The organism is Aquisalinus flavus, assembly GCF_014640095.1.
GTDB classification, from domain to species: Bacteria; Pseudomonadota; Alphaproteobacteria; order Caulobacterales; family Parvularculaceae; genus Aquisalinus; species Aquisalinus flavus.
Genome location: NZ_BMGH01000001.1, coordinates 966,555 through 1,079,866, shown reverse-complemented (window position 1 = coordinate 1,079,866; position 113,312 = coordinate 966,555). Strand labels below are relative to the sequence as shown.

Annotated in this window: 113 protein-coding genes and 2 tRNA genes (2 of these 115 cut by a window edge); 50 read left to right on the top strand and 65 right to left on the bottom strand. The window is 60.2% G+C overall.

The window, feature by feature from the left end; genetic code table 11:
- Together IEV88_RS04905 and IEV88_RS04900 are read left to right on the top strand one after the other, a co-directional pair.
- Window positions 1–1,099: the 3' portion of a GNAT family N-acetyltransferase gene (locus tag IEV88_RS04905; protein WP_188160148.1), read on the top strand. The gene continues 38 nt to the left of window position 1, outside the view; only the last 1,099 of its 1,137 coding nucleotides appear in the window; the start codon falls outside the window, past its left edge; the stop codon is at window positions 1,097–1,099.
- On the top strand, window positions 1,096–1,926 hold the full coding sequence (locus IEV88_RS04900) for a cupin-like domain-containing protein (protein WP_188160147.1): 831 nt from the start codon (window positions 1,096–1,098) through the stop codon (window positions 1,924–1,926). The genes IEV88_RS04905 and IEV88_RS04900 overlap by 4 nt, the downstream gene beginning before the upstream one ends.
- A 15-nt stretch (window positions 1,927–1,941) precedes the next feature.
- Here IEV88_RS04900 and IEV88_RS04895 read toward each other — a convergent pair whose 3' ends face one another.
- The 4 genes from IEV88_RS04895 to hppD are packed head-to-tail and all read right to left on the bottom strand — an operon-like array spanning window position 1,942 to window position 5,695.
- Window positions 1,942–2,415, bottom strand: coding sequence for a MarR family winged helix-turn-helix transcriptional regulator (locus IEV88_RS04895; protein ID WP_188160146.1), 474 nt, complete (start codon window positions 2,413–2,415; stop codon window positions 1,942–1,944).
- 34 nt (window positions 2,416–2,449) lie between these two features.
- A complete protein-coding gene (locus IEV88_RS04890; RefSeq protein WP_188160145.1) occupies window positions 2,450–3,466 on the bottom strand; it encodes a fumarylacetoacetate hydrolase family protein in 1,017 nt (338 codons plus the stop codon).
- Between the two features lie 31 nt (window positions 3,467–3,497).
- Window positions 3,498–4,643, bottom strand: a complete 1,146-nt coding sequence (locus tag IEV88_RS04885) for a homogentisate 1,2-dioxygenase (protein WP_188160144.1) — start codon at window positions 4,641–4,643, stop codon at window positions 3,498–3,500.
- Window positions 4,644–4,645: 2 nt separating this feature from the next.
- Window positions 4,646–5,695 carry a 4-hydroxyphenylpyruvate dioxygenase gene (gene hppD / locus IEV88_RS04880; RefSeq protein ID WP_188160143.1) on the bottom strand — a complete coding sequence of 350 codons (1,050 nt, stop codon included), beginning with the start codon at window positions 5,693–5,695 and terminating at the stop codon, window positions 4,646–4,648.
- A 91-nt stretch (window positions 5,696–5,786) separates the two neighbouring features.
- On the opposite strand from hppD, the gene maiA reads away from it, so the two are divergent.
- A complete protein-coding gene (gene maiA / locus IEV88_RS04875; protein ID WP_188160142.1) occupies window positions 5,787–6,428 on the top strand; it encodes a maleylacetoacetate isomerase in 642 nt (213 codons plus the stop codon).
- 97 nt (window positions 6,429–6,525) lie between these two features.
- On the opposite strand, the gene IEV88_RS04870 is transcribed toward maiA, so the two are convergent.
- From IEV88_RS04870 to IEV88_RS04860, 3 genes are read right to left on the bottom strand one after another with little or no spacing between them, the layout of a single operon-like run.
- Window positions 6,526–7,107: a hypothetical protein gene (locus IEV88_RS04870; protein ID WP_188160141.1), complete on the bottom strand. Its 582-nt coding sequence runs from the start codon at window positions 7,105–7,107 to the stop codon at window positions 6,526–6,528.
- The gene (locus IEV88_RS04865) at window positions 7,104–8,273 is read right to left on the bottom strand and encodes a M48 family metallopeptidase (protein ID WP_188160140.1); all 1,170 of its coding nucleotides are present in this window, start codon (window positions 8,271–8,273) and stop codon (window positions 7,104–7,106) included. The genes IEV88_RS04870 and IEV88_RS04865 overlap by 4 nt, the downstream gene beginning before the upstream one ends.
- Window positions 8,270–8,971 (bottom strand): hypothetical protein, encoded by a 702-nt coding sequence (locus tag IEV88_RS04860; protein WP_188160139.1) that lies wholly within the window; start codon window positions 8,969–8,971, stop codon window positions 8,270–8,272. Before IEV88_RS04860 ends, IEV88_RS04865 begins: the two co-directional genes overlap by 4 nt.
- Before the next feature lie 180 nt (window positions 8,972–9,151).
- On the opposite strand from IEV88_RS04860, the gene IEV88_RS04855 reads away from it, so the two are divergent.
- The 6 genes from IEV88_RS04855 (at window position 9,152) to IEV88_RS04830 (ending at window position 13,036) form a co-directional block, all read left to right on the top strand.
- A tRNA-Leu gene (locus tag IEV88_RS04855) sits at window positions 9,152–9,238 on the top strand.
- A 93-nt stretch (window positions 9,239–9,331) separates the two neighbouring features.
- The gene (lipB, locus tag IEV88_RS04850) at window positions 9,332–10,027 is read left to right on the top strand and encodes a lipoyl(octanoyl) transferase LipB (protein ID WP_188160138.1); all 696 of its coding nucleotides are present in this window, start codon (window positions 9,332–9,334) and stop codon (window positions 10,025–10,027) included.
- A gap of 95 nt (window positions 10,028–10,122) precedes the next feature.
- Window positions 10,123–10,491, top strand: coding sequence for a YciI family protein (locus tag IEV88_RS04845; RefSeq protein ID WP_188160137.1), 369 nt, complete (start codon window positions 10,123–10,125; stop codon window positions 10,489–10,491).
- Window positions 10,492–10,494: 3 nt separating this feature from the next.
- Window positions 10,495–10,842 (top strand): YciI family protein, encoded by a 348-nt coding sequence (locus IEV88_RS04840; RefSeq protein WP_188160136.1) that lies wholly within the window; start codon window positions 10,495–10,497, stop codon window positions 10,840–10,842.
- 6 nt (window positions 10,843–10,848) lie between these two features.
- Window positions 10,849–12,093 carry an RNA polymerase sigma factor gene (locus tag IEV88_RS04835; protein WP_188160135.1) on the top strand — a complete coding sequence of 415 codons (1,245 nt, stop codon included), beginning with the start codon at window positions 10,849–10,851 and terminating at the stop codon, window positions 12,091–12,093.
- A gap of 64 nt (window positions 12,094–12,157) precedes the next feature.
- A complete protein-coding gene (locus IEV88_RS04830; RefSeq protein ID WP_188160134.1) occupies window positions 12,158–13,036 on the top strand; it encodes a glycoside hydrolase domain-containing protein in 879 nt (292 codons plus the stop codon).
- A 25-nt stretch (window positions 13,037–13,061) separates the two neighbouring features.
- Here the strand turns inward: IEV88_RS04830 and der are convergent, their stop codons facing one another.
- The 12 genes from der to aceB form a co-directional block, all read right to left on the bottom strand.
- Window positions 13,062–14,438, bottom strand: coding sequence for a ribosome biogenesis GTPase Der (der, locus tag IEV88_RS04825; RefSeq protein WP_188160133.1), 1,377 nt, complete (start codon window positions 14,436–14,438; stop codon window positions 13,062–13,064).
- Window positions 14,439–14,518: 80 nt separating this feature from the next.
- Entirely contained in the window at window positions 14,519–15,934 is a 1,416-nt protein-coding gene (locus tag IEV88_RS04820) for an outer membrane protein assembly factor BamB family protein (RefSeq protein ID WP_188160132.1), read from the bottom strand.
- Window positions 15,935–16,005: 71 nt separating this feature from the next.
- On the bottom strand, window positions 16,006–16,875 hold the full coding sequence (locus tag IEV88_RS04815; protein WP_188160131.1) for a tetratricopeptide repeat protein: 870 nt from the start codon (window positions 16,873–16,875) through the stop codon (window positions 16,006–16,008).
- A gap of 88 nt (window positions 16,876–16,963) precedes the next feature.
- A complete protein-coding gene (gene panB / locus IEV88_RS04810; protein WP_188160130.1) occupies window positions 16,964–17,803 on the bottom strand; it encodes a 3-methyl-2-oxobutanoate hydroxymethyltransferase in 840 nt (279 codons plus the stop codon).
- Between the two features lie 72 nt (window positions 17,804–17,875).
- Window positions 17,876–18,325 (bottom strand): tellurite resistance TerB family protein, encoded by a 450-nt coding sequence (locus IEV88_RS04805; RefSeq protein WP_188160129.1) that lies wholly within the window; start codon window positions 18,323–18,325, stop codon window positions 17,876–17,878.
- 4 nt (window positions 18,326–18,329) lie between these two features.
- Window positions 18,330–18,863: an adenine phosphoribosyltransferase gene (locus IEV88_RS04800; RefSeq protein WP_188160128.1), complete on the bottom strand. Its 534-nt coding sequence runs from the start codon at window positions 18,861–18,863 to the stop codon at window positions 18,330–18,332.
- Window positions 18,860–19,498 carry a glutathione S-transferase family protein gene (locus IEV88_RS04795; protein ID WP_188160127.1) on the bottom strand — a complete coding sequence of 213 codons (639 nt, stop codon included), beginning with the start codon at window positions 19,496–19,498 and terminating at the stop codon, window positions 18,860–18,862. Before IEV88_RS04795 ends, IEV88_RS04800 begins: the two co-directional genes overlap by 4 nt.
- A gap of 81 nt (window positions 19,499–19,579) precedes the next feature.
- Window positions 19,580–20,155: a CBU_0592 family membrane protein gene (locus IEV88_RS04790; protein WP_188160126.1), complete on the bottom strand. Its 576-nt coding sequence runs from the start codon at window positions 20,153–20,155 to the stop codon at window positions 19,580–19,582.
- The gene (locus tag IEV88_RS04785) at window positions 20,155–21,348 is read right to left on the bottom strand and encodes a transporter substrate-binding domain-containing protein (RefSeq protein ID WP_188160125.1); all 1,194 of its coding nucleotides are present in this window, start codon (window positions 21,346–21,348) and stop codon (window positions 20,155–20,157) included. The genes IEV88_RS04790 and IEV88_RS04785 overlap by 1 nt, the downstream gene beginning before the upstream one ends.
- Window positions 21,323–22,564: a hypothetical protein gene (locus IEV88_RS04780; RefSeq protein ID WP_188160124.1), complete on the bottom strand. Its 1,242-nt coding sequence runs from the start codon at window positions 22,562–22,564 to the stop codon at window positions 21,323–21,325. The genes IEV88_RS04785 and IEV88_RS04780 overlap by 26 nt, the downstream gene beginning before the upstream one ends.
- A gap of 158 nt (window positions 22,565–22,722) precedes the next feature.
- Window positions 22,723–24,348, bottom strand: coding sequence for an isocitrate lyase (locus IEV88_RS04775; RefSeq protein ID WP_188160123.1), 1,626 nt, complete (start codon window positions 24,346–24,348; stop codon window positions 22,723–22,725).
- A gap of 26 nt (window positions 24,349–24,374) precedes the next feature.
- Window positions 24,375–25,949, bottom strand: coding sequence for a malate synthase A (gene aceB / locus IEV88_RS04770; protein WP_206711348.1), 1,575 nt, complete (start codon window positions 25,947–25,949; stop codon window positions 24,375–24,377).
- 202 nt (window positions 25,950–26,151) lie between these two features.
- Between aceB and IEV88_RS04765 the strand changes: the two genes are divergently transcribed.
- Window positions 26,152–27,591, top strand: a complete 1,440-nt coding sequence (locus IEV88_RS04765; RefSeq protein WP_188160121.1) for a helix-turn-helix domain-containing protein — start codon at window positions 26,152–26,154, stop codon at window positions 27,589–27,591.
- Window positions 27,592–27,713: 122 nt separating this feature from the next.
- Window positions 27,714–28,970, top strand: a complete 1,257-nt coding sequence (locus IEV88_RS04760) for a hypothetical protein (protein ID WP_188160120.1) — start codon at window positions 27,714–27,716, stop codon at window positions 28,968–28,970.
- 81 nt (window positions 28,971–29,051) lie between these two features.
- Here IEV88_RS04760 and IEV88_RS04755 read toward each other — a convergent pair whose 3' ends face one another.
- Both IEV88_RS04755 and IEV88_RS04750 read right to left on the bottom strand, forming a co-directional pair.
- Window positions 29,052–30,050, bottom strand: a complete 999-nt coding sequence (locus IEV88_RS04755; protein WP_188160119.1) for a class I SAM-dependent methyltransferase — start codon at window positions 30,048–30,050, stop codon at window positions 29,052–29,054.
- Window positions 30,051–30,713: 663 nt separating this feature from the next.
- The gene (locus tag IEV88_RS04750; protein ID WP_188160118.1) at window positions 30,714–32,939 is read right to left on the bottom strand and encodes a patatin-like phospholipase family protein; all 2,226 of its coding nucleotides are present in this window, start codon (window positions 32,937–32,939) and stop codon (window positions 30,714–30,716) included.
- Window positions 32,940–33,259: 320 nt separating this feature from the next.
- Between IEV88_RS04750 and IEV88_RS04745 the strand changes: the two genes are divergently transcribed.
- The 11 genes from IEV88_RS04745 (at window position 33,260) to IEV88_RS04695 (ending at window position 42,932) form a co-directional block, all read left to right on the top strand.
- Window positions 33,260–34,300, top strand: a complete 1,041-nt coding sequence (locus tag IEV88_RS04745) for a helix-turn-helix domain-containing protein (RefSeq protein WP_188160117.1) — start codon at window positions 33,260–33,262, stop codon at window positions 34,298–34,300.
- Window positions 34,301–34,411: 111 nt separating this feature from the next.
- Window positions 34,412–36,244, top strand: coding sequence for an arylsulfatase (locus IEV88_RS04740; RefSeq protein ID WP_188160116.1), 1,833 nt, complete (start codon window positions 34,412–34,414; stop codon window positions 36,242–36,244).
- Between the two features lie 53 nt (window positions 36,245–36,297).
- Window positions 36,298–37,131, top strand: a complete 834-nt coding sequence (locus IEV88_RS04735; RefSeq protein ID WP_188160115.1) for a type 1 glutamine amidotransferase domain-containing protein — start codon at window positions 36,298–36,300, stop codon at window positions 37,129–37,131.
- A complete protein-coding gene (locus IEV88_RS04730) occupies window positions 37,131–37,640 on the top strand; it encodes a hypothetical protein (protein ID WP_188160114.1) in 510 nt (169 codons plus the stop codon). The genes IEV88_RS04735 and IEV88_RS04730 overlap by 1 nt, the downstream gene beginning before the upstream one ends.
- A 58-nt stretch (window positions 37,641–37,698) precedes the next feature.
- Window positions 37,699–38,598 carry a formylglycine-generating enzyme family protein gene (locus tag IEV88_RS04725; RefSeq protein ID WP_188160547.1) on the top strand — a complete coding sequence of 300 codons (900 nt, stop codon included), beginning with the start codon at window positions 37,699–37,701 and terminating at the stop codon, window positions 38,596–38,598.
- Between the two features lie 177 nt (window positions 38,599–38,775).
- Window positions 38,776–39,534, top strand: a complete 759-nt coding sequence (locus IEV88_RS04720; RefSeq protein ID WP_188160113.1) for a porin family protein — start codon at window positions 38,776–38,778, stop codon at window positions 39,532–39,534.
- A 20-nt stretch (window positions 39,535–39,554) separates the two neighbouring features.
- Window positions 39,555–39,950, top strand: coding sequence for a hypothetical protein (locus IEV88_RS04715; protein ID WP_206711346.1), 396 nt, complete (start codon window positions 39,555–39,557; stop codon window positions 39,948–39,950).
- 56 nt (window positions 39,951–40,006) lie between these two features.
- A complete protein-coding gene (locus IEV88_RS04710; protein WP_188160112.1) occupies window positions 40,007–40,348 on the top strand; it encodes a hypothetical protein in 342 nt (113 codons plus the stop codon).
- 113 nt (window positions 40,349–40,461) lie between these two features.
- Window positions 40,462–41,385 (top strand): hypothetical protein, encoded by a 924-nt coding sequence (locus IEV88_RS04705; protein ID WP_188160111.1) that lies wholly within the window; start codon window positions 40,462–40,464, stop codon window positions 41,383–41,385.
- 21 nt (window positions 41,386–41,406) lie between these two features.
- Window positions 41,407–42,048 (top strand): DsbA family protein, encoded by a 642-nt coding sequence (locus IEV88_RS04700; protein ID WP_188160110.1) that lies wholly within the window; start codon window positions 41,407–41,409, stop codon window positions 42,046–42,048.
- 47 nt (window positions 42,049–42,095) lie between these two features.
- The gene (locus IEV88_RS04695; RefSeq protein WP_188160109.1) at window positions 42,096–42,932 is read left to right on the top strand and encodes a type 1 glutamine amidotransferase domain-containing protein; all 837 of its coding nucleotides are present in this window, start codon (window positions 42,096–42,098) and stop codon (window positions 42,930–42,932) included.
- A gap of 51 nt (window positions 42,933–42,983) precedes the next feature.
- Here the strand turns inward: IEV88_RS04695 and guaA are convergent, their stop codons facing one another.
- Entirely contained in the window at window positions 42,984–44,558 is a 1,575-nt protein-coding gene (gene guaA / locus IEV88_RS04690; protein WP_188160108.1) for a glutamine-hydrolyzing GMP synthase, read from the bottom strand.
- Between the two features lie 145 nt (window positions 44,559–44,703).
- Between guaA and IEV88_RS04685 the strand changes: the two genes are divergently transcribed.
- On the top strand, window positions 44,704–45,669 hold the full coding sequence (locus IEV88_RS04685; protein WP_188160107.1) for an NAD(P)-dependent alcohol dehydrogenase: 966 nt from the start codon (window positions 44,704–44,706) through the stop codon (window positions 45,667–45,669).
- A 3-nt stretch (window positions 45,670–45,672) separates the two neighbouring features.
- Here IEV88_RS04685 and IEV88_RS04680 read toward each other — a convergent pair whose 3' ends face one another.
- The 9 genes from IEV88_RS04680 to IEV88_RS04640 all read right to left on the bottom strand — a co-directional run bounded on the left by IEV88_RS04680 (window position 45,673) and on the right by IEV88_RS04640 (window position 52,768).
- The gene (locus IEV88_RS04680) at window positions 45,673–46,977 is read right to left on the bottom strand and encodes an RsmB/NOP family class I SAM-dependent RNA methyltransferase (protein WP_188160106.1); all 1,305 of its coding nucleotides are present in this window, start codon (window positions 46,975–46,977) and stop codon (window positions 45,673–45,675) included.
- Window positions 46,978–47,052: 75 nt separating this feature from the next.
- Entirely contained in the window at window positions 47,053–47,457 is a 405-nt protein-coding gene (locus tag IEV88_RS04675) for a hypothetical protein (RefSeq protein WP_188160105.1), read from the bottom strand.
- A gap of 61 nt (window positions 47,458–47,518) precedes the next feature.
- Entirely contained in the window at window positions 47,519–47,866 is a 348-nt protein-coding gene (locus IEV88_RS04670) for a DMT family protein (RefSeq protein WP_188160104.1), read from the bottom strand.
- A 55-nt stretch (window positions 47,867–47,921) separates the two neighbouring features.
- Window positions 47,922–48,287: a hypothetical protein gene (locus IEV88_RS04665; RefSeq protein WP_188160103.1), complete on the bottom strand. Its 366-nt coding sequence runs from the start codon at window positions 48,285–48,287 to the stop codon at window positions 47,922–47,924.
- Window positions 48,284–48,664 (bottom strand): MmcQ/YjbR family DNA-binding protein, encoded by a 381-nt coding sequence (locus IEV88_RS04660; protein ID WP_188160102.1) that lies wholly within the window; start codon window positions 48,662–48,664, stop codon window positions 48,284–48,286. Before IEV88_RS04660 ends, IEV88_RS04665 begins: the two co-directional genes overlap by 4 nt.
- A 7-nt stretch (window positions 48,665–48,671) precedes the next feature.
- On the bottom strand, window positions 48,672–49,061 hold the full coding sequence (locus IEV88_RS04655) for a SnoaL-like domain-containing protein (protein ID WP_188160101.1): 390 nt from the start codon (window positions 49,059–49,061) through the stop codon (window positions 48,672–48,674).
- Window positions 49,062–49,146: 85 nt separating this feature from the next.
- Complete coding sequence (gene guaB / locus IEV88_RS04650; protein ID WP_188160100.1) at window positions 49,147–50,622, bottom strand: IMP dehydrogenase; 1,476 nt, start codon at window positions 50,620–50,622, stop codon at window positions 49,147–49,149.
- Window positions 50,623–50,633: 11 nt separating this feature from the next.
- Window positions 50,634–51,419 carry an RlmE family RNA methyltransferase gene (locus IEV88_RS04645; protein WP_188160545.1) on the bottom strand — a complete coding sequence of 262 codons (786 nt, stop codon included), beginning with the start codon at window positions 51,417–51,419 and terminating at the stop codon, window positions 50,634–50,636.
- 203 nt (window positions 51,420–51,622) lie between these two features.
- Window positions 51,623–52,768: a Ppx/GppA phosphatase family protein gene (locus IEV88_RS04640; RefSeq protein ID WP_206711345.1), complete on the bottom strand. Its 1,146-nt coding sequence runs from the start codon at window positions 52,766–52,768 to the stop codon at window positions 51,623–51,625.
- 353 nt (window positions 52,769–53,121) lie between these two features.
- On the opposite strand from IEV88_RS04640, the gene IEV88_RS04635 reads away from it, so the two are divergent.
- Window positions 53,122–53,589: an Lrp/AsnC family transcriptional regulator gene (locus tag IEV88_RS04635; RefSeq protein WP_188160099.1), complete on the top strand. Its 468-nt coding sequence runs from the start codon at window positions 53,122–53,124 to the stop codon at window positions 53,587–53,589.
- Between the two features lie 20 nt (window positions 53,590–53,609).
- Here the strand turns inward: IEV88_RS04635 and IEV88_RS04630 are convergent, their stop codons facing one another.
- Window positions 53,610–54,497 (bottom strand): polyprenyl synthetase family protein, encoded by an 888-nt coding sequence (locus IEV88_RS04630; protein ID WP_188160098.1) that lies wholly within the window; start codon window positions 54,495–54,497, stop codon window positions 53,610–53,612.
- A 193-nt stretch (window positions 54,498–54,690) separates the two neighbouring features.
- Here IEV88_RS04630 and asnB point away from each other — a divergent pair, with 193 nt between their 5' ends.
- Window positions 54,691–56,577 (top strand): asparagine synthase (glutamine-hydrolyzing), encoded by a 1,887-nt coding sequence (asnB, locus tag IEV88_RS04625; RefSeq protein ID WP_188160097.1) that lies wholly within the window; start codon window positions 54,691–54,693, stop codon window positions 56,575–56,577.
- Here asnB and IEV88_RS04620 read toward each other — a convergent pair.
- Genes IEV88_RS04620 through IEV88_RS04610 form a run of 3 tightly spaced genes read right to left on the bottom strand, consistent with a single transcriptional unit; the run spans window position 56,561 to window position 60,863 of the window.
- Window positions 56,561–57,673 (bottom strand): GNAT family N-acetyltransferase, encoded by a 1,113-nt coding sequence (locus tag IEV88_RS04620; protein ID WP_188160096.1) that lies wholly within the window; start codon window positions 57,671–57,673, stop codon window positions 56,561–56,563. The two genes, asnB and IEV88_RS04620, sit on opposite strands and share 17 nt — an antisense overlap.
- Window positions 57,670–58,740 carry a glycosyltransferase gene (locus IEV88_RS04615; protein WP_188160095.1) on the bottom strand — a complete coding sequence of 357 codons (1,071 nt, stop codon included), beginning with the start codon at window positions 58,738–58,740 and terminating at the stop codon, window positions 57,670–57,672. Before IEV88_RS04615 ends, IEV88_RS04620 begins: the two co-directional genes overlap by 4 nt.
- A gap of 26 nt (window positions 58,741–58,766) precedes the next feature.
- On the bottom strand, window positions 58,767–60,863 hold the full coding sequence (locus tag IEV88_RS04610; protein WP_188160094.1) for an NAD-dependent epimerase/dehydratase family protein: 2,097 nt from the start codon (window positions 60,861–60,863) through the stop codon (window positions 58,767–58,769).
- A 146-nt stretch (window positions 60,864–61,009) separates the two neighbouring features.
- Here IEV88_RS04610 and IEV88_RS04605 point away from each other — a divergent pair.
- The 4 genes from IEV88_RS04605 (at window position 61,010) to IEV88_RS04590 (ending at window position 63,428) form a co-directional block, all read left to right on the top strand.
- Window positions 61,010–61,085: transfer RNA gene (locus tag IEV88_RS04605), tRNA-Lys, on the top strand.
- Between the two features lie 234 nt (window positions 61,086–61,319).
- Complete coding sequence (locus tag IEV88_RS04600; protein WP_188160093.1) at window positions 61,320–62,543, top strand: hypothetical protein; 1,224 nt, start codon at window positions 61,320–61,322, stop codon at window positions 62,541–62,543.
- 1 nt (window position 62,544) lies between these two features.
- Window positions 62,545–63,018, top strand: coding sequence for a hypothetical protein (locus tag IEV88_RS04595; RefSeq protein ID WP_188160092.1), 474 nt, complete (start codon window positions 62,545–62,547; stop codon window positions 63,016–63,018).
- A complete protein-coding gene (locus IEV88_RS04590) occupies window positions 63,018–63,428 on the top strand; it encodes a TadE/TadG family type IV pilus assembly protein (protein WP_188160091.1) in 411 nt (136 codons plus the stop codon). The genes IEV88_RS04595 and IEV88_RS04590 overlap by 1 nt, the downstream gene beginning before the upstream one ends.
- Here the strand turns inward: IEV88_RS04590 and tgt are convergent.
- The 6 genes from tgt to gyrA all read right to left on the bottom strand — a co-directional run bounded on the left by tgt (window position 63,425) and on the right by gyrA (window position 70,438).
- Window positions 63,425–64,546, bottom strand: coding sequence for a tRNA guanosine(34) transglycosylase Tgt (gene tgt / locus IEV88_RS04585; protein ID WP_188160090.1), 1,122 nt, complete (start codon window positions 64,544–64,546; stop codon window positions 63,425–63,427). The genes IEV88_RS04590 and tgt overlap by 4 nt on opposite strands.
- Window positions 64,539–65,618, bottom strand: a complete 1,080-nt coding sequence (queA, locus tag IEV88_RS04580; protein ID WP_188160089.1) for a tRNA preQ1(34) S-adenosylmethionine ribosyltransferase-isomerase QueA — start codon at window positions 65,616–65,618, stop codon at window positions 64,539–64,541. The genes tgt and queA overlap by 8 nt, the downstream gene beginning before the upstream one ends.
- Before the next feature lie 72 nt (window positions 65,619–65,690).
- On the bottom strand, window positions 65,691–66,140 hold the full coding sequence (locus IEV88_RS04575; protein WP_188160088.1) for a peptidylprolyl isomerase: 450 nt from the start codon (window positions 66,138–66,140) through the stop codon (window positions 65,691–65,693).
- Entirely contained in the window at window positions 66,137–67,036 is a 900-nt protein-coding gene (locus IEV88_RS04570) for a peptidylprolyl isomerase (RefSeq protein WP_188160087.1), read from the bottom strand. The genes IEV88_RS04575 and IEV88_RS04570 overlap by 4 nt, the downstream gene beginning before the upstream one ends.
- A gap of 88 nt (window positions 67,037–67,124) precedes the next feature.
- Window positions 67,125–67,619, bottom strand: coding sequence for a pantetheine-phosphate adenylyltransferase (coaD, locus tag IEV88_RS04565; RefSeq protein ID WP_188160543.1), 495 nt, complete (start codon window positions 67,617–67,619; stop codon window positions 67,125–67,127).
- Between the two features lie 5 nt (window positions 67,620–67,624).
- Window positions 67,625–70,438 carry a DNA gyrase subunit A gene (gene gyrA, locus IEV88_RS04560; protein WP_229731402.1) on the bottom strand — a complete coding sequence of 938 codons (2,814 nt, stop codon included), beginning with the start codon at window positions 70,436–70,438 and terminating at the stop codon, window positions 67,625–67,627.
- A gap of 146 nt (window positions 70,439–70,584) precedes the next feature.
- Here gyrA and IEV88_RS04555 point away from each other — a divergent pair, with 146 nt between their 5' ends.
- The 4 genes from IEV88_RS04555 (at window position 70,585) to IEV88_RS15305 (ending at window position 72,297) form a co-directional block, all read left to right on the top strand.
- A complete protein-coding gene (locus IEV88_RS04555) occupies window positions 70,585–71,190 on the top strand; it encodes a superoxide dismutase family protein (protein ID WP_188160086.1) in 606 nt (201 codons plus the stop codon).
- 17 nt (window positions 71,191–71,207) lie between these two features.
- Window positions 71,208–71,630 carry a DUF1801 domain-containing protein gene (locus IEV88_RS04550; protein WP_188160085.1) on the top strand — a complete coding sequence of 141 codons (423 nt, stop codon included), beginning with the start codon at window positions 71,208–71,210 and terminating at the stop codon, window positions 71,628–71,630.
- Window positions 71,630–72,058, top strand: a complete 429-nt coding sequence (locus tag IEV88_RS04545; protein ID WP_188160084.1) for a secondary thiamine-phosphate synthase enzyme YjbQ — start codon at window positions 71,630–71,632, stop codon at window positions 72,056–72,058. The genes IEV88_RS04550 and IEV88_RS04545 overlap by 1 nt, the downstream gene beginning before the upstream one ends.
- 107 nt (window positions 72,059–72,165) lie before the next feature.
- Window positions 72,166–72,297 (top strand): hypothetical protein, encoded by a 132-nt coding sequence (locus IEV88_RS15305; RefSeq protein ID WP_268235725.1) that lies wholly within the window; start codon window positions 72,166–72,168, stop codon window positions 72,295–72,297.
- A 6-nt stretch (window positions 72,298–72,303) separates the two neighbouring features.
- Here the strand turns inward: IEV88_RS15305 and IEV88_RS04540 are convergent, their stop codons facing one another.
- Together IEV88_RS04540 and ssb are read right to left on the bottom strand one after the other, a co-directional pair.
- Window positions 72,304–72,537: a hypothetical protein gene (locus IEV88_RS04540; protein WP_188160083.1), complete on the bottom strand. Its 234-nt coding sequence runs from the start codon at window positions 72,535–72,537 to the stop codon at window positions 72,304–72,306.
- A 63-nt stretch (window positions 72,538–72,600) separates the two neighbouring features.
- On the bottom strand, window positions 72,601–73,089 hold the full coding sequence (ssb, locus tag IEV88_RS04535) for a single-stranded DNA-binding protein (protein WP_188160082.1): 489 nt from the start codon (window positions 73,087–73,089) through the stop codon (window positions 72,601–72,603).
- Window positions 73,090–73,310: 221 nt separating this feature from the next.
- Between ssb and IEV88_RS04530 the strand changes: the two genes are divergently transcribed.
- The gene (locus IEV88_RS04530) at window positions 73,311–74,195 is read left to right on the top strand and encodes a sulfotransferase family protein (protein ID WP_188160081.1); all 885 of its coding nucleotides are present in this window, start codon (window positions 73,311–73,313) and stop codon (window positions 74,193–74,195) included.
- 156 nt (window positions 74,196–74,351) lie between these two features.
- Window positions 74,352–77,264: an excinuclease ABC subunit UvrA gene (gene uvrA, locus IEV88_RS04525; protein ID WP_188160080.1), complete on the top strand. Its 2,913-nt coding sequence runs from the start codon at window positions 74,352–74,354 to the stop codon at window positions 77,262–77,264.
- 124 nt (window positions 77,265–77,388) lie between these two features.
- Here uvrA and IEV88_RS04520 read toward each other — a convergent pair whose 3' ends face one another.
- The 3 genes from IEV88_RS04520 to IEV88_RS04510 form a co-directional block, all read right to left on the bottom strand.
- Window positions 77,389–77,667: a UBP-type zinc finger domain-containing protein gene (locus IEV88_RS04520; RefSeq protein ID WP_188160079.1), complete on the bottom strand. Its 279-nt coding sequence runs from the start codon at window positions 77,665–77,667 to the stop codon at window positions 77,389–77,391.
- Window positions 77,664–78,650 (bottom strand): hypothetical protein, encoded by a 987-nt coding sequence (locus tag IEV88_RS04515; protein ID WP_188160078.1) that lies wholly within the window; start codon window positions 78,648–78,650, stop codon window positions 77,664–77,666. The genes IEV88_RS04520 and IEV88_RS04515 overlap by 4 nt, the downstream gene beginning before the upstream one ends.
- Window positions 78,651–78,715: 65 nt before the next feature.
- A complete protein-coding gene (locus IEV88_RS04510) occupies window positions 78,716–79,756 on the bottom strand; it encodes a hypothetical protein (RefSeq protein WP_188160077.1) in 1,041 nt (346 codons plus the stop codon).
- Between the two features lie 353 nt (window positions 79,757–80,109).
- On the opposite strand from IEV88_RS04510, the gene IEV88_RS04505 reads away from it, so the two are divergent.
- From IEV88_RS04505 to IEV88_RS04485, 5 genes are all read left to right on the top strand, one after another.
- Window positions 80,110–80,643, top strand: a complete 534-nt coding sequence (locus IEV88_RS04505; RefSeq protein ID WP_188160076.1) for a TadE/TadG family type IV pilus assembly protein — start codon at window positions 80,110–80,112, stop codon at window positions 80,641–80,643.
- An 11-nt stretch (window positions 80,644–80,654) separates the two neighbouring features.
- Window positions 80,655–81,218 (top strand): TadE/TadG family type IV pilus assembly protein, encoded by a 564-nt coding sequence (locus tag IEV88_RS04500; RefSeq protein ID WP_188160075.1) that lies wholly within the window; start codon window positions 80,655–80,657, stop codon window positions 81,216–81,218.
- Complete coding sequence (locus IEV88_RS04495; protein WP_188160074.1) at window positions 81,205–82,752, top strand: TadE/TadG family type IV pilus assembly protein; 1,548 nt, start codon at window positions 81,205–81,207, stop codon at window positions 82,750–82,752. Before IEV88_RS04500 ends, IEV88_RS04495 begins: the two co-directional genes overlap by 14 nt.
- A 148-nt stretch (window positions 82,753–82,900) precedes the next feature.
- Entirely contained in the window at window positions 82,901–84,334 is a 1,434-nt protein-coding gene (gene trmFO, locus IEV88_RS04490) for a methylenetetrahydrofolate--tRNA-(uracil(54)-C(5))-methyltransferase (FADH(2)-oxidizing) TrmFO (RefSeq protein ID WP_188160073.1), read from the top strand.
- 68 nt (window positions 84,335–84,402) lie between these two features.
- Window positions 84,403–85,125, top strand: coding sequence for an endonuclease III domain-containing protein (locus IEV88_RS04485; RefSeq protein WP_188160072.1), 723 nt, complete (start codon window positions 84,403–84,405; stop codon window positions 85,123–85,125).
- A gap of 36 nt (window positions 85,126–85,161) precedes the next feature.
- On the opposite strand, the gene IEV88_RS04480 is transcribed toward IEV88_RS04485, so the two are convergent.
- Genes IEV88_RS04480 through yajC form a run of 4 tightly spaced genes read right to left on the bottom strand, consistent with a single transcriptional unit; the run spans window position 85,162 to window position 89,056 of the window.
- A complete protein-coding gene (locus IEV88_RS04480) occupies window positions 85,162–86,013 on the bottom strand; it encodes a squalene/phytoene synthase family protein (protein WP_188160071.1) in 852 nt (283 codons plus the stop codon).
- Window positions 86,014–86,016: 3 nt separating this feature from the next.
- The gene (gene secF, locus IEV88_RS04475; RefSeq protein WP_188160070.1) at window positions 86,017–87,024 is read right to left on the bottom strand and encodes a protein translocase subunit SecF; all 1,008 of its coding nucleotides are present in this window, start codon (window positions 87,022–87,024) and stop codon (window positions 86,017–86,019) included.
- Window positions 87,025–87,040: 16 nt separating this feature from the next.
- Window positions 87,041–88,654, bottom strand: a complete 1,614-nt coding sequence (secD, locus tag IEV88_RS04470; protein WP_188160069.1) for a protein translocase subunit SecD — start codon at window positions 88,652–88,654, stop codon at window positions 87,041–87,043.
- 57 nt (window positions 88,655–88,711) lie between these two features.
- Window positions 88,712–89,056: a preprotein translocase subunit YajC gene (gene yajC, locus IEV88_RS04465; protein WP_188160068.1), complete on the bottom strand. Its 345-nt coding sequence runs from the start codon at window positions 89,054–89,056 to the stop codon at window positions 88,712–88,714.
- A 145-nt stretch (window positions 89,057–89,201) separates the two neighbouring features.
- On the opposite strand from yajC, the gene IEV88_RS04460 reads away from it, so the two are divergent.
- Together IEV88_RS04460 and IEV88_RS04455 are read left to right on the top strand one after the other, a co-directional pair.
- On the top strand, window positions 89,202–89,570 hold the full coding sequence (locus IEV88_RS04460; protein WP_188160067.1) for a DUF4345 family protein: 369 nt from the start codon (window positions 89,202–89,204) through the stop codon (window positions 89,568–89,570).
- A 100-nt stretch (window positions 89,571–89,670) separates the two neighbouring features.
- Entirely contained in the window at window positions 89,671–90,030 is a 360-nt protein-coding gene (locus IEV88_RS04455; RefSeq protein WP_188160066.1) for a hypothetical protein, read from the top strand.
- A 3-nt stretch (window positions 90,031–90,033) separates the two neighbouring features.
- Here the strand turns inward: IEV88_RS04455 and IEV88_RS04450 are convergent, their stop codons facing one another.
- Window positions 90,034–90,519: a YajQ family cyclic di-GMP-binding protein gene (locus tag IEV88_RS04450; RefSeq protein WP_188160065.1), complete on the bottom strand. Its 486-nt coding sequence runs from the start codon at window positions 90,517–90,519 to the stop codon at window positions 90,034–90,036.
- Between the two features lie 98 nt (window positions 90,520–90,617).
- Here IEV88_RS04450 and IEV88_RS04445 point away from each other — a divergent pair, with 98 nt between their 5' ends.
- On the top strand, window positions 90,618–90,791 hold the full coding sequence (locus IEV88_RS04445; RefSeq protein ID WP_188160064.1) for a DUF1328 domain-containing protein: 174 nt from the start codon (window positions 90,618–90,620) through the stop codon (window positions 90,789–90,791).
- 55 nt (window positions 90,792–90,846) lie between these two features.
- Here the strand turns inward: IEV88_RS04445 and IEV88_RS04440 are convergent, their stop codons facing one another.
- Entirely contained in the window at window positions 90,847–91,311 is a 465-nt protein-coding gene (locus IEV88_RS04440; RefSeq protein WP_188160063.1) for an acyl-CoA thioesterase, read from the bottom strand.
- Window positions 91,312–91,568: 257 nt separating this feature from the next.
- Between IEV88_RS04440 and ctrA the strand changes: the two genes are divergently transcribed.
- A complete protein-coding gene (ctrA, locus tag IEV88_RS04435; RefSeq protein WP_188160062.1) occupies window positions 91,569–92,264 on the top strand; it encodes a response regulator transcription factor CtrA in 696 nt (231 codons plus the stop codon).
- A gap of 69 nt (window positions 92,265–92,333) precedes the next feature.
- Here the strand turns inward: ctrA and IEV88_RS04430 are convergent, their stop codons facing one another.
- Together IEV88_RS04430 and IEV88_RS04425 are read right to left on the bottom strand one after the other, a co-directional pair.
- Window positions 92,334–92,735, bottom strand: a complete 402-nt coding sequence (locus tag IEV88_RS04430; protein WP_188160061.1) for a response regulator — start codon at window positions 92,733–92,735, stop codon at window positions 92,334–92,336.
- Between the two features lie 122 nt (window positions 92,736–92,857).
- Window positions 92,858–93,511, bottom strand: coding sequence for a histidine phosphotransferase family protein (locus IEV88_RS04425; RefSeq protein ID WP_188160060.1), 654 nt, complete (start codon window positions 93,509–93,511; stop codon window positions 92,858–92,860).
- A 277-nt stretch (window positions 93,512–93,788) separates the two neighbouring features.
- On the opposite strand from IEV88_RS04425, the gene IEV88_RS04420 reads away from it, so the two are divergent.
- Window positions 93,789–95,573, top strand: a complete 1,785-nt coding sequence (locus IEV88_RS04420) for a M23 family metallopeptidase (RefSeq protein ID WP_188160059.1) — start codon at window positions 93,789–93,791, stop codon at window positions 95,571–95,573.
- Here the strand turns inward: IEV88_RS04420 and IEV88_RS04415 are convergent.
- The 3 genes from IEV88_RS04415 to clpB all read right to left on the bottom strand — a co-directional run bounded on the left by IEV88_RS04415 (window position 95,539) and on the right by clpB (window position 99,430).
- The gene (locus IEV88_RS04415; protein ID WP_188160058.1) at window positions 95,539–96,438 is read right to left on the bottom strand and encodes a DUF1206 domain-containing protein; all 900 of its coding nucleotides are present in this window, start codon (window positions 96,436–96,438) and stop codon (window positions 95,539–95,541) included. The genes IEV88_RS04420 and IEV88_RS04415 overlap by 35 nt on opposite strands.
- 67 nt (window positions 96,439–96,505) lie before the next feature.
- Window positions 96,506–96,712: a hypothetical protein gene (locus IEV88_RS04410; protein WP_188160057.1), complete on the bottom strand. Its 207-nt coding sequence runs from the start codon at window positions 96,710–96,712 to the stop codon at window positions 96,506–96,508.
- A gap of 66 nt (window positions 96,713–96,778) precedes the next feature.
- Window positions 96,779–99,430, bottom strand: coding sequence for an ATP-dependent chaperone ClpB (clpB, locus tag IEV88_RS04405; RefSeq protein WP_188160056.1), 2,652 nt, complete (start codon window positions 99,428–99,430; stop codon window positions 96,779–96,781).
- A 157-nt stretch (window positions 99,431–99,587) separates the two neighbouring features.
- Here clpB and IEV88_RS04400 point away from each other — a divergent pair, with 157 nt between their 5' ends.
- The 3 genes from IEV88_RS04400 to IEV88_RS04390 all read left to right on the top strand — a co-directional run bounded on the left by IEV88_RS04400 (window position 99,588) and on the right by IEV88_RS04390 (window position 102,339).
- Window positions 99,588–100,562 (top strand): hypothetical protein, encoded by a 975-nt coding sequence (locus IEV88_RS04400; protein WP_188160055.1) that lies wholly within the window; start codon window positions 99,588–99,590, stop codon window positions 100,560–100,562.
- Window positions 100,563–100,634: 72 nt separating this feature from the next.
- Window positions 100,635–101,585, top strand: a complete 951-nt coding sequence (locus IEV88_RS04395; RefSeq protein ID WP_188160054.1) for an alpha/beta hydrolase — start codon at window positions 100,635–100,637, stop codon at window positions 101,583–101,585.
- A 4-nt stretch (window positions 101,586–101,589) separates the two neighbouring features.
- Window positions 101,590–102,339 carry an acyl carrier protein gene (locus tag IEV88_RS04390; RefSeq protein WP_188160053.1) on the top strand — a complete coding sequence of 250 codons (750 nt, stop codon included), beginning with the start codon at window positions 101,590–101,592 and terminating at the stop codon, window positions 102,337–102,339.
- A 269-nt stretch (window positions 102,340–102,608) separates the two neighbouring features.
- On the opposite strand, the gene IEV88_RS04385 is transcribed toward IEV88_RS04390, so the two are convergent.
- Entirely contained in the window at window positions 102,609–105,263 is a 2,655-nt protein-coding gene (locus IEV88_RS04385; RefSeq protein WP_194420199.1) for a M14 family metallopeptidase, read from the bottom strand.
- A 313-nt stretch (window positions 105,264–105,576) separates the two neighbouring features.
- On the opposite strand from IEV88_RS04385, the gene IEV88_RS04380 reads away from it, so the two are divergent.
- Entirely contained in the window at window positions 105,577–106,962 is a 1,386-nt protein-coding gene (locus IEV88_RS04380) for a pyridoxal-phosphate dependent enzyme (protein ID WP_188160052.1), read from the top strand.
- A 14-nt stretch (window positions 106,963–106,976) separates the two neighbouring features.
- A complete protein-coding gene (locus IEV88_RS04375; protein WP_188160051.1) occupies window positions 106,977–108,143 on the top strand; it encodes a cystathionine gamma-synthase in 1,167 nt (388 codons plus the stop codon).
- Between the two features lie 99 nt (window positions 108,144–108,242).
- Here IEV88_RS04375 and IEV88_RS04370 read toward each other — a convergent pair whose 3' ends face one another.
- The 7 genes from IEV88_RS04370 to sufC form a co-directional block, all read right to left on the bottom strand.
- A complete protein-coding gene (locus tag IEV88_RS04370) occupies window positions 108,243–109,304 on the bottom strand; it encodes a phytase (protein WP_188160050.1) in 1,062 nt (353 codons plus the stop codon).
- 370 nt (window positions 109,305–109,674) lie between these two features.
- Window positions 109,675–110,049 carry a HesB/IscA family protein gene (locus tag IEV88_RS04365; RefSeq protein WP_188160049.1) on the bottom strand — a complete coding sequence of 125 codons (375 nt, stop codon included), beginning with the start codon at window positions 110,047–110,049 and terminating at the stop codon, window positions 109,675–109,677.
- Window positions 110,050–110,469: an SUF system Fe-S cluster assembly protein gene (locus tag IEV88_RS04360; protein WP_188160048.1), complete on the bottom strand. Its 420-nt coding sequence runs from the start codon at window positions 110,467–110,469 to the stop codon at window positions 110,050–110,052. It lies immediately after the preceding gene.
- Entirely contained in the window at window positions 110,466–111,686 is a 1,221-nt protein-coding gene (locus tag IEV88_RS04355; RefSeq protein WP_188160047.1) for a cysteine desulfurase, read from the bottom strand. The genes IEV88_RS04360 and IEV88_RS04355 overlap by 4 nt, the downstream gene beginning before the upstream one ends.
- Window positions 111,683–112,072 carry a hypothetical protein gene (locus IEV88_RS04350; RefSeq protein ID WP_188160046.1) on the bottom strand — a complete coding sequence of 130 codons (390 nt, stop codon included), beginning with the start codon at window positions 112,070–112,072 and terminating at the stop codon, window positions 111,683–111,685. The genes IEV88_RS04355 and IEV88_RS04350 overlap by 4 nt, the downstream gene beginning before the upstream one ends.
- Entirely contained in the window at window positions 112,069–113,265 is a 1,197-nt protein-coding gene (gene sufD, locus IEV88_RS04345) for a Fe-S cluster assembly protein SufD (RefSeq protein ID WP_188160045.1), read from the bottom strand. Before sufD ends, IEV88_RS04350 begins: the two co-directional genes overlap by 4 nt.
- Before the next feature lie 3 nt (window positions 113,266–113,268).
- Window positions 113,269–113,312: the end of a Fe-S cluster assembly ATPase SufC gene (sufC, locus tag IEV88_RS04340; protein ID WP_188160044.1), read on the bottom strand. The gene runs 706 nt beyond the window's last position; the window shows 44 of its 750 coding nt (coding positions 707–750); the start codon falls outside the window, past its right edge — the gene reads right to left on this strand; the stop codon is at window positions 113,269–113,271.

Genomic DNA, 113,312 nt, shown 5'->3' with positions numbered 1-113,312 from the left:
GACCGATGCCGCCGGTCTTGATGAGTATTGGCAGGCCATTGGAGAGCTGGCTGAAAAGGCTTGCGAACCCAATCCCTTCCTGTCGCCGGCATTGCTCAAGCCTGCCTGCACGCTGCTCGACGAAATGGGCGGGATGGTATTCTGTCTCGTATTCTCCGGCGAAGCTCTGATCGGCGTCATGCCTGTCGAAACAAAGACCGGCTATGCCAGGCTGCCCGTAACCTATCTCAGGACCGGATTATACCGCCATTGCTTCCTCGGGGCGCCGCTCGTCCGCGCCGGCCATGAGAGAGAGTTCTTTGCCACCCTGATCAATGGCGCATCCGAAGCAGGCCTGAAAGGCGCCTTCCTTCAGTTCCGTCAGCTCGTGGAAGGCGGCGCGCTAGAAACCGCCCTGCGCGACGTGGCCGGGCCGCATGCCTATGCTGCCGCGCGCTGGCAACGCGCCTGCCTTGACAGCTCCCTGTCCTATGAAGGCTATATCCTGCAGAACATCCGCGGCAAGAAAAGGAAGGAATGGCGTCGCCTGACCAACAGGCTGTCCGAAGAAGGTCAGGTCCGATTCAGCACGCTTGAGCATGGCCATGAGATCGAGAGCTGGTGCGACCACTTCCTGCGCCTGGAGCATGAGGGCTGGCGTGGCCATGGCGGCTCTTCTCTCGCAACCGACGAAACCGGACCGGCATTTCTGAAAGAGATCGTCCACGCTGCACACCACGCGAGACAGCTGCATTTCATGCGCCTTGACCTCGGTGATCAATGTATCGGCATGCTGATCAACTTCACGGCGGGTGCCCATGGCTGGTCGTTCAAGATTGCCCATGACGCCGAGTATGCGCGCTACTCCCCGGGTGTGATGCTGGAACTGGAACTAACTCGTCAGGTCCTTGACGAAAACCGCCTTGCCAGGGTCGACTCATGCGCACAGGAAGATCATCCCATGATCGACAAGCTGTGGGCGGAGCGTCAGACCATGTGCCATGTCAATGTCCCGCTTCGCGGCCTGTCCAACCGATCGGCGTCAATGCTGTGCCAATTCCTCGAAACGACATCGGAACGTACACGCCTCATGCTCGGCACGAAAGGCGTCAAGGCATGATCTTTACCGGTGACGCGAAGCACGCTTTCTCAGGTGCCTATCCCGACAGGCCCGTAAAATTGTCTCACCATCTGGCGCAGGATGGGTTCTTCAGTCTCGAGCGGCTTGCCGATATTGCCACGCGGCTACCTGCAGATCTCGTCGAATATAATCGCGGGGACCTGCCCGTCGCGCAGCGCCCCGACCAGACACCCGGCAACGGCCTCGGCATTGCCGAAACCATCCGCTCGATCGAGGAAAACGGTTCATGGATGGTGTTGAAAAACGTGGAGCGTGATCCTGCCTGCGCATCGAGGCTCGAGGAATGCCTTTCGGAACTTGCGGGCCTGATTGCGCCGGCATCAGGCGCAATGTTCCGCAAGGAAGCCTTCATTTTCATCTCCTCGCCGAACTCGGTGACGCCGTTCCACATGGACCCGGAACATAATATCCTCATGCAGATCAGGGGGTCCAAACAGATGCGGGTCTATCCGCGCGAAGGTATCCTGACCGCGCAGATCCATGAGGCCTATCACTCGAAGACCGGTCACCGAAACCTGCCTTACGAGCCAGATTTCGATGAAGGCTCCACCCTGTTCGATCTCGCTCCGGGCGATGCGGTTCACGTGCCGGTAAAGGCACCACACTGGGTCAAGAACGGGCCGGAAGTCTCCATCTCGTTCTCGATTACCTGGCGTTCCCGCCTCAGTGTTGCAGAAGCGGACCTGCATCGCATGAATGCCTGGCTGCGCCAGCACGGGATGGGACTGGTGACGGGTTCGAATGCGCGGGCGATGAGAGTATCTGCATTCCGTGCCCTAAACAGGGCCGGCATCATCACCGACTGATCCTCGGATGACCGATTATTGGGTCAGGTTTCTCGCCTGAACGATCAGCTTGTCAAGGATGGCGTGGAGGACCGCCTGCTCTGTCGTCGTCAGCGCCTGCAAGACATCGTCATTATGGACCTTCGCGACTGCCTGGATGTCGGTGGCGATAGTGTTGCCCTTGGCGCTGAGATGCAGGAGGGCGGAGCGGCGATCGGCCTGGCTTGTCCGCTTTTCCAGAAGCCCCTTGTCGACGAGCGATGCGACCGCACGCGAGACCGCGACCTTGTCCATCGGTGTCTTTTCGACGACCGTCTGGGCACGGACCTCGTCATACTGGCTGACCAGGGCCATTACCCGCCATTCCGCGATGGTAATACCGAAACGGTCCGAATAATCCCGGGCAATGAGCTTGGACACGGCATCGCTGAGCACTGCCAGCTTGAACGGGATGAACTCCTCCAGAATGAAGGGCTCCTCCGCGCTGTTTTGGGTCGTGGTTTGTGTCACTTGTTCAGTCCTCGTGCCTGCCCTGCTCATCCTGTCAGCGCGGCGGATTGTACTGGCTGACCTTCTGGTCGATGGCACCGAAGATCGATTTGCCATCAGCGTCCTCCATCCAGATACGGACAGTATCGCCGAAGGACATGAACTGCGTCTCCGGCTTGCCCTGATCGATGGTCTCGATCATGCGCATTTCCGCGATACAGGAATAGCCGACACCCCCGGCACTGACCGGCTTGCCCGGCCCGCCATCGAGCTTGTTGGAAACCGTGCCCGACCCGATGATCGTCCCCGCGCCGAGCGGCCGCGACTTCGCAGCATGGGCGACAAGCCGGGCGAAATCGAACGTCATGTCGACACCGGCATCGGCGCGGCCGAAAGGCTGACCGTTGTAATCGACCTTCAGCGGCAGATGGACCTTGTTGCCTTGCCACGCTTCACCAAGCTCGTCCGGCGTGACCGCGACCGGCGAAAAGGCGCTCGACGGCTTGGACTGGAAGAAGCCGAAACCCTTGCCGAGTTCACCCGGGATCAGATTGCGCAGGGACACGTCATTGACGAGCATCAAGAGGCGGATATGGGAGCCGGCATCATCGGCGCTGACACCCATCGGGACATCGCCGGTAATGACGGCGATCTCGCCTTCCATGTCGATGCCCCAGGCAGTGTCCTCGATTTCAATATCGCCGCGAGGATCGAGAAACGCATCCGAGCCGCCCTGATACATAAGAGGTTCTTCCCAGAAACTGTCCGGTATCGCGGCGCCGCGCGCCTTGCGCACCAGTTCGACGTGATTGACATAGGCCGAACCGTCCGCCCACTGATAGGCCCGCGGCAGGGGCGATGCACAAGCAGCCTCGTTAAAGGGTCGTGCATCGATCGAGCCATCATTGAGCGCCTGGTAGAGCTTCTGCAATTTCGGTGCTGCCGCGTCCCAGTTGTCGAGCGCGGCCTGCATGGTCGGTGCAATTTCGCCAGCTTCGATACAGATTTCGAGGGTGCGGGAGACGACGACCAGAATGCCGTCACGCCCGTGTTTCAGGGATGCAAGTTTCATCAACTTCCTCCTTGGGTCAGTTGTCAAAAGGTCAGTCTTCTGCAGATCGGTTCTGCCAGCTGTTCACATAGCCTTCCCACTCGACGGGCCTGGCTTCTTCATGAAAATCAATCGGGTCACGGGTGTCGACCATGACGGCATATTCGTCGGTCGCTTCTTTCTTCGGTGTGAACATGCCCTTCAGGGCTTTCGGGTGCGGGCCATGGGTGAAGCCCGATGGGTGCACCGTCATCATCCCCGCCTCGATATTATCGCGCGAAAAGAAATCGCCGGCGTGGTAGAACAGGATTTCTTCGTAATCGTCATTATTGTGGAAGAACGGCACTTTCAGCGCCCCGGGGTCTGTCTCGAACGGGCGCGGCGCGAAGGTGCAGACCACGAACCGGTCCGAGATGAAGGTCGTATGCGCAGATGGCGGCACGTGATAGCGGTGCGACATCAGCGGCCTGATATGGCGGACATTGATCCGGACAACGCTCAACTCGCCATGCCACCCTATGACGTCGAGAGGGTTGAACGGGAAGGTCGCGACGGAGACTGCACCGCGTTTCTTGATCTCGACGCGTGTCTCGGTCTCGCCCTGCTGGGCGCGGAAGACATCGTCGATCTTCGGTGCATCGAGCATGGCAGGGTCGAAGATCGCGTGCGGGCCGACCAGGCCCTTGTCCGGCAGGGTGTAATGGCTGTTGGTTGCCTCGATCATCAGGACTTCATTCTCTGTCGACGGATCGAGACGCCACATCGTCCCGCGCGGCAGCACGATATAATCGCCCTGCTCGTAGTCGAGATGACCATAGTCGCAGTACAGCGCGCCCTCACCCCGGTGAATGAACAGCAGCTGGTCGCCATCGGCATTGCGCGACAGCGCGGGCATCGCCTCGGCCAGTTTCCAGAACCGCATTTCCATGTGCTTGTTGGACAGGATGCGCGGCGCCGACCACGGTGAATGATGCCCATGGTCAAGCTTGGAGAGATTGAAGGCGCGGGGGCGAAGCGGCCCTTCGAAACTGGTCCAGCCGGTCGGCGGATGGGTATGGTGCAGGAAGGCGGCAGGACCGAAGAAGCCTTCCTTCGAGATTTCCCGCTCATAGGTGCCTTTCGGCAGATCGGCATGTGCCTGGCGGGAGGCTTCGCCTTCAACCCGGCGCGGCATGATCCAGTTCTTCCTGTCAGCCATGATTAAATGACACCCCGGCGTTCCTGGTCGAGTTCGATTGATTCAAACAGCGCCTTGAAATTGCCCTCGCCAAAGCCTTCATTGCCCTTGCGCTGGATGATCTCGAAGAAGATCGGGCCGATGGAGTTCTCCATGAAGATCTGTAACAGGAACCCGCCGCCCTGGGCCTCGCCGCCATCGATCAGGATGCGCTGTTCCTTCAGGAACGCGACATCTTCGTTGTGCTCCGGCAGGCGTGTGTCGATAAGCTCGAAATAGGTTTCCGGCGTATCCTGAAAGACGACACCCCGCTCACGCATGGCCGGGATGGTCTTGTAGATATCGCCCGTCTCCAGAGCGATGTGTTGGATGCCCTCGCCATTATAGTCGCGAATGAATTCCTCGATCTGCGACTTGTCATCCTGGCTTTCGTTGAGCGGGATCTTGATATTGCCGTCAGGGCTGGTCATCGCCTTGGAGAACAGGCCGGTCTTCTTGCCTTCAATGTCGAAGTGGCGGATTTCGCGGAAGTTGAAGATTCGCTCATAGTAATCGGCCCAGACTTTCATCTGCCCACGGCGCACATTGTGAGTGAGGTGATCGAGATATTTCAGGCCGGTGGGGCCGACCTCGTCCCAGCTTTTGCCCTCGATCAGCTCGAAATCATCCGCATAGAAATTCTCATCGCCATACTGGTCGATCAGATAGACACGGGCACCGCCGATACCTTCGATGGCGCGGGCCCTGATCGGGTCGTTACGGTCTTCTGCCGCGGTCGCACCGCGCTCCAGCGCGCTCTTGTAGGCCTTCTCGGCATCCTTGACCCTGAAAGCCATGCCGCAGGCGCTTGGCCCGTGGGTTTTAGCAAACTCCTCGGCATGACCGCCCTTGACGCCATTGACCAGCAGCGTGATCTCGCCCGAGCGATGCAGGACGATGTCCTTTTGCCTGTGCCGCGCGATAGCGGGAATGCCCATCTTCTCGAACAGGGCAGACTGCCTCGAGATATCGTCGGATGTGAACATCACGAATTCGAAACCGTTTGTGCCGAGGGGATTTTCAATGCCTGTCATGATAGTCTCCACCTTGAAAAATGTTCTTTGAATCGTATCTTTTGAAACTAATTCATTTTCGTTACATTTGCAACCAATACCGGAGAACATGATGAAACTTTATAGTTACTGGCGCTCGGGGACATCCTATCGCACGCGCATTGCCCTCGAACTCAAGGGCATCGACTATGAGATCGAAACGGTCGATCTGCGGGCGGGCGCTCACAACGGGCCTGCCTATCTTGAACATAACCGGCAGGGGCTGGTTCCGACTCTCGTTCTGGATGATGGCACGAATATATGCCAGTCCCCGGCGATCATCGAATATCTCGAGGAATACAAACCGGAGCCGTCTCTATTGCCGGTCTTGCCGGAGGACCGCGCCACGGTTCGCGCCATGGCGGCGATCATCGGCTGCGATACCCATCCCCTGGGGAATCTCCGCGTATTGAAATATCTGAAGGATGAATTTGACCAGGATCAGGCCGGCATCAACAAATGGGCTGGCACATGGATGAAAGCCGCATTCGACTCGCTGGAAAAAATCGTCGTGAGCAATGACCATGAAGGCGAATTCTGTTTCGGCGAAACACCGACAATTGCGGACTGTTACCTGATCCCTCAGATCTACAGCGCCGCCCGGTTCGATGTTGACCTGTCGCCCTACCCGGCACTGCTCAAGGTCCATGCGGCCTGTGAAAAGCTGGAGGCGTTCCAGCGCGCCCATCCGGACAACCAGCCTGATGCGGACTGACAGATAGGTGCGGTTACTCGCCCTGTGCCGCCTGCGCTGCGCCGCTTGCCGTTTGCGCAGGAGTGGCCTGTCATTGGCCGTTAAAAGCGCGAGCTGATCAAAGCAATTCGATGCTGCCGAGGATCTCATTGACCTCATATTCATGCAGCTCGAAATAGTATTCCGTGGGCGCCGTATAGATAATGAGATGCAGCTTGCCGTCCTCGATGGCGGCCTTGCCCGTGCCGGACATGTTCAGCCCGCGCTGCGTCGCTCCCGTCACGTCGAACCGCACCCCTTCCAGCGGGCCGAAAGGTTCAGGCCTGAGGCTGGTGATGGTCGCATCGGCCATGCCGCCGACGCTGAGGCTGTCGCGAATGAATTCGACGACTTCGGTCTGGGACATATCCGAGCGATACACCGGCAGCAGGCGCTCGCGGTCATAGGTCTTGATCAGCGTATGTCCGTCCTCCAGGGACGCTGCAAAGGTCAGCGAATTCAGCGCGTCGCCGTCAATCGTCAGATTGCGCAGTTTCGTGCGGGTATCGCGCGGATAGGCGGACCATGTCTCACCCAGCGTGATCCGGTAAGCGCCATCGACATCGAGCGGCCCCGTCACCGGCGTGATGCCGACACAGCCGGCCATGGCGGTCACAAGCAGGCCGGCCAGACAACCGTTTCGGACGAAGGCAACCATCATTCTTTCTCCTCCAGCCAGGCTTCGATGATGGCACGCTCGGGCGCATCGGGCATAAGCTCAAGATACTTGCCGTAGGCCGCCCTTGCCTCCGCGTTCTCACCCCGACGCTGCAGGGCGTCGCCCAGCGCCATCCAGCCTTGCGCTGGCACGTCATCAAAAAGCACCGCCTTCCGATAATTGTCGAGCGCCCTATCGAAATCTCCCTCTTCCCGGCGCAGGCGATAGGCTTCGCCGCGGCGGAAGTAGAGGACACCGAGATTTTCGCCCGCCTCGATCTTGTGATCGATCAGATAGAGATGCTGGCCGAAATCGCGCAACACCAGATCATCGGCCAGCCAGTCATTGAGGAACGGCGCGATTGCGGCGGCAAAGGCTTCCTCATTCTCGCGGCCCGTCTCCGCGTCATCGGCAAAGCGCCTAAGCGTTTCAACCCGCTCCGCGGTGACCGGATGTGTACTGAAAATGCTGGCGCGCGCAATCTGGCGCTTCTTGCGCTCGGAGTCCGACGCTTCGGTCTCGTCGATCAGATATTCCCAGATCCCGGCGGCAGCATCGGGATCATAGCCGGCCCCGGTAAAATAATCGAAGCCGAACGCGTCAGCCTCTCGCTCCTTGTCGCGACCGTAGCCGTAAAGCTGTGCTGCCAGGGTGAAATTGCCGAGCACGGCAGCGTTCGGCACGCCTGCTGCGGCAACCCCGACACTGAACAGGACGGATGCATTCGCGACATTGTTGATTTCCCGCCACTGCTCGAGCGAATGGCGCTGGCGGTAATGGGCGAATTCGTGGCCAAGAACGAAGGCGAGTTGAGCCTCGTTTTGCGCCCGCAGCAACAGGCCGGTCCAGACCTGCATCATGCCATTCGGAGCCATGTTGGCATTGAAATAGGGTTGCTCGACGATATAGACGCGAACATCGTCGCAATAGGCCTCGCCAGCGACGTTGCAGAAGACCTCATCGAGATAGGCGTTCAGGGCCGGGTCACGGACGACGACAGCCGATTGCTGCAGCAGGTCCTCGGCCTCGTCCATGCGCAGCCACAGGCCGGCCTCGTCGGTCTCCTCCGATGGCCGCATATCGGCACTCAGCGGATCGACGTCGGTTGTCGCGCAGGCGGCCAGCACCGCAAACGCCGTCAACGCAGCCATCAGGCGCACCAGTCTCACAACGGAATATCCTTCAGGATTGCGCCGACAAGATGTTTCGCACCGTCTTGCTCACGCATATCGGTGCCCGGCCCGGTGAAGGCGACATTGAACCAGATGATGTCGCCCGTCCGCATATCGACGAGGGAGGCATAGGCCCCCTGCCCGCCCGTGCTGACTCCGCCGGCACCGAGCACGGCCAGACCGATGGCGACCGCCTGCCGGCCTGACGAGGCATACTCGCCGCGTGCATGCAGGAACAGCGCATAATCAGCGTCGTGGGTCTCTGCCATGTCGTTCACGCCCGGCCCGAGGGACCAGTCGAACTTGCCGCGTTTCGACGGCAGTGGCTGGCCCATGAAGCGGTGCGACAGGATCGTGGCGCCGACGATCTCATGGAGTTTGACGATCTGGACCTCGCGCTCATTGCCGGGATCGATCTCGTGCTCGACCAGCCTGTGCCCCTTCTCGTCCAGCAGTGTTTCGATCTCCGTCAGCACATTGGCCTTGCCGGTCTCTGTCCAGTCTGCCCGGACCTCGCTGACGCCAGCCGCTTTCAAGAGACTCAGCTCGACATCGGGCTCGACCAGCAGGATCACAGCATCGCGCTCGAGCGGCTGAACCTCATTGGTGGTCTTCATCACGGCGGTGCTGGTGCAGGCGGCGAGCAGGGTCATCGCTGCCAAAATCGGGATCAGCCTGGCTGCAATCCTGCCCATTTTACCCTCGTATTTCGCCTCTAAGGACAGGATACAGTCTAGAGCGCCCCGTGCAAATGCCTATTGAATGGCACCGGTGCCTGCCGACGCAAAAAACGCTTCACATGCCCGCCGGGTTTTGCTACGTGCAGCGCTCTCGTGAAATCCTCACAGCGGGACGTATATAGCCACCTTGGAAATGCGGTCGTGGCGGAATTGGTAGACGCGCAGCGTTGAGGTCGCTGTGGGGTAACTCCCGTGGAAGTTCGAGTCTTCTCGACCGCACCATTTCATAGCTGGTCCGCTATGGCGGATTGAAAGCGCCAGTGGCGCTTTCAACGACGCAGAGTGCCCCGGCAGGGGCTTTGCCCAAGGCAAGACATGTCGAATACCGCAGCACTTCCCTCTTCCAACTGGCTCGATACTCCTGTCGAATGGCGCGTTGCGCCCGGCTATACAGGCTACGAGGACGCCGTGTCCTTTATGGAATCCCATGTCGAGGCGATGCGCGCCGGCGACGCTGGCGAACTTGTCTGGCTGGTCGAGCACCCGCCCCTCTACACCGCCGGTACGTCGGCGAAGGAAAAGGACCTCCTGCAACCAAGCCGGTTTCCGGTGTTCAAGGCCAGTCGCGGTGGTCAGTACACCTATCACGGCCCCGGCCAGCGGGTGATTTACCCGATGCTTGACCTGAACCGCCGCAAGCGGGATGTGCGCGCCTATGTGCAGGATCTCGAACGCTGGATTATCCATGCGCTTGATGCCTTCAATGTGCGCGGCGAGATCCGCGATGGTCGCGTCGGGGTCTGGGTCGACCGCACCTATCCAGGCGGCGTGACGCGCGAGGACAAGATTGCCGCTATCGGCGTGCGCGTGCGCCGATGGATCACCTATCACGGAATATCCCTCAACGTCGAACCCGACCTGTCCCATTTCCTTGGCATCACGCCCTGCGGCATCGACCAGAACGGGCTCGGCGTCACCTCGCTGGTCGACCTCGGCTTGCCCGTCACGCTCGACGAAGCTGATGCAGCCCTCAAGGCATCTTTCGAGAAAACCTTCGGTCCAGTGAAATAATTCCAGCTCTGTGTCGAAATCCCTCCGGTCTGATCGTTATGCAGATGAACGCAGACGCGTTCCTGTTATAATCCCGGTCAGAAAAGGAGAGAGGGATGAAGTACATGATATTGGTGGCGGAGACCGAAAAGGAATTCGCCATGCGCAATGAAGCCGGCACGGCGGCATTCGAGGCCTTCATGGCGCCGTGGTTTGCCTACTCCAGTGCGCTCGCCCAGGCTGGCGTCATCCTCGGCGGTCAGGCCCTGATGGGGCCGGAGACGGCAACGACGGTCAGGATCCGCGACGGCAAACGCATCGTCGAGGATGGTCCCTATGCCGACGCCAAGGAACAGCTCGGCGGGTTCTTCGTCATCGATGTGCCGGATGCAGACACCGCCCGCGACTGGGCCGCCAAAGCTCCGACCAGCAGTAGCGGCCACACGGACCTGCGCAAGGTCATGCCGTTCGACGGGGAGGCATAGGCAATGAAATATCTTCTTGCTCTTTATGATGACGAAAAACAATGGATGAGCCTGTCCGAGGAAGAAATGGGCGAAGTCTTTGCGGCATATGGCGCCTATAGCGAAGCGCTCGAAGAGGCCGGCGCTTTCGTTTCCGGCGAACCGCTCGAGCCCACTCATATCGGCCAGCGCTTCCGCACGAAGGATGGCAGGCTCGTTGTTCAGGATGGTCCGTTCTCGGATACCAAGGAACAGCTCGGCGGCTATTATCTGATCGAGGCGCCTGACCTCGACGCTGCCCTGGACTGGGCGGCAAAGTGCCCGTGCGCGTCCTATGGTGTGGTCGAGGTTCGGCCCGTCTGGGAAATGTAGACCGGTATGCCGGGCGATACACAGGAGAGCCACGCTCTCGCAGAGGGTATCGCCCGCACATCCTATGGCAAGCTGCTGGCCATCCTGTCGGTGCGCCTGCGTGATGTGAGCGCAGCAGAGGAAGCGCTCTCGGCGGCCTTCGAACAGGCCCTGAAAAGCTGGCCCGGGAACGGTATTCCGGGCAACCCGGAAGGATGGCTCGTGCAGGTCGCCCGCAATCGCGGCGTCGACCGGCTACGCCGGCAGACAGTGCGCGACAGGATCGAGCCTGCCCTTGCACTGCTCGCGGAGGAAGCGGCTGAGACCAACCCCGATGAATTGTTTACCGATGACCGGCTGAAACTGCTGTTCGTCTGTGCCCACCCTGCAATCGATCCGGCCATGCATACACCGCTCATGCTGCAAAGCGTTCTCGGCCTTGATGCCGCACGCATCGGATCTGCTTTCCTGGTATCGCCATCGGCCATGGGCCAGAGACTGGTCAGGGCCAAGACGAAAATAAGGCAGGCCGGCATCTCCTTCGAAATTCCCGAACGCGAGCACCTCAACGAGCGCGTGGAGGCAGTGCTCGCCGCCATTTATGCTGCCTACGGAACCGGCTGGGATGGCGATCACGGCGCTGACACGGGCACGGCGGGGCTAGCCGATGAAGCGCTTTTCCTCGGCGATCTGCTGTGTTCCCTCCTGCCGAGCGCGCCGGAAGCCCTGGGATTGATGGCGCTGATGCTGTATACGACGTCCCGGCGCGACGCCCGTCGCAGCACGCAGGGCGCCTATATCCCGCTGGATCGGCAGGATACGGGCCGGTGGAACAGATCAATGATTTCCCGCGCCGAGCGCCTGTTGATCGAGGCGGCCGCTTTCGACAAACCGGAACGCTATCAACTGGAAGCCGCGATCCAGTCGGCCCACGTCAAGGGCCGTCTCGCCGGACGCCCGAACTGGCCGGCGATCGAGATGCTCTATGCGCGTCTTCTCGAACTGGCACCAAGCCTTGGTGCCTTTGTCAGCCACGCAAGTGCGCTTGCCCAGATGGGCCGGCATGAAGACGCCCTGGCCCGGCTGGAGGCAGTTGCCGGCGAAGCCGGCACATATCAACCCTATTGGGCAGTTCGGGCCTATTGCCTGCGGCAGGCGGGAAGGAACGCCGAAGCTGGCAAGGCCTATGACATGGCGATTGGCCTCAGCGAAGATGCGTCGGTAAAGGCTTTCCTGGGCGGTGAGAAGGCGAGCCTGGGGCACGCCGGATAGTTGCCGGCTTATTCCCCTGCCCGCTCTATAGGTGTAGTCTCACTGACGAAGGGAGAGCTTCATCATGATCGAAACCATTATCGACACGCCCGTGCGCACGACACCGCATCTCGGATTCCTGCGCGAAAAGGGCGTCACAACCATCATCCGCTATTACAATCACCGCAACTCCTCCGTCCTGCCCGAGAAGCGGATCACCAGGGAAGAAGCCCAGGCGATCTGCGAGCACGGCATGACCGTCGGGGTCGTTTTCCAGCAGAATGGCCGCGAATTGAGCGATTTCTCGGTGGCCAAGGGCGCGACCGATTCAAGGCGCGCGCTGGATTGCGCATCCGACATCGGCCAGCCCGAAGGGTCGACCATCTATTTCGGCGTCGATCATGACTTTTACCGGTCGAGCGAAATTCCGGCGATCATGGATCATTTCAGCGCCATACAAAGCGAAGTCGGCACGAGCTACAAGATCGGTGCCTATGCTTCCGGAGGCCTCGCATCGCGCATGCTCGGGGCTGGCCTGATCGATCATGCCTGGCTGCCAAGAGCGTTGGGCTGGTCGGGCTCGCGTGATTTCCACCGGGCCGGGAAATGGGACCTGTTCCAGAACCAGGTCGATATTCGCCTCGGCGCGCTCCCAATCGACACCAATATCGCCAACCCTGCTCGCGGCGGCTTCGGCGCCTTTTCGGTATTGGACGCACCCGCCCTGCCCCAGAACGAGGATCGCCAACCGCATCTTCATGTCGTCATCGCCCGCAGTGGACTGCATTTGCGCGCCGGGGCCGGTACCGGCTTCAAGGTGCTGCAGACCCTGCCCATGGGCGCAATCGTCGATGTGCTGGATATCAGCGACCCGGACTGGGCGCTGGTCAGCCTGCAAGGCGATATGAGCGCCGATGGCTATATGTATAAGGGTTTTCTCGTCGACTTCATGGCCGGGCACTAGTCCCGACCATGATCAAACGAAGCGATCAGCGCCGCTTCTTCTTGCTTTCGAACGGATTCTTCTGGCTACGGAACAACAACCTGATCGGCACTGCCGGCAGGTCGAACGCCTCGCGGATACCGTTCATCAGATAGCGGCGATAGCTTTCCGGTAATTCTTCCGCGCGCTGCGAATGCGCGACGAATGTCGGCGGGCGCGTCTTGGTCTGCGCAATATAGCGGATCTTGATCCGGCGTCCCTTCACGGCGGGTGGCGGATGGCGACTGGTCGCATCCTCCAGCCACACATTCAGGTCGCTGGTTTTCACCTTGGCATTCCAGTCGACATAGACCTTGGTCACGACCGGCATCAGGCGGTCGACATTGCGGCCGGTTAACGCCGACAGGGTCACGATCGGCAGGCCCGGCGCCTGAGGCAGCAACCGGTCAACCCGCTCGCGCAGATCGTTCAGCGCCTGCTGACGGTCGTCGACCTTGTCCCATTTATTGGCAACGAGCACGAGGGCGCGGCCTTCCTGAAGCGCGAGATCGGCAATCTGCAGATCCTGCTTCTCCAGCGCCATATCGGCATCGAGCATCAGGATCACGACCTCGGCAAAGCGGATCGCACGCAGCGTGTCGGCAACGGACAGCTTTTCCAGCTTTTCCTGCACTCTGGCCTTGCGGCGCAAGCCGGCCGTATCATGCAGCTTCACCGGCCAGTCGCGGTCCGGGCCCGACCAGGTCCAGTCGATGGCGATGGAATCACGGGTGATGCCCGCCTCCGGACCGGTCAGCATGCGCTCATCGCCGATCATCTGGTTGACAAGCGTCGACTTGCCGGCATTAGGGCGACCGACGATCGCGACACGCAGCGGCTTCAGCGGATCGTCCCAGTCCAGCCGTTCGTTCTCGACCTCTTTCAGATTGAGCGAGTCGTGGATCGGCTGCAGCGCGGTATATATTTCGGCCATGCCCTCGCCATGCTCGGCGGACACGGCGATCGGCTCGCCGAGGCCGAGGCCATAGGACTCGTAAACGCCCTCGAGGCCTTTGCCTTCGGTCTTGTTGACGAGCAGGACGACGGGTTTGCCGCTGGCGCGAAGGGCCGCGCCGAACTTTTCGTCCTCGGGCATCACGCCGACACGACCGTCGATCATGAACAGGCAGACATGGGCCTCTTCGATAGCACGGTCGGTCTGTGCCTTCATACGGGTCTCGAGCGCGTCGGGCGCGGCTTCTTCCAGACCGGCAGTGTCGATGACGATGAATTTCAGGTCGCCGAGCCGGCCATCGCCCTCGCGCCGGTCGCGAGTCACCCCGGGCTGGTCATCGACAAGCGCGATGCGCTTGCCGACCAGCCTGTTGAACAGGGTCGATTTACCGACATTGGGTCGGCCGATAATGGCAACTTTGAATGACATAGATCGCGCCTTCTGCGCCGTTGAAGCGCCAAGGTCAAGGCCTCAATAAAACTGCTCCGCGGCGGAAGGCCAGCCAGGCATCAGCGATAGGCTGAGAGCTTGCCGTCCGTCGTCAGGACATAAAGGGTCTCATTGGCAATGACCGGCGTCGCGCTCGTGCCGCTGGTCAGCTTTTCGGTTCTCAGCACTTCACCATTCTGTGGCGAAGCAAAAACCAGTTGCCCGCCGGAGGAAGCAAGCACCAGCTCGCCACCGGCAAGCACCGGCCCGGACCAGGCCAGACGGTCCTTTTTCTTCTTCTCATTGGCGTATTTCGGCAGTTGCTCGACCCATACGACCGCCCCGTCATTCCGGTTGATGCAGACGAGTTCACCCTCGACGGAGACGATGTAGATATAGTCACCAGAGACCCATGGGGTCTGGAGACCGGAAACACCGATCTCCCAGAGCGGCTGACCCGAGCGCAGGTCGATGGCGCTCATCTGGCCGGCATGGCTGATGGCAAAGACAACGCCGCGGTCGATGACCGGGCTGCCGGCGATATCGTTCAGGTTCGACAGCGCGTTCATGCGGCTCGACCGGGCGATCATCTGCGTCCACAGCGGACGGCCAGTGTCACTCAGCGCCGTGACCTCGCCCGAGGAGAACGGCGCGACGATTACATCTTCTGCGGCCGCCGGGCTGGAGGACGACAGGAACCGGGCTGCTTCCTCGAAGGACTGGTAATCCCAGTCAAGCTCGCCGCTCGCCTGATCCAGCGCCATGAATTCGTTCAGATTGGTGACGGCATAAACCTTGCCGTTGGCTGCCGTCGGGGATGTACGGATCGGCGCGTTCGCTTCATGCTCCCACAGGAGTTCGCCCGTCTCCGCATCCAGAGCGGCGACGAAACCGAAGCCCGACGTGATGAAGACACGACCATTGTCGTAGGCGACGCCGCCGCCAAAGCCGATTTCCGCTGCCTTCACACTACCGAAAACGCGCCAGAACGGCTTGTCCTCGCTGACATCAGGGGTCAGTTCCTTGCGCCAGACGCGATTCCCGCTCTGGGCATCATAGGCTGTCACCTTCGCTTCGGGATCGATCACGAAAATCCGGCCATCGGCAATGACGGGCGGCGCGGTGATCGGCGCGCGCTTTCTCGACCCTGCCCCGATGTCCACCGTCCACTGCTTGCGGATAGAACCGGTGGCGAAATTGGCAGCAAGATGATGCATCGTGTGGTCGGCATCGCCGCCCGGCTGGGTCCACGCCGCATTGGTATAGGGTGGCGGCAGTTCGATGGTGCGCCCGACATAAGCCGGATCTGGCTCGAGCGCGCCTTCAAGCGCCAGAACCGCCTTGCGGTTATCATCGCTCGGCACATTCTGTTCCTCGACATCATTATTGCCGAATCGCTCCGTGACTGCGGACAGGGGGTTGGACGAACATGCAGCCAGAGCTGCAACCATACCGCAGAGCGCAACGGCCCTGATCGTCTGACGCGAAGAAATCATGAATGCCCTTTTCGGTTTTCTTCCTGTACTCTGCGGCGCCTCTGACGGACACCGTGTGATCTTATACAAGGTTAATCGCTGCTTGTCCCGTCTTCTTGGGTGTCATTCTCGTCAGCTTCCGCTGCTGCGCTATCGGTGCCTTCAGCGGGGTCTGTCCCGGCGACCGGGGCGCTTTCGCCGTCTCCGTCGAGCCCTTCGCTCCCCAGCAACGCGTCTGTTTCTGCCTCGGCAGGGACCGGCAGATCCAGCAGGCTTTCCAGCGACTGGCCCATGCTTTGCGTCTCGAGCGAAACGCCGGACGCGCCAAGGCTGGCGATTGCCCGGAATCCCTGTGCCCGCTGCACGATCGGGTCAGGCACATTCTCGATGGTCGGGATGGCGTCGAAATAGGTCACGGCGGCGGCATAATCGCCCGACTCGATGGCGGCGAGACCGGCAATCTCCTTGGCATAGGCCGAGATGACACTGTCGCCATCCTGCAGACCATTCAGCTGACGCAGCGCTGCATCGGGGCTTTCGTCCAGCGCCATATAGGCAGCCTTCACCGTCGCCAGATTACGCAGGCGGTCAGGGATGGAATCATTGGCGGCAACGCTGTTGAGCGTGGCAATCGCTCCTTCGGTATTTCCGTTCTGCGCCTCGAGCCCGGCGATGCGGAACCCCGCGAGCGCAGAATACCCGGCTGGCGCGTCCTGACGAAGCGCCGTCAGTTCAGAGAGAGACGCGGTCGCTTCCTCGGTATTGACCGCCTCGGAGAAAGCCTCGGCATTGGTTCTCGCAGCATTGGCTTTCTGTGCATTCCAGAACTGCCATCCGCCGACGATGGCAATGACGACGACCGCCAGACCGATCAGATAGGGCGCGGATTCCCTGAGCTGCCGAAGCTGCTTTTCCTCTTCGACTTCCTGGTCGACCTCGCGATAAATGCCTTCATCAGCCACGGCTGCTCACATCCTTCTATTAACCGAAATGGCCTTCTAACGGCCTTTGGCGCCCAGAGCAATTAGCAAGGGCAATTAGCAAGGGCAATCACGCCGTGTCACCGACCAGCTTTGGCTTCAGCGAGTAGACCTGCCCTTCAGCCGGGAATGAGCGTGAGCGGACTTCCGCAGCATAGTCGCCGGCAGCCTTGTCGATGACCGATTTCAGGTCGCCATAGCGTTTGACGAATTTGGGGGTCCAGTCGAACAGGCCGAGCATGTCTTGCGTGACCAGGATCTGGCCGTCACAGCTGGACGAGGCGCCAATACCGATGGTCGGGACGCTCACGGCGGCGGTGATCTGGTTGGCGAGGTCTTCCGCAACGCCTTCCACGACGATCGCAAAAGCACCGGCCTTCGCCGTCGCCTCTGCCTCTTCCAGCACATCGGCGCATTCCTGGGTCGACCGGCCCTTGGCCCTGAAACCCCCGGCGACATTTACGGCCTGCGGCCTCAGGCCGATATGACCCATGACCGGAATGCCGCGCTGGACGAGAAAGGACACCGTCTCGGCAGCATAGGCTCCGCTCTCGATCTTGATCGCCTGGGCACCGGTTTCTTTCATGATGCGGGAGGCATTGGCGAAGGCCTGTTCCGGGCTCTCCTCATAGGAGCCGAACGGCATGTCGATCACGACCATGGCCTTTTGCGCTCCGCGCATGACAGCCTGACCGTGCAGGATCATCATCTCGAGGGTCACGCCGACCGTGCTCGGCAACCCGTGAACGACCATGCCAAGACTATCGCCGACGAGCAAAACATCGCAGTGCTGGTCGAGGATTTCCGCCGTCGGCGCATCATAGGCCGTCAGGGCAACGATCGGCTCACCGCCCTTGCGGGCGGCGATGTCGGCCGCGGTGATGCGTTTGATCTTCGTTTGTCTGGACATTGGCCTTACCGGTGTTGCCTTTTCCGCTTCCAGATAGGCCTTTCGGCCGCTTTACTCAAGTAAGCGCCTCCGTCAGGCATCGGGACCGACCTCCCCGCGCAATTGCTTGACGCGGGCGGACGCGATACCGAAACAGTTTGCCGTCTGCACGATCAGCCGGTTCTCCATCGCGTCGACGCGATTGTCCGTCCCGACAAATCTGATCATCGTCCTGATGACCTCTTCACGGGCAACGTCATCGAGGCCCTTGGAGGCGGCCATGGCAAAGCCGATCGGCGTCAGATTGGTCCAGTGGATCTCCTCTGCCTTGACCCGGCAGGTCATCGCCTCGTCGGTGCTCAGCCCCAGCTGCCGGACCAGGACGTCATCAATGGCCGCCCGCTCCCGGTTGGTGAGGCCGCCATCGCGATAACATGTCTCCAGATACAGGCCGGCAAGCCCGGTATGAGGGTCCATCTGGCTTGCTTCACTGGCCGGCGGCCGGAAAAAACCCCGGACGGACTTGAAGAATTTCGACAGCATCGGGCTAGTGCCCTCCAAAGGAGACGAGGCTGGATACCTCGATCCCCATTCTGCGTATTCTGTCGGCACCGCCGAGCTCGGGCAAGTCGATAACGAAGGCAGCGGCGATTATTTCCGCCCCTGCCTTTTCAAGCAGTCTGATCGCTGCCTCAGCCGTGCCGCCGGTTGCAATCAGATCATCGATGATCAGCACTCTCTCGCCCGGCTCGACGGCGTCAAGATGCATCTCCAGCACGTCCTCGCCATATTCCAGCTGATAGGTCTCGCTCGCGACCTTGTGTGGCAACTTGCCCTTTTTCCGTATGGGAACGAAGCCTGCCGTCAACCGCTCGGCGACTGGGGCGCCAAAAATGAACCCCCTTGCCTCCATGCCTGCGACCTTATCGATACTCCTGCCGGCGTAACCCGCCATCAAATCACCGATGACCTGTGAAAATGCCTGCGGATGACCCATTAGTGTTGTGACATCCCGGAACATGATGCCGGGTTTCGGATAGTCGGGGATCGTCCTGATGACGCTGGACAGGTCGAGGCTCATAAATGCGTGCTTTTCCTTGCCGAAACGGTTTCATGCCACCGGATGATATTAGGATGATTTTCAGGCGTCGGACCAGCCTTGATCCAGCGGCAGGCGTCGATCGTGGTCAGGGCCCAGATATCGGCGATGGAAAAGCTGTCAATGGCGATGAAATCGCGCCCGTCCAAATGCTCATCCAGTCTGCTCATGAAGACCGCAAGTTTGGCAAAGCCCCGTTCTGCCAGTTCCGGTATCTGGTCATAATTCTCCGGTCCCGGCAGGGCGCGATTCTTGAAATTGCGGTGGGAATTGCGAAAGGCCTCGGCAAAGGAAATCGTCCCCTGAAAGTCGATCCGCGCCGCCCATGAGCCGACCTGCCCCTTCTCGGATGCTGTCTTGCCCAACAGGGCAGGCTCCGGCGCCACCGCTTCAGCCCATAGGGCAATACCCCAGTTGTCGTTGAGAACGGCGCCGTCTTCGAGTTGCAGCGCCGGCACCGTGCAGTCGGGATTGATTGCCCTGAACTGCTCGCCCATCTGGTCGTTCTGCATCATGTCGACAACGCGCGCCTCATGATCGATTGCCTTTTCACGCAGGATGATGCGCGCCCTTCTCGGGCTGGGGGCGGAGGGGAAATCGTAGAAAATGACACTCATGGCGGGCTCCGATATTGATTCTCATGGTTGAGCCAATCTCGTCAAATCCTCCGGCGAGATCAATGCGGACTTGCAGCACGATCAGTTCCGTCCGGTCCCATCAGCCTGCGGAACGCTACGCAAGGCATTCAAGAATCCGATCAGCGAGATTGTGCCCCAGGCGATTTCCAGGCCGAACGCAGGCCAGTTGCCATCGATATACAGGATCGGTGCCACACCGAAGGCGGCGGCCACATTGTACAGCAGGAAGCGCCGGCGCCGGATCGTCCGCGCAGAAAACAGCAGATAGGCTCCGCAAAACAGCAAGGTCGCTGCCCAGCCCAGAGCTGCCAGTCCCTGCGTTGGCGCGATGATCGTATAGACAAGGCCACCGCCGCCGAGCAGCCAGACCGGCCATGTCAGCGCCCTGTCCGACAGCCTGAAGTCAGTCCCGGTATGGCGGCCAATCAGGGACAGGAAGCTGACCACGGCCCAGAAGATGTTGATCGCCACCGCCTGCCACGACTGCAGCACGAGAGAACTTGCCGTCAGGCCGCATGCCGCGATCAGATTCAGCAGAAAATAAAGACGCCCGCGATGCTTACGATTGATCGAGAGGGCAATGTGGTTGGCAAGATAGATCACCGTGGCGACCCATCCGATAATACTGAATATCATTACTTCACGATCTTGATATGCATGTTCTTGATCCAGAGCTCCTTGCCGGCATGAGGACCGTTGAGAACGACGACGCGGCTATTGTCCATCACCGTCTTGTAAAGCCGGTCATTGAGTTGCGCCTTCACCATTGTGTCGCTCCACTCAAGGATGATTGCCCGGGTCCCTTCCGACAGGGCAAACCGCTCGCCATCGCATTCCGCCGTCTCCGGCAGGCAGGTGATCCCGATGATGATCGGATAGCCATCGACGGGGACAATCTCCGCAATGTCCTCTCGCCGCGCAATATTGATCGTCAGCGCCTCATCGCTCATCAGCAGGATGTTCGTTGCGCTTTCGGCGCCCGTCCCGTTGGTTTCGCATTCCCCAGATACCGGCGGGTTGCCCGAAAGGGAACACAGGCTGGCGTTGAACGCGTCGATCAGCTGCCGGCCCCGTGCCGTGCGCGGCGCAATCACGTGAACGGAGCGGCGGCTCTGCGTGCCCGCGACGGCGCCGATCAGTTCGCGCCGGTCGGGATAAGCGCTTTCCAGTATCGCATTGCCCGCCGGCTGTGCCATCGGAAAATAGTCGATCTGTCCACGGATGAGTGCATCGAGCGCATCGACCTCGCTCTGGAAAAACCGGACATCGGCAAGCGCATCCTCAGGCGGGTTATCCGGATCAGGCCCGACGATCACCGAAAGCAGGCAGTCGACATTCGGCCCATAGACGAACCCCTTGATCAGTCCGAGACGCTGGCCCGAAAACGCGCTGCCATCAACCCCGCCGGCGCATTCCGGATCGGCATCGACACGCACGCTCGATATCGCCCCTGGATTGCGCCTGTTGTAGAACAGGACATTCGTCACCTCGAATAAGGGTGCAGAGAACAGGACCTCGTCATCCCGGTCGGCATTGCGAAAATACGGAAAAGCCATTGGCACCGGGCAGTCCTCGATACCCTCTTCACCACAACGGCGCACGATCATCCGGGCGAGGGTGAAATCCATATAGTTGTAGTCAGCATCATAGCCGGCATAGGCCATGACCATGTCGACATTGCGGCTGACGAGGCCGAGCCTGTCACCCTCCCCGCGCACATAGGGCTCCCACCTGTCCGTGTATATTTCGACTGTCTGTGCCGCTGCGTTCGAGAGCAGCGCCATCAGGACAATGACAATGATCTTACTTGTTTCGGCTATAGCGCGCATAGATGAACACCAGAATGACACAAAGAAGGAACCCGAACAGGATGAGCAGGTCGGCATCGGCCGAGGCGAACATCCGGAAGAAAAGCGACGGCCTGTCGAATTCGAGGATCGGCCTCGTCGCGACCTCGCGGCTGTATTCGATGAAGTATAGAATGACCTCGAAAATCGCCACGAGACCGATGCCGAACAGGATCAGTTCGGTCACGAAGGAGGAGCTTTGCGCCCGCCTGTTCGCGATGGCCGTCAACCTGTCGCTGGCAAAATTTAGAATGCGGTCGCCATTCGTCATCAGGTCGTCGAAATCCCAGCCCTCCATGATCTCGTCAATTACTTTTCGCTTGGTGCGATTGAGGTGGAGCTTGTGCACGTCATATTCGATACGCAGCAAGCGCATATTCGACTGTACGTCCGTCAGCACGCGCTCTATCTCCCGGCGCTTCTTGATGAACATCGTGTTCGAGATCGCTTCCTGCCCCTTTTCGTTCAGCCGCTGTTGCGCCGCATAGAAGAATTGCGCGATGCGCATGGCAGAGATCAGCATCCGCGTCCGGCCCGGGTTTTCATCGACGATCACATAGTTGAGCCAGGTCATCGAATAATCGATAGACCCGGCAACAATGGCCGCAGCGTCTTCCGGCCGTGTCGTGTTCTTCAGCCAGCTGGCAAGCAGCGCCTGCACCTGCGGGTCATATCGCTCTTCCGGCGTCAGCAGCAGGGTCCGCGACACCCAGCTGACATCCGTCGCCTCGATCTCCAACACCGGCCTGACAGGATCGACGAAGCGGGACGGCAAGGCAGTCATAATGCCCTTCAAGACCTTGTAGAGTTGCGCTGAATGCCTTGTGATCACCTCGCGGGAAATGCGCTGACATGCCTTGTCCAGCGCATCGGCGTCGATCGCCTCTGCGGTCAGCGCGCTGTCGATATCGAGCGTGACTTGCGCCATCGACGTCTCATTGGGATAGACATGATAGGTCAGGCTGGCGCCGGTTTGCTCATCGCGGCATGTCCACAGAAGCACCCGCATCTCATAGCCATCACTTGCGGTATCGGCATAGCTGTCCTGTGGCTTCTCCCAATCGCGGTTCGGCGCGATAATGGCCTCATTATGCGACGGGATCGCTTTCAGCACCTCATCATAGAGTGCAGTGGTTGGATCGATGCCGGCCTTGAGATTCAAGGGCGTATAGATCGGCGATAACGTTACTATCTGCAAGAGTTCCCCCTCTGCCTCGATACCCTACCCGAACCTTACCCGTGCTCGGCTCAAATGTCTAATCGCGGTAGCGCGACTGCAACTCGTCCTTGCACGCACAAAAAGAGCCCGGCACGAAGGCCGGGCTGAGTTTGCAAGTTCGCGGGCGAGCGGGGTTGTCAGGCGGCGCCCTCGAACTGGTTCATCGTGTTATGGGCTCCGCCAGCCTTTAGAGCGCGCTCGCCACCCACCATCTCCTTGAAGGTGTCGCCGAGGTCGGAACCCACTTCGTGCTGGTGCCTGACGGCGGAAACCCCGTTACGGATTTCGCTTCGCTGGATCGTGGTGACATAGGCCGCCATCCTGTCCTCGCCGAAATAGCCGCGCGACAGCTCGTCCATGCCCTTGGCCGTCAGGTGGAAGGTCGGCAGGGTGATGAGGTTGTGGAACACCCCTGCCCTTGCCGCGATATCGCCCTGGAACCGTTGCAGGCGCTGGTCAGCCTCCCGACCCAGCGGACTTTCGTCGAACTTCGCCGACATCAGTTCGGCCCCGTCCGGATAATCCAATGCCTCGATACGGCCTTCAGCGACCCATTGCGCCTTGACTTGTTTGCGCAAATTCAGCGTCCAGTTGAAGGATGGCGAGTTGTTGTAGGTCAGCTTGGCATCGGGCACGACCGTGCGGATCTCGCCAACCATGCGGGCGATCTCGTCGACATCGGGCGTCGCCGTCTCGATCCACAACAGGTCCGCGCCACCAATGGTAAGGCTGGCGATGCAGTCCTCGACGACACGGGCGGCCCCGGTGCCCTCACGGAACTTGAACAGGCCATTCGGCAGGCGGACCGGCCGGACGACCTTGCCGTCCTTCTGGATCGCCATCTCGCCATCTTTCAGCGGATTGGCGTCGGTAACCTCCTCGGTTTCCAGCCATTTGATATAGTCGCAGGCAAGGTCACCCGGCTCAAGCGACACGGGGATCTTCTGCGTCAGCCCGGCACCGAGACTGTCCGTACGCGCCACGATGACACCGTCATCGACACCCAGCTCCTCGAAGGCAAGGCGGCAGGCACGCAGCTTCTCGATGAAGTCCTCGCGCGGCACGGTGACCTTGCCATCCTGGTGGCCGCATTGCTTGGCGTCGGAGACCTGGTTCTCGATCTGCAGGCAGCAGGCGCCGGCCTTGATCATCTCCTTGGCCAGCAGATAGGTCGCGTGCTCATTGCCGAACCCGGCATCGATATCGGCGATGATCGGCACGACATGGGACTCGAAACTGTCGATCCGGCTGACGATTTCCGAAATGATGCCCTGACCCTTGCCGTCCTTGCGGGCCGCTTTCAGCTCGGCGAACAGGTCGTTGAGCGCGACCTCGTCGGCCTGGCGCAGGGAGACATAGATCTCCTCGATCAGGTCGACGACGGCGGTCTTCTCATGCATCGACTGGTCGGGCTGGTGGCCGAAGCGGTTGCGCAGTCCGGCAACCATCCAGCCGGACAGATAGACATAGGTGCCCTTTGCCGTACCCTTCATGCGCTTGACTGACTTGATCATCTGCTGCGCATGGAAGCCGGACCAGCAGCCGAGCGACTGGGTGAATTTCGATGTGTCGGCGTCATAGGCCGCCATGTCCCGGCGCATGACGCCGGCCATGTCACGGGCGATGTCGAGATGGGTCGAATAGGTGTTCTGCAGTTTGAGCTGGGCGATGTCCTCGATGTCGATCCCCGCCGGGGTCACGCCCGAAGGATAGCGCTTCATCAACTCGTTGCGGATCTGGCTGTATGTCGGTCGTTTGGTCATGTCATATACTCCGTATCAATATAAAGTCAGTTGAGGGTGCGCAGCGCGTCATAGGCTGGCAGCGTCAGGAAATCGGCCAGCTCGTCGCTGACGGCGGTTTGCAGGAAAAGGTCGGCGGCGAGCTGATAGAGCCCGGCGCGGAAGGCGGTTTCACCCTTCTCCTCGCGGATCTTGGCCAGCTCCTCGTCGAAGATCTGCTGGAACCAGTCCCGCGTCAGCGGATGGCGGCCATTCCCGGTCACCTGCACCAGCGAGCGATATTTCAGCCATTGCCAGATCTGGCTGCGTGAAATCTCGGCGGTTGCCGCATCCTCCATCAAATTGTGGATCGGCACGGCACCGCGCCCGTTCAGCCAGGCGGCGATATACTCGATGCCGACGGAGATATTGGTCCGTACACCTTCCTCGGTGATCCGCCCGTCATGCGGGCGCAAGAGCGCGTCGCGACTGATCGGCGGATAGGTGCGCTGGGTGCAGACCTGGTTGCAGGCCGGCATATGCTCGTCGAAGACTTCCATGGCGACAGGAACGAGCGCCGGATGGGCGACCCAGGTGCCGTCATGGCCGTTCTTCACCTCGCGCAACTTGTCGGCGCGCACCTTTTCGAAGGCAGCGGCATTGGCCTTGTCGTCATTCTTGACCGGGATCTGCGCCGCCATTCCGCCCATGGCATGGGCGCGGCGGCGGTGACAGGTCTTGATCAGCAACAGGCTGTAGGCGTTCAGAAACGCATCGGCCATGCCGACCTGGGCGCGGTCCGGCAGCACATAGGCCGGATGGTTTCTCAGCGTCTTGATATAGCTGAAAATGTAATCCCAGCGCCCGCAATTCAGGCCGGCGACATGCTCGCGCAGTTCGTACAGGATCTCGTCCATCTCGAACGCTGCGGGCAGCGTCTCGATCAGCACGGTCGCCTTGATCGTGCCCTGCGCCATGCCCAACTCTTTCTGGGCAAAGACGAAGACATCGTTCCACAGCCGCGCTTCCAGATGGCTCTCGATCTTCGGCAGGTAGTAGAATGGTCCCCGCTGCTGTTCGGCGAGCTTCATGCCGTTATGGAAGATGTGCAGGCCGAAATCAAACAGGCTCGCCGAGATGGCTTGCCCGTCGACGTCGAAATGCGCCTCCCCCAGATGCCAGCCGCGCGGGCGGACGATCATGGTCGCTGTCGTCTCGTTCAGGGCATAGGCCTTCCCGGATGTCTCATCGGTGAAGGCCAACTCGCCATTGGCGTAGTCCTGCATGTTGACCTGGCCATCGATCATGTTGGCCCAGGTCGGCGAGGAGGCATCCTCGAAATCCGCCATGAACATCTTCGCGCCGGAATTGAGCGCATTGATCATCATCTTGCGGTCAACCGGCCCGGTGATCTCGACCCGGCGGTCTTTCAGAACCTTCGGCACCGGCGCGACGTCCCAGCAGGCATCGCGGATGTCTTTCGTCTCTGGCAGGAAGTCCGGCAGTTCACCGGCGTCAAACCGGGCCTGCCGTTCGGCCCGCGCCGCCAGCAAATCCCGCCGCCTCTGCCCGAAACGCCGCTCCAGCGCCTGCAGGAAAGCGACAGCCTCAGCCGTCAGAACGCGATCTTCGCCATTGGTCATGGTTTCAGCTCCCTCATCTGTCCGGAGCCATTGTAAAGTCGATGTCATCCTCATGTCAGTGACCTTTCGTCATTACACTCACTGACAACATCATATTTACAAATGGGTGATAGATACAGTATCTATCTGTATTCATTGGGTTTTCATGTCAAGAATGTCATGATGAACCCGCTCACTTTGTAACGTTTGTAAAGTAGGCCCCATGTCGACCCGCAAGGAAAAGCTGCTCATCGGACCGCGCATCCGCCGCCTGCGCACGACGCTGGGCCTGACCCAGGCGCAGATGGCCGAGGATCTCGACGTCTCGCCAAGCTATATCAACCTGATCGAGCGCAACCAGCGCCCGATCAGCGCCAAGCTGCTGCTGACGCTCGCGCAAGTGTATGATTTCGATATCGCCGAGGTCTCCAGTGCCGGCGAGGCACAGACGATTTCGGAACTCGTTGATATACTGCGCGACCCGGTGCTGGAAGCAGGCTCGATCAGCAAGAATGAGATCGAGGATGCGGTCAATGCCAGCCCCGAGATCGCGAAGGCGCTTGTTCGCATGCACTCAAAGTATCGCGAGCTGGCCCTGCGAACCTATTCGGAGGCGAACCCCCTCTCCGACCGGGCAAAGGTCGAGGTGCTCGAAGAATCCGTGCGCAGCGTCGAGGCGGTGCGGGAATTCGTCAGTGAGCACCGCAATTATTTCCAGATCATCGACGAGGCCGCCGAAGCCCTGGCGAAGGAACTGAACATCACCACCGACCGGCCGAACGTCACCATGACCGAACGCCTGCAGCAGCGCCATGGCCTCAGCGTGCGGATCGTGCCGGCGGAATACATGTCGGACCATCTGCGCTTCTTCGACCGGCACAAGCGCGGCATCGACCTGTCGGAGGTGCTGCCCCAGTCCGGTCGGCGATTCCAGATCGCGTTTCAGCTCGGCATGCTGGAATGCCGGGAGGAGATCGACGCTCTCGTGCGCAAGGCCAAACTGCCCGATGGCGATGCCATCGGCCTCGCCCGGGTCACCCTCGCCAATTACTTTGCGGGCGCCCTCCTCATGCCCTATGAGCGCTTCCTCAAGGAATGCGAGAAGACAAAATATGATGTCCAGCTGCTCGCCCATCGTTTCGGCACCAGCTATGAGCAAACCGCGCACCGCCTGACGACGTTGCAAAAGCCTGACGCCCGCGGCATCCCCTTCTTCTTCGTGCGCATCGACACGGCCGGGAATGTCTCCAAGCGTCTCTCGTCGGGCCGGTTCCATTTCTCTAAATTCGGCGGCGCCTGCCCCTTATGGAATATCCATGAGTGCTTCGAGACGCCCGACAAGGTGCGCACCCAGATCATCCAGATGCCGGACGAGACGACCTACTTCTCCATCGCCCGCACGGTCTCGCGGCCCGAGGGCCCATACGGGCAGACAGCAACCAAGGTCGCCATTGGCCTCGGCTGCGAGATCGCCTATGCCCGCCGTCTCGTTTATGCGAAAGAGCATAATCTGGAAGCGTATGAGCCAGCCCGCATCGGCGTGAACTGCTATCTCTGCGACCGGCCCAACTGTGCGTCCCGCGCCCACGCCCCGCTCAACAAGAAACTCACCTTCGACGAGCGCGCCCGCGGTATCTCGGTCTATCAGTTCGAGGAGAGCTGACCGCTCTCAGGCACCGTCTAGGCGCATGTACCTGGAGTTAAACCTCGCCCCCTGAACGGGGGAGAGACCACTCTGGGGGTGGTGGATATGATTGAGCGTTGATATTTGCCGGAGATCTTCAGATGCACGTCACCATCGCCGCGGGATTTCTCTCCCTGTCGCTGCTCGCGTCTGCGACGGCCCGCGCACAATCAGACGATCCGGCCACCATCACAGAAGACGACATAGCACGTCTCGCCGAGTGGATGAAAAGCGAAACCCTGGCGGCCCAGGGCAACCCCGCGGAGACAGAGGTTCCATCGCTTCGCGGTGCCACACTGGAACTGAAGGGCAACTTTGAGTTTAACGGCAATTCGGGCGAGTACGACTATGGCAGCGGGCGTGTTGAATATTCCGGGCGCCCGAATCGCGGCGATGCTTGGTCGGGTGTCGAGGTCTCCACTGGCGGGGCCAGCTTCATGCTTTATGCGATCAGCATCTACTGCAATGAGAGTGAGACGCACGACCTTGAAATGCTGACAGTCGAGAACCGGCGTAGTGACTCCTACGAACATCTCATTTCGAGGGAAATCCCGGCGACAATACGCGGCACGATCAAGTCCGGAGAGGGCATGCTGGGTGTCGGCAGCGTAGTGCTCGAGGATGGCTGTTCGATAGAGTTCGACGTGCCGGCCTGGACCGACGAACTCATGCAGGAATCGCAGCGGCTTTCCGTTCCGCTGCATGTCGCCCGCGCCGCTGCGAAAGTGGAGGAATATTCCGGGTGGAAGGTCAAGACGACGGCCCAGCCTTTTGCCGATGCCTTCATGGAAGACGGCATTTACGACCGTGAAGAGGTCGCCTTTCTCGACGTACTCCTGAACGAGCCAGGCGTCTACCTGCTGGACGGCGGGGACGGAGCGCCTGTTCCCTTCAGGAATTACTGGATTCCGCGCACGTTTACCGAGGATGCCATGGCTATGACTGACTCGCTCGGACGGCTTGCGACGGGATTGAAGAATGGCGATTTCCCGAGCCAGGTCATGCAAGAGGTTCGCGCGGCCATGCAGAGCGAGCCGCTGGGCGTGGAGATAATCCATGACAGCTATACGGCCGATAGCATTTCCAGAGACATTACCTACAGCATCGTGGTCGGAGAATTCTACGATGCGATGGTGCAAAGCGACACTACAAATGCATACGCGCCGTTCCGGGAGGAAGTATCGGAATGGTACTCGGTGATCAAAGATCTGCCTGAGGACCGGCAGATAGAGATCAGAAGGACCCTGGCCTACTTCTCAGAGCGCGCCGCATCCTCCATTCTCTACAGGGAAGGCCGGGAGATTCCCGCCTTTCTCTACAACTGGATCAGTCCCGACAAAAAGAACTTGAACGAATGAGCGGGTAAAGCAGGTATTTTTCTGCGGGCGCCAGCCCGGCATTCAGCTATGCCAGTTCGGGGAGTGCCAGTTCTGGGAGTGTCAGGCTTTGGCCTTCTGGGAGAACCACAGGCTCGCCCCGCCCGGCTTCTGGCGGCCATGCATGAAAGCGGCAAGCCGCTCCGGGTGGCGCAGCTGCAAATAATTGCTGCCATAAAGAATCTTCGTTCGGCTGTTTCCGGTGAGATAGGCCGCCAGCAAATATTGCTCGGTCCAGTAGATCTGACGGTCGCGCATCATCTGGAGCGAATATGGTTGCGGCAGGTAGATGTCATGCACATGCACATGAATGTCGTGGCGGATCTGCGGCAGCAGTTTCAGGTAGATGCGCAGACAGTCTGAATTGTGCTTCACCGTATGGGTTGAATCGATGAACAGCACATCACCATCGCGCAGCGTATCATTGAGGTAGTCGGGTTCGATCTCCTGCGCCGGTTTCTGTACCAGGTTGATGTCCGGATTCCGGACAATGAAATCGCGTGGATAGGGCTCGACGCACGTGACCTTCCCCGCATTTCCATTCCTGGAGACGGCCTGAAGCGCGACAAGGGTTGAAAAGCCCGAGCCGATCTCGACGATATTCTTGGGCTCCAGGTACCGCAGGATACTGTAATAGGACATGGCGTCGGAAAAGGAATACATTGGCGCATTCCAGAAATACGACTCGCCCGCATCCGGATCACCATCCTTGGGCGGATCGAATTCCGCCGAGAACGGCATGATGCTGTCGAGGAAGTCCAGAACTGCAGCCTCGTCGAACAACTCGTCATAGCTATCGGTCGTACCGCTGGCGAAGGACTCCTCGATTTCCCGGATGGTCGGGATGGTGCTATAGAAATTCGCCGGGGTGATGGTCACCCCCTGATCCTGCAGGAATCGCCGCAATTGGGACGGCGCATAGAGCAGGCGTTTGAGTACCCGCGACAGCGCCATCATCTCCTCTTCGGCATAAACGCGTCTGTCTTCCGGAACATGGGTGCCGGGCTTTATATCGCCAATAAGCGACAGGGTCTCGCTACAATCTATCTTGAACTCTTTCACGAGGTCGCTCTCCCGGATATTTGCAGGCTGACGCGGTTACTCCCACTCGATGATGAAAGAGCGGAAACTATAGTTTAAAATCAATATATTGCAAAAAACCTGCAGAAAAATACCGTCGCCGTTTCTGGCGAAATCTTTTCGCAGGCAAGTTCAATAAACCTCGGACAGAAGCGCGTCTTGTCCGAGATTGCGGAACACCCCTTTTCTTGCCCGGTCACGCAGCAAGAAACACTACACTATTTTAAAATCGAAGGCGTCGGGCATAAATATATCCGGATGGCTCAGCGCTGAAACCGCGATATGCAGCCAGCATGACCCGCCTGCGGGAGTTTCGGGGAGAGGTTCGCGGACAGGCAAACTGGGCGAAGTGCCTGCGAGACCGGCTTGAAGCCGACGTCAGGCAAGGCAGGTGCTGTGCGAGACGACCCGACTATAAGGGAAACTCGCTAATCGCCCTGCCCTTCAGCGAGGATACAACAGAGTAATCCTGCGCCAGCTCACTGCTGCCATGTCACAAAAAAATACTGGGCATGATCGGTAGACCGAGCTCTGTTCCAGGGGGTGTTAACCGGCCGTCAGAGACACCATTTTTTCAAGCGCTTGTCTCCTTGGCCGATTTTGTTCCACGCTCGTCAGTCCAGTCTGTGTGATCACACGATCTGTTTAAAACGCCCGACCAAAATGCAGGAAGGCCGCTCGATCGCCAAATTCGCTGGCGCCGAGGCCGAGATAGAGAGGACCGAACGGTGAATCGCCTCCGAGATAAAGCGATCCTGCGAACCCCTTGTCCTCCTGACGCTGCGTTACCGTTGCAAGGTCGAAGGCCCGCTCTTCGAAGAGATCGAAACTGATTTCTGCGTATTCCAGGGTCCCGCCCAAATAGACCGGGAAATTCAGGATTTCCTCCGACCCTGTCAGACGTCGAAAGATATCGGCCGTGACCAGCGCATACTGATCCGTCGGAATGGAATTCTCGGCAAAGGCAGAAACCCGCCTGAAACCGCCAAGGTTCAGAATCTGGATTGGAACATCGCCATCGTCTTCGATGCCCTCTGCCTGAAGTCTCAGATTTAGACCGACAGAGCCGATTTCATGAGCGGTCGCGATGTATATATTGTATTTTTGCGATTCTTCTTCGGTATCGAAATCGTGCATAAGCTCTGCGGACGTCAGTACACTGAAGCCTGAAGTCGGCCAGGTCGTGCGGTTCAACGTATCGACGCCGAAATAAGCCGCACCGCCGCCAATCTCATAAGATCGTCCCGGCAGAAGATCCGGAACGGAGGTCACCACGGTATCGATATCGCCGGCAGCGGCCACACCCTCGATCATGACAACGCCCCAATCGCCCAGTTCACGGCCAATGCGCAAGCGCGCATCAACACGCTGCTCATAAAACTCTCCGAGGCGCTGGTCACCAAGGTCAAACAGGACTTCCTCACCCCGATAGCGTAGGAGCGGACTTACAAAAAAGCGGCCATCGGGGCCGAAGGGCTGATCATATTGCAGGGCGACGCCGAGATCTGTACCAAGTTCAAACGAAACGCTCCCCTCACCGCCATAGCTGCCAATCGGACGGCGGGACAGTCGCGCGAGCAAAGCGTAGCGCGCATCACCATCAAAAGTCGTCGACGCGCGAAAGCCGGCCTGGAGCAGGTTTTTGCCAATTTCCCGCGGCACAATCTTCAGATATTGTCCGTCCTTCGAGCGCGAAAGATCGACATCCCCGAAAGCACCGAATGAGGACAAACTGCGCAAGCGGCTATCAATTGTTTCACGATCGTTCGGATCAGCATTGTCCAGGTCCAGGCGGTTCAGAACAAGCTCGTCATTTATGTCGGAGAGGTTTTCAACTGTCAGAGGCCCCTGGTTTTCTCGCATCTCAAAGGGGTCAATCGCACGATTTCGTGCGGGCGCTGCCCGGCGGGCAATATCTTCCAGCTGTGCGCGGTGTTTTTCTGCCTCGGCACGTCCGGATGCGACACCTTCGTCGATGAGTGTAAAGCCGGACGACGAAAGGCCCGTCAGGTCAGGCGTGATCAGAAGATCATTTTCCCCTAGGCGGGCCACATCCTGCTGGCGGTTGCGGTACACCGTGATCTGGATGAGTTGGCTCGCAGTGGTCGTGACAGAGGGGCTGCCTTCGACGCGGGCGGGTTCGATTGTCGTATCCACCGCGATAATAATGTCTGCCCCCATGTCCTTTGCAAACTGGACGGGAAGCTGTGCGGCCATGCCACCATCGATGTAGAGCTCATCATTGATCTGGCGCGGGGCAAAGACACCCGGAACAGCCATGCTGGCCAGAATGGTTTGGACGAGATCGCCTTGTGGGAAAGCGACCGCCTCGCCGGTGGAGAGGTTCATCGCGACCGAGCGATAAGGCACGCGGAAGTCGCGTGTAAAATCGGAGGCATTGGGAATGTGGTAAAAGATGTCGCGGAACGTAGCCTGAAGACCGCCCATACTGGAAAGGCCGCCGGGAAGTTTCACGCCGTCGGAGCCTACGCCGGCGAAGTAATCTGCAAAATAGTCATCATAGCCCTCTTTCTGCCGAAAGGCCTGATCATTGCGTGAAATTTGCCCCCGGAATATTTCGCCCCATGGCCGTTCACGGTAAATATCGGCGATCTCCTCAGCGCTGTAGCCCGCCACATACATGGCCCCCGTAACGCTGCCCATGCTCGTGCCGAGGACGCAGTGGACCGGCACACCGACCTCTTCCATTACCTGCATGACGCCAACCTGAGTCGATGTCAGTGCCCCACCACCGCTGAGCACCAGCGCCACATCGGGGCCATCGATGTCGTCGAAATCGCAAGCCAAGGCTGCCGATGATGCGGCGAGACATACGAAAACCACCAAGGCGGTCCTGACAATTGACCCCATGCGACACCCCTCTTGCATTCAATACACGCGATCACGATAGGCATCGGTTTTTGAACTGAGGCAAGTTCCTAAACGGTCATTTGATATTCATATCCGGCCACACCGCTCTTGCCGGGCAGGAATTGCGGCTATTCTCAAGAACCCTCATTGATCGATGCCCGCAACCTGACAAAAAAAGATTCCTGTACGCCTTAGTTGAAACCATTCACAAGCAAGAATACGATCAGGAATCGGCGGCATGCCTTTACCACATCCTGGATTCCACTCGAGCTGATGGCGCGCTTTGCCGCTTTAGACCGTTTTGATAGAGACTTGAAAAAATGACTATCAATGAAGAAACGCCGGTAATACCGATGAATTACCTAGGGTTTATTTATCGAGAATTGAGCGAAAAGGGCTACGATAACAGAGCTCTTTTCGAGGGGACAAACCTCCGTCCGGAATTGCTCTCTGACCCAGCATTTCGGACCGACTTTCTTACGGTTCGGCGTTTTGTCGAGAATTCGCTGCAAACGACTAAAGATATCCATCTGGGCCCAAAGCTCGCCGCGCGTTTTGAACCTTATTTCATAGGTCCGCCCGCTTACGCCGCCATGAATGCAGCGACCTTCGGGGACGGTTTGAGTGTTCTTGCCCGGTTCATTAATGTGACGTTTCCCATGATTGATTTCAGGTTTCAAAGAAACCTTGATGGCCCTGATAAAGATCAGGCAGACCTCGAGATTATTCCAAGGATCGCTTTGGGCAACGTGTCGTATTTTGTCATTGCAAGCGCCCTTGTGGTGCTCAACCGGATCCTGCTTGAAATGCTGCGTCAGCCAATCATCGCGCAACGTGTAGAGACTTTGATCGACGAGCCGGAAGATTGGTCAGATATCGCTCCGCAGGTCAGCCGCGTGCCGGTGATATTCAGAGCACCTGCCAATAAAATAATCGTCCCGGCGGACCTTCTCGACAAAACGCTGCCCGGTTCGGACCCGATAAACCACGCACGGCTGGTCGGGTTTTGCGAGCAGTTGTCACAGTTCCTGGAAGACTGGACCAATCCGATTGCGCGGGTAAAAGCCTTCCTGGAAACACAGGAGAATTTGCATGCGCGCTTAGCGAGTGTCGCGAGAGAGACAGGTTATTCCGAGCGCGGCCTCCGGCGGCAACTTGAGCAAGCCGGTACGTCTTTCAGAATGATCAAAGACGATATTCGCAGGGCACGCGCGGAAGACATGCTGCTTTCAACCAATCGCCCAATTCAGTCCATTGCATTTGAACTCGGCTTTGACTCAGCGTCAAATTTTTCACGGTGCTTCAAGCGCTGGACAGGACTTTCGCCAAAACGCTTTCGCGACGCCGGGCGTACCGGATAACCGTCATGGGCGAAATTGAATAGTTTTTGGCCTAAGGTGAGCTACCCTGTTTGAAGACGGAGCCGTAGAGCTATCGAGGAGTTTCAACTTCTTCTGCTCGGGGGCCCTGCTATGTATCGATTACTTCCCAACGCCGTAATTGCTGCGGCAGTGTCGGCTATATGTCTACCAGCGGCGCACGCTCAGGACACCGCAGAGGACATCGTTCCTGAGTTTGAGGTGTCCTCTATCGAAGCTTCAGTAGAGACGTCCCCGCCAAACGTCGTTTTCGTCCTCTTTGATGATGTCGGCTTCACGGATTTTGGCGCCTATGGCGGCGACTCTCGCACCCCTAATATCGATAGGCTTGCTGAGAGAGGTATTCAGCTCGCACGCTTTTACGCATCGCCATTCTGCGGGCCAACGCGAGCCATGTTGATGACCGGCATGGACAATCACCAGGTCGGCATGGGCACGCTCGTGGAAAGCACGACCGACGAAATGCGCAAATTCCCCGCCTATTCCATGGCTTGGGAAGATGATCAGGAAACGATCGCAACGCTGCTCTCCGATGCGGGCTACCAGACCTATGTCACGGGCAAATGGGGTATTGGCGAGGTGGGCGGCAATCTGCCCAACCGCTTTGGCTTTGACCGCTCCTTCGTCATGGATGCAACCGGCGGCGGAAATTATGACGCAAAGCCCTACCTGCCGGGCTCACATTCGGTCGAGTGGTTCGAGGACGGCAGGCCCGTCACTTTGCCGGAGGACTGGTATTCTTCCCGTTCGCTAGTCGACAAGATGATCGAGTATATCGATCAGGGTGACAGCGAGGAGCCGTTCTACGCTTTCCTCGCGCTGCAGGCTCTGCACATGCCGATTCAAGTGTCGGCGGAATATACCGACCGCTACAATGGCGTGTTCGATGCGGGCTGGGACGTCATGCGTCAGCAACGCCTTGAACGCGTCAAATCTCTCGGCCTCGTACCCGACACAACGACACTTGCGCCACAGCCGGAAAGCCACCGGGCCTGGGACGATCTCACGCCGAAAGAGCGGAAGGTTTCCGCACGCGAAATGCAGGTGAATGCCGGCATGATGGAGAACGCCGATTATCACATCGGGCGGCTCATCAACTATCTGGAAACCCAAGGCCTGCTGGAAAACACCATCATCATGATCGCTTCGGACAACGGTCCGGAATCGGCAATGACATCTTTTGAAGGGCCATTGAACATTGCCCTTGATGCAGTGAAAATCATTGAGCGCTTCGACACGTCCTACGAGAATCTTGGCGAACCTAGGAGCCTTACTGCAATTGGCCCGGAATGGGCGTCGGTATCGGCGACGCCGTTCGATCTCTACAAGTTCTATGCGAGCGAAGGCGGCCTGCGTGTTCCGCTGGTCGTCGCAGGCCCCGGCATCGCAGACTCCGGTGTCGAGCAGGCGCCGGTCCACGTTGCAGACATTACGCCGACCCTGCTGGACGCCGCCAATGTCGATTATGACCCGGCAGCATTCTATGGTCGCAGCGTCCTGCCGATGCTCGCCGGTGAGACCGATATGACACGTGATGGCGACGACACCTTCGCCTTCGAGGTCAGCGGCAATGCCGCGCTGTATCGCGGACAATGGAAGATCACCAGGAATGCACCCCCGATGGGTGACAGCCAGTGGCGGCTTTACGATCTTTCGGTTGATCCGGGCGAAACGACGGATCTGGCCGGCCAGAATCCGGAACTCTTCGAGAGCATGCTCGCCGAATACCAAGCTTATTCCGAAACGGTCGGCGCGATCGAACTTGGCCCGGATGATAATGCGCTGAAGGTGGTCAACCAGAAACTCGTGAACAACATGCTTCACAAGTACTGGCCGCACGCGACGGGCTTCGTTCTGGCTGTGCTGCTAGCGCTGTTCCTGCTCTTCAAACTGGTGCGGGGACTGTCTCGCCGCGCAGGCGCGTAAGGTCAGGAGGGCGCAAGCCGCCCTCTTCGCTCGAGATAAAAGGGAGCGTCTCCATGGCATGGATTGCTTTCACCCTTGTCGGCCTGATCATTCTGGCCATGGCAGTATACTTCTTCCTGCCTTCGGTCCTGCGGGTGATGGGGTTGCACCGGCACTACACGATCCCGGAGTTCGACCTGACAGGACGCCGGGCGCTGGTGATCTGCACCAGCCACAGCCGGCTCGATCCGAAGAACCGGGACACCGGCGCATTCGGGTCCGAGTTCACCGTCCCCTACTACGCCTTCATCAATGCCGGCATGGATGTCGATATGGCCTCCATCAAGGGCGGCGAGATTCCGATCCAGCCGGGTTCCTGGTCCTGGCCGCTCGCCTGCGACGATGACAAGCGCTTCATGGCGGACGCAAATGCGATGGAGAAGCTCAGGAACTCCAGACCCGTGACCGAGGTGAATCCGGATGACTATGACGTTATCTTCATGGCTGGCGGATGGGGCGCGGCGTATGACCTCGCGCAAAGTGAGGAATTGGCCGACCTGGTCACGCGAGCCAACGGGTCCGGAAAAATTCTCGGATCCGTGTGCCACGGCGCGCTGGGGCTCGTCAGCGCCAAGGGCCTGGATGGCAAGCTTCTTGTAAAGGGCCGCCGCGTGACCGGTGTGACGGACAATCAGATCCATACGTTCGGCATTGCGGTGACGCCCAGACATCCGGAAGAGGAATTGCGCAAGGCCGGGGCCATCTACGAGTGCCAGCATGCCTGGCTCGATCCCTTCGCTACGCACACCACGATCGATGGCAACCTGATAACCGGCCAGAACCAGAACAGCGGGTACGAAACGGCTCATCGCATTCTGGAAAAGATGGCGACCCAAGGGAACCGTTAGTGCTGCCCAAACACAGCTTGCCACCTCTCAAATGGCGAACGCTTGAAAAGGAAGCCCAGGGGCTGATTTACGGCGCCATACTGGTCCTGAGCCTTCTTATGGCAATTGAAGCCTATTCAGGTCGACCGTTCAGGCCCGCCCTGATACTCTTTGGATCGGTGCTGGCCATGGCGCTGGCGCGGGCCCTCGCAGCTCTGATTTCAAACGGCCTGGAAACCGGTGAGCGGTTGTTCCGCGTGTCGGCTTTACGCGCAGCCTGGACCGGTAGCCATCCCGTTCTGTTTGCTTCGCTATTGCCATCGGGTCTTATGTTAGCGTCCAGTTTTGGCTGGCTTTCGTTGGAAAATGCAATTCTGACCTCGCAGCTCTACTGCATCCTGGTCTTGGTGATTTTCGGGGCGCGTGTTGGTTGGGTTATCGGTCATGGACCTTTATTGCCGATTGCCGGAGCATTCTTTGCAGGAGGGGTCGGCGTGTTACTGGCTGTGATGAAATATATACTTCATTAAGTCTTATGGGCTGTTTCAGACCTGATTGTAGGATTGGACCGGAATAATGGTTTCTCCAATGCGCCTTATTATTGGCACCGTTCTTTTAGCCATGGCAATCGTCATCATTGTTTTCCTATCCTGGCCCAAACCCAGAAATAACCCCGTCTCAACTTGCCTCCTGAGTACAGACCGCATGGGCACGTTTGCAGATGTGCCGGGCGGGGGATTTATCATGGGCGCTGATCCGGTTTATGCAGAAGAAGGCCCGCCGACAAAAGTTTTTGTCTCACCTTTTCGGTTGCAGGTCCATGAGGTGACCAATCGTCAATTCTCGACCTTTGTGGCTGAGACGGGATATATCACTGAGGCTGAACGAAATGGCGGTTCAGCCCTCTTTGTGAAGAGCAGAACCCCCGAAAACTTCATGTCCTGGTGGCGGTTGGACCCTTTGGCGACCTGGAAAACCCCTGGCGGTGAAGGGTCTGATCTGACCGGGCGGGATAACCATCCCGTCGTCCATCTCAGCCTTAATGATGCGCGGGCCTATGCCTCTTGGGCGGGCGGTCGCCTGCCCACTGAGGTGGAGTGGGAATATGCGGCAAGCCTGGGACTTTTCGATCCTGATGATCCGCGCTCGGGCATGCGTCGACCGGACGGCACAGCACGCGCGAATATATGGACAGGGTTCTTTCCCATTCAGGACACTGGCTCGGACGGTTTTGAAGGACTCGCACCGGTGGGATGCTTCGAGCCGGGTCTGACAGGTCTTTATGACATGATCGGAAATGTCTGGGAGTGGACTGAGAGCCCGTTTGGACCGGACGTCCCTCGAATTACGATTAAGGGGGGATCATACCTTTGCAGCGACACATATTGTCGGCGATACCGCGTCGCGGCCCGTGACAGCATGGAACCAGATTTCAGTTCATCACATGTGGGCTTCCGCATTCTTAAAGATCCGGCTCTGGCAGATTGAAGGCTCAAGGTCCGGGCTGCATCGACAAATGGCCAATGCGGAATGGCCTTTGGCCTTTCTTGAACTGTTTGGCGCCCCCCGATCCTGATAATTCAAAAGGGGTCGGGCCATGTGCCGGTGCCTATGAAGGTGACTTGAAGTTAAGTTCAAAAAATCAGGTTCAGAGGGATTGTAAAAATGTCGACAAAGTTTTTGTCTCTATTAGCGGTGCTTGCTCTTCCAGGAACGGCCGTTGCGCAAAGCTCGGAACCAGAAAACAAATGGGAGTATATTGCGACTGCCTATGGCTGGTTCCCGGGTGTGTCGACCACCGTGGAAACGCCGATCGGCGACGTCGAAGCTGATGTGGACTTCGATGAGATCCTTGAGACGCTGGATATCGCGGTTTTGGGCGCTTTTGAGGCCCGCAAGGGTCGAGTGGCTCTGATAGGAGATCTGCAGTTTTTTGACGTTTCTGCGGATACAGAGCGTGCTCCGGGTGCCTTCACCGGGGCTGAAATTGACTCGCAGCTGATGATTTTCAGCGCTTACGCGACCTATGCGCTGGTCGATAGCGACGATCTGCGTTTCGATGTCGGTGGCGGCCTTCGTTACAATGGGTCCTCAGTTGAAGCGCAACTCATACAAGAAGGTGGCGCCGACGGCCCGTTCTTCGAGGATGATGGCGGCTGGACGGACCTTCTGCTTGCAGCACGGGTCTACCGTCAGTTCAGCGATAAATGGTATGGCACGGGATATGCCGACGTCGGCGGTTTTGGCATCGAGGACTCCTCGGAACTGACCTGGCAGCTGTCGGCTGGCCTCGGCTATCAGTTCAATGACAAATGGTCGACTGTCGGCGGCTACCGTCACTATTCGGTCGAACATGGCGATGACCTTGTGACCGCCACGATCGAGGTCTCGGGACCCTTCCTCGGCGTGCAGGCCCGGTTCTAGAGATCGGGTCGGAGAACAATATGAAACAGGTAAACCCGGTAATGGTTTCGCTGCTGCGGGTTGTCATCGGATTACCTGCACTTGCCTTCATATTTCTGGGTCTCTCCTGGTGGATGGTGCCGGAGTTTGCCAGCTTTCAGCTTCGTATGGAGTTGCTGCAGGGGTCGGGCCGGACCACACAGATCGCTGATCTTGCCTCGTTCTTCCTGACTATCGGATCGTGCATGCTCATTGGCCTGCTTACCCGGCGCCCCGTCTGGTTTTTTCCGGCCATATTGCTCCTTGGCTTTGCCGTTCTCGGACGGTGCATTGCGTGGGGATTCCACGGTGCCGATCTCACGCTTGACATGATCATTGTCGAGTTGGTCGTCATCGCCCTGCTTCTCGTTGCGTCCCGGTCCCTCAATCGGGCCTGAAATACATACCTGAAATACATACAAGACGTACCCTGATTTTTTGAAAGGATTGTCTAATGAAGCTTGCTCACTTTGCCCTCCTCGGTCTCCTCGCTGGCTGCGCCACATCGCACCAGGACGACCGCGCCTCCTTGCTCGCCGAGCCGGTGAATTGCGAAACCGCTGAGGCCGATATCGCAGCCCTCGAAGCCGCCATGCCCTCCAGCGGGGAGCGCGCCAAGTCGGTGATCCAGACCGTCACGCCGGTCGGCGCAGTCGTCAGCGTGGTAAGCGGCTCCTATCAGGACCGCGCCGCCGTCCTGACCGGGCGCACCAAGGGGGAACTGACCGCCCGCATTGAGGAAATCGAGGCTGTCTGTGGGCTGTCCGAGTCGGAAGCCGGTGCTACAGATGAATAGGAGCCGAAAGTGAAGCCTCGCACTGGCAGATGCTCAGCCGGAGCCGGAAGTCGATCGAGAGACGACACGATTTAAAGGATTGGCGCGTGACATATAGATTATTTCGCGGACGCATGATGTTGCCGATCGCATGCAGCGCAGTCGTGCTCTCCGGATGCGAGAGCCTGAACCTCGCTATGGGCGCTGCGAACTATGATCGTGTCTACGACACCTATGCGCAGACCGACACCACAGAGACAAGCATCACGAACCGCCGCCACGCCGATGGCCGCGACGCAGGGCTGATCTCTGCTTTTTTTGGCCTCGATGACGCGCTGCCAGAGGGGATTACCGACCGTGTCGCCTGCGAGGGTGCAGGCGGGGCCGATGGGATGCCGATAATCTTTTCCCATGAGGTGGATATCGCGACGCTAGAACCCGGAGACTTACGGATCACGACGCAATCCGGCGCGGTCAATCCGGTCACCTGCCTGACACTCGACCCGGCCAGCGATCCCGGCGAGCTGCGCACTGCGCTGCTCGCAGGCTTTTACGGCAGCGCCGAGGATGAGCCGGTCAGCGTGGACATTGTCGGCAATGTGCTGTCACTCGACGGCACGGTGAATTTCAAAGGCGCTTCAGTTGCCGTCACGCCGCTGGAAGCCGGCCCTACCCTCGTATGGGCAGAAATTGTCCCGGAAATGCAATGGGACCTGGGTGGCAAGGCGACGGACTTCCCGTGGGGCGGCGGAAGCCGATGTCCGGTTGGTACCGCTCAGGTCGTACGCGTCACTTGGGGCGGCGGCGTTACCAAGCCCGGCGGCGATCCCGCAGATGATACCGAGCGTAAGCTGTACAAAGTCAAAACCGTCACTGCCGACGGCAAACCGGCTGAAATCACGCCTTTCGCGCTCGCGGACCTGAAAGATGGCGATAACAACCATCTGCTTTGTCTTGACACGACCGATGCTGTAACGTCCGTGTTCTTTCCAGCCGGGTATTTGACCGATCCGCGCGAAGATCTGAACCCGGACACGACAATTTCACTTCTGCCTTAACCGAAGTCAGGGAGACCAAGCATGACCAATACAATAGATGTCTTTTGGTCCTTCCGCAGTCCCTATTCCTATCTCGTGACGCCGGGCCTTCTCCGTCTACGCAATGATTTCGAGGTAGACCTACAATTTCGGCCGGTTCTGCCAATCGCCGTGCGCACGAAAGAGTCCTTGTTTACCGCTGACCAGCGGCGCGTAAAATACATCATCATTGACGCGTTTCGTCGGGCGGAACTGCTCGGCATGCCGTTTGGCAGGCCGTCCCCTGACCCGATCGTGCAGGACATGCAGACCTTCGAGGTAGCCGAGGAACAGCCTTATATCTACCGCCTGACCGGCCTTGGCATCGAGGCAGCGCGCCGCGGCAAGGGCGTCGAATTCGCCTATCATATCTCGCACCTGATCTGGAGCGGAGAGCCCGACTGGAACAAGGGCGACAAACTTGCCTTAGCGACAGCCGCGGCAGGCCTTGACCTCGCCGAACTGGACACCGCCATCATCGCCACAAATCCCATGCCAGACATCGAAGCCAACCACGCCGCGCTGGAAGCAGCGGGCGGCTGGGGCGTGCCGACCATGGTGTTCAATGGCGAGCCATTCTTCGGCCAGGACCGGATCGACACGCTGCGCTGGCGGCTTGAGAAGGTTGGCGTGCCACGGCGGTAAGCGGTAGTTCTCGGGCATATGGACGTCACAATTAAGAAAGAACAGACATGTTGAGCTGGCTTAAATACGCCGCGATAACGCTTTCGGTGCTTGTCATCGTTGTATGGCTGGGGCTTCCGCATCTTCTCACCGCGCTGGGCTTGCATCCCCATTACGATCTCCCGGAGATCGACGCATCAGGGAAACGCGCTCTAGTCATAACGACCAGCCACGACACGCTTGGCGACACTGGCAAGGCAACCGGTGTTTTCGCCTCTGAGATGACCGCGCCGTACTATGCCTTCCTCGACTCCGGCATGGCGGTTGATGTCGCCAGCATCCAGGGCGGTGAGATTCCGTTCGAGCCGCAGTCATTGCGCTGGCCAATCGTGTCTGCGCCGGACAAGCGCTTTAGAAGGGACCCCGACTTCAGGGCAAAGGTCCAGAATTCATTGGCGATCTCTGAAGTTGATATCTCTGACTATGACATCGTCTTCCTCGCAGGCGGGTGGGGCGCTGCCTACGATTTTGCACAATCGGTGGAACTCGGAGCGCAGATGTCAGCGGCCTACGACAACGGCGCTGTGATCGGTGGAGTCTGCCACGGCCCGCTCGGACTGCTTCAGGCTCGGACTGAGGTTGGCGACCTTCTGCTGGAAGGGCGCCGCGTAACCGCTGTTACCGACAAGCAGATCAAAGAATTGGGCATCAGCCACACGCCGATGCACCCGGAACGCGATCTTCGCGCCGCTGGCGTCGTGTTTGAAAGTGACACGGCCTTTCGCGACTTCTTTGCCAGCAAGGTGGTGGTCGACGGCCGACTGGTGACGGGGCAGAATCAAAACGATGGCACCGAGACGGCAGTAAAGATGATGCAAGTGCTACTCGGTCAGACGGATGGCTGACCCAGGCAACTTCTTCATATCACTAAAGAGTAATGCAAATACCTCTCAGCCTCACTCCCACTCGATCGTGCCCGGTGGCTTGCTGGTCACGTCATAGACGACGCGAGAGACGCCCTTAACCTCGTTGATGATCCGCGTCGCGACGCGGCCGAGGAAGTCATGCGTGAACGGATAATAATCCGCCGTCATGCCGTCGACGCTGGTCACCGCGCGCAGCGCCAGCACGGCCTCATAGGTGCGCACATCGCCCATCACGCCGACCGTGTTCACCGGCAGCAAGACGCTGAAGGCCTGCCAGATCTCGTCATAAAGCCCCGCCTTGCGGATCTCGTCGAGATAGATCGCATCCGCCTTGCGCAGCGTATCGGCCTTCTCTCGCGTGACGGCGCCCGGAATGCGGATGGCAAGGCCCGGCCCGGGAAAGGGGTGCCGGCCGATGAAGCTTTCCGGCAGGCCGAGTTCGCGGCCAAGCGCCCGCACCTCGTCCTTGAACAGCTCGCGCAGCGGCTCGACCAGCTGCATCTTCATGCGCTCGGGCAGGCCGCCGACATTGTGATGGCTCTTGATCGTCATGCTCGGACCGCCCGAGACCGACACGCTCTCGATAACATCCGGATAGAGCGTGCCCTGGGCGAGGAAATCGGCGCCGCCGAGCTTTCCGGCTTCCTCATCGAACACCTCGATGAACAGCCGGCCAATGGTCTTGCGCTTCTGCTCGGGGTCGCTCACCCCGTCGAGCGCGCCAAGGAACAGGTCGGACGCATCCACATGCACCAGCGGAATATTGTAATGGTCGCGGAACAGACCGACGACCTGCTCGCTCTCGCCCTGCCGCATCAGCCCGTGATCGACATAGACGCAGGTCAGCTGGTCGCCGATCGCCTCATGGATCAGCACCGCCGCGACGGACGAATCTACCCCGCCCGACAGGCCGCAAATGACGCGGCCGGTGCCGACCTGCGCCTGGATTCTCGCGATCGCCTCGGCCTTGTAGGCAGCCATCGTCCAGTCGCCGGTGAAGCCCGCCACACCATGGGTGAAATTACGCAGGATGCGGGCGCCATTGGTGGTGTGATAGACTTCCGGGTGGAACTGCGTGCCATAGAAGCGCCGCTCCGGATCGGCGATCACGGCATAGGGCGCGCCCGGGCTTTTCGCGATCACACCGAAGCCGGACGCCATCTCTGAGACATGGTCGCCATGGCTCATCCAGACCTGCTCGCCCCCGGCTCCGGCGAACAGGCCGTCGAGAAACGGGTCCTCGACGACTTTCTCGATAAAGGCCCGGCCGAATTCGCGCGAGGTCCCGCCCTCCACATGGCCGCCCAGAACATGCATCATCGCCTGCTGGCCATAGCAGATGCCGAGCACCGGCACGCCGGCCGAAAAAATCGCCGGGTCCGGCAGCGGCGCGTCGTCCCAATAGACGCTGGAGGGCCCGCCCGACAGGATGACGGCCTTCGGCGCGAACTTGACAAGGAAAGCCGCATCGACGCGGTTGAAGGGATGGATCTCGCAATAGATCCCGTCCTCGCGCAGGCGGCGGGCGATCAGTTGCGTAACCTGGCTGCCGAAATCGACGATCAGCAGCCGCTCATGATGTTTTGTCACTTCAGGGTCCAGCATGCCTGCGGTGTAACCGCTTCGCTGCCGCCGTGCCAGTATTTTGTGAGGCGCAGGCTGCGCCTTGCTGAGGAACAACCCCGCCGGCAACGACTTTTGCACCCTGATCGATTCCGTCTATAAAAGCGGGCAAGAGGGAATTCAATCCATGAGAATTGTCAGATGCCGGGCCTATGGCTCACCGGACGTATTGAATATCGAGGATGTGCCGATCCCGCTACCGAAGGATGATGAGATCCTGATCAGGGTCGAGGCATCCAACCTGACAGCTGGCGATTGCGAGCTGCGCCGCTTCGATGTCGCCTTCCTTTTCTGGCTGCCCCTGAGGCTGATGTTCGGCCTCTTTCGCCCGCGTCGGCTTGTGCTGGGGCAAGACGTCGCCGGTATCGTCGAGAAGGTCGGAGCCAGCGTGACCCGTCTGAAACCGGGCGATGCCGTCTATGGTCTCACAGGCATGCGCTTCGGGGGCCATGCGGACTATGTCTGCCTGCCGGAGAGCTATTGCGTTGGCCCGCGTCCTGCCAACCTGTCTGCAGCGGAGGCCGCGTCACTCCCCGTCGGCGGCTATAACGCCAGCCACTTCCTGCGGGAAACGGCGCTGGACGAAGGCGAATCCATCCTGGTCCATGGCGCCGCAGGCACCATAGGCACCATCGTCGTTCAGCTCGCAAAGAATATGGGCGCAATAGTCACCGCCGTCGATGCGGGCGACAAGCTGCCGACACTGGAGGCGCTCGGCGCCGATCATGTCATCGATTACCGGTCCGAGGATTTCACAAAGAACGGGCAGCAATACGATGTCATTATCGATCTCGTTCACCGCAGCCCGAAGGCCATCGCATCGCTGAAGGATGGCGGGTATTACCTGCTCGGCAACCCGTCAGCGATCCAGACCCTGCGCGGCAAGCGCCGGTCGAAGAAGGACGGAACGACGGTCATCCCGGCGCTGGCTGCCTATACCCTCGAAAATCTCGACTGGCTGAAGGAACTGGCCGAGGCGGGTAAACTGCAGCCCGTCGTAGACCGCACCTACACGCTGGAAGAGGCCGCCGAGGGGCACCGCTATGTCGAGAGCGGCGCGAAGATCGGCAATGTCATTCTCGTTACCGAGTAAACGTCACGATTTCTGCAGGACCGCGATGAAGAACCCGTCCGTCCCCGTGCGCGCCGGTGTCAGCCGGATGCCATAGTCATTGCGGCATGTTTCAAGCTGTTCGCGGGCACCGTCGGCGAGCAGGCCGGTCGATGCCATTGCCTCGACGGGATCAGCAACGCTGAACCGGTCATGCGCGGACAGGAAGCTTTTCAGGCGATCCTCATTCTCTTCCCTGAAGATCGAGCAGGTCACATAGACAAGCCGTCCGCCCGGCTTGACATAGGTCGAGCCCTCCAGCAGCGCCGCGTCCTGCTCGGCCGTCCGCGCCTCCATTTGCTGCTGCGACAGGCGCCACTTCGTATCGGGCTTGCGCCGCCAGGTGCCGGAGCCGGAACAGGGCGCGTCGACGAAAACGACATCCATACGCGCCGCGAGGTCTTCCAGGCTTCCGCCATCGAGCGGACTGCGGACCTGCACGTTGCGCACACCGGCCCGACGCAGCCGGTCGAAGATCGGCTTCAGGCGTCGGCCATCGGCATCCCAGGCATAGATTTGCCCCTTGTTCGCCATCATCGCGGCCAGCGCCAGCGTCTTGCCGCCAGCCCCGGCGCACAGATCGAGCACCTGCGCCCCTTCCACCTTGCCTGCGGCGAGTGCGGCGAGCTGGGAGCCGGCATCCTGCACCTCGACAAACCCCTTGCCGAAAGCGGGCATCGGGCCGAGCGCCGGCGCCTTGGCATCGGCATCGGGTGCGGACACGCGCAGGGCGTTGGCGACAAGCATGGAAGGCTCTGCCTTGGTCGCCGCGAGCGCTTTCTCCGCCTTGGCGACATCGCTCTTGAGCAGGTTCACACGGATATCGACCGGTGCCCGCGTCGTGAAAGCCTGTCCCTCGGCAATCGGATCGTCGCTGACAGCGGCGATCAGCGGATAGATCCATTCCGGCATGTCCGCCTGGATGTGTGCTGGAGCGTCACCGATATTCCTGGGGTTTGACAGATGTGCGGCCTCCGGTCCGGTCAGGGCACCGGGTCCATGCGCTTCTTCGCCTGCCGCATCGGCGATGCGCTGCTCGGGCCAGCTCCACAGGAAGCGCAACGCCCCGAGGATAACCGCGCGCGGGCTATCGTCTTCCATACGCCATCCCAGCGACTGCTTTGACCGGATCGCATCCAGTACAAGCCCGGATATCCAGGCCCGGTCACCAGAGCCCGCATAGCGGTTCATCCGGCCCCAGTTGGAAATGATATCCTTGATCGGCAGGTGCCTGTTTTCGAACTCCGCCAGGAGTTCGATCGCGGCAGTGATGCGTCCGGCGTCGCGCATGAAAGGGTCCACTTCAAAGTCTGTCCGGCAGGAAGGCGCCGGATTGGCTGATGTGGACTACTTCAGCTGCAATTTCTAGTCTTGCCGGTTACCCGAGCGTCTGGCGAAAGGCGCGGAGATCAGGAACACGACCCCGATCAGGCCCGGAAATGCGGCGATACCCTGGAAGATCGTGAACACTTCAGGATCGCCGTCAGCCCTGCCGATCTGGTAGCCGAAGAACATCAGCGCACAGGCGACCGCCACCAGAATGAGACCAACAAAAACGCGCCCACCCGGACTATCGTCGTTCCGGGATACTGCGACGGCCTTGAGCGCTTCCGGGTCGATCTGGACACCCGACTTGATCGCTTCACGCAGCGTCTGCTGCTGTGACCTGACCTTCAGCCAGTGGAACAGCCCGTTGATCAGAACGATGAGGATGACGAAAGTGAATACGCCCATCGGCGCTTGCCAGTAATCGAAATAATGAAAATCCATTTTATTGCTCCTGCCCTCTGGGAGCATGATACAGGGTAATACCCCTGTAATCCAGCGATCCTTAGCCGCGAAACACGAACCACGCGCCCAGTGCAATGAACGCAAACCCGATTAGCGTCCCCATGGATATTGCTTCCTTCAGGTAAACGACGCTGAAAATGGCGAAAACGCTCAGCGTCATCACCTCCTGAATGGTTTTCAGCTGCGCAGCGCTATAGACTGCGTGGCCAATCCTGTTGGCTGGCACAGCAAGGCAGTATTCGAAAAACGCAATGCCCCAGCTGATGGCGATGACCACCAGGATCGGCGCTGCCTTGAACCGCAAATGGCCATACCAAGCGAAGGTCATAAAGATATTGGACAGGCCGAGCAACACGATCGGCCAGATATGCGCAGGGGTGAGTGACATGGCGAAACCTCCGTTCGACATGCCTGTTTACTCCGGCCGGATATGACCTTCCAGATTATTCCGCGGTGCGGGACAATACCGCGATCTGCAGGCCGGTCGGCGCCTTGCAGAAATAGAGGCGCTCGCCATGGGCATCCATCGGCCCCTGGATTTCGGCCCCGCTCTCCTTCGCCTTGGCGGCATAGGCATCGGCATCATCGACAACGATATGCAGCATGATGCCCGCCGGCATGCCCTCGCCCTCCGCCCACATCTCTATCCAGCTATGCTCGCCCGCAGGAAAAACCGCGCCAGCGAAACCCTCCGTTTCCATACCGAAATCGGTCTTGGCAAAACCGAAATCAGTCTCGAACAGCTCGGCCAGTGCCTTCACCTCGCCAGACGGTGCGACGGTACAGAACCGGATACCCAGTATTGTCATGATTTCCCCTCCTCTGGCCTGATCAGGCCGAGCTCTCTTTTTATCTTTTTGGTCAGGCCATCAGCGACCAGACGATGGGATTGCTGCACGTAATCACGCAGCGCCCCGGCGGTCAGGCCCGGCGGCTGATAGTGCTGGATCCAGGTCATGCCGCGCGACGCGAGATAGGGCGCGGGGCGGCAGCCGGGCTGGTCCTTCAGGATTTCGAAGCCAAGCGGCGTCACCTTGAAGGTCACCGCGAAATGCTCTCCTGTCCCCCACCCCGCAACGGCGAAAACCTTGCCGCCAACCTTGTAGACATCGGCCCCGCCCCACTGCACGACATGGCTCGTCGCCGGCAGGGAGAGGCAGAAATCGTTGAACTCAGCCGGCGTCATCCCTCGCCTACATCAGCGCCGGGTTGAAGAAGAATTCCTCCCGGATGATCTTGCCCTCGGCATCAATCGTGTACAGAGCGAATTCCGTTGCCTTGATGCGATCGCCGGACGCCTTGTGGGTCGCGTCGATATTGAAAATGATGCCAAACCGATGCTCGCCATGGAAATACGGCCCGCTCAGGCCGGCATCATGGGTCTCGAAATTCTCGTTCCAGTCGGCATGTTTTTTATGAAGCGCGTCGAGACCATGCACTTGCGCACTGGCCTGACCCGGCTGGGCCATTGGCTCGATTGAAATGACATCGGGGTGATAAAGGGTCCTGAGGGCCTGATCTTCGGTATGGCTGCGGCAATGCTCAACAAGCGCATTGCCGGTCGATACGAGAATATCGTTCATCTTCTCTCTCCTGTTCAACCGCCCGGCGACAGACTAAGCCGCCAGGCGCTGAAGCGAAAGGAAAATTCCTCAGCCTGCCCTCAGCCTAGTTCGGCGTCGGATAGTTCGGCGCCTCACGGGTGATCGCGACATCGTGGACATGGCTTTCGCGCAGGCCGGCATTGGTGATCTTCACGAATTTCGCGCGGCCCTGCATGTCGGCAATTGTCGCCGCACCGACATAGCCCATCGAGGCGCGCACGCCGCCGACGAGTTGATGCAGGATCGGGGCTATGGGCCCCTTATAGGGGACCTGACCCTCGATGCCTTCCGGCACGAGCTTCATCTGTTCCTTGACGTCGGCCTGAAAATAGCGATCTGCGGAACCGCGCGACATCGCCGTGATCGAGCCCATGCCGCGATAGGATTTATAGGACCGGCCCTGATAGAGGAACACCTCGCCCGGCGCTTCATCCGTACCCGCCAGCAGTGACCCGATCATGACGCAGTCGGCCCCGGCGGCGAGCGCCTTGGCCATGTCGCCTGAATATTTGATCCCGCCATCGGCGATGACCGGCACGCCGTCCTCCCGGCCTGCCCGCGAGCAATCGATGATCGCGGTCAGCTGCGGCACACCAACACCGGCGACGACGCGCGTCGTGCAAATCGATCCCGGCCCGATCCCGACCTTGATCGCGTCCGCCCCCGCCCCGGCGAGCGCCTTCGTCGCTTCATACGTTGCCACGTTGCCGGCGATGACCTGGGTGTAGTTCGACAGTTTCTTGATCCGCGCGACCTGCTCGATCACCTTGGCAGAATGGCCATGGGCCGTATCGATGACAATGACATCGCAGCCGGCATCGAGCAGCGCCTCGGCACGCTCGAAGCCCTGATCGCCGACCGTGGAGGCCGCAGCGACACGCAGGCGCCCTGCGGTATCCTTGCACGCGTTTGGATACTGCACGGACTTGTCGATATCCTTGACCGTGATCAGACCGATACAGCGATAGTCGTCATCAACAACGATCACCCGCTCGATCCGGTACCGGTGGCACAGCGCCTTGACCTCCTCGATCGACACGCCCGGCGTGACCGTGATGAGATCTTCATGGGTCATGAGATCCCTGACCGGCTGGCCCATATCGGTGGCAAATCGCATATCGCGGTTAGTCAGCACACCAACGAGCTTGCCAATGCCCTGGGCATCGGGGTTCTCGATGACCGGGAAGCCTGAAACCTTGCGCATTTCCATGATCGCGCGGGCATGGCCCAGCGTATCGTTCGGCGTCAGCGTCAGCGGATTGACGACCATGCCGCTTTCATAGCGCTTGACCTTGCGCACATGCTCGGCCTGTTCCTCGATGGTCAGGTTCCGGTGCAATACGCCAAGGCCGCCATTCTGGGCCATGGCAATCGCCATCTCGGCCTCCGTCACCGTGTCCATGGCCGAGGCTATGATCGGGATGTTCAGGGTAATGTCCCGTGTCAGCTTGGCCTTTACGTCAACTTGCGAGGGCATCACTTCCGACGGGCCCGGCTCCAGCAATACATCATCGAATGTCAGGGCTTCACGTATCTGCATGGCTTTTTCTTTCAAACTTCCTGATCTGCTTTTTTCGCTTGGGATCGATACCCCATCGCAACGACATACATCTCGGCCGAGTCCTGCCGGCTCGCCTTCGGCTTGGCGTGGACGACCTTGACGAAGGACGCTTTCAGACGATCCAGAAGGTCGCTGCCAGCGCCCCCCTGAAATGTCTTGGCGACATAATGCCCGCCGGGCGCCAGCACGTCCTCGGCAAAATCGAGCGCCGCTTCTGCAAGGGCGATGATACGCAGATGATCCGTCGACTGATGGCCGGTCGTCGGCGCGGCCATGTCGGACAGCACGATATCGGCATCTCCGCCAAGCAGTTCCTTCAGTCGGTCCGGGGCGCTTTCATCGAGGAAATCAAGCTCCAGCACTTCGGCGCCATCGACCGGCGGCATGCCGAGATAGTCGATGCCGATGACCTTGCCGGTCGGCTTGTCGCGATCGCTGCCGACAGCCTTGGCGGCGACTTGGCACCAGCCGCCGGGCGCCGCGCCGAGATCGACGATGCGCATGCCTTTCCTGAGCAGGTTGAATCTCTCATCCAGCTCCAGCAGCTTGTAGGCAGCACGGGAGCGATAGCCCTCTGCCTTGGCCCGCATCACATACGGGTCGTTCAGCTGGCGTTGCAGCCACAGCGTGGATGATATCTTGCGCCCGCGCGCGGTCTTGACCTTCTTGGCCAGTTCCCGCTGCGAGCTTTGCTCGGCGCTGGATTTTGGCTTCTGTTTCAGGCTGCGCTTTTCCGGCTCATGCCCCAGTGCCGTCTTCGACAGGTCCTGTTTCATGCCGGCCCCGGGCTTGCGCCGCGAGGTGTCGTCTCCCGCATCCTTGCCCGGGCGCTTTGCAGTGCCCGGCCTGTTGCGTGACGATGCCGACGGGCCATTCTGCCTGCCGGGTCCTTTATTGTCAGAATAGCGTCCCATATCGTCGTATAGCGAAGGAGTCGAGGCACGTGAAGGGGTGATTTTCGGCCTTCCGTATCCTGCCGTCACTCTTTCGCAGGCTGATTGCCCCGCGCCTGGTCGTCGGCGCTCCTGCCACGGCTGCGCCGGCGGCGGCGTTTGCGATGGCGATCGCTGGCGATCAGCTCGGCAAGGATGCCTTCGCGCAAGCCCCGGTCAGCCACCCGGATGCGGCTCGCCGGCCACGCCTTGAGGATACCTTCAAGGATGGCGCAGCCCGGCACGACAAGATCCGCGCGCTCCGGGCCGATGCATGGCTCTTTCTGCCGCGCATCAAAGCCCATCGCCCTCAATTTCTCCGAAATCGACAGCGCCCGCTCGCTGGCGAGCCAGATGCCGTCGACCTCCTTGCGGATGTATTTCTTCAGGCCGAGATGCACCCCGGCAAGGCTCGTTACCGTCCCCGAGGTGCCGAGCAGGTGCCCCCGCCCGGATTCAAACAGCGGCTTGAGGTGATCTGCCCCTGTGAAGCGGGTCACCTCAAGCGCGATCGTATCGACGGTGTTTTCGTATTCCTCCCGCGTCAGATGGGCGCCGCCGAATCGCTCCGATGCCGTGACGACACCGATCGGGATCGAGGTCCACGCCTCCAGCTTGAAGACCGCATTGGTGATGTCATCGCCGCTTTTCTTGACGACCCAGGAAATCTCGGTCGAGCCGCCACCGATATCGAACACCAGCGCCGCATCCGCCTTGGGATCGGTCAGATCCATGCAACCGCGCACTGCAAGCGCGGCTTCCTGTTCGGTCGTGATGAGCTCGAAATCGAGGTTTGTCTCTTTCTTGATGCGCTCGAGAAAGGCCCCGCCGTTCCCGGCCCCGCGGCAGGCCTGTGTCGCAATGCAGCGTATGGCGGTGACCCGCCTGCTCTCTATCTTCTCGCGGCAGATCGTCAGCGCCTCGATGGTCCGGTCCATCGCCGCGTCGGACAGCATTCCGGTCTGGCTGACCCCCTCACCCAGTCGAACGATGCGAGAGAAGGCATCGACAACGCGAAATCCGTCCTTTTGCGGCACGGCGATCAGCAGGCGGCAATTATTGGTACCAAGATCAATGGCAGCATAGCGGCGCGAGAAAGGCGGCGATGGCAGCCAGTCCTTTTCGATACGCTTTTCGGGCTTGATCTCGTCGGCCTTCAGCGCCTGGTCCGACTGGTTCCTTTCGACCCGCAACTTCTTCAGGTGATGCGCCCTGGGCCGGCGACGCCGACGCTTCTTCGCGGCAGGTGGATTGTCGCTGCGCTGAATACTATCTGATACGGCCCCATTGTCCTGGGGCGTCTTGTCATCGGTCACTGTGCGTCCTCGCTCGACCAGTCAGACTTGTTGTCGTCCGATTATCTCTTGTTAAAGACTAACCGCGCAGAACGCGTCATAGCAAGCACTATACTCCAGCGTGTAACCCGAATCGGCCAGCAATTACCCACCCATCAAACAGATAATCGCTCTTTTCATGATCAAAATTGGATAAATGTGTTGATTTTTAGCAGATACAACCATAATGGTGTCGAAAACAGAGGAAATTCATGAAGCTCGACCAGATTGATCGCAAAATTCTTCATTATCTTCAGGAAAACGCCCGGATCACGAATGCTGATCTGGCCGAAAAAGTCGGTCTGTCCCCCACGCCCTGCCTGAGGCGCCTGCGCCGTCTCGAGACGGAGGGGATTATCAAGGGGTACCGCACTGAAATCAACCGCGAAGCGCTCGGCGTCGGGGTAACGGTCGTCATCCTCGTCAAGCTCGAAAAGGAAGACGAGACGTCCCTGCGCTCCTTTGAAGCCGAGATCAGCCAGCGCCCGGAAGTGATGGAATGCTATCTCGTGACCGGCAAGTTCGATTACTTCATGCGGGTGATCATTCCGACACTGACGGCGTACGAGACCTTCCTGTCGGAAACGCTGTTGCGCATGTCAAATGTCGCATCGGTGGAATCCAGCTTCACCCTGCGTGAAGTGACCAAGAAAGCCGTCGTGCCGCTTCCCAAGAACTAGCGGCCGGTCTCTCGCGCCACTCAATGACTGCGAGACAGGATGAAGCGGGCAATCGCCTGCAGCGCGCGGCTGTCTGCCTTGAAGATCGACAACGCATCGATCGCCTCCTCGACCAGGCTCTCGGCTTTCGCCCGTGCCGGTTTCTCGCCGAGCAGATCGACAAAGGTCAGCTTGCCATGGTCCTGCCCGACCGGCTTGCCAGCCTCCTCCTCCGAAGAGGTCAGGTCGAGCAGATCGTCGGTGATCTGGAAGGCGAGGCCGAGCCGCGAGGCATAGTCCCGCAGGGCCGTCATCTGGTCTTCGCTGGCGCCGCCGAGATAGCCGCCGAGCTCGCAGGAAGCCCTGATCATGGCGCCGGTCTTCAGGCTTTGCAGCAGGGCAATGTCGAGCGAACCGCCCTCACCCTTGTCAGCGAGGATATCCATCATCTGCCCGCCGACCATGCCCTTCTGTCCGGCGGCATGGGCCAGCGCCGCGATCATCCTCGTGCGGACCGCGCCATCGGGATGGGTCGTCTCGTCAGCCAGGACCTCGAACGCATCGGTCAGCAAGGCGTCACCGGCCAGGATCGCCGTCGCCTCGTCGAACTGTTTGTGCGAAGACGGCCGGCCGCGGCGCAGGTCGCTGTCATCCATCGCCGGCAGGTCATCATGGATCAGGCTGTAGCAGTGGATGAATTCGACCGCTGCCCCGGCGCGCAGGGACCGATCCCGCGGCACGCCGAACAGGTCGGCGCTATGGACCGTCAGGCAGGGACGCAGGCGCTTGCCGCCAGCAAGGGCACTGTACCGCATGGCGCGGGCCACGCGGCGCAGACCCTTGGGCTGGTCGAGGCCTTCATCCGGCAGCAAGGCCGCGAGGGTCTTCTCGATCTCGTCCAGTACCGCCTTGTTGAATGCCGCCGTCATGCCACCTCGCTTTATCGATGCGGTTTGTCTAGAGCAGGCCGCGCAGATTGTCATCAGCGGAGAGGCACGCACTGTTGTTCAGTGACGGTTCACATTTCCCTGATATGAAGCAATCACTTGCAAGGAATTTCCGGTCGATGGCGCAACTCTCTCAGATCCCGCTTTGCCGCCTCCCATCGCGGGAGACAGCCTGATGTGCGGCGTTGCGGGGATCATGGACCTGCGCGGCGACCGCGATGTCGACCGCGATGCTCTGAGACGGATGACCGGCGCGCTGGTGCATCGCGGGCCCGACGGCGAGGGATTCTTCCACGCACCCGGCATCGGTCTCGGCCACAGGCGCCTTGCCATCATCGATCTTGCCGGCGGCGCGCAGCCCTTTCATGCTGCCAGTGGCGGCGGTGTGCTCAGCTTCAATGGCGAAATTTACAATTACGCCGATCTCGCCCGACGCCTTGCTGCCGCGGGCGCGCGCCTGAAGACGCGCAGCGATACCGAGGCGCTGGCCGAGCTTCTCGACCGGCAGGGGGTTGATGCCCTTGAGCATCTTCACGGCATGTTCGCTTTCGCTTACTGGCGTCAATCCGACAGCCGCCTGATCCTCGCCCGTGACAGGCTGGGCGAACGCCCGCTCTACTACGCCGTCAGCCAAGACGGCTTCCTGCTGTTCGCGTCCGAACTGGGCGCGCTGCTCGCGTCGGGCATGCTGGAAAAAGAGATCAGGCAGGATGCTCTCGCCGACTATTTCCTGCATGGCTACGTGCCCGACCCGAAATCGATTTATCAGGGCATTTACAAGCTCGCGCCTGGCCATGTCATCAGCACAGGCCGGGGGGAAGACCCCGTTCAGACCCAATGGTGGGACGTCCGCTTCCGGCCGGATGACGCCATCACGTTAGAGGACGCCGTGGACAGCCTTTCCACTCTGCTCGATCAGGCGGTGAAGGCGCAGATGATGTCCGACGTGCCGCTCGGCGCCTTCCTGTCCGGCGGTGTCGACTCCAGCGCCATCGTCGCCTCCATGGCGCTGCAGTCCGGCGACCCGGTGCGCAGCTGCTCCATCGGGTTCGAGGAAGCCTCCCATGACGAGCGCGCCTTCGCCCGGTTGGTTGCGGATCGCTATCATACACAGCATACGGAACATGTTGTACCGCTGGCAGCCCATGACCTGATCGACACGATCGCAGCGGCCTATGGCGAGCCCTTTGCCGATACGTCGGCCCTGCCAACCTGGCTCGTCTGCCAGCTTGCCCGGCAACAGGTCACGGTCGCCCTGTCCGGCGATGGCGGTGACGAAGTCTTTGCCGGCTATCGCCGCTACCCCTTCTTCCTGGCTGAAGAAAACCTGAAGGGCGTGATGCCGGCAGCGTTCCGTAAACCATTCTTTGGAGCCTTCGCCGCGCTCTATCCCAAGCTCGACTGGGCACCGCAGGCTTTCCGGCTGAAGACGACGCTGACCGCCCTCGCCGAAAGCCGCGCCGCCGGCTATACCCGCGCCCTGTCCGCCATCCTGCCCGAACGCCTTGCCGGCATGGTTGACCTTGACGCCGCGAGAAACCTCGATGGCTACGACCCGGGCGCACAGATCGCCGACCGCTTCAACGCAGCGGATACGGATGATCCTATCTTGGCCGCGCAATATTGCGACCTGAAGACATGGCTGCCGGGGCGGATGCTGGTCAAGGTCGACCGCGCGGCCATGGCGCATTCGCTGGAGGTCCGCCCGCCGATGCTCGACCATCGCCTCGTCGAATGGGCCGCGACCCTGCCACGCCGGTTCAAGCTGGATGGCACGGATGGCAAGCAAGTCCTGAAGAAAGCAAGCGAGCCCCGCCTGCCGGAGGAAATTCTCTATCGTCGCAAGCAGGGATTTGGCCTGCCCGTGGCGGCATGGCTTAGAGCAGAGTCAAACAATCCTCTCGACCGGCTCGAAACATCGAAAGCCTGGGCCGAACAGGGGTTCCTCGATCCAGGCGAGGTGCGCCGCATGATCTCGGCCCACAGGAAGGGCCGCTCCGACTATTCCCAGGAATTATGGAGTGTCCTGATGTTCGACGCGTTCCTCAGGAACGGTGCCTGATCCGATACCGTAGCGAGCGGGCGAGACTGACAGCAGTCTGCCGCCATCCCGGCCGCACCGCTTCGACAAGCGACATGCGCTCTCCTGCCTCACCCAGAGACTGCTTGTAGCGCACATCGCCGACCAGCATGTCATATGTATCCAAGCCATTGTCGAGATAGTGTTGCGCCGCCATGACATGGGTGAGCAGGCCAGGTTTCAGCCGGTTATCCTCTTCATACTGAAAACCGCTCTGATAGTTCATCACGCGGCCTTCATGCACAAAATTGTAGAGGACCCCGACAGTCTCTTCCCCGGCACGTAGCTCCACGAGCGCGACGCTTTCGGGGTGGTCTTTCCGCAGGCGTTTGTGAAACGCCAGGAGATCGGGATTGGCAAAGACGCTGGCCCCGCCTCGCGCCTCCCAGGTCGCGGCATGAAGCGTTTCCAGGCGCTGCCAGCTGACAGACCACTGGTCATCACCCGTAGGAGTATGGAGGGCGACCTCACCGCGCTCTTCATAGAGTTTAGCACAACGCTCAATTTGCTTGCGGCTATTGCTGCTTAGCGATGACAGCACAGTGCTGCTTGTCTGGCGCAAATCTGCCAGCCGACAGATCCAGCTATGTTCCTCGCGCAGGACACGCACGGTCATACCCCGCGCCAGCGCCGCCTCGCTCAGGCCGCTGACACAAGAGACAGTGCCGTTCCTGACGACAAAACTGTCGATACCCGGAAAATGATCAAAGACGGCGCACCAGGCTTCGGCCCCGAGGTCGGAAGGGCCCCCGGCGGCCTGCAGGAAATCATTATATTCAACGTAGACGGAATCGATTGCTTCACGGGCCGTTTCACCGAGACGCGCCTCCCGCAATGACACGAATGGCACGAGACCGCTCTGACTGACCCCGATAATGCCCAGCAACAGCGTCGTGCCGTCTTCCGTCGCCCGTATGGCATGAAGCTCGGCCCGGTCCTCAGCCTGCCTGAGCCAGGTTTCGATCCAGGCCGGCGACTGGAAGAACGTCTTCTTTCCGGCGCGCGCATAGAGGTCCCGCCATCCGGCGAGAAACGCTTCGGCATCGTCGAGGGGTGTTATCGAAAAAGCGATTGTCACGCCACGTCCTTCCCGGAAAACAGCTGCCCATAGGCATCGATCATCTGTTGAAGCTGATACCGGCGAAGAACCTTTGCCCTGTTCGCCTTGCCGAGGCGCTGCCGCAGGACAACGTCATCACAACACTGGTGCAACAGGGCGGCAAGCCCTGCCTCGTTCCCGCGCGGCACGACGAACCCGCTATTGTCGTCAGAGAGCATCGCCGCGACATCGCCGACATCCGTCGCCACCACCGGCAGGCCGCTCGCCATCGCTTCCAGCAGGCTCAACGGCATCTGCTCCGTGTCCGAGGTCATGGCAAACAAGTCAAACGTCCGGTAGAGCGCCGCGGGGTCCGTCACATGGCCGGGGAAGTTGACGCTGCCGGAAATACCGAGGCTGTCGGCGAGCCTGTGCAGCTTTTCCTTCTCGGGGCCATCACCGGCAATGACCAGCCGTGCCCGATTGGTCAACTCACTTTTTGCAAAAGCTGCAAGCAGCATGCTGAAATTCTTTTCGGGCCGCAGCGCGCCGATCGTGCCGATGACGATTTTTTTGCGCGTTCCGGTCTCGGCCGGATGAAAAAGCTCGGTGTCGATACCGTTGTAAACAAGCTGAACGTTTCGCAATCCCCAGCTTGCGACGGCAATCCGTTCCAGCGTATGCGAAGGCACGATGACGCGTGTCTTCCCGAGCAACAGCCGCCGCATTCTCACACGCCTTGCGAGCTGGTGATTCTGGCTCTCGTCAGGGCCGAAGCCATCCTCGAAATGGAGATGAGGCACGATCTCGCCAGCCAGCGTCAGGCGATTGGCGATGACCGCTTCGATACTCCCCCAATTATAGGTACACAGACGGTCCGGTCTCTCTGCCACATAAAGCGTCCGCAGGCGTATCAAATTGCCGATACTCACCGATTCGCCTTTCGTCATCGACAATTTCACCAGCTCATGGTCGACGCCGGCGAGCAAGTTTGCAGCGGCATGATTGTCATCCATCGCGGCAATGATGTGCCGGAAGCCGTCCAATGCCCTCGCAACAGTGGCAAACCGGCGTTGCGGACCGCCGACGGCGAAGGTCGAAAACACATGCAATATCGTGCGGCGCGCGGTCATTATCGACCATGAACCTGGATGGCGCGGTCTATGAAGGTCTGCCGGTCAGAAACCGGCTGCCAGCCGAGCAGCTTCTTTTCGCCGGAGGTGTCGAAGGACGCCACCAGACCGCGCGACTTCAGGTCGCGAACAGATGGAAAGCCGACCTTGCGCCCCGCAGCTTTCTTGACGACCCATTTGGCCACCTCACCTGCCTGTTGCTGCCAGATCGATTGTGGCCGATAGACAAGCGGCCGCCCGGTCTTTTCAGCGAGAAGCGCCGTATACGCCCGAGCCGTCAACCGCACATCGCCGACGAGATTGAAGGCCCTGCCTGTCAACTCATCAGCTGGCAGATCGACGATCGCCTTCATCAGCGCTGCCGAAACGTCCTCGGCCAAAACAAGAGGCAGCGGGTTGCGACCGTCATTCCAGCCGAGGCAGACACGCTCGCGATTATAGAAGCCAACGCCGCTGTGAAACGGTGATGTGCCCTCGCCGACGACGACACCGGGCCGCCACAGGCTCAGCGGCAGCCCGTCATCGCGGCATTTGCGCAGCAGTATTCGCTCCGCCGCCGCCTTGGCCCTGGCATAGTCCGCCCGCCCCTTGTCCGGGTCCGGCAGCGTCTTGTCGGTGATTGTCTCATCCGGGTCGCCGCAATAAAGCGCCGCGATGGAACTGACATGCAGGAATTTCTCAGCACCCGTTGCGATCACGGCATCGGCAACTTTCTCGGCACCGCCGACCATCGCGTTGCGGATCGCTTCCCAATCGTCGCCCCCGCCGCCATGGGCAAGATTGACCACCACCGGCACGCCGGCGATTGCCTCTTCGAGAAAGTCACGGTCGGCAATGGAGCCCTGGACCAGCTCGACATTCTCATGGGTGAACACCCGCGCCGGATTGCCGGTGTTGCGCGCGACGACCCGGACCTTCTTCCCGGCGCCGACGAGGTCGCGTGTCAGATAGCTGCCGATGAAGCCGGTGCCGCCGAGCACGACCACATCAGCCCGGAAGCCGGTATGCTCGACAGGCTGTGGCCGCTGTGTCGGCTCGCCGCTTGCTGCGGCAATATCAGTGCACAGGCGAACCAGCCTTGTGCCGCGGGCGCCGTCCATATCGTGACGATCATGGTCCAGCGCTGCGTAGAAATCCCGAACGCTGTTGCGGATACTGAGGAAGAACGGATCACGGCGCCCGACAAGCCTTGTCTGTGCCGCAAGATAGGCGGCCGCATTGCCGCTATCCTGGGCGATGCGGCCAAGGCTGGTGGCATAGCCCGCCCGCATGGTCTCGAGGAAATCGATATACCCGCCGGGCGTGGTCACCCCCGCCGTGCTGGCTAGATAATCGGCGCTGATCCGGCCGTCATCGCCCAGAATATCCAGCGTCCAGTCGGCATAGGACGCACCGAGGGAAATGAGCAACTGGACGGTGCATCCATTTTTCCCTGCCAGCAAAACCTGCCATTCGGTCACGAGATCGATCCCGTCGGCAAAGGTCCTGCGCTCACCGGGCATCACGGCCGTCACGGTCAGGGGGCCGGCAACATCGTCGATCAGGCTCAGCGGATGGACCACCTGTTCCAGCAGGAGGTTACGCGGCGAGTCGAACATCCAGTGCCCGAACTGACGCGCGGCAAGCTGGCGCAGCGGCATCACGTAGCGACAGCTGACATGGCGCACGGGCCCGATCCGGTTCTCTTCCAGAGCCTTGAGCACCTTGAGCTGTGCCGGATGAAACAGGTAATTCTGGCTGACCCGCAACGGCAGGCCGCGCGAGCGTGCGCAATCCTGCAGGTCCTCGCACTGCGCCACGGTTTCCGCCATGGGCTTTTCCAGAAGAACGCCGATACCGGCGTCCAGAAGTGTCTTTGTGATGGCATAGTGGGTGGATGGCGGGGTCAGCACATGCGCGACGGCAAACCCGCCCTCTTTCAGGGCATCGGTCAACGACCCGTAATGGCCTTCAGCTTTATACTTCCGGGCAAACGCGACCGCGCGGCTCTCGACCGGGTCGACGACCGTTGCAAGCACGGCCCCCTTGATCTGGCCAAGCGCTTCGGCATGCACGGCGGCGATATTACCCGTCCCGATAAAGGCGGTTCTTGTCATGATCTTTTCGTCCTGAGCTAGCCCGCAGACCATGCCCCAGAAGTGTTAATATCACCCTGTTTTCATGCGCTTTTCCGGTTTTGCTTTTTCGCGCTGATTAATGTTGACCCGGGCCCCAGTTATTACTATCTAACCGCTTCTTGTGTGGGCCCGTAGCTCAGTTGGTAGAGCAACTGACTTTTAATCAGTGGGTCACAGGTTCGAATCCTGTCGGGCTCACCATTTTCCTGAACAGGAATAAGGCGGCCAGTGCGCCCGCGCACTTCGTCGAGCCCCCCAAATCCAGGCTATTTGCGCGTAGATCATTGTAAACAGAAGGAATTTCCGCGCTGTTAACCACGCCTGCTCACACTTTCTTGTCGAGTTGAAAGCTACAAATGCACGGAAAAATCTCTTTTTGCGTAAACCATTCGGTAAAATATGACACCGGTATCTATGAATGACAGGGGCTCTATCATGCCCCTCGCTGCTCTCATCGTCGGATTGCTCTGCATCGCGCTGGCCTTTTCGATGGACGCCGGCGTATGGCGCCAGCAGGCCGCGCGGCTGCAGGAAGACGTGGATATGGCCGCCTATGCGGTCAGCATCGCCAAGGAAGACAGCATGTCGGCAGTTGATGTCACGAAGATGCTTCAGGCCCATGCTGACCGGCTGCCTGCGGAGTCCGGCGCGACCAGTTTCACCCTGACGGATCTTGGCAATAACCGCTATCGCGTCACCGGCACCCGCGCTACGAGCAAGCATTTCTCGCGTATTCTCGGCATCAATGCGCCTACCCTCTCCTCCACAGCTGAAATTTCCAAGGATGGCGAACCCGCTCCTTGCGTGCTCGCAACGAATACCAGCCCTGCCGGCGGCCGCGGTATCGAAATGAACAACAATGCGCGCATGACGATCAGCGGCTGCTCTGTGCAGTCCAACGCGACCGGCGCAGGATCGGTACATTTGACGCAGGCCTTCATCACTGTCACCGACGGCAGCGGCCCGGGGAAACTATGCCATGGTGGCGGTGTCTACGAGGCGAATGGCAATGCTGTCAGCGCCACGAAGGAGCAGTGCCCTGCCGCGGCAGACCCCCTTGCATCATCCCTCGGGGTTCCCGTGGCGAACGGAACGACCTATGCCAATCCGGGTACCGATTATTCCTGGTACGGATCCAAGACCTTCCAGCCCGGTATCTACTCCAGTGGTTTTGTCGCCAACAATGGCCGCACACACTACCTGCAGGCCGGGACCTATTACGTTACGGGCGGCAATTTCGAAGCCCAGAGCGGTGCCAAGGTTATCGCCAACGGCCCTATCACCATCATTGTCATGAATGGCGGCACGATCCGGATCACCGACTATTCTTCCACCGAAAACTCGTTCCAGGCACCGCAAACGGGGCCGTATGCCGGTGTCCTTTTGTGGCGGGTAAACACTGGCAGCTGCCCCGACCCGATTACGTTCGCCGGGGGCGCCGGATTCAAATATGACGGCATACTGTATTTTCCTGGCTGCCTGCTGGACATCAGCAACGACGCCGCCATCACGACACGCAGCGACTTCACCTATGTTCTCGCAGACCGGATCAAGATGGTCGGCGGTTCGAGAATGAATATCGACGTCGACAACCCCTATGGGCTTGCCAGCAATCTCGGCGGCGGGGGCGGTGGCGGGAACTATGCGCTGGTGAAATAAGATGAGCATGCGGAAAACTATCGAGAAACTATACACCCGGAACGAAGGGTCCGTGGCGATTGAAGCCGCTCTTGTCATCGCGCTGATACTTGCCCCGATGCTCCTCTATGGCGTGGAGCTATATTCCTACAAATCGGAAACTGCAGCGATGAACAGGGACAGCTATTCGATGGCCATCGCCCTCGCGGCGACGCCTGACGATACGCGGACCGACGCAGAAATTCTCAGCGCCTACAGCCAGAGATTTCCGGCACCGGCCAACATCATTTCCATAACATCATATTGTACGTGTTCGGACGCCTTGCAGTCCTATACCAGCGCCGATGCCCAGAATAGCTGCGAGAGTGCGTGCCCGTCGTCGACCAAGCTGGTCTGGAAGAAAGTGACGGTCAGGCGCGATTACGACGCGGTCGTAAACTCGTCACTTCTCGGCAATAAGCAGCTCAAAGCCTCACACCTCTTCCGGAATTCCTGATGCGTATTTTATCAGACAGCCGCGGCGCATCGGCCGTGGAATTCGCGATGACCGCACCGCTCCTGATTTTTTTCATGATGGCAATCATCGACCTCGGGCGTTTCGCCATGCTCGCGGATTCAATCGAAACGGCAGTGCTTCAGGGCGCAAGAACAGCCATGGTCGCCAGCGATGCCAGCGAGTCGCCGGCAACGGTGCAGTCAATCTCTGCGGCAGTCAGGGACAGTACACGTGTCGCCGATGAAGACGCGTTGGTAGTCAGCGTCAACTGGCAGAACAATTCAAATAGTGTGGGCTCGGTCGTGACGGTTTCCGCCAGCTATGAGTTCGATTACATGACGCCGGAATTCTTCATGTCGCTCGCGCCACAGACGGTGACCAAATCGCAGTCCCTCACGATCGTGAACTAGGTCTGCGCGCCCTGCGCCGCTTCAAAATGCGCTACGAAGTGCTCGAAGCGCCCCTCGGCAATGGCACCGCGCATAGCGGCCATCAATTCCTGGTAGTAATTTAGGTTATGCCACGTCAGCAGCATCGGCCCGAGATATTCCCCGGCCTTGAACAGATGGTTCAGATAAGCCTTTGAAAATTGTGATGATGCCGGGCACGGACTATCCGGATCCAGCGGTGTTTCGTCATCGATGAAGCGGGCATTCTTGATATTGATCGGACCATTCCTCGTCCACGCCTGCCCGTGCCGGCCCGACCGTGTCGGCGCAACGCAATCGAACATGTCGATGCCGCGAGCAACGGCGCCGACGAGATCGGATGGTTTGCCAACGCCCATCAGGTAGCGCGGCCTGGCCGTGTCCATATGGGGAGTGGTGAAGTCCAGCACCCGGAACATTTCCTCCTGTCCCTCGCCGACGGCAAGCCCGCCGACCGAATAGCCGTCAAAGCCGATTTCTAGCAGCTCATCGAGGGAACGGCGGCGCTGGTCCTCGAAAACGCTACCCTGCACGATCCCGAACAGCGCGTTGCCGGGCGCTGACTTTTCCTCGAAAGCCTGCTTGGACCGCACCGCCCAGCGCAGGGACAATTCCATCGACTCGCGCGAGCCTTCCTCGGAAATCGGAAAGGGCGGGCATTCATCGAATTGCATCTGGATGTCCGAGCCGAGCAGGCACTGGATCTCGATCGACCGCTCCGGTGTCAATTCATGGCGTGAGCCGTCGATATGGGACTGGAACGTGACGCCATTCTCGGTCAGCTTGCGCAGCTTGGACAGGGACATGACCTGAAAACCGCCGGAGTCGGTGAGGATTGGCCTCTCCCAGTTCATGAATCTGTGCAGGCCGCCCAGCTGGCGCACCCGTTCCGCAGTCGGGCGCAACATCAGGTGATAGGTATTGCCAAGCACGATATCGGCGCCGGTCTCGCGCACATGCTGCGGATGCATCGCCTTGACCGTTCCGGCGGTGCCGACCGGCATGAAGGCAGGCGTGCGGATGCCGCCGCGCGGTGTCGTAATGACACCGGTCCGCGCTGCCCCATCCGTTGCCTGGAGGTCAAATCTGAAGTCAGTCATCGGTGCGGTCCTTCGCGCGCTCGAGGAAGCACGCATCGCCATAGGAATAGAAGCGATAGCCCTGCTCGATCGCATGGGCATAGGCCGCTTTCATGCGGTCAGTCCCGGCAAGGGCGCAGACCAGCATGAACAGAGTCGATCGCGGCAAATGGAAATTGGTGATCAGTGCATCGACTGCCGTGAAGCGGTAGCCGGGGGTAATGAAAATATCCGTCTCGGCGCAGAATGGGTCGATCCGGCCGGTTTGCGCGGCACTTTCGAGCAGGCGCAAGGATGTCGTGCCGACGGCGATGATCCGGTCGCCCCGGTCACGAACCTCGTTGAGATGTGTCGCGACCGAGTCGCTTATCTCCCCCCATTCGGCATGCATGCGATGCGCCTCGGTCGTCTCTGCGGAGACAGGCAGGAATGTCCCGGCACCAACATGCAGCGTGACCTCGACATGACCGATGCCCTTTTCCTCCAGTCGTTCGAACAGGGCCGGCGTGAAATGCAGCCCTGCGGTCGGCGCGGCGACGGAGCCCTCCTCCCGCGCGAACATGGTCTGGTAATCCTGCGCATCCGCCTCATCGACAGCCCGTTTGCGCCCGATATAGGGCGGCAACGGCATCGAACCGGCGGCTTCGAGTGCCGGGAGAAATTTCTCGGCAGGGCAGTCGAAACACAATTCGATCTCCGCCCCGTCGCGGCGCGCGATGACAGCGGACAGCTCCTCGGAAAACCTTACAGGATCACCCTCTTTCAGGCGTTTCGCCGGACGGGCGAAGGCCAGCCACCGGATCTTGCCATCGCCAGTGTCGGCCAATGGCTTGTGCAGGTTGAAGTCGATCTCCACCTCCCCGCCGCCGCCGTCCCGGCGCGCAGGACGGATACCGCGCAAGGACGCCGGCAGCACCTTCGTATTGTTCAGGACGAGGACGTCCCCTTCGTTCAGGATATCCGGCAGGTCCCTGAATACGAGATCGGCAAGGCTCTCGCCGACTTGCAGCAGCTTCGATGAATCGCGTGGCCTCGCAGGCCGCAGCGCGATGCGGTCCTCGGGCAGGTCGAAGTCGAAATCATCTACGCGCATACAGCCTCAAAAAGAAAAAATGCCATGCGTAAGCCAATACGCATGGCATCGAATTCATATCATCACTCGAGGCTATGCAGCCTTGCGGAAAGACACGATCTTTGTCGGGTTCTTCGGCGGCTCGCCCTTGTGGATAGAATGCACATTTTCCATGCCTTCCACGACCTTGCCCCATACCGTGTACTGACGGTCGAGGAAGGTGGCATCGTCGAGACAGATGAAGAACTGGCTCGAGGCAGAGTTCGGATCCTGAGCGCGCGCCATGGAACAGACACCTTCCGCGTGGGAGACGTCGTTGAACTCCGCCGGCAGATGAGTGCCGGAGCCACCGGTCCCGGTTCCTTTCGGGCAACCGCCCTGCGCCATGAAGCCCTCGATCACGCGGTGAAATTTCAGGCCGTCGTAAAAGCCTTCTTCAGCCAGCTTGGTGATCTGCTCGACATGTTTCGGCGCCTTGTCAGGGAAGGTCTCGATCACAACCCGGCCGGTTTCCAGTTCAAGGATCAGTTTGTTATCGCTCAAAGCTCTATTTCTCCATTTACTTTGACAGGAACGGTGATGCTGCAGACATTGTCGATAAAGTCGTTCTCGGACAAATATCCGGCAGCTCGCAGAAACTCCTCGAAAAGCGCGCCGTCGGTGCGCAGCACCTGGATGTCGACCTGATCGTCGGCAGGCACATCGCTCCCGACGCGCATCCGGTTGATCGGGGTCGGCCGGTCAGGCGGCTCGCCCCGGTTGATACGACGGGCATTTTCGAAACCGTCAATGACACGGCCCCACACCGTATAGCGCTGGTCGAGCGCCCGGCGCGAGTCGTCGAACATCAGGAAGAACTGGCTGTTGGCACTGTTCGGATCGCCGGCGCGCGCCATCGACATCACACCCTTGCAGTGCATGCCCCACAGGCCGAGATTGCCGCCGGTGAAGAAGTCTTTGAGACTGTCCGGCTGCGCACCGACCGGGACCGGGCCGATGAAGCCGATCTCCGATGTACGGCGGTCGCGGCCAAGCACCGTCAGGTCGGCGACAGAGTCGAGGCTGCGCACGAATTCAGCCGACAGGTCGGGATAGTCGGAGCCGCCAGTGCCGGTGCCTGTCGGATCACCGCCCTGGGCCATGAAGCCCTCGATCACGCGATGAAAGATCGTACCGTCGTAAAAGCCCTGACGGGCCAGCGTCTTGATCCGCTCGACATGCGCCGGCGCGAAATCCGCGCGGGTTTCGATGATGACCCTGCCGCTCGGAAGGTCCACATAAAGCAGGTCATCCTGTGGAACCGTCCGCCATGCATCGGCCGGCGCTTCCTCGAGCAGGGTCAGCGGGTTGACCCGCTCCTGCGCCTGCCCTGCCGTCAGAACGCCTAAGCCCATCATAGTCGCGGCGCCTGCCAGCACCATTTTTTTCAATGAAAGCATGAACGCTTCACTCCGTTATTCTGCCCAGCCTTAACCCTGATTAGCCCAGAAAATCCGGTCTGGCAAAGATTGCAGCGGCAAAGTGGGGTTAATTACCAAACTTTTCGACAAGTTTCCTAGCGACAGATTGCGGCACGAATTTGCTGATATCGCCATCGAGGCGGGCGATTTCCTTGACCAACCGGGAGGCAATCGCCTGATGATGCGGATCGGCCATGAGAAAGACGGTCTCGATCTCCTCATTGAGGAAGGTGTTCATGCCGACCATCTGGAACTCGTATTCGAAATCGGAAACCGCCCGCAGGCCGCGAATGATGATGTCCGCCTTCAACCGTTCGGCGAATTTCATCAACAGGTCGTCAAACGACTCGACCGTGATCTTGACGCCCGAGGACTGGCGGATCGGATCCATCTCGCCGGTCACCATGGCCACCCTCTCCTCAACCGAAAAGAGCGGCTTTTTCTGATCGTTCATGGCGACGCCGATCACGAGATGATCGACCAGCTTCACCGCCCGGCTGATAATGTCCACATGGCCATTGGTCAAGGGGTCGAACGTGCCTGGATAAAGGCCAGTGCGCATGCTCATCAGGCTTCGTCGCCTCCCCCGTCTTGCTCAGTGCCGGCTTGCTCACTGCCGTCTTCCTCATCGCCCTCTTCGGAGATTTCCGGCACATGCTCGACAGAGACGACTTTCTCATCCTGCCGGGTCTTGAAGATCGTCACCCCTTGCGTGTTGCGCCCGGCGATGCGGATATCGCCGACCGGGGTGCGGATAAGCTGTCCACCATTGGTCACCAGCATGATCTCGTCAGCATCATCGACCGGAAAAGACGCCGCGACACGGCCGTTGCGGTCACTGGTCACGATCGCAATCAGGCCTTTACCGCCGCGGCCCGAAGTGCGGTACTCATAGGATGACGAGCGCTTGCCGAAACCATTGCGGGTGACGGTGAGGATGAATTGCTCGGCCGCACCCAGTTCGGCGATGCGTTCTGCCGACAGGCTTGTGACCGGCAGATCGGCCTCTTCGTCCGGCGCGCCCTCGTCGGCCTCCTCGACGCCCTCGGCGTCACCGATTGCCCGGCGCATGGCGGCAGCGTGCTTGAGATAGGCACGCGCCTCTTCCGGGCTGGCATTGGAGCCGCGCAGGATTGCCATGGAGATGACCTCATCCGGCCCGAACCGTTCGCCGTCTTCCAGTCGGATACCCCGCACGCCCGTCGAATTGCGCGAGGAAAACACGCGCACCGCATCGACGGGGAAGCGGATGCAGTTGCCATTGGTGGTCGTCAACAGGACGTTGTCGTCCTCGCGGCAGACCTGCACCCCGACGATTGAATCGCCCTCGTCCAGCTTCATCGCGATCTTGCCATTGCGGTTGATCTGGGTGAAATCGGACAGCTTGTTCCGGCGGACATTGCCGGACCGGGTCGCGAACATGATGTCCATCTGCGCCCAGTCGTCTTCATCCTCCGGCAGTGGCAGGATATTGGTGATCCGCTCGTCCTGGGTCAGCGGCAACAGGTTGACGAACGCCTTGCCCCGGGTATTAGGCGCGCCTTCCGGCAGACGCCACAGCTTCAGCTTGTAGACGATGCCCGTCGACGAGAAGAAAAGAAGCGGCGTGTGCGTATGACCGACGAAGAGCTGGGCGACGAAATCCTCGTCCTTCATCTTGATGCCGGCGCGTCCCTTGCCGCCACGGCGCTGGGCGCGATAGGTCGACAGCGGCGTGCGCTTTACATAGCCCTGATGGGTGACGGTCACGACCATGTCCTCGCGGGCGATCAGGTCCTCGTCCTCCATCTCGAATTCGGCTTCGAGAATCTCGGTGCGGCGCGGCACGGCGAACTGGTCTTTTACTTCCGCCAGCTCATCCTTGATGATGGTCAGCACACGGTCGCGTTTACGCAGGATGTCGAGATAATCCTTGATTTTCTCGGCAAGCCCTTTCAGCTCATCACCAATCTCGTCGCGGCCAAGCGCGGTCAGGCGCTGCAGGCGCAGGTCGAGAATGGCCTTCGCCTGAACCTCGGACATTTTCAGCGTGCCGTCTTCCTGGATCGAATGGCGCGGGTCAGCGACGAGCGCGACCATCGGCGCGATATCCTTGGCGGGCCACCGGCGCGCCATCAGTTCTTCCTTGGCGGTATTCGGGTCCGGCGAGCGGCGGATCAGGGCGACGACCTCGTCAATATTGGCAACGGCAATGGCGAGACCGGCGAGCACATGAGCGCGGTCGCGCGCCTTGTTCAGCTCGAACTTGGTACGCCGTGTAATGACTTCCTCGCGGAAATCGATGAACGCCTTGAGCACGCTGCGCAAATTCATCGACTCCGGCTTGCCGCCATTCAGCGCCAGCATGTTATAGGCAAAGCTCGTCTGCAGTTGCGACTGCTTGTAGAGATTGTTCAGGACAACGTCAGGCACGGCATCGCGTTTCAGCTCGATGACGACGCGAATGCCCTTGCGGTCTGATTCATCGCGCAGGTCCGAGATCCCCTCGATCCGTTTCTCGCGCACCATCAGGGCGATCTTCTCGATCATCATCGCCTTGTTCACCTGATAGGGAATCTCATGAACGATGATCGCCATGCGGTCCTTGCGCACTTCCTCGATCGTCGCCTTCGAGCGCATGATCACCGAGCCACGGCCGGTCATCAGCGCGACGCGCGACGCGGCCTGGCCCATGATATAAGCCCCGGTCGGAAAGTCCGGCCCCGGAACAAGTTCAAGCAGGGCGCTGTCCGACAGGTCCGGGTCCTCGATCAGCGCGATCGTCGCGTCGATGATCTCGCCCAGATTATGCGGCGGGATGTTGGTCGCCATGCCGACGGCGATACCGCCCGCACCATTGACCAGCAGGTTCGGGAAGCGCGCCGGCAGGACGACGGGTTCTCTTTCCTTGCCGTCATAGTTTTCCTGATAGTTGACCGTCTCGCGCTCGACATCCTCGAGAATATATTGCGCCGGCTTGGCCATGCGCACTTCGGTATACCGCATCGCAGCCGGCGAATCGCCGTCGATGGACCCGAAATTTCCCTGCCCGTCAAGCAGCGTCAGGCCCATGGAAAAGCCCTGCGCCATGCGCACCAGCGCGTCATAGACCGCCTGGTCGCCATGGGGGTGGTATTTGCCGATGACATCGCCGACGACGCGGGCGGATTTGGAATAGGGCTTGTTCCAGACCTGTCCGTTGGTGTGCATCGACCAGAGAATGCGGCGGTGGACAGGCTTCAGCCCGTCGCGCGCATCCGGGATCGCGCGCGAGACGATCACGCTCATCGCATAGTCGAGATAGGACCGGCGCATCTCGTCTTCGATGGAGATGTGGCCGATGCCGTCGCGCGGCGGCTTGTCACCCTTCAACGGGTTGTTTTCGTCGATTTCGTCTGTCACTGATTACCTTGTGAGAATCACGGGTTCATTGGGCATTCTGCTTAGCACCATCCCTGCCATTGCCGCAAGCTTGCGGGGCGTGGAACCCGCGGGCAATCGGTGTATTATATGAATAGGTCGGGAACTGAGGAAGGAGACCCAAACCCATGATTTTTCGACAAAATTCCATTCGTCTTTTCGGGGCTGGCGCCGTCGCGGCGCTGCTGGCCGCCTGTGGCGCACAGGAAAGTACGGGATATGGCACTGGAGACCCCCTGCTGGGCGACCTTGATGGCGATTTCAGTACCGATTTCATCGGGACCGATGGCGAAACTATCGGCACGGCGGCGATCGTTGACGGCCCGAATGGCGCGTTGTTCAAGGTCGATCTGGAGGGTCTGTCGCAGGGCTGGCACGGGATTCACCTGCACCAGGTCGGCGATTGTTCCGACACTACCGAGGGCTTCAAGGCCTCGGGGGGCCATATCAATCCCGACGGCAACGAGCACGGCCTGTTGAACCCGAATGGCTATGAGCGCGCCGACATGCCGAACCTCTATGCCGGTGCCGATGGCCGCGCGACGGCATCCTTCTTCAACTCTTATGTCCGCGTAACCCCCGGGGAAGAAGCCGCGTCTCTGGTCGGTGCCGGGGCGATCCTGATGGATCCGGACGGTTTTGCCATCGTCGTACATGAGAACCCTGACGATCACATGACCCAGCCGATCGGCGGCGCCGGGGCTCGCGTCGCCTGCGCGGCCTTCTCGCGATAAAACCGGGAGGCGTCTCTATGGCGAAGAGCGAGAACAAGACGAAACCGACAGGCGATGACGTCATCGCCTGGCTCGAGGGCGTCGATAATGCCACCCGCCGTCAGGACGCCTTCACCCTGCTGGCGATCATGAAACGGGTCACCGGCTGCGAGCCGGTGCTTTGGGGCCCGTCAATTATCGGCTTCGACCAGTACCACTACACCTATGACAGTGGCCGCGAAGGCGACTGGTGCCTGACCGGCTTCTCTCCACGCAAGGGCAATCTCGCCATCTACCTCATGGGCGGGTTCGATGGCCGCGATGAGATGCTGGCGCGCCTTGGCAAGTACAAGACCGGCAAGAGCTGTCTTTATGTCAACAAACTCGCCGATATCGACATGGCCGTTCTGGAGGAAATGATCGTGAAGGACGTCGCCTATATGCGGAGGACATATCACTGATGGAAGATATGACCAGACAGGCAACGGGGCGGTTGAGCGTCGAGACGCGCGGCCGGTCCATGCAGGATGTCAGTCGTCGGATCGATGGCTGGCTCGCCGAACACGCTGCCGGCAACGGCCTGCTGACTGTCTTTATCCGTCACACCTCCGCGTCGCTGACGATACAGGAAAATGCCGATCCTGACGTGCAGACAGATCTTCTCGATGCCCTGTCAGATCTCGCCCCGGCCGGCAGACGCTGGCGCCATGATGCAGAGGGGCCGGACGATATGCCCGCCCATGTCAAATCCGTCCTCACCGATGTCTCCCTCTCCATTCCAGTCATGCATGGCCGGATGGACCTCGGCACCTGGCAGGGCGTCTATGTCATCGAACATCGTGATCACGGCCACAACCGCACGCTGACCCTGTGTTTTCAGGGCAACTAAACTGAAATCCGCTCACAGAGAAAATCCGGATTTGATCGGCTTCGCGGAACTCTCGCGTCTGAATAGGGTTTTCTAAACGGTTTAATATTCAGGGGAGGAATTATCCAATGCGGCCTGTCATCATCGTCCTGCTTTTGATCGTTATCGCCGGTGGCGGCTGGTTCCTTTATCAGGACAGCAAGAAGAGCGAAATCGAGATTGAATTCTCCGACCAAGGCATTTCCATCGAGGAAAACTGAGCACGATCAGCCGATGAAAAGCATCGCCAGATAGACCAATGAGACTGCAGCGGCTATCCACGGCACGACTTCAAGTGCAGCGATAATTCCATATGTCCACTGAGGCGTGTTATCGCCCTGATCGAGTTCCGGATTGTAAAACCGGTTCTTCGCGAGACGCTCCTTTTGCGCCTCAAGCTCCGAGACGAGATCGATTTCATCGTCAGGAGTTTTGTCGTCAGGAGTTTTGTCTTCTGCCATTCATCTCTCCCGGCTCATCCCCCAGGATAGATGATCCGCCGGGAGACGGCCAATCGACGCCAACTAAAACGGAATTTCGTCATCCAGTTCGAAGGAGCGGCCGGAATCCTGGCTGGCGCCGCCCATATCGTCGTCGCGGCCACGGCCGCCGCCGGAAATCTGCTGGCCATAGTTACCGCCGCCGGCACCGGCACCCTCGCCGCGGCCGTCAAGCATGGTCAGGTTGGAATTGTAGCCCCGCAGCACGATCTCGGTCGTGTATTTGTCCTGACCGTTCTGGTCCTGCCATTTGCGGGTTTCGAGCTGGCCTTCCAGATAGACCTTGGAGCCCTTCTTCAGATAGCTCTGCGCAACGCGCACCAGCCCTTCCGAGAAGATTGCGACGCGGTGCCACTCGGTCTTTTCCCGCTTCTCGCCGGTATTCTTGTCTTTCCAGTTCTCGGACGTGGCGACGGACAGGTTGCAGACCGAGCCGCCATTGGGAAACTGGCGCACTTCCGGGTCCGCCCCCAGATTGCCTACGAGGATCACCTTGTTCACACTGCCAGCCATACACCAATCTCCTGCAAAACTCCGGTACATAAGTCCGGTAAACTTGAAAGTGCGAGCACCCTAACAGGCGTCGCTCTGCGCACCCCATTACTGGTTTTCCCCACCGGGCATTTTCTTGGACCCGCGCAGCTGGGGATACGACTCTACTCGCGATTGTTCATATAATGTTCTCATTGTCAATATCCGGATATTAACCGAATCCTGAGAGGGTTCGAACCGTTATGAGCGCGACCAACTCAACCTCGACCGCCCGGGCGGCATTGTCTCCCGATCGCCCCCTGCCAGATTTCGCCGTCATCGGCGCAATGCGCGCCGGCACCACGACCCTGCAGAAAATACTGACAGGGCAACCAGGTGTCTGCCTGCCGGCGATGAAGGAAACGGACTACTTCATCGCCTCAAAGAACCATCGCCGCGGCGCCGGCTGGTACGAGAGCCGGTTCGACAACCGGCACGCCCTGTGCGGCGACATTTCACCCAATTATGCCAAGCGCGACGCCTTCCCCGAAGCGCCATCCCTGATCCACGCGGCCAACCCGGCTGCGCGGCTGATCTACATCGTCCGCGATCCCGTCGCCCGCGCGATCTCGCAATATAATCACGCCTGGCTGACCGGCAGCGAGATGCCGGAGCCCGCCGCCCTGCTCGACAGCGAGGCGGGCGCGCACATCCTCAATACCAGCCGCTATCACTGGCAGCTGCAGCCCTGGCTGAAGCTGTTCAGGGAAGACCAGCTCCTGATTGTCGATTTTGATGATCTTGTCGAGCAGACGGAGCCGACCCTGGCTTGCATCGGGACCTTTCTCGACATTGACCTGCGCGGTTCGCAGGCGGCGCAATCCAACTCCAGTGCCGAGCTTGGTCGCATGCCGGGCTGGTGGATGGGGATCAGGGAAAGCGCGCTCGGCGCACAGCTTCGCGCCCTGTTGCCGGGCGGGCTTGCGGGCAGGATCAAGTCGCTCGCAGCGGTCTCGGGCCCCGCCGAAGGGCGCACGCCGCCCGCGTTCCCGGCGCCGGTGATCGACGCCCTGCGCGCGGTTCTCGCCGCCGATGCTGCGGCCCTGCGGCGCGATACCGGCATGGCCTTCGAAAACTGGTCGGTGTGATGCACCGGCGAGCATTGCGATAGCCCCAGCGCTTTCCCATCTTGAACGTTGAGACGCGAACGAGCGACACGCCATGTTCGCTTTACGTTCTTGCTGTCAATTGCGACTCCATGCTCTATCTCTTCGATAGAACACCAATCCCGAAAGCTGTCCTGAATGTCCCTGAAGTCGATCCGCGTTTCTGGCGCGCGCGAGCACAATCTCAAGAATATCACCGTCGAACTGCCCCGCGACAAGCTGGTGGTCATCACCGGCCTGTCCGGCTCCGGCAAGTCGTCCCTCGCCTTCGACACGATCTATGCCGAGGGCCAGCGCCGCTATGTCGAGAGCCTGTCGGCCTATGCCCGCCAGTTCCTCGAACTGATGCAGAAGCCCGATGTCGACCAGATCGACGGCCTGTCCCCGGCGATTTCCATCGAGCAGAAGACGACCTCGCGCAACCCGCGCTCGACGGTCGGCACGGTCACGGAAATCTACGACTATATGCGCCTGCTCTGGGCCCGGGTCGGCATTCCCTATTCGCCGGCAACCGGCCTGCCGATCACCTCGCAAACCGTGTCCGAAATGGTCGACCGGCTAATGGAGGAAGGCGACGGCGCGCGCTTCTACCTACTCGCCCCGCTCATCCGTGGACGGAAGGGCGAGTACCGCAAGGAGTTCGCCGAGCTGCAAAAGCGCGGCTTCCAACGCGTGCGCGTCGACGGCACCTTCTACGACATCGCTGATGTGCCCGCCCTCAACAAGAAGCTGAAGCACGATATCGATGTCGTCGTCGACCGGATCGTCGTCAAGGAAGGCGTCGAGAGCCGCCTCGCCGAGAGCTTCGAGACCGCGCTTGAGCTCGCCGACGGCATCGCCATCGCCGAAAGCGCCGACAAGAAGGACGAGAATGGCGACCCGCTGAAGACCACCTTCTCGGCCAAGTTCGCCTGCCCGGTCTCCGGCTTCACCATAGACGAGATCGAGCCGCGCCTGTTCTCGTTCAACAACCCGTTCGGCGCCTGCCCGGCCTGCGACGGGCTCGGCACGCAGATGTATTTCGACCCGGACCTGGTCGTGCCCGAGAAGGAGCGCAAGCTGCGCGAAGGCGCCATCGCGGCGTGGTCGAAAACCCAGAGTCCCTATTACACCCAGACGCTCGAGGCGCTGGGCAAGCAATACAGCTTCACCATCAACACGCCGTTCAACAAGCTGACGGCGAAGCAGCGCGACATCCTCCTTTATGGCACCAAAGGCGAGGATGTTCGCTTCATTTACGATGACGGCCTGCGCCGCTATGAGACCGTCAAGCCGTTCGAAGGCGTCATCCCCAATCTCGAACGCCGCTGGCGCGAGACGGATTCAAGCTGGGTGCGCGAGGAGATGGAGAAATTCCAGTCCCGCACCCATTGCGACGTCTGCAACGGCCAGCGCCTGAAGCCCGAAGCCCTCGCGGTCAAGATCAACAAGTGCAACATCTCCGATGCGGCAAGTCTGTCGATCAAACAGGCCGACGAATGGTTCAATGCCCTCGACAGGAAACTGACAAAGAAGGAAATGGAAATCGCCGGGCGCATCCTGAAGGAAATCCGCGACCGGCTGCACTTCCTCAACAATGTCGGGCTGGAATATCTGACCCTGGCGCGCAATTCCGGCACGCTGTCCGGCGGCGAGAGCCAGCGCATCCGCCTCGCCTCGCAGATCGGCTCCGGCCTGACCGGCGTTCTCTACGTGCTTGACGAGCCCTCCATCGGCCTGCACCAGCGCGACAATGAACGCCTGCTCGAAACCCTCCGGAGGCTGAGGGATCTCGGCAACACCGTGATCGTCGTGGAGCATGACGAGGATGCGATCCGCACCGCCGACCATGTTCTCGACATAGGCCCCGGCGCCGGCGTCCATGGCGGCGAGGTCATCGCCGAAGGCACGCCCGCTGACATCATCAAGAATAGGAAATCTCTCACCGGCGATTACCTTGCCGGAAGACGCGAAGTCCCGATCCCGGCCAAGCGCCGCCCGATCGACCCGAAACGCACGATCAAGGTCGTCGGCGCCAGCGCCAACAATCTGAAAAACATCACGGCGGAATATCCCATCGGCCTTCTGACCTGCGTCACCGGCGTATCCGGCGGCGGCAAGTCGACCCTGACCATCGAGACGCTCTACAAGGCCGCCTCGCGCAAGCTGATGAAGTCCAAGGAAGTGCCCGGCCCTCACGAGGCGATCGAGGGGCTCGACCAGCTCGACAAGGTCATCGACATCGACCAGTCGCCCATCGGCCGCACGCCGCGCTCCAACCCGGCGACCTATACCGGTGCCTTCACCCCGATCCGCGACTGGTTTGCCGGCCTGCCGGAAGCTAAGGCCCGCGGCTACAAGCCTGGGCGCTTCTCCTTCAACGTCAAGGGCGGGCGCTGCGAGGCCTGTCAGGGCGATGGCGTCATCAAGATCGAGATGCACTTCCTGCCGGATGTGTTCGTCACCTGCGATGTCTGCCACGGCAAGCGCTATAACCGCGAAACCCTCGAGGTGAAGTTCAAGGACAAGTCCATCGCCGACGTGCTCGACATGACCGTCGAGGAAGGCGCGGACTTCTTCAAGGCCGTGCCGACGATCCGGGAAAAGATGGACACGCTGGTTCGTGTCGGCCTGTCCTATATCAAGATCGGCCAGCAGGCGACGACCCTGTCCGGCGGCGAGGCCCAGCGCGTCAAGCTGGCCAAGGAGCTGTCGAAACGCGCCACCGGCCGCACGCTCTACATTCTCGACGAGCCGACCACGGGTCTCCATTTCGAAGACGTCCGCAAGCTGATGGAAGTGATCCAGGAACTGGTCGACACCGGCAACACCGTCGTCATCATCGAGCACAATCTCGAAGTCATCAAACAGGCCGACTGGCTGATCGATCTCGGCCCCGAAGGCGGCGATGGCGGCGGCGAGATCGTCGCCACCGGCACGCCGGAGGATGTGGCGAAGGCAAAAGGGTCATATACCGGCGAGTTCCTCAAGCCGATCCTGGAAAAGAACAAGGCCAGGCCTGCAGCGAAGAAAGCGACGAAGAAAACCACGCGCAAGCGCAAGGCGGCGTGATGCTTCGAGGTCCGCTATGAGGCCACCTCAGCATGAGGGCTGCATGACACAAATTCAGGAGCCTCATCCTGAGGTGCCCGGCATGGCCGGGCCACGAAGGACGAGGCTCATGCCACAATTCCCCTCAGGCCGGCCTCACCCCCGCTTCATCCTCATAGCACCAGGACCAGTGCTCGCCCGGCTCCATCGAGGTGATGATCGGATGATCTTCCGCTGCCGCATGGGCGCGGGCATGCCGGTTTGGCGAGGAATCGCAGCAGCCGACATGGCCGCAGGTCCGGCAATAGCGCAGATGCAGCCAGCGCCCGCCAATCTTCACGCAGTCCTCACAGACAGCGCCCTGCTTGGCGCTTTCCTCCGGCGCGGGCAGGTCGATCGCATCCTGATGGATACAGACCGTCATACCTCCAGGCCACCGGCACCGGTCTCGCCATCACCGCGCTCAAGCCACAGCTTGCGATAGATGCTGGCGGCGAACGCAATCTGAACACCCAGCATGAAGGCTGCCAGTGCCATGTTCACGGCAAAGTCGACGATATTGTAAGCCACTGTCAGCAGTCCCAGGCTCACCACTGCCACGATCATCTGAATGACGAGGGTCAGCAGGCCATAGACGATCTGCAGCACGATAAAACCCAGGATCATCAGGATATAGGCCCCGAGGATCGGCCAGAAATTGCCTTTCGTCATGCTCCACGAGGAAATCAGCATCAGCCGGTTCTCGCACGCCGTCGCCGCCATGAACGGCGCCAGCCGCGTCAGGATCGCGATCGACAGGAGCAGCGTGATCAGCCAGCCAAGGAAAAAGAACCCGAAGAGCGCGCCGATTGCCGAAGGATCCGGCTCATAGCCCAACGCCCCCGTCTCGAAATCCAAGTTATGGAAGACGGCGATCATTTCGCCGATCCCCTCGACCGCCTGCGGGTTCAGCACATAGGCGATACCGAAGCCGATCGCGGTCAGGACATACTGGATCGCCGTGAAAATGATGCTCGCAATCACCAGCCGCCACATCGGCCCGTCGAAGCGCAGATTGAACCAGCCGCCCGGCTCTTCGCCGAGACCGACAAGCCGGTAAAGACTGGTCATGCCGCCCATTAGCGGCAGCATCAGGACGAGGCTGGCGAGATAAAGAATGAAGACGGTAAGCCAGAAATTCGTCCTGAAGACGAGGTCCAGAAAACCCCCGATGTCATCGGGTTCAGCCAGCCCGCCTTGGGCCATATCCATGATCGCCTGAAAATCGATCAGGCTGGCGGCGATGATCGCAATACCAACGATCAGGATCACATAGGGCAGCAACACGCAGCGGATGATGGTCCAGAAGCGGCCAACACCGAACTGGAAGGCTTCATTCAGCACGCTCGTCAGCGACAATTTGGTCATGGTTTTCCTCCAGGCCAGCCCTCTAGTCCTCAGCTTATACGGCGGTCCGCGTCATTTTGCGATAGTTAGTCGCCCACTAATCCCGACTGGCGGACAAGGCTGCCGCCGAGCCCGGCAATGATGCCGAAGACGAAGCACAGGAAGGTGAGGTTCAGCACGACCCGGATTACCACCCAAATCCATTCGATCAAATCCAGCACCCAGGCCATGTCTTGCCCTAACGTGCCCATGACCCCGGTCGATGAGAAAGCCAGCGCGTACATGGTCTGCAATGCCGTCGCGGTCAGCGTCAGCACATAGACATTGAGAAGGTAGGTGACAATTAAGATCGCGATACCGAGCACCAGCAGGCCGCAGGCCAGCTTGGCCGCGTTCCAGCTCCGCGTCAGCGCCCACGACGCCTTGATCGAATGATAGCTGTCGCCCTTTTCCCTGACCCCGGCAAAGAACGGCACGGCAAAGAAGCGCAGGCTGAAATAGAGCACCGAAACGACGGCAACGATCCGCAGCACGCCCTTGAGCAGGGCAAAACCGAGGGCACTCTCCAGTCCGCTGACAATCTCGACGGAATGCAGGCTGTCGGCATCGGGAAACACGGCATATTTCGTGTTCATGGCGTCAGCCACATGGGAGTCGATGAAGAAGGTCGAGATCATCACCGGCATCCACAGCAGCAGGAAGATGCTGCCCACTGTCAGCAGCGTCGCGCCGAGGAACTTGAAATGGCGCGGACCGATATGCAGCACGACAGAGCGGTGCGACGGCTCGATCCCGCGCGCCGTATAGCGGATCAGCGGCACCAGAAAGGAGGCATACATCAGGGTCGAGAAAACATAGGACAGGACGTTCAGCGCGAGCATCGTCCCGAAATGTTGTTCCCATAGCAGCGCCTGGTTTTTGGCGATTGCGGTTGCCGCATCTGCGAGGGAGATATCGGTGATTGTGACCACCTGGCCATTGAGGATGGTCAGCAGCACATAGGGCAGCAACAGCGACATCATGATGATCAGCAGGACCGGGAACCAGGCCAGACGCGCAATCAGCGAAAACCGGTGAACCGCAAAGCCCCACGCGTCAGTGACCGACCTGTAGAAGTTGATACGCATACGCCCCGGACCCCACTCTTGCAATGACGCTCTTATCCCAAAGAACCCGGTCCCCACCGGGGCAGAGACGGTCCAGAACCATCTCGAATGTTTGAGCCTAACACGAAACGGGCGGCGCACAAGCGGGTCCCGTAGTCTCCTCTCCTCGACACATTCATCTGGCATGACACGGAAACCTCGTTTCGGCGACACGCGCCTGCGCCGTTTGGTCTCTGCCGATTGAAATCCTCGAACCGGAATCCCCGTTCCGACAATTTTATTACATTTTAATTTTTTTGCGAGTTAACCGATTTTTTTGGCATTTCTTTAACCACGGTTTGCGAAGGTTTGCACCTGCGGGGAGCACAGGGGCTATGTTCGACAAGACCATTCTGAAATGCGGATTTCGCGATAAAAGCGGGGCGACCGCAATCGAATTTGCGCTGGTCGCTCCGATGTTCTTCATCGTCGTATTTGCGATCATGGAAACTTCCGTTTTAGTCATGAACAAGTTCACCTTGCGCTCGATAATTTTCGAGGTGACGCGCGATCTCCAGACCGGCGAAATCCAGCGCTCGGGCGATCCGGCCGATGCTTTCAAGAAGGCCTATTGCGGACACACGCCGAAGCATCTCGATTGCGCCGACATCCAGTTCGACGTCCGGTCATTCGCTTCATTGCAGAAGATTAAGGTCGTCAAACCGAGCTTTAACGGCAAGGGCAAGGCCACGAATTTCGTGTTTAAACCAGGCAAGCAGGAAGAAATAACGATGGTTACCGCGACCATGCCCTACAGTTTCAACACACCCTTGCTGAAGGATATCTTTCAGTCCGACGGCGAGCCTGTCCTCGTAGTGGGGTATGCAATAACCAAGAACGAGCCCTTTGGCTGCGTCGGCAATTGCTGAGAGAGTTGGCTATGAAACGCTTCCAGAAAAACGACGCCGGGATCGCTGCGACTGAATTTGCCCTGGTCATGCCAGTCATCATCATCATATTCTTGTCTGTGTACGAACTGTCTTTCCGCTTCCAGCTGTCGGACGAACTCGAGCGCTATGCGTTTCAGTTGAGCGATATTACGTCACGATTCGATGAACTGACTGATTCCGATATCAAGGAGTTTCACGATGTATCCGAATACCTTTTACCTTCCGTTGATCTAAAGAATGGCAATATTTCTTTCATTTTGGTAAGCATAGGGTACAAGAAGGACCACACACCGGTCCTTCTTTGGAAGCGCTCCGCTGGATCGGCAAAGCTCGACTTCGATATCAAGGCGGCAGAGGGTCTCGCTGAACCTGGCCAGAGCGTCATCGTCGCAGTCGTCCGCATACAGGCCAACACTCTCCTGTCCGTGTTCGGCGATACGAAGATGACGAAGACTGTTATCTCCTACTCCAAACCACGGACCACGCGCGCGATCGCAATCAACGGTGACTTGACAGATGTCGGCAAGGAAGTAACAGGCTATGAACACGATTAGGTACAGGCTTGACGGAACGGCCTTCGGTCGATCCGTTGCGGGCAACATATCCATCCTCACGTCCTTGCTGATTCTGCCCCTGATCGGTTTCGCCGGCCTTGCCGTGGACGGCGCCCGCGTGCAGCTCGTAAAATTCGAGTTGCAGAGTGCAACCGATGCCGCAGCACTGGCGGTCGGCACGACTTTCGGCACAAGTGACGAACTGAACAAGCTGGCAACGGATTATATCCACCGCAACTTCCAGCTCGGCAATACCAAGATCAACAAGATCAACACGACATCGACGGCGGAAAAGGTCACCGTCACCTCATCTGCCACGATGACGCCGTTCTTTGTACAGATGGTGTACAAGAAGCCGATCACGATCAGCGTAAGAACAGACGTCAACCGGGCGGGTGGCGGGCTGATGGTGTCACTCGTTCTCGACAATACGGGCTCGATGTGGGGCGGTCTCAACGGCACGACCCGACTGGAGGCGCTGCGCAAGGCGTCGCTGAGCATGACGCATTCCCTGTATGCCAGCGGCAAGGAAGAGGAGCTGCGCGTTTCGGTAGTGCCCTATGCTGCCATGGTAAATCCCGGAGATATAGCGCCGTCGATCGTCGACATGACGAACACGGCGGATCTCACACCCGGCAACCCGAAAGGCTACGCGAGTGTGCCGACCGCTGACCTGAAACCGCTGGAATACGATCCGTCTGACAAGACGCAATGGAAAGGGTGCGTCTACGAGCGTGACGGCGCGGCTTCAATCGACGATACCCCGCCCTCGGTACAGAAATGGAAACCGCTGATCTGGCCGATCGTCGACGATAACCGGTACGATGTCCGCAAGAACGGGTCCAAATCGGGTGAGCCGGATCCTTCGACCATAGAGCCAGGCGGTAACAAGAACTCAAACCACTTTTACGGGCCCAATACAGGTTGCCCGACACCGATCCTGCCCCTGACCGGAAAGAAGGCTGAAGTCATCACCGCCCTAAATGCGATGACCGCCTGGAATCGCGGAGGCACCTTCGCGGATATCGGCATGGCCTGGGGTATTCGTACCCTGACACCCGGCGAGCCGTTCACTGAAGCGGGTGAATACAAGGATCCGAAGACAGGCGTTGTCATCTGGGACTCGCCGCGCTGGCGCCGCGCCATCGTTCTTATGACGGACGGCGACAACACTGTCTTTAATGCCGGCAATGCAGGCGACTGGGTAAAAGCGGGCGGCGAGACATCCGACATCACCGGTTATGGCCGCCTCGGCGAAGCCAAGATGAACGCGCTCCTGGGCACATCCAACAGCGGCAAGGCGAAGACCGCCGTCGAAGAACGGCTGCTAGCCCTGTGCACCGCTGCAAAGGCCCAGGGTATCACGATCTACACTGTGGTCTTCTCTACCAGTCCCAATGCCTCGACAAAATCACTGTATGAGAACTGCGCTTCCGATCCGGGCAAATACTGGTTCGCGCCGTCGGCAAGCGCGCTCGACGATGCCTTTGGCGCCATCGGCTCCGATCTGAACAAGCTGCGCATCACGCGCTAGGGGGGAAGGGCAGCGACGGCAGCCCATAGCCGGGGGCCGTGAAGCCAATCTCGTTCCGTGTTGCTTCAGGCGCATCGCTCGGTCTCATGGCTTGATTTTGATGTTTGCCCTGTTCACATGCGGGCCCGACTGGCCTACATCAGCGCTCATGAAACAGATCCACATCATAGGCGGCGGTCTCGCCGGTTCAGAGGCGGCGTGGCAGGCGGCGGAAATGCTGCGCGAGGCCGGCCATACATCGGAAACAGCCAAAGTCACGATCCACGAGATGCGCCCGGTGAAGAAAACCGAAGCTCATTCGACCGACGGTCTCGCCGAGCTTGTCTGCTCCAATTCCTTCCGCTCCGATGACGCGACCCAGAATGCCGTCGGCCTGCTGCATGAGGAAATGCGCCGTTGCGGCTCGCTGATCCTGCGCTCGGCCGATGCCAACCAGGTGCCCTCCGGCGGCGCCCTCGCCGTCGACCGCGACCATTTCTCGGCTGCCGTGACGAAGGAGATCGAGGCTCATCCGCTAATCGGGATCCTGCGCGAGGAAGTCACCGGCCTGCCGCCGGCTGAATGGGAGAATGTCATCATCGCCACCGGCCCCCTCACCTCCATGGCGCTGGCACAGGCTGTTCATGCGGTCACCGGCGAGGAGGAACTCGCCTTCTTCGATGCCATCGCGCCGATCATCTACAAGGACTCGATCAATTTCGACACGGCCTGGTTCCAGTCGCGCTACGACAAGAAAGGTCCCGGCGGCGACGGCGCCGACTATATCAATCTTCCGTTCACGGAAGAGGAATATGAGCGCTTCATCGACGCGCTGATCGAGGGCGAGAAGACCGAGTTCAAGGAGTGGGAGAAGAACACCCCCTATTTCGAGGGCTGCCTGCCGGTCGAGGTGATGGCCGAACGCGGCCGCGAGACCCTGCGCTTCGGCCCGATGAAGCCCGTCGGCCTGACCGATCCGCGCACCGGCAAGCGGCCCCATGCCGTCATCCAGCTGCGCCAGGACAATGCGCTGGGCACGCTCTACAACATGGTCGGTTTCCAGACGAAGCTGAAATACGGCGCCCAGAAGGATGTCTTCAACTGCATCCCCGGGCTGGAAGACGCGGAATTCGCCCGTCTCGGCGGCATTCACCGCAACACCTTCATCAACTCGCCCAAGCTGCTCGACGAAACCTTCCGCATGAAAAAGGCCGACCATCTGCGCTTTGCCGGGCAGATCACCGGTGTCGAGGGCTATCTCGAAAGCGCCGCCACCGGCATGCTCGCCGGGCGTTTCGCCGCCCTTCAGGCGCTCGGCCGCGACGTGACGGCGGCACTGCCGCCGGAAACATCCGCTCTCGGTGCGCTGCACCGGCACATCACCGGCGGGCACCTGTCCGACGGCGCCGGCTCCAAGGGCGCGTTCCAGCCGATGAACGTCAATTTCGGCCTGTTCCCCTTTATCGAGACACCGAAGCAGGATGCCGATGGCAGCCGCATCAAGGGCAAGGAAAAGGGTTTCGCTCGCAAGCGCGCCCTGTGTGCCCGGGCCCTTGCCGATGTCGATACCTGGCTCGGCACCACGCAAGCGGCTGCAGAATAGCCTGGTGCAGGAACATAAAAAGAACACTTGACGTGTTCGCGTAATGTTCTCATATTGGGACCATGCAAATGAGTCTCACCTTCGCCCGCGACAAGCGCCTGCCGGACATTCTCGACCGGCTGTCGAGGGCATGGCCGAGCCCGGCAAGGCCCAATGCCGAGCCGCTGTCCCAGCTTGTCTTCATGGTGCTGGTCGGCGGCACCCCGACAGCGGTTGCCCTTGCCGTGTTCCAGCGGCTGCGCCAGCGTTTCCGCAATTGGGGCGATCTGCGCGATGCTGATCCAGATGTTCTGCTGCCCGTGCTGCGCGGTGTCGAACGGGTGACGGACAAGGCCACGACCCTGCCCCGGCTGCTGCAGGCAATAGAGACAAAGCGCGGGGAGCTTGATCTCGGTTTTCTCGAGCAGTGGAATTCGGATGAAGCGATGACATGGCTCTGCGCCCTGCCCGGTGTCGATGCCACCATCGCTGCGGCAACCCTTAGCTTTTCAACCCTGCGCAAAACTGTCGCCACGGTCGACCAGGACAGCGCCAGGCCGGTCCGGCGCCTGCGGCTCGCGCCGGAGGGCACGCCGATTTCGGCGCTCGACCGTCACATCATGGAGAGGATGCCGGCGGACTGGAAAGCAGCTGAACTGAACCGGCTCTATCAGGGGCTGACGCGGCTCGCCGACAAGGTCTGCCATCGCGGCAAGCCGGACTGCAAGCATTGCCCGCTCAGCGATCTGTGCCCGACGGCAGCAAACAGTACTGCCACGATCCTGACCTTTCCCGGCGCTGCCCAGAGCTGAGGTGAAACCGGCCTGATCATCAGCCCGGCCTGAGTATCAGACCGTACCAGTCAGAATGGCCCTGGTGACCCTGACCTTGCGGCCAAAATCCGCGAAGCGGGAGACGGTCAGCATACGGTCCCTGTGGAGTTTCTCTGCGGCCTTGAGATGGGACGGTATCAGCGCCGCATGGGCGATTGCCGGCATCAGGCTCGGCGGCAGGCGCTTGGTGCCCTTACGGTTCCCGCAATATTCGTCGGTCAGCCAGGCCCGCATCGCGTCGCCCTGACGCTCGTCCTCGCAATACGACGCCAGCCTTTCGCTCATCGTCGCGATCGGCCCGCCCTCGTTCCTGCTGCGGTCCCCGGCGCCCTGCGGTCCCATCTGCCGCGCAATGGCGGCGACAGCTTCAAGATGACGGATGACGAGTTGATCCTTTGCCGGAATATCCTCCCCGGCCAGTAGTACCGCCGCGGCCAGCGCGATACTGCCATGGCTCGCCGATGCTTTCGCGGCTGCATCTTCAGGGCTTGCATAAGCCTCGCCATCGAGAAACCAGCCGATCCCGTCGATCGCCTCTTCCATCAGGGCCCGCACCCCGCAATGTCTGCCATCGGACAGAGCGACAGCAAGTGCCTCGGCCACCGGATGCACCCGAACCGCGCCGCCGGCGAAAACCTCCGCCAGCGCCTCGCGCCACCATTGCTGGCGGATCGCCCCGAGCGGCGGTTCGGAGACCGTTGCGGGAATGCGATGGATTTCGGCGGCAAAGGCATAGAGCGCCATCAGCCGGTCGCGGTCAGCCGCCGGCGCGAACTGGGCTGACAGCACCAGGTCGGGAGACGCCCTTGCGGCTTCATCGCGGCAATAGGCGATATTGTCCGTATAGCGCTCTTCCGGCCCCGCCACGGATCAGCTTTCGGCCTTCGACCAGTCCCGGTCGACGCCGGTCAATTGCAGGATCGGCGAGGCGATGAAGATGGACGAATAGGTACCGATGAGGATACCCCAGATCATTGCCGCCGTGAAACCGCGCAGCACCGCCCCGCCGAACACGAACAGGGCGATCAGCGCGAGTAAGGTCGTACCGGAGGTGATGATCGTGCGCGACAGCGTGTCATTGATCGACAGGTCAAGCACTTCGGTCAGCGGCTTCTTCTTGAACTTGCGCAAATTCTCGCGCACGCGGTCATAGACGACGACCGTGTCATTCATCGAATAGCCGACGATGGTCAGCAGCGCGGCAATGATCGACAGGTCGAAATCGAGCTGGGTGATCGAGAACATGCCGATGGTCAGGATCACGTCATGCACCAGGGCGACGATGGCGCCGACAGAAAACTGCCATTTGAACCGCAACCAGATGTAGATCAGCATCAGCGCGACAGCGATGATTACGGCACGGGTACCGGCCTGCACAAGCTCACCGGAGACCGTCGGCCCCACCACATCGATGCGGCGCTCTTCGATATCGCTGCCCAGTTCCTCGATCAGAACGCCCTTGACGCAGGCCGTCGCGATCTGGTTTGCGACCTCCGCCTCGTCACCGGCGATGCCCTGAGGCGCATTGTCGAGACAGCGTTGGGCGAAGTCCTCGGTACTCGTCTGCAATTCGATGGTGACGACGATGCCGTCCTCGCCGCCGCCAATGGCGCCGATTTCCTGGGCATCGACACTGCCGAGCCCCAGCTCGCCGGTGGCGTTGCGCACCTGTGTCAGGTTCTCGATGGTGAAGCTCTCACCCGGCGCCGGACCGACCTCGATGACGGACCCGCCACGGAAGTCGATGCCGAAATTGAGGCCGATCACGAAAAACGCAACGACCGAGGCGATGATGCCCAGCAGCGAGACGCCGAAGGCCGCCATGCGCACATTCATGAACGGGACGTGGGTGTTATCGGGGATCAGTTTCAGGCCCATGACGGTCTTTCCGATTCTAAAGGCTGAGTTGCTTGTTGCGGTTGGCGAGCACATGGCGCCCGGCCATCAACCGCGTCAGGAAGTAGGCGGAGAAAACCGATGTGACGACACCGATCGCCAGCGTGACGGAGAAGCCGCGCACCGGACCCGAGCCGAGATAGAACATTACTGCCGCAGCAATGAAGGTCGTGATGTTGGCATCGATGATGGCGCTGAGCGCCTTGGAATAGCCGGCTTCGACCGCCTGCACGGCCTTCTTGCCGGCAGCAACCTCTTCCCTGATCCGCTCGAAGATCAGCACGTTGGCGTCGACTGCCATGCCGATGGTCAGCACGATACCGGCGATACCCGGCAGGGTCAAAGTCGAGCCCAGCAACGACAGCGCCCCGGCGATCATCAGGACGTTGGCGATCAGCGCAATGTCGGCATAGATACCGAAACGGCCGTAATAGACGCCCATATAGATGACGACGAGGATGAAGCCGAGGATAAGTGCTTCGGCACCGGCCTTGACGGAGTCAGCGCCAAGCCCCGCGCCAACCGTGCGCTGCTCGATCGTCTGCAGCGGTGCGGGCAAGGCACCGGAGCGGATCAGCACGGCAAGGTCATTGGATTCCTGCGCGGAAAAATTGCCGGTGATGCGGCCGGACCCGCCGATGATCGGCGAAATGATGTTCGGAGCGGAAATGATCCGGTCGTCAAGCACGATGGCGAACCGCTCGCCGACATTCTGGCGGGTCGTCTCGGCAAACCGGCGGGCGCCGCGGGAATCGAACGAGAAGTTGATCTGGAAGGACCCGGCTGAATCCTGGTCCGGTCCGGCAGAGGCGGTCTGCACCATGTCACCGGTGATGACCGGCGTTTCCTCCAGCACCAGGAAAGGCGACGGATCGTCTTCTGTCGGCAGCATGATCCGGCGCGGCGGCAGCAGGCCGTTCTGGGCGTCTGCCAGCGAGACAGTCGGATCGACCATGTGGAAGGAGAGCTGGCCGGTGCGGTTGATCACGTCCTTCAGCGCCTCGGAATCATTGTCCCCCGGTACTTGAACGACGAGGCGGTTGTCGCCCTGCTTCATGATCATGGGCTCGCGCGTACCGAGGGCATCGATCCGTCGGCGGACGACTTCCATGGAATCCTCCACGGCGGCGGATGCATAGAATTCCCGTGCCTCCTGGGTCAACTCCAGGGTGATCGACGCGCCATCCCGCTCGACGGAGAGATTGCGCCCGAATCCGCCGCCGAGCGGCCCGCCAAGCGGCGTTGAAAGACGGCGCAGGCGGTCCAGCGCTTCGTCAACCTGAGCCTCGTCGCGAATGTCGACGATGATGGTGTCGCCCTCACGGTTCGGGCCGGAAAAGGTGATGCGGTCACCGCCGGCGGCAGCGCCGCCGCGCAGTTCGGACCGGATGTCGCCGAGAAGATTGTTCAACCTGTCGTCCAGCACCTTCTGGGTGTCGACCTCGAGCAGCAGATAGCTGCCGCCCTGGAGATCGAGACCGAGGGTAATGCGGGTTTCCATGAAACCCGGCGGCGTCTCATCCTGGGCAAAGAAGTTCGGCACGGTGAAATAGGCACCGGCCAGAACGATCAGCAGCATGAAAGTGGTCTGCCAACGGTTGAACTGAAGCATGATTGAGGTTCCCTGCCCTCGGGCCAGCCGGATGCCAATACACCCGGCAGCCGGGTGTTATTGTTTTTCGGCCGGCTCGGTCTTGGAGCGCACGTCGGACAGCGTCGCCTTGATCACCTTGACCTGAACGCCGTCAGCGAGCTCGACCATGACCTCGTCCGTGCCTTCAACGACCTTGGTCACCTTGCCGATAATGCCGCCGGCCGTCACCACCGTATCGCCACGGCGCACGGACGCGACCATTTCCTGGTGCTTCTTGCGCTGCTGTTGTTGCGGACGGATCAGCAGGAAGTAAAAAACGACGATGATCAGCAGGAAGGGCAGGATATTGGCGAGAAGGCCGGGGCCGGAGGCCGGATCGGCGGCTTGAAACATCACTGCAGCGGCGGTCGTGAGCGTCATGAAAGGTCTCCTGAAGGCAGCATATCTGCCTGAAACTGAATGAAGTCCGGCGATATATAACGATTGGTGGCAGCGATGCAACGTGCCGTTTTGCCATGTCCGGCCTATATGAGCAGAAAACGCCAACGCCACGGAGCCACAGCCCATGATTTTCGTCACCGTCATTACCTATGCCATGTTGATCGCCACTGCCTTTTTCGGCGTCATCGGCTGGCTGCAACCGCGAAAGACCATGGAAATGCTGAAGCTGCAGACCGTTGGCGGGCATACTGACGGCCTGTCCGAAGTGCGCGGCGCGTCAGGGGCCCTGTTTATCGCCATTGCCGTGGCGGCGATGATCTGGGGCGGCATGGCGACCGCCATGGTCGGCATTGCCTATGCAGGTGCCGGTGTCGGACGGATCACGGCGATCATTGCCGACAGGGCAGGCTCGCAGACCACCTGGATCTTCTTTGCAGTCGAGGTCACCTTCGCCGCCTTCCTGATCTGGGCAGGCCTGTTCGCCGGGGCCTGAACCCGGGCATAAGCCAATTCGTTTACCTCACCTTAACAGCCAGCCGTCCAAGGATTGAGGTTGGACCGGTCTTTCCTCACACGGACCGGATGATGAGGCTATGCAGGATCTGGCGTATCTTTTCAGTATCGGTTTTTCGGGCAGCGACCTCACGCGCGCCCTGTGGATCGGCCTGCTTTTTTCCCTGCTTGCCTCGCGCCGTTTCCCGGCATGGCGGGTGACCATTTTTGCCTTCGTGCTCGACCGTGTCTGGCCGTTCCTCGCCATGAGCTTTGCCGGCGCCGGCAACGACATCGTGTTCGATTCCGTCATCGCGACAATCTTGCGCGTGCCGGACGATGCCGCCTATTACATCATCCGCTATCTCGGGCTGATGGGGCTGATCTATTTCGGCTATCACGTCCGCCGGTTCCTGCATACGGGCAAGCCGCAGGAGCCGACCAATGCCTATCCTTACTGAAATCTAGTCGCGAAAATTCTTGTATTGCAGCGGCTGCTCGATGCCGAGGCCTTTGAGAAAGGCGATGACCTCCTGCAGATCGTCGCGCTTCTTTCCTGTGACGCGCAGTTCCTCGCCCTGGATCGCGACCTGCACCTTCATCTTGCTGGCCTTGATATCCTTGACCAGCTGCTTGGCCAGTTCCTTGTCCAGACCCTGCTTGACCAGCACCTTCTGGCGCACGGACTGACCGGCGGCCTGCTCGACCTTCTGGTAGTCCAGCTGGCCCGGCTCGATGCCGCGTTTCTGCAGATTGCCCTGCAGGATCTCCTTGACCTGTTTCAGCTTCAGATCGTCATCGGCATGAATGGTGATGACCCCGTCGTCGTGTTCGACAGTGGATTTCGACCCCTTGAAATCATACCTTGTGCTGATTTCCCGCGTGATATTGCCAATCGCGTTGTCGACTTCGGACAAATTGGCTTCGGAAACGACATCAAAGGACGGCATGGGTCTCACTCCTCATACGTATGATACATCTGCGATCATCAGGAACCGCCACCCTCTTACAGTGTTTTTTCTTTGTATAGCAAATCACGGAGGTTCCCATGTTGGGATGGGCTCTTACTTTCTTCATCTTGGCGATCATCGCCGCATTTTTCGGCTTCTCCGGCATTGCCGGCGCCGCTGCCGGGATCGCACAGATCCTGTTTATCGTCTTTCTCGTCCTGCTGGTCGTATCCGCCGTCGCATCTGCGGTCCGCGGTCGCCCGCCAATCTAGCCAAGACCTGCACTTGCACCGAGAGGGGCTGACCAACCGGTCAGCCCCTTTTTTTTCATGAAGTGAGCTCTTCCGGCGGCGCATATAGACGGGCATACTCGGCAGGCATTCTCGCCGGCTTTCCCGTGGCAATACTCACGGCGACGAATTCCGTCTCTCCCGCCACCAGCAGTGTGCCATCATTCATCCGGCGCATCTCGATCGCCCTGATCATCCGCATCCGTCCATCATTGCGCGCAATCCAGGTGCCGATGGCGACGCGATCGCCAGCAACAGCCGATGCATAATAGGTATAGTCGTGATGACGCACGACGCAGCCGACGCCGATGCGTTCATAGGCGGCAAAATCGAGGCCCAGCGCATCCGAATGCGCCCAGGCACATTCCATCGCCCAGGCGATATACCACGCATTGTTCACATGGCCGAACATGTCGATATGTTTTTCCTCGGCTGTCAGCTCGATGGCATGCTGCACCGGTCCGCGCCAGAAATCGTGCCGGTTTTTAATGTCGTCATTCATCTGTCGTGAAACTCCATGAATCAGCCTAACTCTGATTTTTCGGACTATGGTAAAGCCCGGGACGAAAAGACCAGTAATTTCAACAGTCAGCGATTAAGGCGTGTTACGCGCACCTTAAATTTCTGTGGCAATAAGAAGGCAAAAGCTAACGGCGTTAACATTTACGAAAGTAAATTATCGCTAACCTAGCTTTCGGTAACCATAACAGGGTGGCTTCAAGGGGAAGACGCCTCGGTGAAAAACCAGGAGATGTGGCAATGCGCGTATTGCTGATTGAAGATGACGGGGCGACAGCTCAAAGCATCGAGCTGATGCTGAAGTCCGACGGATTTAATGTCTACACCACCGACCTGGGTGAAGAAGGCGTCGATCTTGGCAAGCTGTATGATTACGACATCATCCTCCTTGACCTGAACCTGCCTGACATGACCGGTTTCGACGTGCTCAAGAAACTGCGCGTCTCGAAGGTCAACACCCCGATCCTCATCCTGACGGGCCTCGGTGACACCGAGAACAAGGTGCGTGGCCTTGGCTTCGGCGCCGACGACTACATGACCAAGCCGTTCCACAAGGACGAGCTTGTCGCCCGCATCCATGCTATTGTACGCCGGTCCAAGGGGCACGCCCAGTCGGTCATCACGACCGGCTCGCTCACCGTAAATCTCGACGCCAAGACTGTCGATGTCGGCGGCCAGCGCGTGCATCTGACCGGCAAGGAATACCAGATGCTGGAGCTTCTCTCCCTGCGCAAGGGCACGACCCTGACCAAGGAGATGTTCCTCAACCATCTTTATGGCGGCATGGACGAGCCGGAACTGAAGATCATCGACGTCTTCATCTGCAAGCTGCGCAAGAAGCTCGCCCTCGCCACCAATGGCGAACATTACATCGAGACCGTCTGGGGCCGTGGCTATGTGCTGCGCGACCCGGCCAGCGAAGTCGGCGCTGCCTGATTTCCCGCTCGCAACCATCAGAAAGCCCGGCTCAAGGCCGGGCTTTTTTCTATTCCGACACGGCAAACCTCAGGCCATCAGGCGCATGTCGTCCAGGTCGAGCTTTTCCTGCTGCTCGATCAGGCCGAGAACACTGCGGACATCGCGTTTGTCATAGGGCTTGATCATGTGGAACCGCGCGCCGGCCGATTTTGCCAGCGCGAATTGCTGAGCATCGTTTTCCATTGCGCACAGGACGATATGGGGTGCATCCGGCAAGCCGGCTTCGGCAGCGCCGCGCAGATAATCGAGCGCCTCGAGTCCCGGCAGATCCCAATCGAGGAAGACAATTTCCGGCCTGGCGGCACTCGTAACATCCAGCGCTTCGGCGGCGTTGGCTGCCTGCAGGGTGTGATAGCCGGCTGCCTCGACAAGCTGGGTCAGGATGTGACGAACGGTCTCTGAATCTTCGACGATCAGGCAGGTCTTCACCGGGCACTCTCCCATGCGGTTTCGTACGGGAGTCAGCAATAACGCAAGCGGATTGAAGAAGCTGTTAACCGGGCCTTTAGAAGTTGAACGACCGGGACGCTGAAAGCGTCTCCCGCCGCCGGTTATTCCGCCGCGTCGCGCACTTCCCAGGCCGGGAAGGTCGCCAGCAAGACGACCTCTTCTTCAGACACCGCCTGCCCGCGGATCTTGCCGCCGGTGGCATCGGCAATCAGCCCCGCCAGATAGGCCGGCGTCGTCTTCGGCTCCAGACCCTCTTCTTCTGCAGCGAAGGCCGCCAGAAGTTCCGGCTTCAGCTTGGCCTTAGGGCCGGTTGCACGGATGACGACTTCGCCGACATGACCGCTGACGGTGACCTTGCTGCCGGCCCGCGGTACGCAATCAGCCATCATCAGGGTGATGTTCAGCACAGCCTTGACGAAGTCCTTCGGCACATGGCCGCCCGGCAATTGCCAGTCGAGATCGGGTTTGATGAAATCGAACACCGGAAGCATCACCCGCTTGCCGTCGTCGAGGTCGATTTCGGCGCCATAGGCACTACCGGCGCCGAAAGCCAACCGGGCGAAGCCCAGCATCGCGATCGACTTGTCCGCCGACAGCTTGATGAGTTTGCGCGCCTCGGCCTGCATCACCGGGTCATCCTCGGTCTCCATCACTTCCAGCCCCGTACCCATCGCGCCGACCGGATTGATCAGGTCATGACACAGCCTGGACGAGAGAAGCGAGGCAAGAGCGAGAGGGTCGGTAGCAATACTCATGATGATTGTCCTTGTTAATGCGGTCTCTTGTGAGTTGATTCTGGCGTTTTGGGCATTCGGGATCGAAAAGTTCCCCCGTTAACGGACATTTAATTGACAGGCTGCGCTCTGGTTTGCAGACTGTGAGAATGTATCAGAGGGCCGGGGACTGTATGGTCCATCTGTTGCATGTGGGGGGGAACGCGTAACTTGGTTCCTCATGGGTAGGTAATTGGTGGTAGAAAAATCTGATTCTCGCTTTGTGGCGACGAACGGCAAGGTTCAAGACGAAGACGGAATGGTGTGGCTGGCCGGGTTTGCGCTGGCATTTTTCGTGATTGCCTTGTGTTTCGTTAGTATGGGCTTCCTGCGGACCGACCTTAAACAGGCTGGCGCGGCGCGCCCCTCCTCTCCCTCCGTTTCTACGCCGGACATCTCCTCAACCTTCCAAGCAGCACAGAATTTTCAGGCCGGTCAGAATTTCCAGAACGGTCAGGCGCCCGCAGCATCTGCAAACGAGCCGCAACCCACCGGTATCACGGTGATTTCCCGCAGTGTCAGCGACATTCTCTCCGGCAAGTCCTCCCGCGCCGCACCCGACAGCGTCGATCCGGCGCAAGAAGCAACCTCGATCACGGCTGCTGCGGCACCGATCATACAGGATATCATGGCAGTCGCAGCCGCCAGCCTGCCGGTCGTGCCACGGCTCAAACCGGAGCAACCGCCAAGGATGGCCAGTGTTACGGCGACAGGCACCAAACGGATCGTGCCGACCCCCATCGACATGAACGCGACATGGCTGGCTGACAATATCCGCCTCGGCTTTGCCCACGCGAATGACTTCACCGGCGGCGCGACACCGATCTTCACCGCGTCAGAGCGGGAGGCTCCCCTGCCAGACACACCGGCAACAGGCAACATCGTCCGCCTCAGAAGCGGCGAAAGCTTGTCCGAGGCTCTGACGCGATTGCAGGTCCGCCCGGCCGATCAGGCCGCCGCCATCAACGCCCTGTCGCAGGAAACGGATGTACGGTCGCTGCGCCCCGGCACACAGATCGACGTTTCGCTCATCGATCCGCAACTGACCGTGTATCAGGAAGCCGCCTATATCGGCCAGCCGGAACTGGCGCCGGGCAAGGCCCTTCGCTCGCTCACGGTGCAGGTCAGCAATGACCGCCGGATCGAAGTCCAGCGCGACGCCGCTGCCCAGTTCACGGCCCGCACCATCCTGCCGCGTACGCAGAAGCGCTACGCCACCGTATCCGGCACGATCACCGACAGCCTGTTTGCCAGCGCCGCGCGCGAAGGCATGCCTCATGCCATCGCCGCCCGCCTGTCGAACATGTTCCTCTACGACATCGATTTCCAGCGCGAGATCCATTATGGCGATGAGTTCGAAGCCGTCTATGAAGTCTTCTATGACGACCAGGGCCGCGTCGTCGATTATGGCGACGTCCTGTATGGCCGGATGAGCTGGCGCGGCGGCAAGGACGAGCGCGGCTATTACCGCTTCGACGATGGCAATGACATCAGCTGGTTCGATGCCACCGGCGAGAGCGCCCGTCGGCTCCTGATGAAAACGCCGATCGAGGGCGCCCGGATCACCTCCTCCTTCGGCATGCGCAAGCATCCTGTCCTCGGCTATACGAAGGGCCACAAGGGGACCGACTTTGGCGCGTCCACCGGCACGCCGATCATGGCCGCCGGCGATGGCGTGATCGAACGCGCCGGGCCATTCTCCAGCTACGGCAATTACGTCAAGATCAAGCACTCGTCGGGCTATGAGACCGCCTATGCTCACCTGAACGGCTTTGCCAAGGGCATCAAGGCAGGCACACGGGTCCGCCAGGGCGATATCATCGGCTATGTCGGCTCGACCGGCCGTTCCACCGGTCCGCACCTGCATTACGAGGTTCTCTACAATGGCAGCCAGGTCAATCCGATGACCATCAAGGTTGCCGATGGCCGCAAACTCGATGGCAGCGACCATGAAGCCTTCACCAGCGAACGTGACTGGATCGAGGCGATGCGCGCCAAGGCCCGCCCCCTCACTCTGGCGTCGGCGCAGGCTGCTGGTCTCTGAAGTCCCTTTTTGAGCGGTCGTCCTGCGGGTCGTCTTCGCCGTTGCCGTTCATGGCCGCGGAGAGAGGCCGTTCATCGCGGCCCGCCAGTTTCGGCACAATCCTGTAACCGGCATAGACAAAGCAATAGGTTGAAAAGCCGATCAGGCCGATCCCCGTCACGAACAGGATGATGCGGCCGAAGGCCTGCCGCTCCAGTATCGTCAGAGCCTCTTCCAGCCCCGCTGCCTTGTCGGAATCGATCGTGACACCCGCCCAGATCAGCATCCCGGCAATCAGCAGCAGGACGACACCATGCGACATCAGACCGAAGCGGACATAGGGCATCAGCATCTCGGTCAGCTTTGTATCGCGGATCTTGTCTTTCCAGTTCGAGCGGCATGACTTGATCGCCAGATAGATCGCAACGGCACCGGTCGTCAGCCCGGCACCGATAACCAGCAGCCGGCCGCCCGGATAGTTCATCACCATCTCGCTGGAATCCTCTGCGCCATTGCCACCCCCTGACGAAACGCCGATGACGATCATCAGTGCGGTGTAGCCGAGCACGGCATGGGTCGCGCCGGACATGAACTGACCGACGCGATTGCCGATTCCGGCGGGGTCGTTGCCCTCGTCCTCGAGGTCGAGCAAGGCATCGAGCGCCCGCCAGATGGCATAGGTGAACAGCCCCGCCGCAACCGTGGCCAGCAAGAACTTGCCGAAAGGCTGGCGCGCCAGATAGGCCAGGGCACCGCCAGTGCCTTCGGCCTCGCCGCCATTGATGGCGGCAAAGGCTGCCAGGGCGCCGATGATCAGGTAAACCAGCCCTCGCGCGGCATAGCCGATGCGCATCGCCCAACCGAGGACCTGATTGTGGATTTTCATAATGTCTCGCTTTGTCAGGAGACAAATGCGGGACGGGGAAGTTCCAGATGGCCTTTATCCGGCCGATCTAGGTCTTGCCGGCATTCTTCATGTCATCGAGCACGGACTGAATATAGGAATCGAGATCGACATCACCGGAAACCTGCCCTTCCAGCCGTGTACGGACGAGATGGGGTAGCTCTTCCGGCTTGATACCGCCGCTTGCCGCGACCGTCGCCCGGATGATATTGCGGATCGCTTCTTCCTTGTCCGGCTGCCATTTCTTGTCGCTCATCGCACTCTCCTTTCCGGTCACTGTAATCGAAGGGCGGATGGTTGCCCACCCGCCCCGTTATCGGCGTCAGTTCAGCATGGTCGCGCTTGGTGGCTGGTCCGGACCTGGTATGCCGGACCCAAGCCCGTGCAGTTCCCGGCTGAGCAATGGCCGCCCGTTCAGCGTTAGCCCGTTAACGTCGACAGACAAGTGTAGCGCGTCGCCATCCTTGACTTCACCGGACAGGATCATCTCTGCGAGCGGGTCCTGGACCTTTTTCTGGATCACCCGTTTCAGCGGTCGTGCCCCGAAAGCCGGGTCATAGCCCGCCTCGCCGAGCCATTGCCGGGCGGCATCGTCCAGCGCCAGCGTGATCTTGCGATCCTCCAGCAGGGTCTTCAGGCGCGCCATCTGGATGTCGACGATCGACGCCATCTGGGTCCGCTGCAGGCGGTGGAACAGGATGATCTCGTCAAGCCGGTTGAGGAATTCCGGCCTGAACGCGGCCCGAACAGCATTCATCACATGGTCGCGCACGGCACCCGAATCCTGACCCTCCGGCTGGGCGGCAAGATACTCCGAACCCAGATTGGACGTCAGGATGATCAGCGTATTGCGGAAATCCACCGTGCGCCCCTGCCCGTCTGTCAGGCGGCCATCATCCAGCACCTGCAATAACACGTTGAACACATCCGGATGCGCCTTCTCGATCTCGTCGAACAGGATGACCTGATAAGGCCGCCTGCGGACGGTTTCGGTCAAGACGCCGCCTTCCTCGTAGCCGACATAACCGGGAGGCGCGCCGATCAGGCGGGAGACGGCGTGTTTTTCCATGAACTCCGACATGTCTATGCGGGCAATTGCCTGGTCGTCATCGAACAGGAAGCTTGCCAGCGCCTTGGTCAGTTCGGTCTTGCCGACGCCGGTCGGCCCGAGGAACAGGAACGAGCCCATCGGCCGGTTCGGGTCCTGCAGTCCCGCCCGCGCCCGGCGCACAGCGGCGGAAACCGCCCCGACCGCCTCGTCCTGGCCGATCACCCGGCCATGCAGCGCCTGTTCCATGGACAGGAGCTTCTCGCGCTCGCCTTCCAGCATCTTGTCCACCGGCACGCCGGTCCATTTGGACACGACGGCGGCAATATTCTCCGCATCCACCACTTCCTGAACCAGACTGTCCCGTTCACCGGCCTGTTCGGCGGCCTCCAGCTTTTTCTCAAGCTCCGGGATCGTGCCGTATTTCAGCTCCGACGCCCTGCCGAGATCACCCCGGCGTTCAGCATCGACCAGCTCCTGACGGGCTTTGTCGATCGCCTCCTTGACCTGGGTTGCCGAGGCCAGAGCCTGCTTTTCCGCAGACCAGCGCGCCGTCAACTCGGCGGAGTGCTGTTCGAGGTCGGACAATTCCTTTTCCAGCCGTTCCAGCCGGTCCTTGGAAGCCGTATCGCTTTCCTTCTTCAGGGCTTCGCGTTCGATCTTCATCTGGATGATCTGGCGGTCGAGCGCGTCCAGTTCCTCCGGCTTGGAATCGACCTCCATGCGCAGGCGAGCGGATGCCTCGTCGATGAGGTCGATTGCCTTGTCGGGCAGGAAACGGTCGGTGATATAGCGGTTCGACAGGGTCGCCGCCGCCACGATCGCCGTGTCGGAGATGCGCACGCCATGGTGCAGCTCGTATTTTTCCTTCAGGCCACGGAGGATCGAGATCGTATCGGCAACCGTCGGCTCGTCAACGAACACCGCCTGAAAGCGCCGGGCAAGCGCCGCGTCCTTCTCGACATATTTGCGGTATTCATCGAGCGTGGTCGCACCGACGCAGTGAAGCTCGCCACGCGCGAGCGCCGGTTTCAACAGGTTCGACGCATCCATCGCGCCATCGGCCTTGCCGGCACCGACCAGCGTGTGCATCTCGTCGATGAACAGGATGATCTGGCCGTCCGCCGAGGTCACCTCGTTGAGCACCGCCTTCAGCCGCTCCTCGAACTCGCCGCGATATTTCGCACCGGCGATGAGCGAGCCCATGTCGAGCGCGAGCAGGGATTTCTCCTTCAGGCTTTCGGGCACATCGCCATTGACGATCCTGAGGGCAAGACCCTCGGCGATTGCCGTTTTGCCGACACCGGGCTCACCGATCAGCACGGGATTGTTCTTGGTACGGCGCGACAGCACCTGCATCGCCCGGCGGATTTCCTCGTCGCGGCCGATGACCGGGTCGAGCTTGCCGTCACGCGCCGCCTCGGTCAGGTCGCGGGCGTATTTCTTCAGCGCATCATAGGACTGCTCGGCAGACGCATTGTCCGCCGTTCGGCCCTTGCGCAGCTCATTGACCGCGACATTGACCTTCTGCGGGTCGGCGCCGGCATTTTTCAGGATCTTCGCCGTCTCGCCCTCGAGGCCGAGCGCCATCAGGATGCGCTCCGTCGTGACGAAACTGTCGCCCGCCTTCTTCGCCATCTCCTCGGCCTTGGCGAAGGCTTTCGCCAGCGGTTGCGACAGGATCAGCTGCGCCCCACCGCCCTCGACCTTGGGCAACCGGTCGACCCGGTCATTGACCGCCTTCAGCGCCTCTTCCGGGCGCCCGCCGGCCTTGCGAATGAGATTGCCAGCAAGCCCTTCCGGGTCGTCGATCAGCGCCTTGAGCATATGCTCCGGCGTGATCTGCTGGTGGCTCTCGCGCAGCGCGATGGTCTGCGCAGCCTGGATGAGACCGCGAGCGCGGTCGGTATAGTTCTCGAAGTTCATGCTTGTGACCTCATGGTGAGCATCAATATGGAATGGGCATCCCGTCAGCGGCAATACCCGTGTGACTTGTAAATGGGGTCTGCCAGCGCCCCGTTCAAGGAATCGCCATGCTTGAAAAAGCGCCTCCCCCACCCGATATACGGAAAAGAGGAACGGGATGATTGACGAGCAACGCCTGCAGAAATTCTTTGCCTTGCGGCCAGCCATCAAGGATGTGCTGAAATGGCGTTCCGCCGGTCCGGTGCGCGATGCCGTCGCCCTCGCCGCCCTCGATCTCGACGGCGCCCCCGAAGAAATCGCCGCACGCCTGAGGGAGCCGGCGGACATCCTCAAGCAGAACCACAGCAAATTGCAGCTCTTGCGCCAGCCCGTGCGCTACGCGATCGCTGCGGTCCTGCTGCGCCAGAACATCGATCCATTGCTTCTGACACAGAGCATCGCCGACAGCCGCGAACGCTGGAAGCAAGTCGGCCTGCGCCGGGGCGCGCCCTATGAAGGGGCGTCCCACCTGATCCTCCATCTGGGCACGGACGGCAGCGAGCAACTGCCCTTCCTCAATGCACTGAAAAATGCCTTCGACGATCTCAACAGGCGCCGCTGGTGGCATGTCGGCGCCCGCACCCTGCCGCCGCTGGCGCTCGCCCTGCAATATCGCAGCGACGCGGCCTCCGCCGCTGACCAGATGTATGGCGCGATGGAAGAGGAAAAGGGCCTGCATGGCCGTCACACCATGGAGGCCGCCCTGATGGCGACCCTCTCACCCGGCTACCCTGCGGAAACGGCCCGCCAGATCGCCGCCCTGCGTGGCGCCCTGAAGGACCGCAAGATACCCGACGCCCCGGCCAACATCACCGGCCTTGCCTTCGCTAATCTGACCGATCCCGATCCGAATGATTTCGCCGATGCGGTCCAGGCCATGCGCGAGCGCTTCAAGCAGGAGAAGTTCGGCTCGACCAATCGCGCCCTCCTCGCCCTCGACTATGTGACGGCGGAACGGTTCCGCACCTCCGGCCTGCCACAGGCGAAGATCGCCCCGATCCTGATGGCGGTTCAGGCCTATCAGCTGGTCCTGCAGCAACAAGCCGCCATGGTGGCCGTCATTGCAGGCAGCGCGGCGACAACGGCGAACTGATATTCACGCAATCCCCTTCACGTGCTAGCGTCCTGACACAACAGGCGCAAAAGCGCCGAGCGGGAGGACCCCATGAAACTCATCTCTTTACTGGCGGGGGCACTGGCTACAGGCGCCCTCGCCTTTGGCGCCCCTGTCTTCGCCCAGGAAGACTATCCGTTCACGCCGGATTCACTGGTTCAGGAAGGCATCGCCCAAGGTGAGCTGACAGGCCCGTTCGAATTCCACAGCGACATCTTTCCCGGCACCGTCCGCCGCTACTGGGTCCATGTGCCCGCAGACTATGACGCGACAGAGCCGCCGAACCTGCTCGTCTTCCAGGATGGCCAGCGCGCGACCAACCCGAACGGCTCGCTGCGCATCCCGACCGTCCTCGACAATCTCATCGCCGCCGGTGACATCCCGCCCACCCTCGGCGTCTTCGTTACCCCCGGCAATCTGAGCGAGAGCTATCCCGACGATCTTGGCATGAGCAATCCCGACCATCGCTGGCAGGAATATGACCAGCTCGATGACGACTATGCCCGCATGCTGACGGAAGAATTGCTGCCCCACATTGCCGAGACTTACGCCTTCAGCGACGATCCTGCCCGCCGCCTAATCGGCGGCACCTCTTCCGGCGCCATCGCCGCCTTCACCGTCGGCTGGCACAGGCCGGAAGAGTTCGGCAACATCATCAGCTTCATCGGCAGCTATACCTCGATCGCCTATCGCCCGGAACTCGACCTCCCGCTGGAGCATGGCGGCAATATCTATCCCACCCTGATCCGCAAGCACGACATCCGCCCACTGACGATCTTCCTGCAGGACGGCGCCAACGACATCGACAATGAGCACGGCAACTGGTTCCTCGCCAACCAGCAGATGCTGGCGGCCCTGACCTATGCCAACCGTCTTGCCGACGAAACCGGCGACACCGGCCCGCGTTATGTCGTCGAGCATGAATGGGGCACAGGCGGCCACTCGGACCAGCATGGCGGCGCGATCCTGCCGGATGTATTGAGATGGTTCTGGGGGGAATAACAGCATGTCAGAACACAAAACGAAAAAAGAAACCGTTGCCGACGCACCTAATACCGTTGGCCTGGATGACGACCTTGATGGCATCGAATTGCTCGAGGCTATCGAGAGATGTTTCCGGATATCCTACCTGAACGAGGAAGCGGAAAAGATCATAACTGTCGGCGACCTGTATGATTCCGTATCGGAAAAACTGGCTGTGCTGGGAGGCGGCAATAAGTGTCACACCTCGATGGCCTTTTACCGGTTGCGCCGCTCCATGCCCGTTCGACCCGATACGCCAGCCATGACACCAACAACCAAGCTGGCTCACCTTTCGACGCATCATCCGCGCTCAACTTTCAAGCTGTTAAAGAACCGGACCGGCTTCGATCTGCCTGATCTGGCGCTGACCCTGCCGGGGAAGCTCTCTGTCCTTTTCATGATCGCCACCTTTTTGATCATCCCATGGCTTGGCCTGACAGGGATCGGCACACGAAACGTCATTGCCACAATGACTGGATTTTTTCTTGCTGCCCTGCCGCTACGCTGGATGGATCAGGGCCTTTACAAACAAGATACCCTTGGCGATTTGGCAAACGCTGTCGCGGAACGAAATTTCGGTCTGCTTGCCCAGATGGGCGGCAGGATTGATCATCAATCCGTGTGGGATGTAATTGTCGATATTGCCATCGATCATAGCAGTATCGACATCAGTCCTGACGAGATCACTCGCTCCACATACCTGCTGGAGTGTTCGCTGCCTAGAGCCGCTTGATTGCGACCGATTATAACCTGCCCCGACAGACAAACCGGCGTAGCAGGTTTCCGGCGGCATCAGAGGGTGTGCACAGCTTCGCATCGTCTGCCGCAGCGGTGTTTCGGGAAGAAGCGTTCGCCGGGCGGGAGGTTGGCCGGAACATCGGGCCCCTCGACCTGGTTCACCACCGCAGCGAAAGCTGACGGTGCTTTCAATGCTGCCTCCGTTGTCATCACGTCATCACCAAGGCCTTCCTTACCCTGATGAGGCCAAGCAAGTCGGAACCCCTATCGCACCCGCGCCGGAGCGAGCACGACGGCATTGGCCAGCAACAGGTTCAGCCCGTTCAGATAGGCGCGGGTCGTCGGGCTCTGGGTGAAGCCGATGACCAGCCCGTCGCCCTGGCGCTGCGCCATCACGAACGGCTTGTAGGCCAGCTGCGCGCGGTTCTCTTCCCACAGATAGCCGCTGAGCAGCATGTCATCTGCATTGGCGAACCGGAAGACATTGGTGCCGTCGCCATCGTTCAGCGGGCGATAGATGTCGGCGCCCGTCACCAGCACGTTGGCGCCGTCATAGCCCGCCGCCAGCCAGTGATCGGTGTTGGCGACGGCGCGCACGAGCACGCCCGGCACGTCCTCGGGCCGCGCCTCGGAGCTTCTGATCTGCGCTTCATAGTCGGCGTCGGATTGCAGGATCGTGCCCGGCGCACGGCTGCCGTCCTCGTCTTCTTCCTTCCACTTCTCCTCCTCGGGGGTGGCGGCATATTCAAGCCTGGTCGACAATAGTCCGTAGTCCTCGCTCGCCAGCATGCCGACGCTGCCCGAGATGGCGACGAGCACCCCGCCGCCGCGGACGAAATCCTTGATCGCATTGGCGCGCCCGATCTCGCCGGCAAGGCCGCCATACTGGTCGGGCAGGATCAGGACGTCGTAGCCTGACAGATCGGCCCGCGCGAGGCTCGATGCCCGGATCGGCGTGACCGGCAGGCCGAGATCGCGCTCGAGCACGAAGCGGGTGTTGCCGGCGGAGGTGGCATCCGTCCCTTCGCCCCACGCCATGGCGATGCGCGGCGCCTTCAGGACGGCGAAGGCGGCACTGCCGAAATTGGGGCCGTCCTCGACCCAGCTGTCTTCCATCGGCACCAGTTCCGCACCGATATTGTCGGCCATGGCACGCAACTGCGCGGCCATGTCGGCGGGATTGCCCGCCGCAGGAAATACCACGCTCCCGGCCGGGTAAACGCGACCATTCTTGGTGAATGGCTCGTCGGTCGTCCTGCCCTGCAGGCCGGCCCGCAGCGCCGCAATCACCAGGCGCGCCTGGCCGCTATCGTTCCACGGCACGATCTGCCCGTATGCCCCGCCCGATGCCGTCATCGATGGTACCGGGTCGTCGGCCGAAATCATGGTGGCAGATCCCAGCGCCACCTGGCTGCACTGGCGCGCCTCGATGCCATCCATCAGCGGCAGCGACCACGCCGTGACATCGTAGAGCTCGTGCCCGAGATCCCGCTCGCGGCGGCGTTCCTGTTCCTCGATGAAGTCAGGCGGCAGGCTCGTCGAGGGATTGAGCAAGGTGCGGATCAGGCGGCCCTGCGGCTGCGCCCCATCGACGATCAGCGCACCATCCTCATAGGCCTGACCGCAATGACGGCTGCCTGCCGGCGCACGCTGCACCTCGATGCCCTGTGCCACCAGCCGCCGGGCAAGGCGCTCGGCCTCATACCGGCCGCTCGACAGGTCGAGGACATGATAGCGGTCACTCGCGCCTTGGGCCGCGCTGATCGCCGACCGGCGATAGGCTCCGTAGTCGCGCAGGGAGTCGTTCTTGTTGCGCGCCACCGTCTCCAGCGTCGCCAGTGACGCAAGGACATTGTTCCGCACACCCTCGGCATAGGTCAGTTCGGTCCCGTCGCGCCGCTGCCAGACAAGGCCGCGCGGCGATGCCTGTTCGAAGGTCATGGCAACGGCCCCGTTCAGGGTCGGCCACATATCGCCATAGCCGGGATAGAAGGCATCATAGACTTCACGGGTGAAATACGGCACGCCGAAGCGGTCGAAGTAACGCGCCATGCTCTGGCCGAGACGGACCTGCGTCGCCCGCTGATCATCGGTGATATTGGGATTGAACGGATCAGCCGAGGGCGGGAAGAAATAGGTCGAATCCCCGCTCATCTCGTGGCTGTCGACATAGACGACAGGGTGCCACTCAAGCACGGCCGCGACCTTGCCCTGCGTCTCCGGCTGCGTCATGGCGAACCAGTCGCGGTTGAGATCGAACATGTAGTGATTATAGCGCCCGCGCGGCCATGGCTGGTCATGTTCCGCGGCATAGCGGTCGCCTTGCGGCTCGAGCCCGAGAGCAGAGGTAAAGCTCTGCACGAACCTGTTCCGCCCGTCCGGATTCTGGGCGGGGTCGATGATGACGATCGTATTGGCAAGAATGGTGTCGACCAGATCGTCATTATCGGCTGCAAGCAGGTGATACGCCATGAACACGCCGCTGTCCGGCGGCGTGATCTCGTCGCCATGGACGCCATAGGAGAGCCAGACGACGGCAGGTGTCTCTGCCAGTCGTTCATCTGAAAGCGCCTGCCCTGACGCCAGGGTCGACAGGTCCGCCTGGATTTCGTCGAGACGGTGCATGTTCTCCGGCGACGAGATGATCGCATAGGTCAGATCCCGCCCCTGCCAGGTCTCGCCATAGGAGCGAACCTCCATCCGGGACGGATCGGCGGCTTCCAGTGCCTGAAAATAGTCAACGATCTCGGATGGCGTGGTAAGATCCTCGCCATGGTCATGGCCGATCACCTGTTCCAGTGTCGGAATATCATCGCTGTACTCGGCGGATGGATAGGTCTGGCCGGCAGCCGTCGTGGCAATGGTCGCGGCAAGGGTCGTGGCAGTGGCCGCGCCGATGAGAGATTTGATCAGATGCATCTGGTACTCCAAGCTTTTCCGACGGCCTATCCTCACAAACGGCCCCCATGACCGAGACCGGTGCGCCGCCACCCCGTAAAGGAATCACCCTGTTTTTATGGAGTTTTTTGATGATCCGATAAAGCAAAACATGAAAACCTGCTTCAGGTAAAACGGTATTTCAGGAATTTCCGCCCCCCATGTCGCGACCGAAAATCGCGCGTCTGTTCCGCCCCGTGGCACAATTTGGCGTCCTTCTCCGGCCCGCTTGCGTGAACTCACCCGTGTGTTACGCCATTCCCATCACGACGCCAGATGAGGAAAGGTCCACGCGATGACGGAAACTGAATTCGGCCCGGTCTATGACAATGTGCTCGAGGGCATCGGCAGGACGCCGCTGGTCAAGGTCTCCACCATCGATACCGGCCCGTGCGAGCTCTATCTGAAGCTGGAGAGCCAGAACCCCGGGGGCTCGATCAAGGACCGCATCGGCATCGCGATGATCGAGGCGGCAGAGGCCGATGGCCGGCTCAAGCCCGGCGGCGCGATCGTCGAGGCAACGGCGGGCAATACCGGCCTCGCTCTCGCCCTCGTCGCCGCTCGCAAAGGCTATACGCTGACCATCGTCGTGCCCGACAAGATGGCGCAGGAAAAGATTTTTCACCTCAAGGCCCTTGGCGCCAAGGTGCAGCTGACCCGCTCCGACGTCGGTAAGGGGCATGCTGACTATTACCAGGACGTCGCCGCCCGCATCGCGGAAGAGACCGGCGCCTTCTACGTCAACCAGTTCGCCAATGAGGCGAACCCGAAGGCCCATGAGGAGCTCACCGGCCCGGAAATCTGGGGCCAGATGGACCATGATGTCGACGCGATCATCGCCGGTGTCGGCTCCGGCGGCACCATCACCGGCCTGTCGCGCTATTTCGCCCGCGTCTCGCCCAAGACCGAATGTATCCTCGCCGACCCGAAAGGCTCCATACTGACGGACTATGTCAATACCGGGCAGATCCCGAACGAGGTCGGCTCGTGGCTGGTCGAGGGCATTGGCGAGGATTTCATCCCCGACACCTGCGACCTGTCCAAGGTGCACACAGCCTATTCGATCACCGACGTGGAGAGTTTCGAGGCGGCGCGCGAGCTGCTGCGCAAGGAAGGCATTCTCGGCGGCTCGTCGTCGGGCACGCTATTCGCGACGGCGCTGAAATATTGCCGCGCGCAGACAGAAAAGAAGCGCGTCGTCGCCTTCGTCTGCGACCGCGGCGACAAATACCTGTCGAAAATGTTCAACGACCACTGGATGTACGACAATGGCTTCATCAAGCGCCCGCCCGCGAACGACCTGACCGACCTGATCTCGCGCCGTCATTCCGAACACGCGACGATCACCTGCAAGCCGGGCGACACGCTGATGCAGGCCTATGGCCGGATGAAGCTCTATGACATCTCTCAACTGCCGGTGCTCGACGATGGCAAGATCGTCGGCCTGCTCGACGAGGAAGATTTGCTGTTCTCCGTCGTGCGCGACAAGGACCGGTTCCGCTATCCGGTCTCCTCGGCCATGACCGACCGTGTCGAGACGATCGACGCCACCGCGCCGCAGGAGGATCTGTTGCCGATCTTCGCCAAGGGCCGCGTCGCCGTGGTGGTGAAGGATGGCACGTTCGAGGGACTGATCACCCGATCCGACCTCCTGTCCTATCTCCGCCTGCAGATTTCGTGATTGGGAGCCGATACATGACCGACAAGAAAAACCGCCCGTCTTTCGCCACCCGCGTCATCCATGCCGGTCAGTCTCCCGACCCGACGACCGGCGCGGTGATGCAGCCGATCTACCAGACCTCGACCTATGCCCAGGAGAGCCCCGGCAAGCACAAGGGCTTCGTCTATGCCCGCGGCCACAACCCGACGCGCTTTGCCTATGAGCGCTGTATCGCCGACCTCGAAAACGGCACCCGCGGCTTTGCCTTCGCCAGTGGCATGGGCGCGATCTCGACCATGCTGGAAATGTTTCCGGCGGGCAGCCACATCATCGCGACCGATGATGTCTATGGCGGCACCTTCCGCCTGTTCGAGCGGGTCCGGAAGGAGTCGGCCAATACCTCCTTCTCCTATGTCGATCTGACCAACCCGGAAAACCTGCGCGATGCGATCAGGCCGGAAACGAAGCTGGTCTGGATCGAGACGCCGACCAACCCGCTCCTGAAAGTCATCGATATCGAAGCGGTCGCGAAGATCGCCCGGGAGGCCGGCGTCACTGTCGGCGTCGACAACACGTTCGCCTCGCCCTATTGCCAGCGCCCGCTCGATCTTGGTGCCGACATCGTCATGCATTCGGCGACCAAGTTCCTCAATGGCCATTCCGATGTCGTTGCCGGCGTGCTGGTGGTCAAGGATGACGAACGCGCCGAGAAGCTCGCCTTCTTGCAGAACTCCGTCGGCGCACAGCTCGGCCCCCAGGATTCCTTCCTCGCCCTGCGCGGCCTCAAGACGCTTGCCCTGCGCATGGAACGCCACTGCCAGTCCGGCCAGCGCATCGCCGAATGGCTGGAGGCGCATCCGGCGGTCGAAAAGGTTCTGCATCCGGGGCTGGAGAGCCACCCGCAGCACGCCGTCGCCAAAAGGCAGATGGACGGCTTTGGCGGCATGATCACGATCTATCTCAAAGGCGGGCTCGAAGCCTCGCGCACCTTTCTCGAGCGTGTACGGATCTTTACCCTCGCGGAAAGCCTCGGCGGGGTCGAAAGCCTGATCGAACACCCGGCGATCATGACCCATGCCTCGATCCCGAAGGAACGGCGCGAGGAAATGGGCATTGCCGATGGCCTAGTGCGCATCTCCGTGGGCGTCGAGGATTGCGACGACCTGATCGGCGACCTCGAACAGGCGCTTGACGGTTTCTAGCCCTCGTGGGTCAGCGCGCTGGCCAGCTCAGGGCGAAGACCAACAAAAAGCCTCATCCTGAGGGGCCGCGAAGCGGCCACGAAGGACGAGGCTCGATACCTATTCCAGGCCCAGCGCCGCCTTCACGTCGCGCCAGTCGACGATCTTGAAGTTCTGGGTCGCGCCGCGATTGAACCCGTCCTGCGCGACCAGCACGCCTTCAGGATAGTCAGGCCCGAGCGGCGCGGAGCTGATGGCGATGCCGTCTGTTTCCTGTGCGCCGTCAATGCCGGTTTCCTCGCTGGCAGCAATGCGGAAGCGTCCGCGGAAATTGTTATCCCCGTCGAGGTCATAGACCGCATAAGAGTCATTGCCCTGGGAGGAGATGACGAGATAGCTCGCCGCATCGGATTTATACAGCGCCACGCCTTCGACATCGCCGGTGATCCCGGTCGCGCCGTCGATTTCGTCGATCAGCACCGGCGGCGTATATTTCAGGCCGTCGATCGAGGATGCAACCGACGTCTTCCATACGCCGCGCATCTCCTCGCCGATATAGAGCGTGTCCGTCGCATCATCGACGACACAGCCTTCCAGCTGGGTGTCGAACTTGATCCGGCCGATGCGCTCCTGCAGCGTCTCATTACCATTGGCGGAGAGAAGCTTGTGGGCATCGACCTCCCCGGTCTTGTAGGTGATGAAGACGATCAGGTCCCTGCCCACCTGCCCCATGCACATGCCATAGGGTTCGGGCAGTTCCGCCGCGAAAGAACCGAAGACATTGGCGCCTTCCCCGTCGACCGTGAACAGGGTCACACTGTCATCAGTCCGGTTGGTCGCCGCCGCAAGGTCGCCTTCCCACAGGCCGACGGTGACGCCCTGGCGCAGATCGACATTGTTCAGCCGGCCGGCAGGAATGAATTGCTGGATAGCGCCGGACAGGGTGTAGATGCCGAGACCGGCCTGCTTGTCCGTGCCCAGAATATAGCTGGAGGCAGGATCGGAAGCGTTGATCCAGATCGCCGGATCGTCCGCCGCGTCATCGGTCGATTCCACCGGCACGGTTTCCGCCTTGGCATAAACGACAGGCACACTGGCCGCATCATCATAGACCAGTGCGTCCATATCCGTGGCGCAGGCGGACAGGAGGGCGAGGCAGCTGATCCCGAAAAATCTCTTCATAATCATCTCTCCAAAATTATCAGGGCGCGTCCCATACTGGTGACGCGCCCATTTAAGAGGGTAGTGTGGCTCAAAAGTAAAGGCCGGAGGGAGGTCCGGCCCTTACTCCCCCCACCTAGACCTGAAAGTCAGCCCCCATCGTGACCGTGCAGGCTCCGCTCGCTTCCGCGCGCTGGATCTCGTTTCCCGGTACCAGAGCGCCCGGAAGAGCAACGGTCTGATTCATGAAAATGCCCTGCGATTGAACCACAATACAGGGGCTATTGCGCCGGTATTGTTACACCGGATTGACACTTGCGTGACGCTTTCGCCTCAAAAGCGTCCGGCGTGCATTTTTTCGCTGGGCCGCACAAAAATTATTGCCCAACGGTTACGCGTCGGCGACTTCCTGCCGAACCGGCACGATCGTCACGCTCTCGCCGCAACCGCAGGCATCGGTCTGGTTGGGATTGTTGAAGACGAATCTCGCCGACAATTTCTCGACCTGATAGTCGATTTCCGTGCCAAGCAGGAACAGGATCGCCTTCGGGTCGATATAGACGGTGATGCCGTTTTCCTCGACAACTTCTTCCAGCGGCTCCGGTGCCTCGGCATAGGCCATCGTGTATTCCATGCCGGCACAGCCGCCGTTTTTCACGCCGATGCGCACGCCGGTATAGGTCTCCGCCGCCTGATCCATGATCTCGCGCATCCGCCCGGCGGCGGCATCTGTCAGCGTCACGGCTTTTTTCTTGATACGTGCCATTTACATGAATCCCAGTTCCAGTTTCGCTTCGTCCGACATCCGGTCCGGCGTCCAGGGCGGATCGAACACCATGTTGACCTTGGTCCTGTTCACGCCCTCGACATCGGTGACGGCGTTCTCGACCCAGATCGGCATTTCGCCTGCCACGGGGCAGCCCGGCGCAGTCAGGGTCATCTCGACCTCAACATTACCGTCGTCGAAGTCCACCTTATAGATGAGGCCCAGCTCATAGATATCAACCGGTATCTCCGGATCGTAGACGGTCTTCAGCGCCTTGACGATCTCTGTCGTGATCTTGTCGATCTCGTCCTGGCTCATCTCCTTGCCCGACCCAGACAGGGCTGCGCCTTCCGCCGGTATATCGGTGACGGCAGGCTCGGCCGGTTTCTTCAGGTCGATCATGTCGTGCGTGTCGCTCATGCGAATAACTCCTGCGCCTTGTGCAGCGCCTTGACGAATTGGTCGATGTCTTCGTGTGTGTTGTAGGCGGCAAAACTCGCCCGGCCCGTCGCCGTCACGCCCAGGCGGCGCATCAGCGGCTGGCAGCAATGGTGCCCGGCGCGGATCGCAACGCCCTGCCGGTCGAGCACGGTTGAAACATCATGTGGGTGTGCACCATTGAGATTGAAAGCGATGACCGGGCCCTTGTCTTTCGCGCGGCCATAAAGGTTAATCCAGTTGAGGCCGGTCAGCGCCTCCATGGCGTGATCGGTCAGCGCCCGCTCATGCGCCCGCAGACCGTCCATGTCCTGCTCCATCATCCAGTCGAGCGCGGCGCCCAGCGCGATCGCCTCGGTGATCGGCGGCGTGCCCGCCTCGAACCGGTGCGGCGGATCATTATAGGTGACCTCGTCCATGCTGACCGTGTCGATCATCTCGCCGCCGCCCTTGAATGGCGGCATGGTCGCCAGAACGTCCTTGCGCCCGTAAAGCGCCCCGATGCCGTTCGGGCCATAGATCTTGTGCCCGGTCAGGACATAGAAATCGACGCCCAGCGCCTGCACGTCCACCGGTCCGTGTACGGCATGCTGGCAGCCATCGGTCAGGAACAGGACGCCACGCTCATGGGCGATGGCGGCCATTTCCCTGATCGGCGGCACGACACCCAGCACGTTGGACAGGCCGGTGATCGAGACGATCTTGGTTCGGTCGGTGAACAGCGCCCGGTAGGCGTCCAGGTCGATATGGCCGTCATCGTCGACATCGACCCATTTGATCACCGCGCCCTTGCGCTCGCGCAGCAAGTGCCAGGGCACGATATTGGAATGGTGCTCCATGACGGAAAGGATGATCTCGTCGCCCTCGCCGATCTGCGACACGCCGAGCGACTGCGCGACAAGGTTCATCGCGTCGGTCCCCCCGGCGGTGAACACGATCTCGTCGCGGTCCGCGGCGTTCAGATATTTGGCGACGCTGTCGCGCGCCTTCTCGTAATCCGCCGTTGCCTTGTTCGACAGGTAGTGCAGCCCGCGATGGACATTGGCATAGCCGCCGGTGAGAACCTCGTTGATCCGGTCAATGACGATCTGCGGCTTCTGCACCGAGGCAGCATTGTCGAGATAGGCGAGCGACTTGCCATATATCTCCGTATTCAGGATCGGGAACTGCTCGCGGAAGGATGTTGCGTCAAAACTCATGCTGATACCTCCCTGCGCCCAACAATCCATTTCATGATGATCAGCGCAGCCGCAACATCACAAATGACGGCAACTAGCCCGATGATGAATATCAGATTCAGCGGATCACCAGCAGCAATATCGGATGCAGTTATCAGTACGGCGATGATCATCAGAACCAGATACAGGACCGCCGCGATGACACTGCGCAGACGTGAGACGGCAAAGGCCAAAGCCAGGCCGATCAGCGGGCCAATGAAAAGCTTGGTCAGCGCGATGGCCGTATCATTTACGGCAAAACTGGATTCCGCCTGGAGCAGGCTTTGTGCGATGGTAAGCACAAAGGACACGACGACCAGCCCTTCGAACAGGGTACGGGTACCGGGGGTGACTCCTCGCATCTTCATGATTGAGCCTCCAGCCATGTCTCGATCAGCACCATCAGACGGGCCTTCACGTCCTCGTTGGAGATATGCCCGAACGCCTCGACGACGAAGGCCTGCACCAGCATGGCGCGGGCCTGTGCCTCGGACAGGCCGCGCTGGCGCATGTAGAACAGCGCCTCGGTGTCGAGCGCCCCGGCGGTATTGCCGTGGGCGCACTGGACATCGTCAGCATAGATCATCAGTTCCGGCTTGGCATCGACCTCCGCCTCGTCCGACAACAGCAGCGCATTATGCGCCATGCGGGCATCGGTCTTCTGCGCGTCCCTGGCGACATAGAACCGGCCCTGGAACACGCCGCGCCCCTTGTCGGCGAGCACACCCTTGTACAGCTCCTCGGTCACACAGCCGGGCACGGTGTGGCCGACATCCGTGGTATTATCGAGATGGCGTCTGCCGGAGAGGAGGTATGCGCCATTCAGCACGGCGCGGGCGCCCTCGCCCTCATGCAGCACTTGCGTTTCCAGCCGGCAAAGCTTCGAGCCGAAGCCGAGCGTGCCTTGCGTGAAATTCGCGCCCGCCGCCAGATTGGCCATCGCAAAATGAACCTGCACGGCGTCATCATGCGCCTGCTGAAGGATCAGCCTTTCAAGGCTTGCGCCCTTGGCCAGTCTGAAGCGCATCACGCCATTGGCGAACCATGCGCCATCGCTGCCTTCGAGGCTCTCGACAATACTCGCCTCGGCGCCCTCCTCCAGCACGACCTGCACGCTGGTATGGTGCATGCCGCTGCCTTCTGAAAGGAAGCGCAGGTGGATCGGGCGGTCGAGCTTGCCCGACACGGTCAGCACATAGGTCGCCTCGGCCTTTTCCGTCGCGATATTCGGCAGATTTTCCCTGAACAGCGGATAGTCGCCGCCACGCGACAGCGTCAGCCCTTCAGGCAGACCTGCGGGAGCCTGGCTCAAATGGCCATTGGCGAACAGAAACTCGATCGGCTGGTCCAGCGACAGCAGTGGTGCGCGGGACGAAACCGACTGCACCGAGGACTGCTTTTCCTCACGCAGGGCGGCGCGAACATCGGTCCATTTCCAGCGCTCGTCGCGGCGCGACGGCAGGCCGGTACCGGACAGGATCGCGCCCGCCTCGCTGCCCTCAGCTGGCATCGACGCGATCAGCGCTTTCTCGAATTCCGTGAACTGGTGGTTTGGTCTCATGATTTATGCGGCACTCTGAATATATTTGTCATAGCCATGCTCTTCGA

Coding starts and splice junctions, on each gene's coding strand:
- IEV88_RS04520 (WP_188160079.1), bottom strand. CDS start 77,667: ATGACGGTCTGTATCCATCAGGATGCGATCGACCTGCCCGCGCCGGAG.
- IEV88_RS04540 (WP_188160083.1), bottom strand. CDS start 72,537: ATGGCAGAAGACAAAACTCCTGACGACAAAACTCCTGACGATGAAATC.
- IEV88_RS04415 (WP_188160058.1), bottom strand. CDS start 96,438: ATGAAAATCCACAATCAGGTCCTCGGTTGGGCGATGCGCATCGGCTAT.
- IEV88_RS04365 (WP_188160049.1), bottom strand. CDS start 110,049: ATGGCACGTATCAAGAAAAAAGCCGTGACGCTGACAGATGCCGCCGCC.
- IEV88_RS04695 (WP_188160109.1), top strand. CDS start 42,096: ATGTTGAGCTGGCTTAAATACGCCGCGATAACGCTTTCGGTGCTTGTC.
- guaA (WP_188160108.1), bottom strand. CDS start 44,558: ATGCTGGACCCTGAAGTGACAAAACATCATGAGCGGCTGCTGATCGTC.
- IEV88_RS04375 (WP_188160051.1), top strand. CDS start 106,977: ATGACCGACAAGAAAAACCGCCCGTCTTTCGCCACCCGCGTCATCCAT.
- IEV88_RS04760 (WP_188160120.1), top strand. CDS start 27,714: ATGCACGTCACCATCGCCGCGGGATTTCTCTCCCTGTCGCTGCTCGCG.
- IEV88_RS04545 (WP_188160084.1), top strand. CDS start 71,630: ATGGAAGATATGACCAGACAGGCAACGGGGCGGTTGAGCGTCGAGACG.
- secD (WP_188160069.1), bottom strand. CDS start 88,654: ATGCTTCAGTTCAACCGTTGGCAGACCACTTTCATGCTGCTGATCGTT.
- IEV88_RS04395 (WP_188160054.1), top strand. CDS start 100,635: ATGAAACTCATCTCTTTACTGGCGGGGGCACTGGCTACAGGCGCCCTC.
- IEV88_RS04660 (WP_188160102.1), bottom strand. CDS start 48,664: ATGACGCCGGCTGAGTTCAACGATTTCTGCCTCTCCCTGCCGGCGACG.
- queA (WP_188160089.1), bottom strand. CDS start 65,618: ATGCGCGTAGATGATTTCGACTTCGACCTGCCCGAGGACCGCATCGCG.
- IEV88_RS04785 (WP_188160125.1), bottom strand. CDS start 21,348: ATGCGCGCTATAGCCGAAACAAGTAAGATCATTGTCATTGTCCTGATG.
- IEV88_RS04450 (WP_188160065.1), bottom strand. CDS start 90,519: ATGCCGTCCTTTGATGTCGTTTCCGAAGCCAATTTGTCCGAAGTCGAC.
- IEV88_RS04410 (WP_188160057.1), bottom strand. CDS start 96,712: ATGAGCGACAAGAAATGGCAGCCGGACAAGGAAGAAGCGATCCGCAAT.
- IEV88_RS04725 (WP_188160547.1), top strand. CDS start 37,699: ATGCGCCTTATTATTGGCACCGTTCTTTTAGCCATGGCAATCGTCATC.
- IEV88_RS04610 (WP_188160094.1), bottom strand. CDS start 60,863: ATGACAAGAACCGCCTTTATCGGGACGGGTAATATCGCCGCCGTGCAT.
- trmFO (WP_188160073.1), top strand. CDS start 82,901: ATGAAACAGATCCACATCATAGGCGGCGGTCTCGCCGGTTCAGAGGCG.
- IEV88_RS04380 (WP_188160052.1), top strand. CDS start 105,577: ATGACGGAAACTGAATTCGGCCCGGTCTATGACAATGTGCTCGAGGGC.
- IEV88_RS04530 (WP_188160081.1), top strand. CDS start 73,311: ATGAGCGCGACCAACTCAACCTCGACCGCCCGGGCGGCATTGTCTCCC.
- IEV88_RS04460 (WP_188160067.1), top strand. CDS start 89,202: ATGATTTTCGTCACCGTCATTACCTATGCCATGTTGATCGCCACTGCC.
- maiA (WP_188160142.1), top strand. CDS start 5,787: ATGAAACTTTATAGTTACTGGCGCTCGGGGACATCCTATCGCACGCGC.
- IEV88_RS04370 (WP_188160050.1), bottom strand. CDS start 109,304: ATGAAGAGATTTTTCGGGATCAGCTGCCTCGCCCTCCTGTCCGCCTGC.
- IEV88_RS04600 (WP_188160093.1), top strand. CDS start 61,320: ATGCCCCTCGCTGCTCTCATCGTCGGATTGCTCTGCATCGCGCTGGCC.
- guaB (WP_188160100.1), bottom strand. CDS start 50,622: ATGCAGATACGTGAAGCCCTGACATTCGATGATGTATTGCTGGAGCCG.
- IEV88_RS04350 (WP_188160046.1), bottom strand. CDS start 112,072: ATGAAGATGCGAGGAGTCACCCCCGGTACCCGTACCCTGTTCGAAGGG.
- IEV88_RS04900 (WP_188160147.1), top strand. CDS start 1,096: ATGATCTTTACCGGTGACGCGAAGCACGCTTTCTCAGGTGCCTATCCC.
- IEV88_RS04570 (WP_188160087.1), bottom strand. CDS start 67,036: ATGCTTTCATTGAAAAAAATGGTGCTGGCAGGCGCCGCGACTATGATG.
- IEV88_RS04550 (WP_188160085.1), top strand. CDS start 71,208: ATGGCGAAGAGCGAGAACAAGACGAAACCGACAGGCGATGACGTCATC.
- secF (WP_188160070.1), bottom strand. CDS start 87,024: ATGGGCCTGAAACTGATCCCCGATAACACCCACGTCCCGTTCATGAAT.
- IEV88_RS04735 (WP_188160115.1), top strand. CDS start 36,298: ATGGCATGGATTGCTTTCACCCTTGTCGGCCTGATCATTCTGGCCATG.
- IEV88_RS04680 (WP_188160106.1), bottom strand. CDS start 46,977: ATGCGCGACGCCGGACGCATCACTGCCGCGATCGAACTCCTGGCGGAG.
- IEV88_RS04510 (WP_188160077.1), bottom strand. CDS start 79,756: ATGCGTATCAACTTCTACAGGTCGGTCACTGACGCGTGGGGCTTTGCG.
- coaD (WP_188160543.1), bottom strand. CDS start 67,619: ATGCGCACTGGCCTTTATCCAGGCACGTTCGACCCCTTGACCAATGGC.
- IEV88_RS04800 (WP_188160128.1), bottom strand. CDS start 18,863: ATGAGCCTCGACCTGTCCAGCGTCATCAGGACGATCCCCGACTATCCG.
- IEV88_RS04495 (WP_188160074.1), top strand. CDS start 81,205: ATGAACACGATTAGGTACAGGCTTGACGGAACGGCCTTCGGTCGATCC.
- IEV88_RS04445 (WP_188160064.1), top strand. CDS start 90,618: ATGTTGGGATGGGCTCTTACTTTCTTCATCTTGGCGATCATCGCCGCA.
- tgt (WP_188160090.1), bottom strand. CDS start 64,546: ATGACTGACTTCAGATTTGACCTCCAGGCAACGGATGGGGCAGCGCGG.
- IEV88_RS04390 (WP_188160053.1), top strand. CDS start 101,590: ATGTCAGAACACAAAACGAAAAAAGAAACCGTTGCCGACGCACCTAAT.
- IEV88_RS04485 (WP_188160072.1), top strand. CDS start 84,403: ATGAGTCTCACCTTCGCCCGCGACAAGCGCCTGCCGGACATTCTCGAC.
- IEV88_RS04645 (WP_188160545.1), bottom strand. CDS start 51,419: ATGAAACAGGACCTGTCGAAGACGGCACTGGGGCATGAGCCGGAAAAG.
- IEV88_RS04885 (WP_188160144.1), bottom strand. CDS start 4,643: ATGGCTGACAGGAAGAACTGGATCATGCCGCGCCGGGTTGAAGGCGAA.
- IEV88_RS04505 (WP_188160076.1), top strand. CDS start 80,110: ATGTTCGACAAGACCATTCTGAAATGCGGATTTCGCGATAAAAGCGGG.
- IEV88_RS04635 (WP_188160099.1), top strand. CDS start 53,122: ATGAAGCTCGACCAGATTGATCGCAAAATTCTTCATTATCTTCAGGAA.
- sufD (WP_188160045.1), bottom strand. CDS start 113,265: ATGAGACCAAACCACCAGTTCACGGAATTCGAGAAAGCGCTGATCGCG.
- IEV88_RS04705 (WP_188160111.1), top strand. CDS start 40,462: ATGATGTTGCCGATCGCATGCAGCGCAGTCGTGCTCTCCGGATGCGAG.
- lipB (WP_188160138.1), top strand. CDS start 9,332: ATGTCGAATACCGCAGCACTTCCCTCTTCCAACTGGCTCGATACTCCT.
- IEV88_RS04765 (WP_188160121.1), top strand. CDS start 26,152: ATGTCGACCCGCAAGGAAAAGCTGCTCATCGGACCGCGCATCCGCCGC.
- IEV88_RS04890 (WP_188160145.1), bottom strand. CDS start 3,466: ATGAAACTTGCATCCCTGAAACACGGGCGTGACGGCATTCTGGTCGTC.
- IEV88_RS04590 (WP_188160091.1), top strand. CDS start 63,018: ATGCGTATTTTATCAGACAGCCGCGGCGCATCGGCCGTGGAATTCGCG.
- uvrA (WP_188160080.1), top strand. CDS start 74,352: ATGTCCCTGAAGTCGATCCGCGTTTCTGGCGCGCGCGAGCACAATCTC.
- IEV88_RS04870 (WP_188160141.1), bottom strand. CDS start 7,107: ATGATGGTTGCCTTCGTCCGAAACGGTTGTCTGGCCGGCCTGCTTGTG.
- IEV88_RS04700 (WP_188160110.1), top strand. CDS start 41,407: ATGACCAATACAATAGATGTCTTTTGGTCCTTCCGCAGTCCCTATTCC.
- IEV88_RS04685 (WP_188160107.1), top strand. CDS start 44,704: ATGAGAATTGTCAGATGCCGGGCCTATGGCTCACCGGACGTATTGAAT.
- IEV88_RS04400 (WP_188160055.1), top strand. CDS start 99,588: ATGATTGACGAGCAACGCCTGCAGAAATTCTTTGCCTTGCGGCCAGCC.
- IEV88_RS04790 (WP_188160126.1), bottom strand. CDS start 20,155: ATGATATTCAGTATTATCGGATGGGTCGCCACGGTGATCTATCTTGCC.
- IEV88_RS04360 (WP_188160048.1), bottom strand. CDS start 110,469: ATGAGCGACACGCACGACATGATCGACCTGAAGAAACCGGCCGAGCCT.
- IEV88_RS04740 (WP_188160116.1), top strand. CDS start 34,412: ATGTATCGATTACTTCCCAACGCCGTAATTGCTGCGGCAGTGTCGGCT.
- IEV88_RS04595 (WP_188160092.1), top strand. CDS start 62,545: ATGAGCATGCGGAAAACTATCGAGAAACTATACACCCGGAACGAAGGG.
- IEV88_RS04720 (WP_188160113.1), top strand. CDS start 38,776: ATGTCGACAAAGTTTTTGTCTCTATTAGCGGTGCTTGCTCTTCCAGGA.
- hppD (WP_188160143.1), bottom strand. CDS start 5,695: ATGACAGGCATTGAAAATCCCCTCGGCACAAACGGTTTCGAATTCGTG.
- IEV88_RS04775 (WP_188160123.1), bottom strand. CDS start 24,348: ATGACCAAACGACCGACATACAGCCAGATCCGCAACGAGTTGATGAAG.
- IEV88_RS04835 (WP_188160135.1), top strand. CDS start 10,849: ATGCCGGGCGATACACAGGAGAGCCACGCTCTCGCAGAGGGTATCGCC.
- clpB (WP_188160056.1), bottom strand. CDS start 99,430: ATGAACTTCGAGAACTATACCGACCGCGCTCGCGGTCTCATCCAGGCT.
- der (WP_188160133.1), bottom strand. CDS start 14,438: ATGTCATTCAAAGTTGCCATTATCGGCCGACCCAATGTCGGTAAATCG.
- asnB (WP_188160097.1), top strand. CDS start 54,691: ATGTGCGGCGTTGCGGGGATCATGGACCTGCGCGGCGACCGCGATGTC.
- IEV88_RS04655 (WP_188160101.1), bottom strand. CDS start 49,061: ATGAACGATATTCTCGTATCGACCGGCAATGCGCTTGTTGAGCATTGC.
- IEV88_RS04385 (WP_194420199.1), bottom strand. CDS start 105,263: ATGCATCTGATCAAATCTCTCATCGGCGCGGCCACTGCCACGACCCTT.
- IEV88_RS04630 (WP_188160098.1), bottom strand. CDS start 54,497: ATGACGGCGGCATTCAACAAGGCGGTACTGGACGAGATCGAGAAGACC.
- IEV88_RS04455 (WP_188160066.1), top strand. CDS start 89,671: ATGCAGGATCTGGCGTATCTTTTCAGTATCGGTTTTTCGGGCAGCGAC.
- IEV88_RS04675 (WP_188160105.1), bottom strand. CDS start 47,457: ATGGATTTTCATTATTTCGATTACTGGCAAGCGCCGATGGGCGTATTC.
- aceB (WP_206711348.1), bottom strand. CDS start 25,949: ATGACCAATGGCGAAGATCGCGTTCTGACGGCTGAGGCTGTCGCTTTC.
- yajC (WP_188160068.1), bottom strand. CDS start 89,056: ATGACGCTCACGACCGCCGCTGCAGTGATGTTTCAAGCCGCCGATCCG.
- IEV88_RS04845 (WP_188160137.1), top strand. CDS start 10,123: ATGAAGTACATGATATTGGTGGCGGAGACCGAAAAGGAATTCGCCATG.
- IEV88_RS04830 (WP_188160134.1), top strand. CDS start 12,158: ATGATCGAAACCATTATCGACACGCCCGTGCGCACGACACCGCATCTC.
- IEV88_RS04670 (WP_188160104.1), bottom strand. CDS start 47,866: ATGTCACTCACCCCTGCGCATATCTGGCCGATCGTGTTGCTCGGCCTG.
- IEV88_RS04715 (WP_206711346.1), top strand. CDS start 39,555: ATGAAACAGGTAAACCCGGTAATGGTTTCGCTGCTGCGGGTTGTCATC.
- IEV88_RS04555 (WP_188160086.1), top strand. CDS start 70,585: ATGATTTTTCGACAAAATTCCATTCGTCTTTTCGGGGCTGGCGCCGTC.
- IEV88_RS04820 (WP_188160132.1), bottom strand. CDS start 15,934: ATGATTTCTTCGCGTCAGACGATCAGGGCCGTTGCGCTCTGCGGTATG.
- IEV88_RS15305 (WP_268235725.1), top strand. CDS start 72,166: ATGCGGCCTGTCATCATCGTCCTGCTTTTGATCGTTATCGCCGGTGGC.
- ctrA (WP_188160062.1), top strand. CDS start 91,569: ATGCGCGTATTGCTGATTGAAGATGACGGGGCGACAGCTCAAAGCATC.
- IEV88_RS04710 (WP_188160112.1), top strand. CDS start 40,007: ATGAAGCTTGCTCACTTTGCCCTCCTCGGTCTCCTCGCTGGCTGCGCC.
- IEV88_RS04515 (WP_188160078.1), bottom strand. CDS start 78,650: ATGACCAAATTGTCGCTGACGAGCGTGCTGAATGAAGCCTTCCAGTTC.
- IEV88_RS04840 (WP_188160136.1), top strand. CDS start 10,495: ATGAAATATCTTCTTGCTCTTTATGATGACGAAAAACAATGGATGAGC.
- IEV88_RS04745 (WP_188160117.1), top strand. CDS start 33,260: ATGACTATCAATGAAGAAACGCCGGTAATACCGATGAATTACCTAGGG.
- IEV88_RS04500 (WP_188160075.1), top strand. CDS start 80,655: ATGAAACGCTTCCAGAAAAACGACGCCGGGATCGCTGCGACTGAATTT.
- IEV88_RS04665 (WP_188160103.1), bottom strand. CDS start 48,287: ATGACAATACTGGGTATCCGGTTCTGTACCGTCGCACCGTCTGGCGAG.
- IEV88_RS04425 (WP_188160060.1), bottom strand. CDS start 93,511: ATGAGTATTGCTACCGACCCTCTCGCTCTTGCCTCGCTTCTCTCGTCC.
- ssb (WP_188160082.1), bottom strand. CDS start 73,089: ATGGCTGGCAGTGTGAACAAGGTGATCCTCGTAGGCAATCTGGGGGCG.
- IEV88_RS04750 (WP_188160118.1), bottom strand. CDS start 32,939: ATGGGGTCAATTGTCAGGACCGCCTTGGTGGTTTTCGTATGTCTCGCC.
- IEV88_RS04805 (WP_188160129.1), bottom strand. CDS start 18,325: ATGCTGTCGAAATTCTTCAAGTCCGTCCGGGGTTTTTTCCGGCCGCCG.
- IEV88_RS04795 (WP_188160127.1), bottom strand. CDS start 19,498: ATGAGTGTCATTTTCTACGATTTCCCCTCCGCCCCCAGCCCGAGAAGG.
- panB (WP_188160130.1), bottom strand. CDS start 17,803: ATGTCCAGACAAACGAAGATCAAACGCATCACCGCGGCCGACATCGCC.
- IEV88_RS04440 (WP_188160063.1), bottom strand. CDS start 91,311: ATGAATGACGACATTAAAAACCGGCACGATTTCTGGCGCGGACCGGTG.
- IEV88_RS04355 (WP_188160047.1), bottom strand. CDS start 111,686: ATGAGTTTTGACGCAACATCCTTCCGCGAGCAGTTCCCGATCCTGAAT.
- IEV88_RS04420 (WP_188160059.1), top strand. CDS start 93,789: ATGGTGTGGCTGGCCGGGTTTGCGCTGGCATTTTTCGTGATTGCCTTG.
- IEV88_RS04860 (WP_188160139.1), bottom strand. CDS start 8,971: ATGGGCAGGATTGCAGCCAGGCTGATCCCGATTTTGGCAGCGATGACC.